This is a genomic window from Streptomyces sp. NPDC049813, from assembly GCF_044465085.1.
Lineage (GTDB): Bacteria > Actinomycetota > Actinomycetes > Streptomycetales > Streptomycetaceae > Streptomyces.
In genome coordinates this window covers 1-113891 of record NZ_JBITLI010000016.1, presented here as the reverse complement: position 1 = coordinate 113891, position 113891 = coordinate 1, and the positions used below count along the sequence as shown (strand labels likewise).

Annotated in this window: 99 protein-coding genes, 1 tRNA gene and 1 pseudogene (1 of these 101 running past the window's edge); 41 read left to right on the top strand and 60 right to left on the bottom strand. The window is 72.4% G+C overall.

The features are described from left to right. The 3 genes from ACIBW6_RS28350 to ACIBW6_RS28340 all read left to right on the top strand — a co-directional run. On the top strand, positions 1–838 hold the 3' portion of the coding sequence (locus ACIBW6_RS28350) for an ABC transporter ATP-binding protein (RefSeq protein WP_399064434.1). It extends 86 nt beyond the left edge of the window; the window shows 838 of its 924 coding nt (coding positions 87–924); its start codon lies beyond the left edge, outside the window; it ends in the stop codon at positions 836–838. Further along, complete coding sequence (locus ACIBW6_RS28345; protein WP_399064432.1) at positions 835–1602, top strand: ABC transporter permease; 768 nt, start codon at positions 835–837, stop codon at positions 1600–1602. Before ACIBW6_RS28350 ends, ACIBW6_RS28345 begins: the two co-directional genes overlap by 4 nt. A 116-nt stretch (positions 1603–1718) precedes the next feature. Next, the gene (locus ACIBW6_RS28340) at positions 1719–2714 is read left to right on the top strand and encodes a heme A synthase (protein WP_399064430.1); all 996 of its coding nucleotides are present in this window, start codon (positions 1719–1721) and stop codon (positions 2712–2714) included. A 27-nt stretch (positions 2715–2741) separates the two neighbouring features. Here the strand turns inward: ACIBW6_RS28340 and ACIBW6_RS28335 are convergent, their stop codons facing one another. From ACIBW6_RS28335 to ACIBW6_RS28325, 3 genes are all read right to left on the bottom strand, one after another. Next, positions 2742–3866 carry an amidohydrolase family protein gene (locus tag ACIBW6_RS28335; RefSeq protein ID WP_399064428.1) on the bottom strand — a complete coding sequence of 375 codons (1125 nt, stop codon included), beginning with the start codon at positions 3864–3866 and terminating at the stop codon, positions 2742–2744. A gap of 113 nt (positions 3867–3979) precedes the next feature. Then, positions 3980–4315, bottom strand: a complete 336-nt coding sequence (locus ACIBW6_RS28330) for a hypothetical protein (protein WP_399064426.1) — start codon at positions 4313–4315, stop codon at positions 3980–3982. 95 nt (positions 4316–4410) lie between these two features. Further along, entirely contained in the window at positions 4411–5268 is an 858-nt protein-coding gene (locus ACIBW6_RS28325; RefSeq protein ID WP_399064424.1) for a heme o synthase, read from the bottom strand. Between the two features lie 453 nt (positions 5269–5721). Here ACIBW6_RS28325 and tkt point away from each other — a divergent pair, with 453 nt between their 5' ends. The 5 genes from tkt to pgl are packed head-to-tail and all read left to right on the top strand — an operon-like array spanning position 5722 to position 12480. Further along, complete coding sequence (gene tkt / locus ACIBW6_RS28320) at positions 5722–7809, top strand: transketolase (protein WP_399064422.1); 2088 nt, start codon at positions 5722–5724, stop codon at positions 7807–7809. A 34-nt stretch (positions 7810–7843) separates the two neighbouring features. Then, positions 7844–8962 carry a transaldolase gene (tal, locus tag ACIBW6_RS28315; RefSeq protein WP_399064420.1) on the top strand — a complete coding sequence of 373 codons (1119 nt, stop codon included), beginning with the start codon at positions 7844–7846 and terminating at the stop codon, positions 8960–8962. 4 nt (positions 8963–8966) lie between these two features. Further along, positions 8967–10496, top strand: coding sequence for a glucose-6-phosphate dehydrogenase (gene zwf / locus ACIBW6_RS28310; RefSeq protein WP_399064418.1), 1530 nt, complete (start codon positions 8967–8969; stop codon positions 10494–10496). Next, positions 10493–11704 (top strand): glucose-6-phosphate dehydrogenase assembly protein OpcA, encoded by a 1212-nt coding sequence (gene opcA, locus ACIBW6_RS28305; RefSeq protein ID WP_399064416.1) that lies wholly within the window; start codon positions 10493–10495, stop codon positions 11702–11704. The genes zwf and opcA overlap by 4 nt, the downstream gene beginning before the upstream one ends. Then, entirely contained in the window at positions 11701–12480 is a 780-nt protein-coding gene (gene pgl, locus ACIBW6_RS28300) for a 6-phosphogluconolactonase (protein WP_399064414.1), read from the top strand. The genes opcA and pgl overlap by 4 nt, the downstream gene beginning before the upstream one ends. Before the next feature lie 45 nt (positions 12481–12525). Here the strand turns inward: pgl and ACIBW6_RS28295 are convergent, their stop codons facing one another. The 4 genes from ACIBW6_RS28295 to ACIBW6_RS28280 all read right to left on the bottom strand — a co-directional run bounded on the left by ACIBW6_RS28295 (position 12526) and on the right by ACIBW6_RS28280 (position 16715). After that, a complete protein-coding gene (locus ACIBW6_RS28295) occupies positions 12526–13032 on the bottom strand; it encodes a DUF2087 domain-containing protein (protein WP_399064412.1) in 507 nt (168 codons plus the stop codon). 58 nt (positions 13033–13090) lie between these two features. After that, positions 13091–14764: a glucose-6-phosphate isomerase gene (gene pgi, locus ACIBW6_RS28290; protein ID WP_399064410.1), complete on the bottom strand. Its 1674-nt coding sequence runs from the start codon at positions 14762–14764 to the stop codon at positions 13091–13093. A gap of 108 nt (positions 14765–14872) precedes the next feature. Next, a complete protein-coding gene (locus ACIBW6_RS28285; RefSeq protein ID WP_399064408.1) occupies positions 14873–15637 on the bottom strand; it encodes a sugar isomerase domain-containing protein in 765 nt (254 codons plus the stop codon). Positions 15638–15713: 76 nt separating this feature from the next. Then, positions 15714–16715 (bottom strand): N-acetylglucosamine kinase, encoded by a 1002-nt coding sequence (locus ACIBW6_RS28280; RefSeq protein WP_399064406.1) that lies wholly within the window; start codon positions 16713–16715, stop codon positions 15714–15716. Between the two features lie 90 nt (positions 16716–16805). Here ACIBW6_RS28280 and ACIBW6_RS28275 point away from each other — a divergent pair, with 90 nt between their 5' ends. After that, the gene (locus ACIBW6_RS28275) at positions 16806–17693 is read left to right on the top strand and encodes a MurR/RpiR family transcriptional regulator (RefSeq protein ID WP_399064404.1); all 888 of its coding nucleotides are present in this window, start codon (positions 16806–16808) and stop codon (positions 17691–17693) included. Between the two features lie 64 nt (positions 17694–17757). Here the strand turns inward: ACIBW6_RS28275 and ACIBW6_RS28270 are convergent, their stop codons facing one another. The 10 genes from ACIBW6_RS28270 to uvrC all read right to left on the bottom strand — a co-directional run bounded on the left by ACIBW6_RS28270 (position 17758) and on the right by uvrC (position 30256). Next, complete coding sequence (locus ACIBW6_RS28270) at positions 17758–18093, bottom strand: RNA polymerase-binding protein RbpA (RefSeq protein WP_003976875.1); 336 nt, start codon at positions 18091–18093, stop codon at positions 17758–17760. A gap of 229 nt (positions 18094–18322) precedes the next feature. After that, positions 18323–18553, bottom strand: coding sequence for a preprotein translocase subunit SecG (secG, locus tag ACIBW6_RS28265; RefSeq protein ID WP_399064403.1), 231 nt, complete (start codon positions 18551–18553; stop codon positions 18323–18325). Positions 18554–18683: 130 nt separating this feature from the next. Beyond that, entirely contained in the window at positions 18684–19460 is a 777-nt protein-coding gene (gene tpiA / locus ACIBW6_RS28260; protein WP_399064401.1) for a triose-phosphate isomerase, read from the bottom strand. 6 nt (positions 19461–19466) lie between these two features. Then, positions 19467–20678, bottom strand: a complete 1212-nt coding sequence (locus ACIBW6_RS28255; protein ID WP_399064399.1) for a phosphoglycerate kinase — start codon at positions 20676–20678, stop codon at positions 19467–19469. A 115-nt stretch (positions 20679–20793) separates the two neighbouring features. Beyond that, positions 20794–21804: a type I glyceraldehyde-3-phosphate dehydrogenase gene (gene gap / locus ACIBW6_RS28250; RefSeq protein ID WP_338695382.1), complete on the bottom strand. Its 1011-nt coding sequence runs from the start codon at positions 21802–21804 to the stop codon at positions 20794–20796. Between the two features lie 189 nt (positions 21805–21993). Then, on the bottom strand, positions 21994–24912 hold the full coding sequence (locus ACIBW6_RS28245) for a M14 family zinc carboxypeptidase (protein ID WP_399064397.1): 2919 nt from the start codon (positions 24910–24912) through the stop codon (positions 21994–21996). A 208-nt stretch (positions 24913–25120) separates the two neighbouring features. Further along, the gene (gene whiA, locus ACIBW6_RS28240; protein WP_399064395.1) at positions 25121–26158 is read right to left on the bottom strand and encodes a DNA-binding protein WhiA; all 1038 of its coding nucleotides are present in this window, start codon (positions 26156–26158) and stop codon (positions 25121–25123) included. Next, a complete protein-coding gene (gene yvcK / locus ACIBW6_RS28235; protein ID WP_399064393.1) occupies positions 26149–27189 on the bottom strand; it encodes a uridine diphosphate-N-acetylglucosamine-binding protein YvcK in 1041 nt (346 codons plus the stop codon). The genes whiA and yvcK overlap by 10 nt, the downstream gene beginning before the upstream one ends. Beyond that, complete coding sequence (gene rapZ / locus ACIBW6_RS28230) at positions 27186–28181, bottom strand: RNase adapter RapZ (RefSeq protein ID WP_399064391.1); 996 nt, start codon at positions 28179–28181, stop codon at positions 27186–27188. Before rapZ ends, yvcK begins: the two co-directional genes overlap by 4 nt. Beyond that, the gene (gene uvrC / locus ACIBW6_RS28225) at positions 28178–30256 is read right to left on the bottom strand and encodes an excinuclease ABC subunit UvrC (protein WP_399064389.1); all 2079 of its coding nucleotides are present in this window, start codon (positions 30254–30256) and stop codon (positions 28178–28180) included. Before uvrC ends, rapZ begins: the two co-directional genes overlap by 4 nt. A 160-nt stretch (positions 30257–30416) precedes the next feature. On the opposite strand from uvrC, the gene ACIBW6_RS28220 reads away from it, so the two are divergent. Further along, the gene (locus ACIBW6_RS28220; RefSeq protein ID WP_399064387.1) at positions 30417–31367 is read left to right on the top strand and encodes a hypothetical protein; all 951 of its coding nucleotides are present in this window, start codon (positions 30417–30419) and stop codon (positions 31365–31367) included. 23 nt (positions 31368–31390) lie between these two features. On the opposite strand, the pseudogene ACIBW6_RS28215 reads toward ACIBW6_RS28220, so the two are convergent. Then, a pseudogene (locus tag ACIBW6_RS28215) lies at positions 31391–31839 on the bottom strand (Rieske 2Fe-2S domain-containing protein). Positions 31840–32450: 611 nt separating this feature from the next. Between ACIBW6_RS28215 and ACIBW6_RS28210 the strand changes: the two are divergent. Continuing rightward, positions 32451–33383 (top strand): carbohydrate kinase, encoded by a 933-nt coding sequence (locus ACIBW6_RS28210; protein ID WP_399064385.1) that lies wholly within the window; start codon positions 32451–32453, stop codon positions 33381–33383. Positions 33384–33464: 81 nt separating this feature from the next. Here ACIBW6_RS28210 and uvrA read toward each other — a convergent pair whose 3' ends face one another. Then, complete coding sequence (gene uvrA, locus ACIBW6_RS28205; RefSeq protein ID WP_399064383.1) at positions 33465–36467, bottom strand: excinuclease ABC subunit UvrA; 3003 nt, start codon at positions 36465–36467, stop codon at positions 33465–33467. A 245-nt stretch (positions 36468–36712) separates the two neighbouring features. Between uvrA and ACIBW6_RS28200 the strand changes: the two genes are divergently transcribed. Beyond that, the gene (locus ACIBW6_RS28200; RefSeq protein ID WP_399064382.1) at positions 36713–37456 is read left to right on the top strand and encodes a maleylpyruvate isomerase family mycothiol-dependent enzyme; all 744 of its coding nucleotides are present in this window, start codon (positions 36713–36715) and stop codon (positions 37454–37456) included. 9 nt (positions 37457–37465) lie between these two features. Further along, the gene (locus tag ACIBW6_RS28195; RefSeq protein WP_399064380.1) at positions 37466–38122 is read left to right on the top strand and encodes an MBL fold metallo-hydrolase; all 657 of its coding nucleotides are present in this window, start codon (positions 37466–37468) and stop codon (positions 38120–38122) included. A gap of 42 nt (positions 38123–38164) precedes the next feature. Here the strand turns inward: ACIBW6_RS28195 and aroQ are convergent, their stop codons facing one another. The 7 genes from aroQ to ACIBW6_RS28160 form a co-directional block, all read right to left on the bottom strand. Continuing rightward, the gene (gene aroQ, locus ACIBW6_RS28190) at positions 38165–38638 is read right to left on the bottom strand and encodes a type II 3-dehydroquinate dehydratase (RefSeq protein ID WP_399064378.1); all 474 of its coding nucleotides are present in this window, start codon (positions 38636–38638) and stop codon (positions 38165–38167) included. An 80-nt stretch (positions 38639–38718) separates the two neighbouring features. After that, on the bottom strand, positions 38719–39819 hold the full coding sequence (locus ACIBW6_RS28185) for a calcium:proton antiporter (protein ID WP_399064376.1): 1101 nt from the start codon (positions 39817–39819) through the stop codon (positions 38719–38721). Between the two features lie 152 nt (positions 39820–39971). Next, complete coding sequence (locus tag ACIBW6_RS28180; protein WP_399064374.1) at positions 39972–40961, bottom strand: TerC family protein; 990 nt, start codon at positions 40959–40961, stop codon at positions 39972–39974. Between the two features lie 231 nt (positions 40962–41192). Then, entirely contained in the window at positions 41193–43091 is a 1899-nt protein-coding gene (locus ACIBW6_RS28175; RefSeq protein ID WP_399064372.1) for a TerD family protein, read from the bottom strand. An 11-nt stretch (positions 43092–43102) separates the two neighbouring features. After that, entirely contained in the window at positions 43103–43669 is a 567-nt protein-coding gene (locus ACIBW6_RS28170) for a TerD family protein (RefSeq protein WP_399064565.1), read from the bottom strand. A 231-nt stretch (positions 43670–43900) separates the two neighbouring features. Next, on the bottom strand, positions 43901–46045 hold the full coding sequence (gene uvrB / locus ACIBW6_RS28165) for an excinuclease ABC subunit UvrB (RefSeq protein ID WP_399064370.1): 2145 nt from the start codon (positions 46043–46045) through the stop codon (positions 43901–43903). Positions 46046–46105: 60 nt separating this feature from the next. Then, complete coding sequence (locus ACIBW6_RS28160; RefSeq protein WP_399064368.1) at positions 46106–46954, bottom strand: MHYT domain-containing protein; 849 nt, start codon at positions 46952–46954, stop codon at positions 46106–46108. A 271-nt stretch (positions 46955–47225) separates the two neighbouring features. Here ACIBW6_RS28160 and ACIBW6_RS28155 point away from each other — a divergent pair, with 271 nt between their 5' ends. The 3 genes from ACIBW6_RS28155 to ACIBW6_RS28145 all read left to right on the top strand — a co-directional run bounded on the left by ACIBW6_RS28155 (position 47226) and on the right by ACIBW6_RS28145 (position 50152). Continuing rightward, on the top strand, positions 47226–48101 hold the full coding sequence (locus ACIBW6_RS28155) for a glycerophosphodiester phosphodiesterase (RefSeq protein ID WP_399064366.1): 876 nt from the start codon (positions 47226–47228) through the stop codon (positions 48099–48101). A 45-nt stretch (positions 48102–48146) separates the two neighbouring features. Beyond that, on the top strand, positions 48147–48740 hold the full coding sequence (locus ACIBW6_RS28150) for a methylated-DNA--[protein]-cysteine S-methyltransferase (RefSeq protein ID WP_399064364.1): 594 nt from the start codon (positions 48147–48149) through the stop codon (positions 48738–48740). 197 nt (positions 48741–48937) lie between these two features. Next, positions 48938–50152: an MFS transporter gene (locus ACIBW6_RS28145; protein ID WP_399064362.1), complete on the top strand. Its 1215-nt coding sequence runs from the start codon at positions 48938–48940 to the stop codon at positions 50150–50152. A gap of 39 nt (positions 50153–50191) precedes the next feature. Here the strand turns inward: ACIBW6_RS28145 and ACIBW6_RS28140 are convergent, their stop codons facing one another. Then, positions 50192–50566 (bottom strand): cupin domain-containing protein, encoded by a 375-nt coding sequence (locus ACIBW6_RS28140; RefSeq protein ID WP_399064360.1) that lies wholly within the window; start codon positions 50564–50566, stop codon positions 50192–50194. Positions 50567–50664: 98 nt separating this feature from the next. Then, complete coding sequence (locus tag ACIBW6_RS28135; protein ID WP_399064359.1) at positions 50665–51465, bottom strand: methyltransferase domain-containing protein; 801 nt, start codon at positions 51463–51465, stop codon at positions 50665–50667. A 216-nt stretch (positions 51466–51681) separates the two neighbouring features. On the opposite strand from ACIBW6_RS28135, the gene ACIBW6_RS28130 reads away from it, so the two are divergent. Next, entirely contained in the window at positions 51682–52809 is a 1128-nt protein-coding gene (locus ACIBW6_RS28130; RefSeq protein WP_399064563.1) for a magnesium and cobalt transport protein CorA, read from the top strand. 21 nt (positions 52810–52830) lie between these two features. On the opposite strand, the gene ACIBW6_RS28125 is transcribed toward ACIBW6_RS28130, so the two are convergent. Continuing rightward, positions 52831–53466, bottom strand: a complete 636-nt coding sequence (locus tag ACIBW6_RS28125) for a uridine kinase (RefSeq protein WP_399064357.1) — start codon at positions 53464–53466, stop codon at positions 52831–52833. Between the two features lie 125 nt (positions 53467–53591). Here ACIBW6_RS28125 and ACIBW6_RS28120 point away from each other — a divergent pair, with 125 nt between their 5' ends. Beyond that, the gene (locus ACIBW6_RS28120; RefSeq protein ID WP_399064355.1) at positions 53592–54077 is read left to right on the top strand and encodes a DUF1772 domain-containing protein; all 486 of its coding nucleotides are present in this window, start codon (positions 53592–53594) and stop codon (positions 54075–54077) included. Positions 54078–54180: 103 nt separating this feature from the next. Further along, a complete protein-coding gene (locus ACIBW6_RS28115; protein WP_399064353.1) occupies positions 54181–55671 on the top strand; it encodes a glutamate synthase subunit beta in 1491 nt (496 codons plus the stop codon). A gap of 45 nt (positions 55672–55716) precedes the next feature. Here ACIBW6_RS28115 and ACIBW6_RS28110 read toward each other — a convergent pair whose 3' ends face one another. Both ACIBW6_RS28110 and ACIBW6_RS28105 read right to left on the bottom strand, forming a co-directional pair. Further along, positions 55717–55989, bottom strand: coding sequence for a DUF397 domain-containing protein (locus ACIBW6_RS28110; RefSeq protein WP_399064352.1), 273 nt, complete (start codon positions 55987–55989; stop codon positions 55717–55719). Further along, positions 55990–56859 (bottom strand): helix-turn-helix domain-containing protein, encoded by an 870-nt coding sequence (locus tag ACIBW6_RS28105; protein WP_399064350.1) that lies wholly within the window; start codon positions 56857–56859, stop codon positions 55990–55992. A gap of 359 nt (positions 56860–57218) precedes the next feature. On the opposite strand from ACIBW6_RS28105, the gene ACIBW6_RS28100 reads away from it, so the two are divergent. Together ACIBW6_RS28100 and ACIBW6_RS28095 are read left to right on the top strand one after the other, a co-directional pair. Further along, complete coding sequence (locus tag ACIBW6_RS28100; RefSeq protein WP_399064348.1) at positions 57219–57620, top strand: ATP-binding protein; 402 nt, start codon at positions 57219–57221, stop codon at positions 57618–57620. A gap of 60 nt (positions 57621–57680) precedes the next feature. After that, positions 57681–58121: a hypothetical protein gene (locus tag ACIBW6_RS28095; protein ID WP_399064346.1), complete on the top strand. Its 441-nt coding sequence runs from the start codon at positions 57681–57683 to the stop codon at positions 58119–58121. A 76-nt stretch (positions 58122–58197) separates the two neighbouring features. On the opposite strand, the gene ACIBW6_RS28090 is transcribed toward ACIBW6_RS28095, so the two are convergent. Continuing rightward, complete coding sequence (locus ACIBW6_RS28090) at positions 58198–58380, bottom strand: hypothetical protein (RefSeq protein ID WP_399064344.1); 183 nt, start codon at positions 58378–58380, stop codon at positions 58198–58200. A gap of 158 nt (positions 58381–58538) precedes the next feature. After that, positions 58539–59228 carry a DUF899 domain-containing protein gene (locus ACIBW6_RS28085; protein ID WP_399064342.1) on the bottom strand — a complete coding sequence of 230 codons (690 nt, stop codon included), beginning with the start codon at positions 59226–59228 and terminating at the stop codon, positions 58539–58541. A 264-nt stretch (positions 59229–59492) separates the two neighbouring features. Here ACIBW6_RS28085 and ACIBW6_RS28080 point away from each other — a divergent pair, with 264 nt between their 5' ends. Next, positions 59493–60338, top strand: a complete 846-nt coding sequence (locus ACIBW6_RS28080; RefSeq protein ID WP_399064340.1) for a trypsin-like serine peptidase — start codon at positions 59493–59495, stop codon at positions 60336–60338. 145 nt (positions 60339–60483) lie between these two features. On the opposite strand, the gene ACIBW6_RS28075 is transcribed toward ACIBW6_RS28080, so the two are convergent. Beyond that, complete coding sequence (locus ACIBW6_RS28075; RefSeq protein ID WP_399064338.1) at positions 60484–62259, bottom strand: FUSC family protein; 1776 nt, start codon at positions 62257–62259, stop codon at positions 60484–60486. Between the two features lie 138 nt (positions 62260–62397). On the opposite strand from ACIBW6_RS28075, the gene ACIBW6_RS28070 reads away from it, so the two are divergent. Continuing rightward, positions 62398–62982: a 2'-5' RNA ligase family protein gene (locus tag ACIBW6_RS28070; RefSeq protein ID WP_399064561.1), complete on the top strand. Its 585-nt coding sequence runs from the start codon at positions 62398–62400 to the stop codon at positions 62980–62982. Here ACIBW6_RS28070 and ACIBW6_RS28065 read toward each other — a convergent pair. From ACIBW6_RS28065 to ACIBW6_RS28055, 3 genes are read right to left on the bottom strand one after another with little or no spacing between them, the layout of a single operon-like run. Then, complete coding sequence (locus ACIBW6_RS28065) at positions 62967–63161, bottom strand: hypothetical protein (RefSeq protein WP_399064336.1); 195 nt, start codon at positions 63159–63161, stop codon at positions 62967–62969. The genes ACIBW6_RS28070 and ACIBW6_RS28065 overlap by 16 nt on opposite strands. A gap of 4 nt (positions 63162–63165) precedes the next feature. Next, positions 63166–63372, bottom strand: coding sequence for a DUF397 domain-containing protein (locus tag ACIBW6_RS28060; RefSeq protein ID WP_399064334.1), 207 nt, complete (start codon positions 63370–63372; stop codon positions 63166–63168). Continuing rightward, positions 63369–64202 carry a helix-turn-helix domain-containing protein gene (locus ACIBW6_RS28055; RefSeq protein WP_399064332.1) on the bottom strand — a complete coding sequence of 278 codons (834 nt, stop codon included), beginning with the start codon at positions 64200–64202 and terminating at the stop codon, positions 63369–63371. The genes ACIBW6_RS28060 and ACIBW6_RS28055 overlap by 4 nt, the downstream gene beginning before the upstream one ends. A 317-nt stretch (positions 64203–64519) precedes the next feature. On the opposite strand from ACIBW6_RS28055, the gene ACIBW6_RS28050 reads away from it, so the two are divergent. From ACIBW6_RS28050 to ACIBW6_RS28040, 3 genes are read left to right on the top strand one after another with little or no spacing between them, the layout of a single operon-like run. Continuing rightward, a complete protein-coding gene (locus ACIBW6_RS28050; protein WP_399064330.1) occupies positions 64520–65002 on the top strand; it encodes an ATP-binding protein in 483 nt (160 codons plus the stop codon). Positions 65003–65006: 4 nt separating this feature from the next. Continuing rightward, entirely contained in the window at positions 65007–65672 is a 666-nt protein-coding gene (locus tag ACIBW6_RS28045) for a GntR family transcriptional regulator (protein ID WP_399064328.1), read from the top strand. A gap of 14 nt (positions 65673–65686) precedes the next feature. Further along, positions 65687–66094, top strand: a complete 408-nt coding sequence (locus tag ACIBW6_RS28040; RefSeq protein ID WP_399064326.1) for a (2Fe-2S) ferredoxin domain-containing protein — start codon at positions 65687–65689, stop codon at positions 66092–66094. On the opposite strand, the gene pip is transcribed toward ACIBW6_RS28040, so the two are convergent. Genes pip through ACIBW6_RS28015 form a run of 5 tightly spaced genes read right to left on the bottom strand, consistent with a single transcriptional unit; the run spans position 66048 to position 72051 of the window. Then, positions 66048–67034 carry a prolyl aminopeptidase gene (pip, locus tag ACIBW6_RS28035; protein WP_399064324.1) on the bottom strand — a complete coding sequence of 329 codons (987 nt, stop codon included), beginning with the start codon at positions 67032–67034 and terminating at the stop codon, positions 66048–66050. The two genes, ACIBW6_RS28040 and pip, sit on opposite strands and share 47 nt — an antisense overlap. 17 nt (positions 67035–67051) lie before the next feature. Continuing rightward, positions 67052–68284: a nitrate/nitrite transporter gene (locus ACIBW6_RS28030; RefSeq protein ID WP_399064322.1), complete on the bottom strand. Its 1233-nt coding sequence runs from the start codon at positions 68282–68284 to the stop codon at positions 67052–67054. A 10-nt stretch (positions 68285–68294) separates the two neighbouring features. Beyond that, positions 68295–69086, bottom strand: coding sequence for a uracil-DNA glycosylase (locus tag ACIBW6_RS28025; RefSeq protein WP_399064321.1), 792 nt, complete (start codon positions 69084–69086; stop codon positions 68295–68297). Between the two features lie 29 nt (positions 69087–69115). Beyond that, positions 69116–70651 carry a YfcC family protein gene (locus ACIBW6_RS28020; protein ID WP_399064319.1) on the bottom strand — a complete coding sequence of 512 codons (1536 nt, stop codon included), beginning with the start codon at positions 70649–70651 and terminating at the stop codon, positions 69116–69118. After that, on the bottom strand, positions 70648–72051 hold the full coding sequence (locus ACIBW6_RS28015) for a M20/M25/M40 family metallo-hydrolase (protein WP_399064317.1): 1404 nt from the start codon (positions 72049–72051) through the stop codon (positions 70648–70650). Before ACIBW6_RS28015 ends, ACIBW6_RS28020 begins: the two co-directional genes overlap by 4 nt. A gap of 571 nt (positions 72052–72622) precedes the next feature. Here ACIBW6_RS28015 and ACIBW6_RS28010 point away from each other — a divergent pair. After that, positions 72623–73072: an RNA-binding S4 domain-containing protein gene (locus tag ACIBW6_RS28010; RefSeq protein WP_399064315.1), complete on the top strand. Its 450-nt coding sequence runs from the start codon at positions 72623–72625 to the stop codon at positions 73070–73072. A 70-nt stretch (positions 73073–73142) separates the two neighbouring features. Here the strand turns inward: ACIBW6_RS28010 and ACIBW6_RS28005 are convergent, their stop codons facing one another. The 3 genes from ACIBW6_RS28005 to ACIBW6_RS27995 all read right to left on the bottom strand — a co-directional run bounded on the left by ACIBW6_RS28005 (position 73143) and on the right by ACIBW6_RS27995 (position 75438). Continuing rightward, entirely contained in the window at positions 73143–73613 is a 471-nt protein-coding gene (locus ACIBW6_RS28005) for a DoxX family protein (RefSeq protein WP_399064313.1), read from the bottom strand. Between the two features lie 104 nt (positions 73614–73717). Next, complete coding sequence (locus ACIBW6_RS28000; protein WP_399064311.1) at positions 73718–74407, bottom strand: class I SAM-dependent methyltransferase; 690 nt, start codon at positions 74405–74407, stop codon at positions 73718–73720. 47 nt (positions 74408–74454) lie between these two features. Continuing rightward, complete coding sequence (locus ACIBW6_RS27995) at positions 74455–75438, bottom strand: acyltransferase domain-containing protein (RefSeq protein WP_399064309.1); 984 nt, start codon at positions 75436–75438, stop codon at positions 74455–74457. Between the two features lie 63 nt (positions 75439–75501). Here ACIBW6_RS27995 and ACIBW6_RS27990 point away from each other — a divergent pair, with 63 nt between their 5' ends. Next, positions 75502–75774, top strand: a complete 273-nt coding sequence (locus ACIBW6_RS27990; protein WP_399064307.1) for a DUF6343 family protein — start codon at positions 75502–75504, stop codon at positions 75772–75774. A gap of 16 nt (positions 75775–75790) precedes the next feature. On the opposite strand, the gene ACIBW6_RS27985 is transcribed toward ACIBW6_RS27990, so the two are convergent. The 4 genes from ACIBW6_RS27985 to rpsA all read right to left on the bottom strand — a co-directional run bounded on the left by ACIBW6_RS27985 (position 75791) and on the right by rpsA (position 79618). Then, the gene (locus tag ACIBW6_RS27985; RefSeq protein ID WP_356493405.1) at positions 75791–76153 is read right to left on the bottom strand and encodes a tetratricopeptide repeat protein; all 363 of its coding nucleotides are present in this window, start codon (positions 76151–76153) and stop codon (positions 75791–75793) included. Positions 76154–76261: 108 nt separating this feature from the next. Next, a complete protein-coding gene (gene coaE, locus ACIBW6_RS27980) occupies positions 76262–76867 on the bottom strand; it encodes a dephospho-CoA kinase (RefSeq protein WP_399064305.1) in 606 nt (201 codons plus the stop codon). Between the two features lie 55 nt (positions 76868–76922). Beyond that, positions 76923–77861: a PAC2 family protein gene (locus tag ACIBW6_RS27975; protein WP_399064303.1), complete on the bottom strand. Its 939-nt coding sequence runs from the start codon at positions 77859–77861 to the stop codon at positions 76923–76925. Between the two features lie 242 nt (positions 77862–78103). Further along, positions 78104–79618 carry a 30S ribosomal protein S1 gene (rpsA, locus tag ACIBW6_RS27970; RefSeq protein WP_399064301.1) on the bottom strand — a complete coding sequence of 505 codons (1515 nt, stop codon included), beginning with the start codon at positions 79616–79618 and terminating at the stop codon, positions 78104–78106. Between the two features lie 399 nt (positions 79619–80017). Between rpsA and ACIBW6_RS27965 the strand changes: the two genes are divergently transcribed. Both ACIBW6_RS27965 and ACIBW6_RS27960 read left to right on the top strand, forming a co-directional pair. After that, complete coding sequence (locus ACIBW6_RS27965) at positions 80018–80884, top strand: class I SAM-dependent methyltransferase (RefSeq protein ID WP_399064299.1); 867 nt, start codon at positions 80018–80020, stop codon at positions 80882–80884. Positions 80885–80888: 4 nt separating this feature from the next. Beyond that, positions 80889–83840: an ATP-dependent helicase C-terminal domain-containing protein gene (locus ACIBW6_RS27960; RefSeq protein WP_399064298.1), complete on the top strand. Its 2952-nt coding sequence runs from the start codon at positions 80889–80891 to the stop codon at positions 83838–83840. Here ACIBW6_RS27960 and ACIBW6_RS27955 read toward each other — a convergent pair. From ACIBW6_RS27955 to polA, 4 genes are all read right to left on the bottom strand, one after another. After that, entirely contained in the window at positions 83830–84858 is a 1029-nt protein-coding gene (locus ACIBW6_RS27955; RefSeq protein WP_399064296.1) for a DUF3068 domain-containing protein, read from the bottom strand. The two genes, ACIBW6_RS27960 and ACIBW6_RS27955, sit on opposite strands and share 11 nt — an antisense overlap. A 29-nt stretch (positions 84859–84887) precedes the next feature. Beyond that, a complete protein-coding gene (locus tag ACIBW6_RS27950; RefSeq protein ID WP_399064294.1) occupies positions 84888–85022 on the bottom strand; it encodes an SPW_0924 family protein in 135 nt (44 codons plus the stop codon). 159 nt (positions 85023–85181) lie between these two features. Beyond that, entirely contained in the window at positions 85182–86972 is a 1791-nt protein-coding gene (locus ACIBW6_RS27945) for a lytic murein transglycosylase (RefSeq protein WP_399064292.1), read from the bottom strand. Between the two features lie 654 nt (positions 86973–87626). Further along, positions 87627–90296 carry a DNA polymerase I gene (polA, locus tag ACIBW6_RS27940; protein ID WP_399064559.1) on the bottom strand — a complete coding sequence of 890 codons (2670 nt, stop codon included), beginning with the start codon at positions 90294–90296 and terminating at the stop codon, positions 87627–87629. Positions 90297–90556: 260 nt separating this feature from the next. On the opposite strand from polA, the gene ACIBW6_RS27935 reads away from it, so the two are divergent. The 7 genes from ACIBW6_RS27935 (at position 90557) to ACIBW6_RS27905 (ending at position 99594) form a co-directional block, all read left to right on the top strand. Beyond that, on the top strand, positions 90557–92836 hold the full coding sequence (locus ACIBW6_RS27935) for an FdhF/YdeP family oxidoreductase (RefSeq protein WP_399064290.1): 2280 nt from the start codon (positions 90557–90559) through the stop codon (positions 92834–92836). Between the two features lie 63 nt (positions 92837–92899). Continuing rightward, complete coding sequence (locus ACIBW6_RS27930) at positions 92900–93361, top strand: PaaI family thioesterase (RefSeq protein WP_399064288.1); 462 nt, start codon at positions 92900–92902, stop codon at positions 93359–93361. Between the two features lie 522 nt (positions 93362–93883). Further along, the gene (locus ACIBW6_RS27925; protein ID WP_399064286.1) at positions 93884–95128 is read left to right on the top strand and encodes a branched-chain amino acid ABC transporter substrate-binding protein; all 1245 of its coding nucleotides are present in this window, start codon (positions 93884–93886) and stop codon (positions 95126–95128) included. A gap of 125 nt (positions 95129–95253) precedes the next feature. Then, entirely contained in the window at positions 95254–96183 is a 930-nt protein-coding gene (locus tag ACIBW6_RS27920) for a branched-chain amino acid ABC transporter permease (protein ID WP_356491241.1), read from the top strand. A gap of 5 nt (positions 96184–96188) precedes the next feature. Beyond that, positions 96189–97979, top strand: coding sequence for a branched-chain amino acid ABC transporter permease (locus tag ACIBW6_RS27915; RefSeq protein WP_399064284.1), 1791 nt, complete (start codon positions 96189–96191; stop codon positions 97977–97979). A 5-nt stretch (positions 97980–97984) separates the two neighbouring features. Beyond that, the gene (locus tag ACIBW6_RS27910; protein ID WP_399064282.1) at positions 97985–98881 is read left to right on the top strand and encodes an ABC transporter ATP-binding protein; all 897 of its coding nucleotides are present in this window, start codon (positions 97985–97987) and stop codon (positions 98879–98881) included. Next, positions 98878–99594 carry an ABC transporter ATP-binding protein gene (locus ACIBW6_RS27905; RefSeq protein ID WP_399064280.1) on the top strand — a complete coding sequence of 239 codons (717 nt, stop codon included), beginning with the start codon at positions 98878–98880 and terminating at the stop codon, positions 99592–99594. The genes ACIBW6_RS27910 and ACIBW6_RS27905 overlap by 4 nt, the downstream gene beginning before the upstream one ends. An 80-nt stretch (positions 99595–99674) precedes the next feature. Here ACIBW6_RS27905 and ACIBW6_RS27900 read toward each other — a convergent pair whose 3' ends face one another. Further along, positions 99675–100331, bottom strand: a complete 657-nt coding sequence (locus ACIBW6_RS27900) for an ANTAR domain-containing response regulator (protein WP_399064278.1) — start codon at positions 100329–100331, stop codon at positions 99675–99677. A 105-nt stretch (positions 100332–100436) separates the two neighbouring features. On the opposite strand from ACIBW6_RS27900, the gene ACIBW6_RS27895 reads away from it, so the two are divergent. Both ACIBW6_RS27895 and ACIBW6_RS27890 read left to right on the top strand, forming a co-directional pair. After that, positions 100437–100511, top strand: a tRNA-Leu gene (locus tag ACIBW6_RS27895). A gap of 104 nt (positions 100512–100615) precedes the next feature. Then, on the top strand, positions 100616–101404 hold the full coding sequence (locus tag ACIBW6_RS27890; protein WP_399064276.1) for a helix-turn-helix domain-containing protein: 789 nt from the start codon (positions 100616–100618) through the stop codon (positions 101402–101404). Positions 101405–101411: 7 nt separating this feature from the next. Here the strand turns inward: ACIBW6_RS27890 and pyk are convergent, their stop codons facing one another. Beyond that, positions 101412–102848, bottom strand: coding sequence for a pyruvate kinase (gene pyk, locus ACIBW6_RS27885; protein ID WP_399064275.1), 1437 nt, complete (start codon positions 102846–102848; stop codon positions 101412–101414). Positions 102849–103129: 281 nt separating this feature from the next. On the opposite strand from pyk, the gene ACIBW6_RS27880 reads away from it, so the two are divergent. Then, positions 103130–104941, top strand: coding sequence for a bifunctional metallophosphatase/5'-nucleotidase (locus ACIBW6_RS27880; protein WP_399064273.1), 1812 nt, complete (start codon positions 103130–103132; stop codon positions 104939–104941). Between the two features lie 12 nt (positions 104942–104953). Here the strand turns inward: ACIBW6_RS27880 and ACIBW6_RS27875 are convergent, their stop codons facing one another. The 5 genes from ACIBW6_RS27875 to ACIBW6_RS27855 all read right to left on the bottom strand — a co-directional run bounded on the left by ACIBW6_RS27875 (position 104954) and on the right by ACIBW6_RS27855 (position 111884). Continuing rightward, complete coding sequence (locus ACIBW6_RS27875; RefSeq protein WP_399064271.1) at positions 104954–106387, bottom strand: lysine N(6)-hydroxylase/L-ornithine N(5)-oxygenase family protein; 1434 nt, start codon at positions 106385–106387, stop codon at positions 104954–104956. Further along, the gene (locus ACIBW6_RS27870; RefSeq protein ID WP_399064269.1) at positions 106384–107781 is read right to left on the bottom strand and encodes a pyridoxal phosphate-dependent decarboxylase family protein; all 1398 of its coding nucleotides are present in this window, start codon (positions 107779–107781) and stop codon (positions 106384–106386) included. The genes ACIBW6_RS27875 and ACIBW6_RS27870 overlap by 4 nt, the downstream gene beginning before the upstream one ends. A gap of 197 nt (positions 107782–107978) precedes the next feature. Next, entirely contained in the window at positions 107979–110507 is a 2529-nt protein-coding gene (pepN, locus tag ACIBW6_RS27865; protein ID WP_399064267.1) for an aminopeptidase N, read from the bottom strand. Between the two features lie 141 nt (positions 110508–110648). Then, the gene (locus tag ACIBW6_RS27860; RefSeq protein ID WP_399064265.1) at positions 110649–110990 is read right to left on the bottom strand and encodes a chorismate mutase; all 342 of its coding nucleotides are present in this window, start codon (positions 110988–110990) and stop codon (positions 110649–110651) included. Positions 110991–110996: 6 nt separating this feature from the next. After that, the gene (locus ACIBW6_RS27855; protein ID WP_399064263.1) at positions 110997–111884 is read right to left on the bottom strand and encodes a helix-turn-helix domain-containing protein; all 888 of its coding nucleotides are present in this window, start codon (positions 111882–111884) and stop codon (positions 110997–110999) included. A gap of 137 nt (positions 111885–112021) precedes the next feature. Here ACIBW6_RS27855 and ACIBW6_RS27850 point away from each other — a divergent pair, with 137 nt between their 5' ends. Continuing rightward, positions 112022–113764 carry a beta-galactosidase family protein gene (locus ACIBW6_RS27850; RefSeq protein WP_399064261.1) on the top strand — a complete coding sequence of 581 codons (1743 nt, stop codon included), beginning with the start codon at positions 112022–112024 and terminating at the stop codon, positions 113762–113764. Positions 113765–113891 lie beyond the last annotated feature (127 nt).

Here is a 113891-nt window from a genome sequence, read left to right as displayed (position 1 = left end):
CGGCCCCGGCATCACGGCCGTCCTCGGCCCGAACGGTGCGGGCAAGACCACCACCGTCGAGACCTGCGAGGGCTTTCGCAGGCCGGACTCGGGCACCGTCCGCGTCCTCGGCCTCGACCCGGTCCGGCAGGCCGCCGAGCTGCGGCCCCGGATCGGCGTGATGCTCCAGTCCGGCGGGGTCTACTCGGGCGCCCGCGCCGACGAGATGCTCCGCCACATCGCGAAGCTGCACGCCCACCCGCTGGACGTGGACGACCTCATCGAGCGCCTCGGGCTCGGCGGCTGCGGGCGGACGGCCTACCGGCGGCTCTCCGGCGGCCAGCAGCAGCGCCTCGCCCTCGCGATGGCCGTCGTCGGCCGGCCCGAGCTGGTCTTCCTCGACGAGCCGACCGCGGGGCTCGACCCGCAGGCCCGCCGCGCCACCTGGGACCTGGTCGGGGAGTTGCGCGCCGACGGCGTCTCGGCCGTGCTGACCACCCACCACATGGACGAGGCCGAGCAGCTCGCCGACGCCGTCGCGATCGTCGACGCCGGCAAGGTCATCGCCCGGGGCACCCCGGAGGAGCTCTGCCGCGGCGGCGCCGAGAACACGCTGCGCTTCACCGGCCGTCCCGGCCTGGACGTGGCCTCGCTCCTCAAGGCCCTGCCCGCCGACTCCGCAGCCGCCGAGCTGACCCCGGGCTCCTACCGCGTGGCGGGCAAGGTCGACCCGCAGCTCCTCGCCACGGTCACCTCCTGGTGCGCCCAGCACGGGGTGATGCCGGACCGGATCTCCGTCGAGCGGCACACCCTCGAAGACGTCTTCCTCGAACTGACCGGCAAGGAGCTGCGCGGATGAGCACCGGCACGTACACCCCGCGCCCCGGCGCGGCACCGCTGGGGCGGATGATCGCCGCGCAGGCCGCGTTCGAGACGAAGATGCTGCTGCGCAACGGCGAGCAGCTGCTGCTCACCGTCGTCATCCCCACGCTGCTGCTGGTCCTGTTCTCCGCGGTCGACATCGTGGACACCGGCTCCGGCAAGGCGGTGGACTTCCTGGCGCCGGGCATCCTCGCCCTCGCCGTGATGTCGACGGCCTTCACGGGCCAGGCCATCGCGACGGGCTTCGAGCGCCGCTACGGCGTCCTCAAGCGGCTCGGTGCCTCCCCGCTGCCCCGCTGGGCCCTGATGACCGCCAAGACCCTCTCGGTCCTGGTCACCGAGGTCCTCCAGGTCGTCCTGCTGACCGTCATCGCCCTGGCTCTCGGCTGGTCCCCGCACGGCAACCCCTTCGCCGTACTGCTCCTGCTGGTCCTCGGCACCGCCGCCTTCTCCGGCCTCGGCCTGCTGATGGCGGGCACGCTCAAGGCGGAGGCCACGCTGGCCGCCGCCAACCTCGTCTTCCTGCTGCTGCTCGTCGGCGGTGGCGTCATCGTGCCGCTGGACAAGTTCCCCGACGCCGCGCAGACGCTGCTGGGCCTGCTGCCCATCTCCGCGCTCTCCGACGGCCTGCGCGACGTCCTCCAGCACGGCGCCTCGATGCCCTGGGGCGACCTGGGCGTCCTCGCCGTCTGGGCGGTCGCGGGCCTCGGCGCGGCGGGCACGTTCTTCCGCTGGGAGTGAGCCCACTTGGAGTGCGCCCGCCGGGAGTGAGCGCCGGAGTCATAACGCGCGTCACAGATGGCCCACTTACGTCCCCCTCGTGAAGGCGTGCACAAGCGGCCCCCTACGATGGGCCCGTGCCAAACGTGACCCGCGCCGACGCCGTCCAGGCGATCCGCAACCCGCTCGCCTTCATCGCCGCGCGCTGGACCCCCACGCCGCGGACGGTCCGGCGGGCGGCGCTCTCCGCCGTCGTCATGACGGTCGTCATCGTCGTGACCGGCGGCGCGGTGCGCCTGACCGGATCGGGCCTCGGCTGCCCGACCTGGCCCAAGTGCACCGACGGCTCGCTGACCACGACGAGCGAGATGGGCTTCCACGGAGCCATCGAGTTCGGCAACCGCATGCTGACGTACGTGCTGTGCGCCGCGGTCGGCTGGGCCATCATCGCCGCCCGCTCGGAGAAGCCGTGGCGGCGCTCGCTGACCCGGCTCGGCTGGGCCCAGTTCTGGATCGTCATGGGCAACGCGGTGCTGGGCGGCATCGTCGTCCTGGTCGGCCTGAACCCCTACACGGTCGCCGCCCACTTCATCCTGACCACGGCCCTGCTGACGGTCGCCGTGGTGATGTGGCAGCGCACCCGGGAAGGGGACGCGGCGGCGCGTCCGCTGGTCGGTGCCGCGATCAAGCAGCTCGTGTGGGTCCTGGTCGTGGCGTCGGCGCTGCTCATCGCCGTCGGCACGGTGGTGACCGGTGCGGGTCCGCACGCCGGTGACTCCAGCGACGTGCACCGGATGCCGCTCGACTGGGAGACGGTCGCCAAGGGCCACGCGGTGCTGGCCTGGATCGTGGTGACGCTGACCTTCGCCCTCTGGTTCGTCCTGAAGGCGGTCGACGCCCCGAAGGGGCCGCTGCACCGCACCCGCGACCTGTTCCTGATCCTGCTCGCGCAGGGCGTCATCGGCTACGTCCAGTACTTCACGGACCTGCCCGAGGTCCTGGTCGGCCTGCACATGCTCGGCTCGGCGCTGGTCTGGATCGGTGTCCTGCGGGTCGCGCTGGCGCTGCGCGAGCGGCCGCGGCCGGCGGCGGAGATCCCGGCGCAGTCGGACCCGGAGCTCTCGGCCGTCTGACGCGCCGACGCCGGGGCGGCACGGCGGTCAGCCGCCCGGTGCCCCGGCGTCCAGCCCGTAGACCCGCTCCGCCGTCCCCGCCGCGATCATCGTCGCCACCCGCTGCGCGTCCCCCAGGCACCAGGCGCCCTCGGCGACCCAGCCGCCGAGCACCCGGGCCAGGGCGTCGCGGAACAGGCGGGCGCCCACCACGTGCAGCTCCGGGATGCCGTGCGCGCCGCTGGAGAAGAGCAGCTTGCCGAACGGGGCGAGTTCGAGGATCTCCGCGAGCACCGCGGCGGCCCGCGCCCCGGTGCGGGCGAGCGCCGGGCCCAGATCGGCGTAGACGTGCGGGAAGATCCCGGCCAGGTGCGCGGCGTGCCGGTGGTAGGGGTAGCCGTGCAGCAGGACGAGGTCGGTGCCCAGGCCCGCGGTGGCACGGGCGAAGCCGGTCAGCAGGACCGGGTCCGTCCGCTCGGCGCGCGGCCCCGGCCCGCCGAGCCCCGCGTGCAGCTGGAGCGGCCGGCCGGTGGCCACCGCGCTCCACAGCAGATGGCGCAGCAGGACCGGGTCCGTCAGGCTGCCGCCCACCATGCGCCCGGCGAGCCAGCGGCCCGCGGCGCCCCGCACCTCGCCCGGGCCCGGCGGCTGCGGCGCGAGGGCCAGTCCGTGGCGGACGCCGGCGACCGAGGTGAAGGCGACCGCGCCCGCGGCGGCGGCGTGCACCGACTCGGCGAGGTTGGCGAGGAAGGACTCGACGGTCCCGGAGGTGTCCGCGACCTGTTCGGCCAGCAGTTCGAGGCGGACGATCTCGTGGGCGTCCGCCGCGGCGGCGCGGGCCAGTTCGTCGGGCCCGGTGAGGTCGCCGGGCAGCCCGGTGTCGACGAGGAACGTGGTGATGCCGCTGCCGCGCAGCAGCCGCCGCCCCGCCTCCATGACGCCGAGTTCGCGGCGCCTGGCCAGGTAGCGGGCGGGCGCGCAGTGCGGCTCCAGGCCGAGCAGGGGCGGGCACCAGCGGCGGACCGCGAAGCCGGTCTGCGTGTCGAAGAAGGTGGTGCCGGAGGCGGGCGGCCCCTCACCCCGGCCCAGGTGGGTCTCGAACGTGCCGAGGCCCAGTTCCGTCCGCAGCACCCCGTGGCAGTACTGATCCACCAGGGACGGCGTTTCGATCATCCGGGGCTCCCGTTGACGGACCGTACTCCTACAGTCCTAACGGGTGACCGGGCGCCGGGTGTCGCTCCGCCGTGCGTCGCACACCTGCGCCCATTCGCCCCGCGTCCCGGGCGTCAGCCGCCGAGCTGGATGCCCGCCATCCGCTTCCACTCGTACGGGCCGGTCTCGACCTTCGCGGCGAACTCGCCGTCGAAGTCCTCGTGGACGGTGATCCCGGCCTGCTCCACGGCCTTCTGGGCGACCTCGTACGTGGTGGCCACCAGGTCGCCCCAGCCGCCGTCCTCGCCGACGAGGACGATGCGGGTGCCGCGTTCCCCGAGGTAGGCCAGCTGGCCCTCGGCGCCGCCGTGGGCCCGGGCGAACGCGCCGATCTGCTTGGCGAGGCCGGCCGCCCGGCGCTCGTCCTTCGCCGCCCGACGGGGCGTCTGAACCGCTTGAGTCTCTGCCATGAGCAGGATGCTACCGACGAGTAGCGAAACAAGCGACGGGTGGGGTGCGTGGCCTGGGCCACGCACCCCACCCGCCACAAGGCGTCCGCTGCGGATCAGCGCAGGAAGGGATCGACCGCCACGGCCACGAAGAGCAGCGACACGTAGGTGATCGACCAGTGGAAGAGGCGCATCTCCTTGAGCTTGCCGCCCGTGACCTCGGCCTTGGCCCGGTTCTGCAGGCCGTGCGCCTCCCACAGCCAGAACCCGCCGGCGACCAGGGCGACCACCGTGTAGAACCAGCCGGTGTAGCCGAGCGGCGTCAGCAGCAGCGACACCAGGACCATCACCCAGCTGTAGAGGACGATCTGCTTCGCCACCACCTTGTTCGAGGCGATGACCGGCAGCATCGGCACGCCCACGCGCGCGTAGTCGTCCTTCACCTTCATGGACAGCGGCCAGTAGTGCGGCGGCGTCCAGAAGAACATGACGAGGAAGAGGACGACCGGCGCCCACGACATCGAGTTCGTCACCGACGACCAGCCGATGAGGACCGGCAGGCAGCCCGCGATGCCGCCCCACACGATGTTCTGCGACGTGCGGCGCTTGAGGATCATCGTGTAGACGACCACGTAGAACAGCAGTGCGCCCAGCGACAGCCAGGCCGACAGCCAGTTGACCGCGAAGCCGAAGAGCAGGGTGGAGACCACCGCGAGGGAGATGCCGAAGACCAGGCACTCGGCCGGGCTCACCATGCCGGTGACCAGCGGCCGCTGCGACGTCCGGTCCATGAGGGCGTCGATGTCGCGGTCGTACCACATGTTCAGCGCGTTGGCGCCGCCCGCCGACAGGTAGCCGCCGAGGCAGGTGATCAGCACCAGCTTCAGATCGGGCACACCCTGTTCGGCGAGGAACATCACCGGCACCGTGGTGATGAGGAGCAGCTCGATGATCCGCGGCTTGGTCAGCGCCACGAACGCCTTGACACGGGCCCCGAACGGCCGCTGACCCCGGCTGCTGCTCGTCCCGAGCGCCCCCGATGGACGGGATTCGACGGCCGTCACGCACACCCCTGACAAAGACTCCAGCGAGCCCCCAAGCAGTCCACTTGGATGTGAAGTCCCGGTAAAGGCTCGCGCGTACCACGCCACTGTAGACGTTGCCTATACCTCGCTCTTCGCGGGGGTGGGGTCGTGTTGGGCGGCTCCTCCAGATGAGCTTTTCCGCGTGCGGATGAGCCCCCGGATGAGCGGCTCCGTATTCAGCTGAGGAAGGGCGTCGACCCTTGTCAGGAGGCGGATCCGACAGAGTCCCGGCAGTCTGGAACGACTCGAAAGAATGCTTGTTCCAGCAAGGGTAGGCTCGACAACGGCCGGTGAGACCGACGTCACCGGTACTAGCCATGTGGAAAGGAGCCCTGACTCAGGGTGAGCACCAAGCCGACCACCACTGACCTCGAGTGGACCGATGTGGACCAGCGTGCCGTCGACACCGCGCGCGTCCTGGCCGCCGACGCCGTACAGAAGGTCGGCAACGGCCATCCCGGTACGGCGATGAGCCTGGCCCCGGCCGCGTACACCCTCTTCCAGAAGGTGATGCGACACGACCCGGCGGACGCCGACTGGGTCGGCCGTGACCGGTTCGTCCTGTCCGCGGGCCACTCGTCCCTGACCCTCTACATCCAGCTCTACCTGGCCGGGTTCGGCCTGGAGCTGGACGACCTGAAGGCGTTCCGGACGTGGGGTTCCAGGACCCCGGGCCACCCGGAGTACGGCCACACCACCGGCGTCGAGACGACCACGGGCCCGCTGGGCCAGGGCGTCGCCAACGCCGTGGGCATGGCGATGGCCGCCCGCTACGAGCGCGGCCTGTTCGACCCGGAGGCCGCCCCGGGCGCCTCCCCGTTCGACCACTTCGTCTACGCCATCGCCGGTGACGGCTGCCTCCAGGAGGGCATCTCCTCGGAGGCGTCCTCGCTCGCGGGCCACCAGAAGCTCGGCAACCTGGTCCTGCTGTGGGACGACAACCACATCTCGATCGAGGGCGACACCGAGACGGCGGTCTCCGAGGACACCTGCAAGCGCTACGAGGCGTACGGCTGGCACGTGCAGCGCGTGGCCGCGAAGCCGGACGGCGACCTGGACCACGAGGCGATCTACAACGCCATCGAGGCGGCCAAGAAGGTGACGGACAAGCCGTCCTTCATCGCGATGCGCTCGATCATCGCCTGGCCCGCCCCGAACGCGCAGAACACCGAGGCCGCGCACGGCTCGGCGCTCGGCGACGACGAGGTGGCCGCCACCAAGCGCGTACTGGGCTTCGACCCGGAGAAGTCCTTCGACGTCTCCGACGAGGTCATCGGCCACACCCGCAAGGCCCTCGACCGCGGCGCCCAGGCCAAGGCCGAGTGGGACAAGTCGTTCCAGGAGTGGCGTACGGCCAACCCGGAGCGCGCCGCCGAGTTCGACCGGATCAACGCGGGCGAGCTGCCCGACGGCTGGGAGGAGAAGCTCCCGGCGTTCGAGACCGGCAAGGCCGTCGCCACCCGCGCCGCCTCCGGCAAGGTCCTCCAGGCGCTCGGCCCGGTCATCCCCGAGCTGTGGGGCGGCTCCGCCGACCTCGCCGGCTCGAACAACACGACGATCGACAAGACGTCGTCCTTCCTGCCCGAGGGCAACACGCTGCCGGAGGCCGACCCGTACGGCCGCACGATCCACTTCGGTATCCGCGAGCACTCCATGGCCGCGGAGATGAACGGCATCGCGCTGCACGGGCACACCCGTATCTACGGCGGCACGTTCCTGACGTTCTCCGACTACATGCGCAACGCCGTGCGGCTGTCGGCCCTGATGCACCTGCCGGTGACGTACGTGTGGACGCACGACTCCATCGGTCTCGGTGAGGACGGCCCGACGCACCAGCCGGTCGAGCACATCGCGTCGCTGCGCGCCATCCCCGGCCTGAACGTGGTCCGTCCCGCCGACGCCAACGAGACCGCCATCGCCTGGCGCGAGGTGCTCAGGCGCGGCAAGAAGGACTACGGCAAGAGCGCTCCGCACGGCCTGGTCCTGACCCGTCAGGGCGTGCCGACGTACGACGCGAACGAGTCCACCGTCAAGGGCGGCTACGTCCTCGTCGAGGCGTCGAAGCAGACGCCGGACCTGATCCTGATCGCCACCGGTTCCGAGGTGCAGCTCGCCGTCGAGGCGCGCGAGACCCTGGAGGCGGAGGGCGTCGCCACGCGTGTCGTGTCGATGCCTTGCGTCGAGTGGTTCGAGGAGCAGGACCAGGGGTACCGGGAGAGCGTCCTGCCGTCCGCGGTCAGGGCCCGTGTCGCCGTCGAGGCCGGGATCGGTCTGACGTGGCACAAGTACGTCGGTGACGCCGGCCGCATCGTCTCGCTGGAGCACTACGGTGCGTCGGCCGACGGCAAGGTGCTCTTCAAGGAGTTCGGATTCACCGCCGAGAACGTGGCGGCCAAGGCACGGGAATCCCTCGCCGCGGCCCAGCGCTGACGCCCGTACACGACACGTAGGAGATGCATTTTCCATGACAGACGCACTCAAGCGCCTCTCCGAGGAGGGCGTCGCGATCTGGCTGGACGACCTGTCGCGCAAGCGGATCACCTCCGGCAACCTCGCCGAGCTGATCGACCAGCAGCACGTCGTGGGCGTCACGACCAATCCGTCGATCTTCCAGAAGGCGATCTCGCAGGGCGACGGTTACGACCAGCAGCTCTCCGACCTCGCGGCCCGCCGGGTCACCGTCGAGGAAGCCATCCGCATGATCACGACGGCGGACGTCCGCGACGCCGCCGACATCCTGCGCCCGGTCTTCGAGTCGACGGGCGGCCAGGACGGCCGGGTCTCGATCGAGGTCGACCCGCGCCTCGCCCACGACACACACGCCACGGTCGCCGAGGCCAAGCAGCTGGCGTGGCTGGTGGACCGGCCGAACGCGCTCATCAAGATCCCCGCCACGGAGGCGGGCATCCCGGCGATCACCGAGGTCATCGGCCTCGGCATCAGCGTCAACGTGACGCTGATCTTCTCGCTGGAGCGCTACCGCAAGGTCATGGACGCCTACCTCGCCGGCCTGGAGAAGGCCAAGGAGCGCGGCCTCGACCTGTCCACGATCTACTCCGTGGCGTCCTTCTTCGTGTCCCGCGTGGACACCGAGATCGACAAGCGCCTGGACGGCATCGGCACGGACGAGGCCAAGGGCCTCAAGGGCAAGGCGGCCCTCGCCAACGCGCGCCTGGCCTACGAGGCGTACGAGGAGGTCTTCTCCTCCGACCGCTGGGCCGCGCTCGACAAGGCGCAGGCCAACAAGCAGCGTCCGCTGTGGGCCTCGACCGGCGTCAAGGACCCGGCCTACAAGGACACCCTGTACGTCGACGAGCTGGTGGCGCCGAACACGGTGAACACCATGCCGGAGGCGACCCTGGAGGCCACCGGGGACCACGGGCAGATCACCGGCAACACCATCAAGGGCACGTACGACCAGGCCCGCTCCGAGATCGCCGCGGTCGAGAAGCTCGGCATCTCGTACGACGAGGTCGTGCAGCTGCTCGAGGACGAGGGCGTCGAGAAGTTCGAGGCGTCCTGGACCGACCTGCTCAAGTCGACCGAGGCCGAGCTCAAGCGCCTCGCCCCCTCGGAGGGCTGACACCTTGACCGCACACGGAGCCAACCCGCTCCGTGACACCGCAGACCGACGGCTCCCGCGCATCGCGGGGCCGTCGGGTCTGGTGATCTTCGGTGTCACGGGCGATTTGTCACGTAAAAAGCTGATGCCCGCCGTGTACGACCTTGCCAACCGGGGTCTGCTTCCCCCGGGCTTCTCACTGATCGGCTTCGCGCGCCGTGACTGGGAGGACGAGGACTTCGCCCAGGTCGTCCACGACGCGGTCAAGCAGCACTCCCGGACGCCCTTCCGCGAGGAGGTCTGGCAGCAGCTCATCCAGGGCATGCGCTTCGTCCAGGGCAACTTCGACGACGACGAGGCCTTCGAGACCCTCAAGGCGACGATCCAGGACCTGGACAAGTCCCAGGGCACGGGCGGGAACTTCGCGTTCTACCTCTCCGTACCCCCCAAGTTCTTCCCGCTGGTCGTGCAGCAGCTCAAGGAGCACGGCCTCGCGGACGCGCCGCAGGGCTCCTGGCGGCGCGCCGTCATCGAGAAGCCCTTCGGCCACGACCTCGCGTCGGCCAAGGAGCTGAACGCGATCGTGCACGAGGTCTTCGACCCGGACCAGGTCTTCCGGATCGACCACTACCTCGGCAAGGAGACGGTCCAGAACATCCTGGCGCTGCGCTTCGCCAACCAGATGTTCGAACCGATCTGGAACCGGTCCTACGTGGACCACGTGCAGATCACCATGGCCGAGGACATCGGCATCGGCGGCCGGGCCGGCTACTACGACGGCATCGGCGCCGCCCGCGACGTCATCCAGAACCACCTGCTCCAGCTGATGGCGCTGACCGCGATGGAGGAGCCCGCGTCCTTCGACGCGGACGCGCTCGTCGCCGAGAAGGCCAAGGTGCTCGGCGCCATCCGGCTGCCGAAGGACCTCGGCAAGGACACGGTGCGCGGCCAGTACGCGGCCGGGTGGCAGGGCGGCGAGAAGGCCGTCGGCTACCTCCAGGAAGAGGGCATCGACCCCAAGTCGAAGACCGACACCTACGCGGCGATCAAGCTGGAGGTGGACAACCGCCGCTGGGCGGGCGTCCCCTTCTACCTGCGCACCGGCAAGCGCCTGGGCCGCCGCGTCACCGAGATCGCGGTCGTCTTCCAGCGCGCCCCGCACTCCCCCTTCGACCACACGGCGACGGAGGAGCTCGGCCAGAACGCGATCGTGATCCGCGTCCAGCCCGACGAGGGCATCACGGTCCGCTTCGGCTCGAAGGTCCCGGGTACCTCGATGGAGATCCGGGACGTGTCGATGGACTTCGCCTACGGCGAGTCCTTCACCGAGTCCAGCCCGGAGGCGTACGAGCGGCTCATCCTGGACGTCCTGCTCGGCGACTCCAACCTCTTCCCGCGCACGGAGGAGGTCGAGCTGTCCTGGAACATCCTCGACCCGATCGAGAAGTACTGGGACAAGCACGGCAAGCCGGCGCAGTACCCGTCCGGCACGTGGGGGCCCGCGGAAGCGGACGAGATGCTCGCACGAGACGGACGGAGCTGGCGGCGGCCATGAAGATCGACCTGACGGACACCACCTCCAGCAAGATCAACAAGGCGCTCGTGAAGGGCCGCCGGGCCATCGGCACCCCCGCCGTCGGCATGGTCCTGACCCTCGTCATCGTCACCGACGAGGAGAACGCCTACGACGCGCTGCGGGCGGCCAACGAGGCGTCGCGCGAGCACCCCTCGCGCACCCTCGTCGTCATCAAGCGCGTCTCCCGCTCCCCGCGCGACCGCACGAAGTCGCGGCTCGACGCGGAGGTGCGGGTCGGCGTCGAGGCCGGTACCGGCGAGACGGTCGTCCTGCGGCTGTACGGCGAGGTCGTCAACCACGCCCAGTCGGTCGTCCTGCCGCTGCTGCTGCCCGACGCCCCGACGGTCGTGTGGTGGCCCGTGGACGCGCCGCTCGACCCCGCCCAGGACCCGCTGGGCGCCCTGGCCCAGCGCCGCGTCACGGACACGTACGCCGCCGAGCAGCCCCTCCACGAGCTGGAGGCGCGCGCGGCGTCCTACGCGCCCGGTGACACGGACCTGTCCTGGACCCGCATCACCCCGTGGCGTTCGATGCTGGCCGCCGCCCTGGACCAGGTGACCTGCGACGTCACCGGCGTGGAGGTCGAGGGCGAGGAGTTCAACCCGAGCTGCGAGCTCCTCGCGATGTGGCTCGCGGACCGGCTCGACGTGCCGGTGCGGCGGCTGCTGTCGCCGGGGCCCGGCCTGACCGGCGTCCGCATGGAGTCCACCTGCGGCCCGATCGTCCTGGACCGGGCCGACGGCATCCTGGCGACGCTCTCCATCGAGGGGCAGCCGGACCGCTCCGTGGCGCTCAAGCGCCGGGAGACGTCCGAGCTGATCGCGGAGGAGCTGCGGCGCCTGGACCCGGACGACACGTACGCGGCGGCGCTGCGCTACGGCGTGGACCGGCTGGGCGAGCCGGTCGAGCAGACCCGGCCGCTGTCCGAGACGGCCACGGAGACGAGCGGGGCGTCCGCCGAGTCGAACGGGACGTCCGCGCGGGCTACGGGCGCCTCCGACACCGCTTCCCCGGAGGCGGAGCCCGCGTCCGCGGCACCGGCCAAGAAGGCGCCCGCCAAGAAGGCGCCCGCCAAAAAGGCAGCCGTCAAGAAGGCACCGGCCAAGACCGCGGCCGCGAAGAAGACGGCGGCGAAGAAGACGGCGCCCGCCAAGAAGGCTCCGGCCAAGAAGGCGGCGGCGAAATGAGCGCGGCACCCCAGCTCGTCGTCCACCGCGACAAGGAGCTGATGGCGCAGGCCGCCGCGGCCCGGCTGATCACCAAGATCGTCGACGCCCAGGCCGCCCGCGGGTACGCCTCCGTCGTCCTGACGGGCGGCCGCAACGGGAACGGCCTGCTGGCCGCGCTCGCGGCGGCACCCGCGCGGGACGCGGTCGACTGGAGCCGCCTCGACCTGTGGTGGGGCGACGAGCGGTTCCTGCCGGACGGCGACCCCGAGCGCAACTACACGCAGGCGCGCGAGGCACTGCTCGACTCGGTGCCGCTCAACCCCGACCGGGTGCACCCCATGCCCGCCTCGGACGGCGCGTACGAGCCGGACGCGGCGGCCGAGGTGTACGCGGCCGAACTCGCCACGGCCGCGGGCCCCGAGGACCACGGTCCCGTGCCGACGTTCGACGTCCTGATGCTCGGCGTCGGCCCGGACACGCACGTGGCCTCGCTCTTCCCCGAGCTGCCCGCGGTCCACGAGACGGAGCGCACGGTGGTGGCGGTGCGGGGCGCCCCCAAGCCCCCGCCCAACCGGATCACCCTCACGCTCCCGGCGATCCGGGCCGCGCGCGAGGTGTGGCTGCTCGCCGCGGGCGAGGACAAGGCGAACGCGGCCGCGATCGCCCTGTCCGGCGCGGGCGAGATCCAGGCCCCCGCGGCGGGCGCCCACGGCCGCTCGCGCACCCTGTGGCTGCTGGACGCGGCGGCGGCCTCGCAGCTCCCGCCGGAGCTGTACCCGCCGGCCGTCCCGTAACCGGCCCGCTGTTCGTGAGGCCCCGCTCCTGCTCGGAGCGGGGCCTCACGCGTGCTGCGGGACCCGGTAGTCCGAGCCGTCCTTCTCCCGTACGAGCAGACCGTCGATGACGCAGTACCGGCGCAGGGCGGCGGTGTCGTCGTGGACGGTGCGCAGCGCCGCGTTGACCTCCCGCTCGCTGTACGTCCGGTCGGTGTCGAAGAGCGTGTCCGTGAGGTGGACGAGCAGTTCGTGGCGGACCGCGGGGCGGACCGGGATCGCGGTGAGCCGGCCGCGGGCGAAGAAGCCGGTGAGGTGGCGCGGGACCCCCGTGCCGGGCTCGGGGGTGCGGGCGCGGCGGAACACCTCGGGCCCGGCGCGCAGCGATCCGTCGTCGAGCCGCTCGACGAGTCCGGCGGCGACCAGCTTGCCCAGGTGCTTGCGGGCGGCCGGGGAGTCGGCCTCCCGCGGTGGCAGCTCGTCGAGGACTATGCGCGCGTACAGCCTGAGTCGTTCGGGGTCGGCGAGGGCCGACATGAGGTGGTCCACAGGGGTGCCTCCCGGCAGGGTCACGAACGGGCAGTCTCGCCCGCCGGGCGGCGTCCCCGCATCCGATTAACCCGAACGGCTGTCAGCTCGAACGGCCGCGCAGCGCCCGGTAGGTGGCGACGAGCGCCTGCGTCGACGCGTCGAGCCCGGGCACGTCCGCGCCCTCGGTCAGCGCGGGTTCGACGCGCTTGGCGAGGACCTTGCCGAGTTCGACGCCCCACTGGTCGAAGGAGTCGATGTTCCAGACCGCGCCCTGGACGAAGACCTTGTGCTCGTAGAGCGCGACCAACTGGCCGAGCACGGACGGCGTCAGGGACCGCGCGAGGATCGTCGTCGTGGGGTGGCCGCCGCGGAACGTCTTGTGCGGGACCAGTTCCTCGGGCACGCCCTCCGCGCGTACCTCGTCCGGCGTCTTGCCGAACGCGAGCGCCTGGGTCTGCGCGAAGAAGTTGGCCATCAGCAGGTCGTGCTGGGCCACGAGCCCCGGCTCCAGGTCGGCGACGGGCTCGGCGAAGCCGATGAAGTCCGCGGGGATCAGCTTCGTGCCCTGGTGGATCAGCTGGTAGTAGGCGTGCTGGCCGTTGGTGCCGGGGGTGCCCCAGACCACCGGGCCCGTCTGCCAGCCGACCTCCGCGCCGTCGCGCTGCACGGACTTGCCGTTCGACTCCATGTCGAGCTGCTGGAGGTAGGCGGTGAACTTCGACAGGTAGTGGCTGTACGGCAGCACGGCGTGCGACTGGGCGTCGTGGAAGTTGCCGTACCAGATGCCCAGCAGGCCCATCAGCAGCGGCGCGTTCAGCTCGGCGGGCGCGGTGCGGAAGTGCTCGTCGACGAGGTGGAAGCCGTCCAGCATCTCGCGGAAGGCGGCTGGCCCGATGGCGATCATCAGCGCGAGGCCGATGGCGGAGTCGTACGAGTAGCGGCCGCCGACCCAGTCCCAGAACTCGAACATGTTGGCCGTGTCGATGCCGAAGTCGGCGACCTTCTCGGCGTTGGTCGACAGGGCCACGAAGTGCTTGGCCACGGCGTCCTGGCCCGCGCCGAGGCCGGCCAGGAGCCAGGTGCGCGCCGAGGTCGCGTTGGTGATCGTCTCGATGGTGGTGAACGTCTTCGAGGCGATGACGAAGAGCGTCTCGGCCGGGTCGAGGTCGCGGACGGCCTCGTGCAGGTCGGCGCCGTCCACGTTCGACACGAAGCGGACCGTGAGGTCGCGGTCGGTGAAGGAGCGCAGTGCGTCGTAGGCCATCGCGGGGCCGAGGTCCGAGCCGCCGATGCCGACGTTGACGATGTTCTTGATGCGCTGGCCGGTGTGGCCGGTCCACTCGCCGGAGCGGACCTTGTCGGCGAAGCCCGCCATCTTGTCGAGCACGGCGTGCACCTGCGGCACGACATTCTCGCCGTCGACCTCGATCACCGCGTCGCGCGGGGCGCGCAGCGCCGTGTGGAGCACGGCGCGGTCCTCGGTCGTGTTGATCTTCTCGCCGCGGAACATGGCGTCCCGCAGCCCGAAGACGTCGGTGGCGGCGGCCAGCTCGCGCAGCAGCCGCAGCGTCTCCTCGGTGACCAGGTGCTTGGAGTAGTCGAGGTGCAGATCGCCGACGGTGAGGACCAGGCGCGTGCCGCGCGCCGGGTCGGCGGCAAACAGCTCACGCAGCTGGACGTCGCCCAGCTGCTCCCGGTGCTCGGCCAGCGCCTGCCACTCGGCCGTCCCGGTGAGCCGCGCGCGGCCCTTCCCGCCTGCTTCGAACGCGTTCATCTCGGACTTCAGCCGCCTCTCGTACGTGCGTACGTGCCGTGCCCCGCTGCTTCGACCAACCTAATCGATCAGCGGCCGGTACGAGCGGTCGGTCCGGCGTGGTGCGGCTCAGTGGCCGCCGCGGTGCAGGCGGCCGGCGTAGTGGTCCTCGAGGCAGCCGTTGCGCTCGAAGCCGCCGGGCAGGTTGGCGGAGACGTAGACGGGCGGCTCGTGGCCCTGGGCGAGCAGCAGCGCCACGGCGTCGGCGACGACCATCTGCACGAGCAGCGCCGAGGTGATCGTGGAAACCCCGCAGAGGCCGCCGCCGTCGGGCAGCGGCAGGATCGCGTCGCCGGTGGGCGCGCAGTTGTCGAGGACGGCGTCGGCGTGGTCGGCGAGCCGGCTGCCGCTGGCGTGCAGGGCCGGGACGGCGCGGGTGTGCTCCAGGGAGGTCAGGGCGACCAGCGGGTGCCCCTTCTCCTTGACCAGCATCGCCATGTCGACGATCGAGTTGTTGACACCGGAGTTCGAGATGATCACGAACAGGTCCTGCGGGCGCGGGGTGCTCAGTTCGTAGAGGCGGGCCGCGAGGCCCGGGCGGCGCTCCAGGAGCGGGTCGTCGAGCACCGAGCGGTCCTCGCCGCCCCGCAGGACGAGGTCGTGCAGGGCGACGCGGGTGGTCGGGATGAGGCCGCCGGCGCGCCCGGAGATCTCCAGGGCCGTCGCCTGGGAGTGGCCGGTGCCGAAGGCGTGGACGACGCCGTCGGCGGCGACGCACTCCGCGACGAGCCGGGCCGCCGCGGCGACGCCGTCCTTGTTCGTGGCGATGGCCCGCTCCACGTGCGCGCGCACCTGGTCCGCCAACACGTCCGCCCCGAGCCGCTGTTCCGTCATGACCCCGCCCGCCTTCGGTTCATTGATTCAGTTCACGTTCTTCCCGGTGGAACAATGAACCGATCGGGGCGTGCCGTCAAGACGTCCCCGGCGGTGCGGCGGCCAGGAGCCGGGCCAGGGCCACCGCGCCGTCGACGCCGTCCGGCACGGCGAAGCAGCGCAGCCCGAGCGGGGCCACGGCCAGGCGCAGCCGCTCCCCCAGCGGGCCGTCCGGCCCCAGCAGCCCTCCGGTGACGACCAGCGACTCCCCCGGGACGGGCCCCAAGGCCCGCACGGTGTCGGCGAGTCGCTCCGCCGCCTCGTCGAGCAGGGACCGCGCCCAGGCGTCCCCCTGCCCCGCGGCCGCCACGACGAGCGGGCTCAACTCGGCCAGCACCACCGGCCGTTGCGCGTACGCCCACTGCGCGATCGCCTGCTTGAGGCGGTGCCGGCCCGCCCAGTCGAGGGCGGGATCGGCGCGCCCCGGCACCACCCGGTCGAGCACCAGCGTCACCAGCGGCCCCCACGGCGCCCGGCCGTCCACCGCTCGCAGCGCGCCGCGCAGCGCCTGCCGCCCGAGCCAGAAGCCGCTGCCGGTGTCCCCGAGCAGCCAGCCGTCCCCGTCCACCACGCGCACCGTGCGCCGCCCGGCCACGCGCGCCGCGACGGCGCCGGTGCCCGCGATGAGCACGAGCCCGTCGGCGGGGGCGCCGGGCGCCGAGGCGCAGGCCACCTCGACGTCGCCGTGGACGCCGAGCGCCGCCCGCCCGAGGCCCAGCCGGGTCAGCGCCTCGGCCAGGCACTCCTCGGCGATGCTGCGCCCGGGCACCGAGCCGGCGCCCTCGCCGGCGCCCGCGAACCCGCCGACGACGGCGGTCACCTCGCAGCGCAGCGCCGCGGGCACGGCCGCTCCGACCGCCTGCGCCAAGTGCCGGACCATGGCGGGGCGTTCGACGCTCAGCGCGTTGCCGGGTCCGCCGTGTCCGGCGCCCACGACCCGGCCGTCGGCGGCGACGCACCGCGCCCGCACCCGGGTGCCTCCGGCGTCGATCCCGACGGTGAGCGGAGCGGCGTACTGGGTGATGGATTCGTTAAGCACACCGCATGATGATTGATAGATTCACCCCCGACAACACCCCGCACAGCACCCCGGCGCCCGCGGACCGGCCGCCCCGACCGAGAGACCCCCATGATCACAGCCCGGATCCGCTCCGAACTGCCCACCCTCAGCGGCTCGTTGCGCAAGGTCGGCGCGTATGTGCTGGCCGATCCCGCCGCGGTCGCCCGGACCTCGGCGGCCGACCTGGGGCGGCGCACCGGCACCTCGCAGGCCACCGTCACCCGGTTCTGCCAGGCCCTCGGTCTGGAGACCTACCAGCGGCTGCTGCTCGAACTCGCCAAGGAGCAGGGCGAGAACGACCACGAGGACGACCCCGGCGGCCCCGACCGCCCGCTGGGCCCCGACATCGGGCCCGACGACGACCTGGAGCGGCTGATCAGCGTCGTCGCGCACGCCGACCTCCAGGCGCTGCGCAGCACCCGCGACCAGCTGGACCGCGGCGCCCTGGAGGCGGCGGCGCAGGCACTCGCCCGGGCCCGCCGCGTCGACGTCTACGGCGTGGGCGGCTCGGGCGTCCTGGCGCGCGAGACGGAGGCCCGCCTGTTCGGCATCGGGATGCCGGCCCGCGGCTGGACGGAGGTGCACGCCGCGGAGACCTCGGCGGCCCTGCTGACCCCGGCGGACACAGCGGTGGCGCTCTCCCATTCGGGGCGCACCCGCGAGGTGCTCGGTCCGCTGCGGCTCGCCGCCGAGCGCGGCGCCACGACCGTCGCGGTCACCGGGGACCCGCGCTCGCCGGTCGCCCAGGCGGCGGCCGTCCATCTGACCTGGACGGCGGCGGAGACCAGCTTCCGGCGCGGCAGTTTCGGCGCCCGGCACTCGGCGCTGCTGATCCTCGACTGCCTCTACGCGCGCGTGGCGCAGCTGACCTACGACCGGGCGACCGCGTCGATCGCGCTCACGGCGCACATCTCCGACGAGCACGCCGCGCGGGCGCGCCGCCGCCCGGCCCCGTGACGCGCGCGGCGGCGGTACGGCACCGGCCGGGCGCCCTCAGGAGGTCCCGGCCGGTCTCGAACGTCTAGATCTCGCCCCGCAGTTTGGCGAGCGCCTCGGCGAGGATCGCCTCCCCGTCCGCGTCGCTGCGCCGCTCCCGCACGTACGCGAGGTGCGTCTTGTACGGTTCCGTGCGCGGCGGGTCCGGCGGGTTGTCCCGGTCCTGTCCGGCGGGGAAGCCGCAGCGCGGACAGTCCCAGGTCTCCGGCACCTGCGCGTCGGAGGCGAAGCTCGGCTGCGTCTCGTGCCCGTTCGAGCACCAGAAGGAGATGCGCAGGCGCGGCGCGGACTCGCCGCGCTCGGCCTCGCCCATCGGCCCCGCCCCGACCCGACTTCCTCGGATCGCGTTGCCACTTGCCACGGTCGTAACTCCCTGCGTGATGGTGCCGCGAAGCGTGTCGGCGTCTCGCTTCGCCGCGGAGCGCCTCAGTCTACGTAAGGCCCAACGCACGTCCAGTGATTGGAGTTACCTGCCCTCCCCTAGACGCAAGCCCCATGATAGGTGGCGCTGTTGGGCGCGTACCGGACATGGGGCTTTACGTGAGCTCTGTGCAGTTGTGACGGGTCGAGCGGGCGGCTCGGCGCGAGGATCAGTTGTTGATCTTCGTCAGGATGCCGAGCACGACGATGCACGCGAACCAGAGCAGACCGAGCACGATCGTGATCCGGTCCAGGTTCCGCTCGGCGACCGACGAGCCGCCGACCGAGGACTGCATGCCGCCTCCGAACATGTCGGAGAGACCGCCGCCCTTTCCCTTGTGCATGAGCACCAGGAGCATCAGCAGCAGGCTGAAGACGATCAGGGCGATCGAGAACCCCATAACCACGGCTGGACCAACTTCCTCGGACTTCTCCGGACGACGGGGCCGAGGCTCACACAGAGAGCTTCGGCCCCGCAAGGGTACGACGTATCGCCGCTAGCGCATACTCACTGGTCGCGCCACTCGCGAATCACTGCTCGTGGAAGCGGACGATCTTGACGAACTCGTCGGCGTCCAGGGAGGCGCCGCCGATCAGGGCGCCGTCGATGTCCGGCTTGCCCATGATCTCCGCGACGTTGCCGGACTTCACCGAACCGCCGTACTGGATGCGGACCTTGTCGGCCACCTCCTGCGTGTACAGCTCGGCGAGCTTGCCGCGGATCGCCGCGCAGACCTCCTGCGCGTCGTCGGCGCCGCACACCTTGCCGGTGCCGATGGCCCAGACCGGCTCGTAGGCGATGACGATCGTCTCGGCCTGCTCGGCGGGCAGGTCCTTGAGGCCGCCCTCGACCTGCGCGAGCGTGTGGGAGACGTGGTCGCCCGCCTCGCGCACGTCCAGCTCCTCGCCGACGCACAGGATCGGGGTCAGGCCGTGCTTGTAGGCGGCCTTCACCTTGGTGTTGACAAGGGCGTCGCTCTCGCCGTGGTACTGCCGCCGCTCGGAGTGGCCGATGGCGACGTACGTGCACTTGAGCTTGGCGAGCATGGCGCCCGAGATCTCACCGGTGTACGCGCCGGAGTCGTGCGCCGAGAGGTCCTGGGCACCGTACTTGATCTTGAGCTTGTCGCCGTCGACCAGCGTCTGGACGGAGCGCAGGTCGGTGAAGGGCGGCAGGACGGCGACCTCGACGGCCTCGTAGTCCTTGTCCGCGAGGGCGAAGGCGAGCTTCTGGACGTGGGCGATGGCCTCCAGGTGGTTGAGGTTCATCTTCCAGTTGCCCGCCATCAGCGGCGTGCGGGTGCTCATTAAGGGTCAGTCCTCCAGTGCGGCGAGACCGGGCAGCGTCTTGCCCTCGAGGTATTCGAGGGAGGCGCCGCCGCCGGTCGAGATGTGGCCGAATGCCTTCTCGTCGAAGCCCAGGGTACGGACGGCCGCGGCGGAGTCGCCGCCGCCCACCACGGTGAAGCCCGGGGAGTCGAGGAGGGCCTGGGCGACCGCCTTGGTGCCCTCGGCGTAGTCGGGGTGCTCGAAGACGCCCATCGGCCCGTTCCAGAAGACCGTCTGCGCGTCGGCGAGCTTCGTGGCGTACAGCTTGCGGGTCTCGGGGCCGATGTCGAGGCCCTCCTGGTCGGCCGGGATGGCGTCCGCGGCGACGGTGGTGGGGTGGGCCGGGGCCTTCGTCTTCAGGTCGGGGAACTCCGTGGAGACCAGGACGTCCACCGGCAGCACGATCTCCACGCCGTTCTTCTCGGCGCGCTCCAGGTACTCGGTGACCGCCGGGAGCTGGTCCTCCTGGAGGAGGGAGATGCCGACCTCGTGGCCCTTGGCCTTGAGGAACGTGTACGCCATGCCGCCGCCGATGAGCAGCCGGTCGGCCTTGCCGAGCAGCTGGTCGATGACGGCCAGCTTGTCGGAGACCTTGGCGCCGCCGAGCGCGACCACGTAGGGGCGCGCGACCTCGTCGGTGAGCTTCTTCAGGACGCCGACCTCGGTGGCGATGAGGTAGCCGGCGTAGTGCGGCAGCTTCTTCGCGAGGTCGTACACCGAGGCGTGCTTGCGGTGCACGGCACCGAAGCCGTCGCCCACGTAGACGTCGGCCAGGGCGGCGAGCCGGTCGGCGAACTCGCCGCGCTCGGTGTCGTCCTTGCTCGTCTCGCCCGCGTTGAACCGCAGGTTCTCGATGACCGCGACCTGGCCCGGCTCCAGGCCGTCCACCGCGTCGTGCGCGGCGGGGCCCACCGTGTCCTGGGCGAAGGCGACCGGCTTGCCCAGCAGTTCGCCGAGCCGCTCGGCGGCGGGCAGCAGCGAGAACTGCGGGTCGGGAGCGCCCTTGGGGCGGCCCAGGTGCGAGGCGACGATCACCTTGGCGCCCGCCGCGGCCAGCGCCTCGACGGTGGGCAGGACGGCGCGGATGCGGCCGTCGTCGCTGATGACGCCGTCGGCCAGCGGCACGTTCAGGTCGGCGCGGACGAACACCCGCTTGCCGTCGACCCCTTCGGCAAGCAGTTCCTCGATGGTCTTCATGGCTGGGCTCCTAGTGAGGCGGTGAGGCTGGCGCGCGAAAGGCCCGGACCGCAGCGCGGCGTCGCGCGGGTCCGGACCTTTCGCTCACATACAGATGCCGTGCTGCTCTGGAACTCTAGAGCTGACCACCGACGAAGACCGTCAGGTCCACGAGGCGGTTGGAGTAGCCCCACTCGTTGTCGTACCAGCCGAGGATCTTCACCGTCTTGCCTTCCTGAACCATCGTCAGGGAGGAGTCGAAGGTGCAGGACGCCGGGTCGCTGACGATGTCGGACGACACGATCGGGTCCTCGGTGTAGAACAGGATGCCCTTGAGGTCGCCGTCGTCGGCGGCCTTCTTGAACGCGGCGTTGACCTCGTCCTTGGTGACCTCGCGGTTCAGCTCCACGACCAGGTCGGTGGCCGAGCCGGTCGGGACCGGGACGCGCATCGCGATGCCGTCGAGCTTGCCCTTGAGCTGCGGCAGGACCAGGGCGGTGGCCTTGGCGGCGCCCGTCGTGGTCGGGATGATGTTCTCGGCGGCGGCGCGGGCGCGGCGCAGGTCCGAGTGCGGGAAGTCCAGGATGCGCTGGTCGTTCGTGTACGCGTGGACCGTCGTCATCAGGCCCTTGACGATGCCGAAGTTCTCGTCGAGGACCTTGGCCATCGGCGCCACACAGTTGGTGGTGCAGGAGGCGTTCGAGATGACGTGGTGGTTGGCCGCGTCGTACTTGTCCTGGTTGACGCCCATCACGATCGTGATGTCCTCGTCCTTGGCCGGAGCCGAGATGAGGACCTTCTTGGCGCCACCGGCGATGTGCTTCTCGGCGTCGGCCTTCTTGGTGAAGATGCCGGTCGACTCGATCACGATGTCGACGCCCAGCTGACCCCACGGGATGTCGGCGGGGTTGCGCTCGGAGAGCACCTTGATGGTGTGGCCGTCGACCGTGATGGTGTCCTCGGTGTGCGACACCTCGGCCTTGAGGCGGCCCAGGATGGTGTCGTACTTCAGAAGATGCGCGGTGGTCGCGGTGTCACCCAGGTCGTTGACAGCCACGATCTCGATGTCCGCACCCTGCTCGAGCAGCGCGCGGAAGTAGTTGCGACCGATGCGGCCAAAGCCGTTGATGCCTACGCGGATCGTCACGAACCGATCTCCTCGTTGGTACGCCGGATTCGACGCCGGCGAGATGTATTGGGATGTCCCCGACCGCCTTCGACCCTACCTCCCATAAGGGCTTGGGGTGACATCGAGCGGCCCTATGCAGGACACAGCGGCCCGTACTCGTCAGTAACGTACGGGCCGCCGCGTATTTCCCGGGTATTTCGAGGCCGATCAGTCGCTAATTGAGCGCAGTGCCTTTCTGATGAGCGCATTTCGATCGGCGGACGCCGTCACGTGTTCCAGGCCGAATCCGAGGAGAACGGTGTCCGGGGTGCTGATCGCCCCGTAGGTGGTGAACAGCTCCGCGGCCGTCGCCCAGTCCCGGTCGGCCGCCGGGCTGCCCGCGGGCGGCCCGGGCACCTGCCAGACGCCCAGGGACGTCTCGAAGCCCTCGCTCTCGGTGACCTGTCCGCGGAGGACGACGGACGCGTTGTCGGCGCGTACGCCCTCGCCGCCGGTGCCGGGGTCGGACACGTAGCTGAGCGACACCTCGACAGCGCGCCCGGCGTAGGCGCTCAGGTCGTAGGTGACCGTCCGCCAGTCGTCGGAGGAGCCCGTGAGGCTGTTCCAGGCGCCGGAGGTGCCGGAGTTCGCGCAGGCCTCGCCACCGGGTGTCAGGTAGCGGGTGAGGGCCGGGTGGTCCGCGAGGAAGAAGCCGGCCTCGCACTCGGTGGGCACCGCGTTCGTCGTCAGGCCGTCCTTGTCCGGCAGGGTCGTCCAGTCCTCGGCCCCGACCGTGTGCGCCTCCAGGATCACGTGGTCGTAGCCCGCCTCGGTGTCCCAGAGCAGCTGCGTGCGCAGGGCCGGCTGGTCGGCCGCGGTGACGCCGGAGAGGTCGATGGTGCGGGTCAGCCGCTTGTAGGCGTCGTCCGTGTGCACGGCGGCCGCCATGCCGGCGCCCTCGTACTGTCCGGCGCCGGCGCTCTCGAACCGCGGCAGGGTGGCGGAGGTGGCCTCGTACAGTCCGGCGCCGTTCAGCGGGTTGCCGGGCGCGTCCCCGAGGGCGGTGGTGGTGCCCGCGAGCGCGCCCGAGCCCTCGAAGCGGGTGGCGACGGGCGCCGCGGTGCGGGAGTAGGCGCCCAGGTAGTACTGGCTGAAGTCGTTCGTCGTGGTGTCGCCGATGGCGACGGAACCGCCCGCCTTCTCGCCCGCCTCGACCAGCTTGCCGCCCTCGTTGAGGTAGTCGCGCAGCGCCAGCTGGGTGGCGAGGCCCGGCCGGTCCGCGCCCGTGTAGTGGACGACGGCCTCGAAGTGGCCGAGGACCCCGAGCGGGTCCGGGACGCCCTGCGTCGCGACGTTCCAGACGGCGGCCCTGCGGCCGTCGGCCTTGAGCGCGGCTATGTAGGCGGCTGTCTGCTGCCCGGTGGCGTCGTTCTCCGCGACGACGAGAGTGTCCGCCTTCGGACGCGCGGCGACGGTGTACGTGAACGGTTCACTGGAAGTGCGCTTTCCGGATTTCGTCCGCCCGGTGAACCACACCTCCACCTTGTCGCCCGCATCGGCGCCCTCGACCTTCGCCCGATAGGCGTCGAAGTGGAGATTGTCCTCGCCTCCGTAGGTCTCACCGCCCTTCCAGGCCCGCAATTTCTCGTCGTGCGGACGGCCGCGATTGATGCGGTAGTTCAACTCCTTGTCGCGTACGGACTTCCGGGCGACGACCGACACTTCCTGGTCGCCTCCGCGCGCGTACGAGACCGGGAAGGCGGCCGGGGTGAAGTCGGGGGCGCTCAGGCCGACCGACGACGACGGCTGGTCCGGGTGGGAGGCGGTCTCGGCGACGGAGAGCGCGAAGGGCACGTTCTTCGCGAACTCGGCCTGGATCAGCTTCTCGTCGTCCGGGAACGTGAAGACCGAGGCGCAGTCCTGGGGCCGCCAGGCGTCGTTCGGATCGACGTTCGACGCGGTCTGGCAGGTGCTCATCTCGGGGGTGAACATCGAGACGCCGTTGACGTTGGCGGCGTGCCCGTCGGCCTCGCCGTTCGTGGTGTACAGCTCCGAGGAGACCTGCGGGTGGTAGCCGGGGATCGCGGAGTCGTCCGGGGTGCCGGCGAGCGCCTTGTAGAGCACGTCGTCCGGTGTCGGCGTGGCGACCTGCCAGCCCACTCCGTAGAGCAGCAGTTGCGCGGCGGAGTGGTAGTTGACGGCGTAGTCGAAGCCGACGCGCTTCTCGAAGGCGTCGACGGCCCTGGTCTCCGGCTCGGAGTTCGGGGCCGCGCCGCGGTAGGTCTCGTTGCTGGGGCGCGGGGACGAACCCTCGTCGTCGTAGCCCCACTTGTAGGCGAAGTTGCGGTTCAGGTCGACGCCGTCGCCCGAGGTGTACGCGCCGTCGCCGTTCACGTCGCGCATGTTCTTGCGCCACTGCCGGTCGCCGTCGGGGTCGAAGGTCCAGTCGTAGCCGTCGGGGTTGGCCGACAGGACGAACCACAGCTCCGTGGAGTCGACGATCTTCCTGACGCGCCGGTTCTTGGCGTAGTTGTCCACGTAGTAGTGCATCAGGCGGCGGGTCATCTCCGGGGTGATCCACTCGCGCGCGTGCTGGTTGGACATGTAGAGGACCGACGGCTTGGCGCCGTCCTTGGCCTTCTTGGCGTCCTTGGTCAGCTTGAGCGCCAGGATGTCCTGCCCCTGGAGGGTCTTGCCGATGGAGACGACCTTGGTCAGGCCGGGGTGCTCCTGGCCGGTGCGGACGATCTCCTCCTGGAGGTTGCCCGCGCCGCTGTAGGGCCTGAAGACGCCGTCTCCCGCCGCCTCCGCACGCGCCTTCGCGGCGGTCGGCACCTTGTGCTCCGCGAGCCGCACGCCCTTGCCGCGCAGGGTCCGGGCCTGCTGGTCGGTGAGGTAGGCCTCGACCTGGGCGGTGCCGCTCGCCGGGACCTGCTCACTGAGTTCGTGGCTGTCCTGGCCGGCCTGGAGGAGCAGCGGCACCTGCTCCTTCGTCACCTCGGCGCGGAACACCTTGACGGCGTTCGCACCCGGGTCCTTGCTCGCCGGCCCTCCGCTCTCCGCCTGGGCGACGGGCGCGAGCGCCGCCCCGCCCACCCCCAGCACCAGTGCTCCGACAGCGAGGATCGATCTCGCTCTTCGTCTCATGAGCCCCCCTTGCGGTTGTCTGCCGCGGTCGTGGCGCGCGGCCACAGAAGCGAACAGCCGCCAGACTCATGACAGTTCATGGTCAAGTCAAGGGGGCATCAGGGTCGTTCAAAAGGGACGGAAAAACCGGTGGCGGCGCCTCCAGGGGCGCCGCCACCGGCTCGTCCGTTCACGGGTCCCGGGACGCGAGGGGGGCCGGCCCGGCGGCTCAGCCCGCCATGTTCTCCGCGAGGCTCTCCGCCATCTCGCCGGCCATCTCCTCCACCATCTCCTCGGCCAGCTCCTCCGTCAGGTTCGACTCCGTGCCCGGGATGCCGAGGTCCTGCGCCCGCTTGTCCGCCATGGCGAGCAGCCGGCGGATGCGGCCCGCGACGGCGTCCTTGGTCAGCGGCGGGTCGGCGAGCGCGCCCAGCTCCTCCAGGGAGGCCTGCTTGTGCTCCATGCGCAGCCGGCCGGCGGCGGCGAGGTGCTCGGGCACGTCGTCGGCGAGGATCTCCAGGGCGCGCTGCACCCGGGCGCCGGCGGCGACGGCCGCACGGGCCGAACGGCGCAGGTTCGCGTCGTCGAAGTTGGCGAGGCGGTTCGCGGTGGCGCGCACCTCGCGGCGCATCCGCCGCTCCTCCCAGGCGAGCACCGACTCGTGGGCACCCATCCGGGTGAGCAGCGCGCCGATCGCGTCGCCGTCCCGGACGACCACCCGGTCCACCCCGCGCACCTCGCGGGCCTTCGCCGCGATGGAGAGCCGGCGGGCGGCGCCGACCAGCGCGAGGGCGGCCTCGGGGCCGGGGCAGGTCACCTCCAGCGAGCTGGAGCGCCCGGGCTCGGTGAGCGAGCCGTGCGCGAGGAACGCGCCGCGCCAGGCCGCCTCCGCGTCGCAGGTGGCCCCCGAGACCACCTGCGGCGGCAGGCCCCTGATGGGGCGGCCGCGGCCGTCCACGAGGCCCGTCTGCCGGGCCAGCTGGTCGCCGCCCGCCACCACGCGCACGACGAAGCGCGAGCCGCGCCGCAGCCCGCCGGGCGCCATCACGATCAGCTCCGAGCTGTGCCCGAAGATCTCGAGGATGTCCCGCTTGAGCCGCCGTGCGGCCATCGCGGTGTCCAGCTCCGCCTCGATCACGATGCGGCCGCTCACCAGGTGAAGGCCGCCCGCGAACCGCAGAATGGCCGAGACCTCGGCCTTTCTGCAGCAGGTCCGGGTGACGGGGAGCCGGGAGATCTCGTCCTTCACCGCTGCCGTCATCGCCATGGGCCGATCCTTCCATGCATCCGAAAAATACGGTCGTACGCGGCGGCCAACAGCTCCGGATCGTGCCTCGGAGTCCCGTCGGGCCTGGCCACCGGCGCCAGCTCGACCGCGGCACCGAAGCGCTCCTTGGCGGCGTCGGTCAAAGACTCGCGGTCGGGCACGGCGGCCTCGTCGGCCAGCACCACGTCCAGGGCGAGTTTAGGGGCGTGTCGTCCCAAAACCTCCAAATGACGCTGCGGTGAGAAGCCTTCGGTTTCTCCGGGTTGCGGAGCGAGGTTGAGCGAGAGGACGCGGCGGGCCTTGGTCTCGACCAGCGCGTCCAGCAGTTCGGGGACGAGCAGGTGCGGGATCACGGACGAGAACCAGGAGCCGGGACCGAGCACCACCCAGTCCGCGTCGAGCACCGCGGCGACCGCCTCGGGCACGGCCGGCGGGTCGTGCGGCACCAGGTGGACCGACTGCACCTCGCCGGGGGTGAGGGCGACGGTGGCCTGGCCGCGGACCGTGTCCACCTCCTCGGGCCGGTCCGGATCATGCCCCTTGACCAGCGCCTGGAGCTCCAGCGGCACCGCGGACATGGGCAGCACGCGGCCGTGCGCGCCCAGCAGCTCGGCGACCAGGTCGAGCGCCTGGACGTGGTCGCCCAGCTGCTCCCACAGGGCGACGATCAGCAGGTTGCCGACCGCGTGGCCGTTCATCTCGCCCGGCGAGTGGAAGCGGTGCTGGATGACGCGGGCCCAGGTCTGGCCCCAGTCGTCGTCGCCGCACAGGGCCGCGAGGGCCTTGCGCAGGTCGCCGGGGGGCAGCACGCCCAGCTCGTCCCGGAGGCGGCCGCTGGAGCCGCCGTCGTCGGCGACCGTGACGACGGCCGTCAGGTCGCCGGTGATGCGGCGCAGCGCGGCCAGGGAGGCCGACAGGCCCATGCCGCCGCCGAGCGCGACGACCTTGGGCGTGGCGCCCCTGCGGCGTGTCGCCGATGGCTGTTTCCTGCGGCCCAGCCTGCTGGTGAGCCGCAGCGTGCGTCCCGTCACTCGCGGCCCATGTCCCGGTGGACGACGACGGTCTCCACGCCCTGGGCGGCGAGCCGGGCCGCGAGCTTCTCGGAGGTGGCGACGGAGCGGTGCTTGCCGCCGGTGCAGCCGACGGCGATGGTCACGTACCGCTTGCCCTCGCGGCGGTAGCCGGCCGCGATCAGCTGGAGCAGCTCGGTGTAGCGGTCGAGGAACTCCTTGGCGCCGGGCTGCGCGAAGACGTAGTTCGACACCTCTTCGTTGAGGCCGGTGAAGGGGCGCAGCTCGGGGACCCAGTGCGGGTTGGGCAGGAAGCGCATGTCGACGACGAGGTCGGCGTCGACGGGCAGCCCGTACTTGAAGCCGAACGACATCACGGTGGCCCGCAGCTCGGGCTCCTCCTCGCCGGCGAACTGGGCGTCCATCTTGGCGCGCAGCTCGTGCACGTTCAGGCTGGAGGTGTCGATGACCAGGTCGGCGTCGCCGCGCAGCTCGCGCAGGAGCTCGCGCTCGGCGGCGATGCCGTCGACGATGCGGCCGTCGCCCTGGAGGGGGTGCGGGCGGCGCACCGACTCGAAGCGGCGCACCAGGGCCTCGTCGGAGGACTCCAGGAAGACGATGCGGCGCGTGACGTGCTTGGCCTCCAGGTCCGCGAGGGATTCGCGGAGGTTGTCGAAGAAGCGCCGTCCGCGGACGTCGACGACGACCGCGATCCGCGCCACGTTGCCCTGGGAGCGGGCGCCGAGCTCCACCATGGTGGGGATCAGGGCGGGCGGCAGGTTGTCGACGACGAACCAGCCGAGGTCCTCCAGGCACTTCGCCGCCGTGGAGCGGCCCGCGCCGGACATCCCGGAGATGATCACCAGCTCGGGGATGACGGGGTCGGGGGCGACGGGCTCGTGGGCGGTCTCCGTGTGCGCGCCTGTGCCGGTACTCACCTGTGCTCCGTGCTCCGGTTCCGCGGGGCCCTCGGCCCGGCCGCTGGTGTCGCTGCTCTTCTCGTGCTCGCTCATGGCTCCTGCCCCCGTCGTTCCTCCGCGGTGCCCGTGCCGACGGGCTCCCCGGCGGAGGGCGCGTCCGTCGCGTCCTCCGGTGTGCTGTCCACTTCGTCTTCCATGATCTCTCCGGTGGCCATGTTCACGGCGGGCGTCGTGGGTGTGGCCCTGGCGAAGGCCGCCACGATCGTCTCGGCCGTCTTGCGGCCTATGCCGGGAACCTCACAGATCTGCTCGATTGTGGCGGACCGGAGCCGCTTCACCGAACCGAAGTGCTTGACGAGCGCCTGTTTGCGCGCGTCGCCGAGGCCCGGCACCTCGTCCAGCGGGCCCGCCCGGAAGCGCTTGGCCCGCTTGCTGCGCTGGTAGGTGATGGCGAAGCGGTGGGCCTCGTCGCGTACGCGCTGGAGCAGGTAGAGCCCTTCGCTGGTGCGGGGCAGGACCACCGGGTCCTCCTCGTCCGGCACCCAGACCTCTTCGAGGCGCTTGGCCAGGCCGCAGACCGCGATGTCGTCGATGCCCAGCTCGTCCAGGGCCCGCTTGGCCGCCGCGACCTGCGGCTGGCCGCCGTCGACGACGACGAGCTGCGGCGGGTAGGCGAACTTCTTCGGGCGGCCGTCCTCCTCGGTGAGGGTGGACTCGCTCGGCCCCTCGTCGTCCGCCAGCTCCGTGTCGGACCACTCCCCCGACTTCTCCTGCACGGCGAGGTAGCGCTTGAAGCGGCGGGTGATCACCTCGTGCATGGAGCGGACGTCGTCCTGCCCCTCGAAGCCCTTGATCTGGAAGCGGCGGTATTCGCTCTTTCGGGCGAGGCCGTCCTCCAGGACGACCATGGAGGCGACGACGTCGTCACCCTGGAGGTGCGAGATGTCGTAGCACTCGATGCGCAGCGGGGCGCTGTCCAGGCCGAGGGCCTCCGCGATCTCCTCCAGGGCGCGCGAGCGCGTCGTGAGGTCGGAGGCGCGCTTGGTCTTGTGCAGGGCGAGCGCGTGCAGCGCGTTCCGGTTGACCGTCTCCATGAGGGCCTTCTTGTCGCCGCGCTGCGGGATGCGCAGGGACACGGCGGAGCCGCGGCGCTCGGTGAGCCAGGCCTGGACGGGCTCCAGGGGGTCGGGCAGCGCCGGGACGAGGACCTCCTTGGGGACGGAGTCGCCTTTCTCCTCCCCGTAGAGCTGCTGGAGCGCGTGTTCGACCAGGTCGCCGCTGGTGACCGCCTCGACCTTGTCGGTGACCCAGCCGCGCTGGCCGCGGACGCGTCCGCCGCGCACGTGGAAGATCTGGACGGCGGCCTCCAGCTCGTCCTCGGCGAGGGCGATCAGGTCGGCGTCGGTGGCGTCGGCGAGGACGACCGCGCTCTTCTCCATGGCCTTGCGCAGCGCCTCGATGTCGTCGCGCAGCCGGGCCGCGCGCTCGTACTCCATGTCCTCGGCCGCCACCGCCATGTCCTTCTCCAGGCGGCGGATGTACGTGCCGGTGCGGCCCGCCATGAAGTCGCTGAACTCCTCGGCCAGCTCGCGGTGTTCCTCCGGGGTGACGCGGCCCACACAGGGGGCCGAGCACTTGCCGATGTACCCGAGGAGGCAGGGCCGGCCGGTCCGCGTCGCGTTCTTGAACACGCCCGCGGAGCAGGTGCGGACCGGGAAGACGCGCAGCAGCAGGTCGACGGTGTCGCGGATCGCCCAGGCGTGCCCGTAGGGCCCGAAGTAGCGCACGCCCTTCTTCTTCTGGCCGCGCATCACCTGGACCCGCGGGAACTGCTCGTTCATCGTCACCGCGAGGTACGGATAGCTCTTGTCGTCGCGGTATTTGACGTTGAACCGCGGGTCGTACTCCTTGATCCAGGAGTACTCCAGCTGCAGCGCCTCGACCTCCGTGGCCACCACCGTCCACTCCACGGAAGCGGCCGTGGTGACCATGGTGCGCGTACGGGGGTGCAAGTTCGCCAGGTCCTGGAAGTAGCTCGCCAGGCGCTGGCGCAGGCTCTTCGCCTTTCCGACGTAGATCACCCGGCGGTGCTCGTCGCGGAACCTGTACACCCCTGGCGAGTCGGGAATCTGTCCCGGCTTGGGGCGGTAGCTGGAGGGGTCGGCCATGTCAGACACCCTACTGGCGGGGTGTGACAGCGCGGGGTCCCCGGCGGCGGCGCCCGGACTGCCGCGGACCCGCGCGAACAGCAAACCTTGTCGAGTGCAAGTCAACACGCTTCAATGCCGGGTGACTTGGGACGGTGCATCGGAGAAGCAGGAGGCCCGGATGCGGCCCGGCGAACCACACATGGAAGCGGCACAGCTCCCCGCTCTGGACGCGGCGCTGCGCACCGGCCCGTTCCACCTCGCCCTGCGGGCCGCCATCGCCGCGCGGCGGCTGCCGCTGCACCGCGTCCAGCACCACCTGTCGCGCCAGGGCATCAAGGTCGGCGTGACCAGTCTGAGCTACTGGCAGCAGGGCGCCCGGCGGCCGCAGCGCGCCGAGTCCATGCGGGCGGTCCGGGCCCTGGAGGAGATCCTCCAGCTCCCCGAGGAGTCCCTGATCCGGCTGCTCGGCCCCCTCGGGAACCCGGTCGCGGCGCGCCGCCCCGCCGCCCGCTCGTACCGCTCGCTGGTCCGGGCGTCGGGGGTGCTCGAACGGCTGCTCGGGGAGCTGGGGTCGCCGCTCGACGGCGGCCTGCACACCGTCGGCCGGCACGAGCGGGTACGGATCGGGGCGCACCGGGAGCTGCTGGGGCGGGACTCCCAGCTCATCGTGCGCGCCGCCCGGGACGGGGTGGACCGGTACGTGGCCGTCCACCACGGCGACCCCGGGTGCGCGCCCGCGGAGGTGGCGGTGCACGCCCTGGAGAACTGCCGCACGGGGCGTGTGCGGTGGGACGGCGGGACGGGCGTCCTGGTGGCGGAGCTGCTCTTCGACACGTGGCTGCGGGCCGGGGAGACCCATCTGTTCCGCTACGGCTTCGAGGACGGCACGGCGGGGCCCTCCACCGAGTACGTGCGCGGCTTCGGCGGCGCGGGCGGGCAGTACGCGCTCCAGGTCCGCTTCGCCGACACCGCGCTGCCCCTGCGCTGTCACCGCTTCGCCCAGCAGTCGACGGCGGCGCCGCGCGCCGGCCGCCAGGAGCTGGCCCTCAGCGGCCACCACCACTCGGTGCACCTGGTGGAGCCGCAGGTGCGGGCGGGGCTGCTGGGGATCGGCTGGGAGTGGGAGTGAGCGCCGCCCCGGCCGGGCCGTGACTACGCCCGCGGGCTCGCGATGAGCTTGCCGCCCTCGACCTTGACGGCGAGCTCCTCCAGCGGGGAGGTGGCGGGGGCGTGCAGCACCTTGCCGGTGGTGGCGTCGAACTTGCTGCCGTGACAGTTGCAGGTCAGCTCCGTGCCCTCCAGCATCCGGATCGGGCAGCCCGCGTGCGTGCAGATGGTGCTGAACGCCTTGTAGGCGCCGTCGCCGCCGTCGCCGCCGTCATCGGTGCGGCTGACGACGACGTGCTGGTCGTTGTAGAGCTTCGCCCCGCCCGCGGGCACGTCGGCGGCCTCGCCCAGCTCGACCGGCGCGGTGGGCGCCGCGTCCGCCCCGCCGCCGACCCCGTCGAACAGGCGGTCAGCCCGAGCCCCGCCGTCCCCGCGACGGCGGCGCCGCGCAGGGCGGTGCGGCGGGAGATGCGGGAGGGGGCCGTGCGCGACATCTGGACTCCACGGGGAGGGGGCAGGGGTGCTGGGGGTGACAAGGGTGGCGGATCAGACGATACCGGCGCGGGTGCGGGGGTCTGCCGCGGGCCTCAGGCCCGCGCGCGGCAGCCCGAGGAGCGGCCCGGGGGTCGGGCGCGGGCCGGACGAGCGCGGCCTGGGAGGCCGCCGTGCGAGGGCCGGGCGAGCGCGGCCTGGGAGGCCGCCGTGCGAGGGCCGGACGAGCGCGGCGTGGGGAGGCCGCCGTGCGAGGGCCGGGCGAGCGCGGCCTGGGGAGGCCGGGCGCGAGCCAGCGTGTGCGGAATGCGGGCCGGCGCGCGCAGACCACCGGCCAGGCGCGGGCCGGCACCGGCCAGGCATGAGCCGGCGCACACGGACCACCGCCGGGCGCGGCCCGGCACGCACGGACCGCGGGCCGGGCGCGGGCCAGTGCGGCGGGTTCGCCGTGCTGTCCGGTTCGCCTCGCGTTCGTGCCCGTACGGGCGGCGGGCGTGCCCGGATCGGGGACGGCTGCTGCCGCCCGGCACGGGACGCTCTAGCCTGCCGTCGTCGGTACTCGTCGTAGGCACCTGTTCGCGTACCCGTTCAGCCCCGTCCGAGAGGAACCACCGTGATCGTCGTCGCCGGAGAGGCCCTGATCGACCTCGTCCCGCTGGGCGCGGGGCCCGGGGACGGCCCGGCCGCCGCCCTGCCCGCTCTCGCGCCCCGGCTCGGCGGCGGCCCGTACAACACTGCGGTGGCGCTCGGCCGGCTCGGCTCCGCCGCGGCGTTCTGCTCGCGGGTGTCCCGGGACGCCTTCGGCGCGGCGCTGCTCGACGGCCTGCGGGCCGCCGGCGTCGACACCGCCCCGGTGCAGCGGGGGGACGAGCCGACGACCCTGGCGGTCGCCTCCGTCGGGGCGGACGGCTCGGCCGGCTACTCGTTCTACGTGGAGGGGACCGCCGACCGGCTCTTCGCCGCGCCGGACGCCCTCCCGGCGGGCACGCGCGCGGTGTCGTTCGGCACGTGCTCGCTGGTCCTGGAGCCGGGCGCGAGCGCCTACGAGGAGCTGATGCGCGCGGCCGCCGCCCAGGGCCTGTGCACCGCGCTCGATCCGAACATCCGGGCGGGCCTGATCCCCGACGCGGACGCCTACCGGGCCCGCTTCGAGAGCTGGTTGCCGTCCACCACGCTCCTCAAGCTCTCCGAGGAGGACGCGCGGTGGCTCGGGGGGACGCCCCGCGAGTGGCTGGCCGGGGGACCCGCGGCCGTGGTGGTCACCCGGGGCGCGGACGGTCTGACCGTCTTCACGCGGGACGGCGGCGAGCTGTCCGTGCCGGGTGAGCGGGTCGACGTCGTGGACACCATCGGCGCCGGGGACACCGTCAACGCAGCGCTGCTGCACGGCCTCGCGCACCTGGACGCCCTCTCCCCCGCGGGGGTCGGCGCCCTGGACGGGGACGGCTGGACCCGCCTGCTGCGGTTCGCGGGGCGCGCGGCGGCGATCACCTGCTCCCGCGCGGGCGCGGAGCCGCCGTACGCGTCCGAGGCCGGGGAGCTGTAGCCACGACGCACCGCCCCGGCGGGGAGAACAGGGGGCGCCCCGCGGAACGTTCCCGCGGGGCGCCCTGCGTCGTACGCGCGCTCAGGCCTTACGGGCCCGGGTCGCCGTCTTCTTGGCGGCGGGCTTGGCAGCCGCCGCCTTGGCCGTGGCCGTCTTCTTGGCCGGGGCCTTCGTCGCGGCCACGGTCTTCTTCGCCGTGCTCTTGCGCTTGCGGGCGGCGGGCGCCGGGGCGTCGCTGACCCGGTCGGCGCCGAGCACGTCCCGCAGGAACTTGCCGGTGTGGCTGGCCGGTTCCGACGCGACCTGCTCGGGGGTGCCCTCGGCGACGACGATGCCGCCCCCGTTGCCCCCTTCGGGGCCCATGTCGATGACCCAGTCCGCGGTCTTGATGACGTCGAGGTTGTGCTCGATGACGATCACCGAGTTCCCCTTGTCGACCAGGCCGGAGAGGACCGTGATGAGCTTGCTGATGTCCTCGAAGTGCAGACCGGTGGTCGGCTCGTCGAGCACGTACACCGTCCGCCCCGTGGAGCGCTTCTGCAGCTCGCTCGCGAGCTTCACGCGCTGGGCCTCACCGCCCGACAGGGTCGGCGCGGACTGGCCGAGGCGCACGTAGCCGAGGCCCACGTCGTTCAGCGTCCTGAGGTGGCGGGCGATGGCCGGGACCGCCTCGAAGAAGGCGAGGCCCTCCTCGATCGGCATGTCCAGGACCTCGGCGATGGACTTGCCCTTGTAGTGGACCTCCAGCGTCTCGCGGTTGTAGCGCGCGCCGTGGCAGACCTCGCACGGGACGTACACGTCCGGCAGGAAGTTCATCTCGATCTTGATGGTGCCGTCGCCCGAGCAGTTCTCGCAGCGTCCGCCCTTGACGTTGAAGGAGAAGCGGCCCGGCAGGTAGCCGCGGACCTTCGCCTCGGTGGTCTCGGCGAAGAGCCTGCGGACGTGGTCGAAGACGCCGGTGTACGTCGCCGGGTTCGACCGGGGGGTGCGGCCGATGGGCGACTGGTCGACGTGCACGACCTTGTCGACCAGGTCGTCGCCCTCCACGCGCGTGTGGCGGCCGGGGACGGAGCGTGCCCCGTTCAGCTCGCGCGCCAGGTGCGTGTACAGGATGTCGTTGACCAGCGTGGACTTCCCGGAGCCGGAGACGCCGGTGACGGCCGTGAGGACACCGAGCGGGAAGGACACGTCGATGTCCCGCAGGTTGTTCTCCTTGGCGCCGTGCACCGTGAGGTGGCGCCCCGGGTCCACCGGGCGCCGGACGTCCGGCACGGGGATGGACTTCTTGCCGGACAGGTACTGGCCCGTCATCGACTCGGCGTTGGCCAGCAGCCCCTTCAAGGGTCCGCTGTGCACGACCTTGCCGCCGTGCTCGCCCGCGCCGGGGCCGATGTCGACGACCCAGTCGGCGACCTTGATGGTGTCCTCGTCGTGCTCGACCACGATCAGCGTGTTGCCCATGTCGCGCAGGCGCACGAGGGTCTCGATCAGCCGGTGGTTGTCGCGCTGGTGGAGGCCGATGGACGGCTCGTCGAGCACGTACAGGACGCCGACGAGGCCGGAGCCGATCTGGGTGGCGAGGCGGATGCGCTGGGCCTCGCCGCCGGAGAGCGTGCCCGCCGCGCGGTTCAGCGAGAGGTAGTCGAGGCCGACGTCGACGAGGAAGCGCAGCCGCTCGTTGACCTCCTTCAGGACGCGCTCGGCGATCTTCTTGTCGCGCGCGTTCAGCCGGAGCTTGCCCAGGAAGTCGGCGCAGTCGCTGATGGACATCGCCGAGACCTCGGCGATGGACTTCTCCATGACCGTGACGGCGAGGACGATCGGCTTGAGGCGGGTGCCCGCGCAGGTGGGGCAGGGCACCTCGCGCATGTAGCCCTCGAAGCGCTCGCGGCTGGAGTCCGACTCGGCCTCGCTGTGGCGGCGCTTGACGAACGGCACGGCGCCTTCGAAGGGCGTCGTGTACCGGCGCTCCCGCCCGTAGCGGTTGCGGTAGCGGACCTCGATCTGCGTCTTGTGGCCGTGCAGCAGCGCCTTCTTGGCGCGCTGCGGCAGCCCGCCGAAGGGGATGTCCGTACGGAAGCCGAGGGCGTCCGCGAGAGCGCCGATGAGCCGGGCGAAGTAGTCCTTGGTGTGCCCGTGCGACCAGGGGTGGATGGCCCCCTCGTCGAGCGACTTGTCGGGGTCGGGCACGATCAGGTCGGGGTCGACCTCCATGCGCGTACCGATGCCCGTGCAGTCGGGGCAGGCGCCGAACGGCGAGTTGAAGGAGAAGGAGCGGGGCTCCAGCTCCTCGAAGGACAGGTCGTCGTGCGGGCAGTACAGGTGCTCCGAGTACATCCGCTCGCGCTCCGGGTCGTCCTCGGGGAGGTCGACGAAGTCGAGCACGACCATGCCGCCGGAGAGGCCGAGCGCGGTCTCCACGGAGTCGGTCAGCCGGCGCTTGGCGGAGTCCTTCACGGTGAGGCGGTCGACGACCACCTCGATGGTGTGCTTCTCCTGCTTCTTCAGGACCGGCGGCTCGGAGAGCTGGATCGTCTCGCCGTCCACCCGCGCGCGGGAGTACCCCTTGGTCTGGAGGTCACCGAAGAGGTCGACGAACTCGCCCTTGCGCTCGCGCACCAGCGGGGAGAGCACCTGGAAGCGGCTGCCCTCGGGCAGCTCCAGGACCTTGTCCACGATGGCCTGCGGCGACTGGCGGGCGATGGGGCGGCCGCACTCGGGGCAGTGCGGCTTGCCGATGCGGGCGAAGAGCAGCCGCAGGTAGTCGTAGACCTCGGTGATGGTGCCGACCGTGGAGCGCGGGTTGCGCGAGGTCGACTTCTGGTCGATGGAGACGGCCGGGGAGAGTCCCTCGATGAAGTCGACGTCCGGCTTGTCCATCTGGCCGAGGAACTGGCGGGCGTACGAGGAGAGCGACTCCACGTAGCGCCGCTGTCCCTCGGCGAAGATCGTGTCGAACGCGAGCGAGGACTTGCCGGAGCCGGACAGACCGGTGAAGACGATGAGGGAGTCGCGCGGGAGGTCGAGCGAGACATTCCGGAGATTGTGCTCGCGCGCGCCACGGACGATGAGACGGTCGGCCACGCCGGTCCGCACCTTTCTTGGAAGAAGTGACAGGGGCAGCGCCCCCGCGGAGCAGCCCTGGGAAGACTGTCGTTTTGAAGACTAGGGGGAGCCACTGACAACGCGGTCGGCTTCCCGTGTTCGGTAACAAACCCGGTCCTTCAAGAATGCCCGAATCCGCCGCCGAGCTTATAGCACGTACATTCGAATCCGGCATGATGTCGGCCACCTTCACCCGATCGTGTGGTCCGGCTACCGTCTGCGCCATGAACCATCACGAGCGCGACCTGGAGTGTGTACGTGCGGCGACCGACCGGCTGCTCGCCGCGGCCGGCGCCCTGGACAACGCCGCTGTGACGAAGCCGTCACGGCTGCCGGGCTGGAGCCGGGGCCACGTCCTCGCCCACCTCGCCCGCAACGCCGACGCGCTGCGCAACGTCCTCGCGGGCCGCCCCATGTACGAGAGCGCCGAGGCGCGCGACGGTGACATCGAGCGCGACGCGCCGCGCGACCTGGCGGCGCAGCTCGCCGACGTCCGCGAGAGCGCGGAGCGCTTCCAGCGGGCCGCGGCCGAGGACGCGGACTGGTCGCGCACCGTCGAGCTGCGCAACGGCGTCAAGGACGTCGCCTCCCGGGTGCCCTTCCGGCGCTGGATCGAGGTCGAGCTGCACCACGTGGACCTCGGCATCGGCTACGAGCTGGAGGACCTGCCCGCGGAGTTCACCCGGCGCGAGACCGAGTTCCTCGCCGACCGGTTCCGCGACCACCCTGGCCTGGCGCCGCTGCTGCTCAAGCAGGACGACGGCCGGACGCTCTCCACGGGCGCGGTGGGGACGCCGTCCGTGGCGGAGATCAAGGACGGCGCGGCCGGCGCGGCCGGCGCGGTCCCGCCGCCCGGGATCGTCGTCCAGGGCGCTCCGGCCGACCTCCTGGGGTGGCTGTCGGGGCGCAGGGACGGCGCGGCCCTCTCGGTGGACCGGGGCTCCCTGCCCGTGCTGCCCCCGCTATAGGCTGGCCGCATGACGTACAGCGGAGCGGTGAAGGTCGGCGGCCCGGCGGACGTGCACGAGCTGCAGGACCTGATGATCTCCAAGGTCGCGGTCGGGCCGATGGACAACAACGCCTATCTGCTGCGGTGCCGCGCGACCGATGAGCAGCTGCTGATCGACGCGGCGGCCGAGGCGCCGACGCTGCTGCGGCTCATCGGCGCCGACGGCATCGGGTCCGTCGTCACCACCCACCGGCACGGGGACCACTGGCAGGCGCTCGCGGAGGTCGTGGCCGCCACCGGGGCGCGCACGTACGCGGGGCGCGACGACGCCGAGGGCATCCCGGTCGAGACGCAGGTCCCGGTCGCGGACGGGGACACCATCGCCTTCGGGCACATCACGCTGACCGCCCGCCACCTGGTCGGCCACACCCCCGGTTCCATCGCCCTGGTCTACGACGACCCGCACGGGCACCCGCACGTCTTCACCGGGGACTGCCTCTTCCCGGGCGGCGTCGGCAACACGCACAAGGACCCCGAGGCGTTCGCGCGGCTCATCGACGACGTCGAGACGAAGATCTTCGGGACGCTCCCGGACGAGACCTGGGTCTACCCGGGGCACGGGAACGACACGTCGCTGGGCGCCGAGCGGCCGCACCTCCAGGAGTGGCGCGCGCGGGGCTGGTGACGCCGCGCCCGCCCCGAGCCGGTGATTTTCCCGGGGCCTGGCCTACGCCGGTACGGCGCCCGGGGCCGCCAGGGTCGCCACCCGCTCCACGCCGAACGCGTAGCCCTGTACGCCGCACCCCGCGATCACGCCGTCGGCGCGCAGGGACACGTAGGAGTGGTGCCGGAACTCCTCGCGCTGGTGGATGTTGGAGATGTGCACCTCCACCACCGGCAGGCCGTCGCAGGTGTTGAGGGCGTCCAGGATCGCGACGGACGTGTGCGAGTAGGCGGCCGGGTTGATCACGATGCCGACGTGGTGCTCGCGTGCCTCGTGGATCCAGTCGACGAGTTCGCCCTCGTGGTTGGAGTGCCGGAAGTCGATTGTGGCGCCGTGTGCCGCCGCCGCCTTCACGCACAGGGCCTCGACGTCGGCCAGGGTGTCGCGGCCGTAGATCTCCGGCTGGCGCTTGCCGAGCAGGTTCAGGTTCGGGCCGTTCAGGACCAGGATCGGCGCGGTGGCGAGGGTGTGCGGCACAAGGACCTCCGTACGACGGGCGGATACTCCTTGAGGGTGTATCACGCGGGCCGCGCGCGGCCCGGACCCGGAGGCCCCGCTCAGGGGGTCACGGCGAGCTCCACGTAGGCGGCGAGGATCACCAGGTGCACGCCGCCCTGGAGAGGTGTGGCCCGGCCGGGGACGACGGTCAGCGTGGTGACCACCATGGTCAGCGCGAGCAGCACCATGTGCGTGGCGCCGAGCCCGAGGACGAGGGGTCCCGACAGCCAGAACGAGGCGATGGCGACGGCCGGCACGGTGAGCCCGATGCTCGCCATCGCGGAGCCGAGCGCGAGGTTGAGGCTGGTCTGCACGCGGTCGCGGCGGGCCGCGCGGAGCGCCGCGATGGTCTCCGGGAGCAGCACGAGCAGCGCGATGATCACGCCGACGACGGCCTGCGGCATGCCCGCCGCGTCCACCCCGTGCTCGATCGTCTTCGACACGCCCTTGGCGAGGCCGACGACGGCGATCAGGGCGAGGGCGAGCAGGCCGAGGCTGATCAGGGCGGTGCGGGTGCTGGGCACGTCGGCGTGGTCGTCGGCGTCGATGACCTCGCCGTGCTTGGTGATCGGCAGGAAGTAGTCGCGGTGGCGCACGGTCTGCGTGGCGACGAAGAGTCCGTACAGGACCAGGGCGGCGACGGCCGAGAAGACCAGCTGGGAGGTGGAGAACTCCGGGCCGAGCTTGCTGGTGGTGAAGGTCGGCAGCACCAGGCAGAGCGTCGCGAGGGTGGCGACCGTGGCGAGCGCCCCGCCGGTGCCCTCCGACTGGAAGATCGCGACGCCGTGCCGCAGCGCGGCCGAGAGCAGGCTGATGCCGACGATGCCGTTGCAGGTGATCATGACGGCGGCGAAGACGGTGTCCCGGGCGAGCGTGGAGCTCTTGGCGCCGCCGTCGGCCATCAGGGTGACGATGAGCGCGACCTCGATGATGGTGACGGCGACGGCGAGCACCAGGGAGCCGAAGGGTTCGCCGACGCGGTGGGCGATGACCTCGGCGTGGTGCACGGCCGCGAGGACGGAGCCCGCGAGGAAGACGGAGACGACGGCGACCAGGACACCCGGCAGGTCGCGCCCCCAGGTGAGGGCGAGCAGGACGACGGCCAGCACCGGGACGAGGACGGTCCACCGCACGGCCTGGGCCCGGAGTCTGGTGATCATGCCTTCGATGGTGCCCGGGGCGGTGTGGGGCCGCGACTCCGGCGGCCGTCGCCCAGGGCGTGCCCCGGGGCGTGACCAGACGCCGGAGGGCGTGTGCGGCACGAGGCCGCGCACGCCCTCCGGCGCTGGACGCTCCCGCGTCCGACGGGTTGTCAGACGTCGATACGGTCCTTGCCGGCCGCCTCGGCCGCGTCCCGCTCGGCCTGCTTCTTGGAGGCGATGAGGCTGGTGATCGTGGTGACGATCAGGACGCCGCAGATCACGGCGAGGGAGACCGGGATGGAGATCTCCGGTACGTGCACCCCGTTCTCGTGCAGCGCGTGCAGGACCAGCTTCACGCCGATGAAGCCGAGGATCACCGACAGGCCGTAGCTGAGGTGGACCAGCTTCTTGAGCAGGCCGCCGATGAGGAAGTACAGCTGGCGCAGGCCCATCAGGGCGAACGCGTTGGCCGTGAAGACGATGTACGGGTCCTGGGTGAGGCCGAAGATCGCGGGGATCGAGTCCATCGCGAAGAGCACGTCGGTCATGCCGATGGCGAGCATGACGACCAGGAGCGGCGTCATGATCTTCTTGCCGTTCTCCCGGATGAACAGCTTCGTGCCGTGGTACCGGTCGGCGACACCGAATTTGTGCTCGATGGACTTCAGGAGGCGGTTCTCCTCGAACTCCTCCTCCTCGTCGTCGGACATCGCCTCCTGGACGAGCTTCCAGGCGGTGTAGATGAGGAAGGCGCCGAAGATGTAGAAGACCCACGAGAAGTTGGCGATGACGGCGGCGCCCGCCGCGATGAAGATCGCCCGCAGCACGAGGGCGATGAGCACGCCGAACAGCAGCACGCGCTGCTGAAGGTGGGTCGGGACCGAGAACTTCGCCATGATCAGGATGAAGACGAAGAGGTTGTCGACGCTGAGCGATTTCTCGGTGATGAAGCCCGCGAAGAACTCGCCGCCCGCCTGGCTGCTGCCCCAGATGGTCACGCCGATCCCGAAGAGCACGGCGAGCGCGATCCAGACGACGGTCCAGACCCCGGCTTCCTTGATGGATACGTCGTGGGGCTTGCGCCCGATGAAGAAGTCGACCGCGATCAGGGCGCACAGACCAAGAATGGTCAGCACCCACAGGGTCATCGATACGTCCACTGCGCCTCCGGCGTCGTACGGCTACTGATCAGCGTCGTCGCTGCCGGAGGTCTCTTCCACCCGGGCGCCTGCGCGCTCCGGGCCGGCGCCCCGGGATCGCCGGCCGTCGGGCCGGTCATCCGTATTGACGGGAACGCCGCGTACGGGAGTACTCCCCTCCGCGTCAAGAAGAGTACTCGAAAGACCCATGAAAGGTAAAGGGTTAGGTAAAGGGATGCTCAAATGGGCAGGTCAGAGCCGCCTTTCCTGGCGGGCTCTGGCCACCTCGTCGAGCACCCGGCGCACCACCTCGCTGCCGGGCGGGACCGTCGGCGGCTCGTACGTCCACGCGTGCCCCACCCAGGGGTCGGCCAGGTGGTCGTCGGGCAGCGGGGTGAGCCGCAGCAGCGCCCGCCACAGGGGGTCGAGCAGCGGCCCGTACTCGGCGGCGTCGGCCCGGTCCGCGACGAGGAGCAGGTGCACGCCGACCCGCGGCCCCTCGTCCGCGAGGTAGCGCAGCCGGGTCAGAGCGCGGTCGTCGAAGCCGTGCGGGAAGTCGTGCACGACCAGCAGCTGCTCGGCCGGGTCCAGGTCGGCGGGCAGGGCGTCGGCCACCCCGGCCCGCACCGCCATCTGCACGAGGTCGACCCGCTCCGTCAGCCGGGTCAGCGTCTCGGCGACGCCGGAGGCCCCCCGCGCCACCGGGCTCGCGAGCACCCCGGCCCCGGCGAGCGGGGCGAAGGCGGCCGCAGCGGTGCCCGCCGGGTCCAGGACGTGCACGCTGAACTCGCCCGCCGGATAGACCGCGAGCAGCCGGGCCGCCAGCTCGGCCGCGGTGTGCGCGGCCCGGGCGCGCACCACATCGGCGTCCGTGAGGGCGTCGGTGGTGCCCGCGTCGATCCACAGGCCCCGCTCCAGCGGCAGCCGCACCAGCATGGGCACGCGCAGGCCGACGCTCTCGCTCTCGGGCAGCCGCAGGTCGCCCAGGCGGACGGCCATGGGGATCTCCATGGGGCTGCGGTAGGCATGCCAGCACGGGTTGTCCCAGTCCGCGTAGGCCGCGGGGAGCGCCGGCTCGACGACTTCGGACTCGGCGACCAGCTGGGCCAGGTCCCGGTCGATGGCCTCCCGCGCCCGGTCGACGAGGGCCGCGTGCCGGGCGGCGGCGGCCTCGCGGGCGGCGTCCGCGGCGCCCCCTAGGCGGCTGCGCGGATCGGCGAGCGCCCGGTCCAGCTCCTGCTCCATGCGGGAGTCCGCGAAGTCGACGGCGCTGCGGTAGGCGGCCGTCGTGCGGGCCAGGTCCTCGAACATGCCCCACACCTGGTTGTAGAGGCGCTCCTCCATGCTCCAGCCGGTCGCGTCGCCCGCGACGGGGACGGCGGGGCGGCCCGGCTCGGCGGCTGCCGCCGCCGGGGCGGCGGGCGGCGCCGCACCGCGGCCCGGGTGCCTGTAGTCGACGGGGCCCGCCGGGCCGCCGCCGCCCGCGGCCGGCGCCGCGGGCGTGGCTCCGGACCGGCCGGCCGCGGTGTGCCCGGCCGGGGCGGCGGCCCGGACCTGGGCCTCGCCGGACGGCCGGGGCGGGGCGGCCACCGTGCGGGTCAGGCCCCGGGCGACGGCGTCGTGGACGGCCCCGGCCAGCTCCCGGGCGTCGGGCAGGCCCTGGTCGGCGAAGAGGGCGGCCAGCCCGTCCGCGTACCCCTGGCCGACGGCGCGCACCTTCCAGGCGTCTCCCCTGCGGTACAGCTCCAGGGCGGTGACCGCCGACTCCGTGTCGAGGTCGGTGATGGTGTAGCTGGCCAGCTCGGTGCCGTCGAGACCGGTGACCGCGACGAAGGGGGCGGCGACCGCGCCGAACCGGGTGGGACCGCCGGTGCCGGCCGGCAGGGCGAGCAGCACGGTGACGCGGTGCACGTCCGCGGGCATCGCGTCCAGGTCGACGGCGAGCCGGTGGTCGGCGGCGGCCTGGCGTGGCACCTCCAGGCCGGGCAGCGCGGGCGCGCCCGGGTGCGCGACGCGTCCGGGGCCGCGCACGGTGCCCCGGTCGTCGGCGAGCGTGGCGCCCGCGACGACCGGGCGGCCCGCCGACACCCGGATCTCCAGGCGGGTCCGGGCCAGCGGGTGGTTCTGGCCCCGCACCAGTTCGGCCGGCATCGCGCGCTCCGCTACAGGCCGGGCAGGATCGCGGGCATCAGGTCCTGGAACGTGCGGCCGTTGGCCGCCGCGCCCAGGGCCGTCATCTTCCAGCCCGCGCCGTCGCGGTGCACCTTGGCCATGATCTGCGCCGTGTACTGGCCGCCGCCGTCGAGCGTGTAACGGGCCAGCTCCTGGCCTGTCGTCTCGTCGACCAGGCGGCAGAACGCGTTCTGCACCTCCTGGAAGGTCTGGCCCGTGAAGGAGTTGACCGTGAAGACGATCTGGTCGATGTGGACCGGGACGCGCGACAGGTCGACGAGGATCGCCTCGTCGTCGCCGCCCTGGCCGGCCCCGCCCACCAGGTTGTCGCCGGTGTGCCGCACCGAGCCGTCGTCGCTGACGAGGTGGCGGAAGAAGACCACGTCCACGGGCTGCTTGTCGGCGAAGAGGACCGCGGACGCGTCGAGGTCGATCTCGCGCGTCCGGGTGCCGAACAGGCCGCGCCGCGGCGCGGCCTGCCAGCCGAGGCCCATGCGGACGGCGGTGAGCGTGCCGCCGCCCCGCTTCTCCAGACTAATGGCCTGACCCTTGGTCAGGCTGATGCCGGGCCCTTTTGACAAACCGGAAGAACCGGCGGAATCGGCCGTCACGTGCTGCCCCTCTCGAGCGTCCCCTGCTGCCGCGCCTCGCGCGCGGTTGGGGCAAACCCTAGGGGGCGGCACCGACAACGCCACCACCGCGGGCGGGTTTTTGTGGCGGTCCTGCGACACTCCGCCCGCTCCGCGGCCCCTCCGCAGTCCCGCCCGGCCCTGACCGGCCGCGACCGGTCAGGCGATACCGGCCTCCCGCATCTGCCGCAGCTCCTTCTTCATCTCGGACACCTCGTCGCGCAGCCGTGCGGCGATCTCGAACTGGAGGTCCGCCGCCGCGGCCCGCATCCGCTCGGTCAGCGCCTCGATCTCCTCGGAGAGCTCGGCGGCGGGACGGTCGGTGACGGCGGTGGCGGTGGGTTCCGCCGCCTTGCCGCGCTTCTTCTTGCCGGTGTCGGCCGTGCCGAGCGCGGGGACGGGGGCCTTGGCACCCTTCCCGTCCTTGCCGCCCTTGCGGTAGCCGGTGCCGAGCAGCTCCTCCGTGTCGACGTCCTCGCGCGCGATGGACGCCACGATGTCGTTGATCTTCTTGCGGAGCGGCTGCGGGTCGATGCCGTTCGCCTTGTTGTACGCGACCTGCTTCTCGCGGCGCCGGTTGGTCTCGTCGATGGCCTTCTCCATCGCCGGGGTGATCTTGTCGGCGTACATGTGGACCTGGCCCGACACGTTACGAGCCGCGCGGCCGATGGTCTGGATCAGCGAGGTGCCGGAGCGCAGGAAGCCCTCCTTGTCGGCGTCGAGGATCGCCACCAGGGAGACCTCGGGCAGGTCGAGTCCCTCGCGCAGGAGGTTGATGCCGACCAGGACGTCGTACTCGCCCGCGCGCAGCTCGCGCAGCAGCTCGACGCGGCGCAGGGTGTCCACGTCGCTGTGGAGGTAGCGCACGTGGATGCCGAGCTCCAGGAAGTAGTCCGTGAGGTCCTCGGCCATCTTCTTGGTGAGCGTGGTGACCAGGACCCGCTCGTCCTTCTCGGTCCGCGTGCGGATCTCGTGCACCAGGTCGTCGATCTGGCCCTCGGTGGGCTTGACCACGACCTCCGGGTCGACGAGGCCGGTGGGGCGGATGATCTGCTCGACGTAGCCGTCGCCGCGCGCCAGCTCGTAGTTGCCGGGCGTCGCCGACAGGTAGACGGTCTGGCCGATGCGCTCCTGGAACTCCTCCCACTTCAGCGGGCGGTTGTCGAGCGCGGACGGCAGCCGGAAACCGTGGTCCACGAGGGTGCGCTTGCGGGAGGCGTCGCCCTCGTACATGGCGCCGATCTGCGGCACGGTGACGTGCGACTCGTCGATGACCAGCAGGAAGTCGTCCGGGAAGTAGTCCAGGAGGGTGTTCGGCGGGGAGCCGGGCTCGCGGCCGTCGAAGTGCATCGAGTAGTTCTCCACGCCGGAGCAGGAGCCGATCTGGCGGAGCATCTCGATGTCGTACGTGGTGCGCATCCGCAGCCGCTGCGCCTCCAGCATCTTGCCCTGCTTCTCCAGGGTGGTGAGCCGCTCGGCCAGCTCCTTCTCGATGTCGTTCACCGCGCGCTCCAGGCGCTCGGGGCCTGCCACGTAGTGCGAGGCGGGGAAGACGTAGAGCGAGTCGTCGTCGCTGATCACCTCGCCGGTGAGCGGGTGCAGCGTGGAGAGCCGCTCGATCTCGTCGCCGAACATCTCGATGCGGACCGCGAGCTCCTCGTAGACCGGGAAGATCTCGATGGTGTCGCCGCGGACCCGGAAGGTGCCGCGCTGGAACGCCAGGTCGTTGCGCGTGTACTGGATGTCGACGAAGCGGCGCAGCAGCTCGTCCCGGTCGAACTCGGCCCCGACCTTCAGGGGGACCATGCGGTCGACGTACTCCTGCGGCGTGCCCAGGCCGTAGATGCACGAGACGGAGGCGACCACCACGACGTCCCGGCGGGTCAGCAGCGAGTTCGTCGCGGAGTGGCGCAGGCGCTCCACCTCCTCGTTGATCGAGGAGTCCTTCTCGATGTAGGTGTCCGACTGCGGGACGTACGCCTCGGGCTGGTAGTAGTCGTAGTACGAGACGAAGTACTCCACCGCGTTGTTCGGCAGCAGTTCCCGGAACTCGTTCGCCAGCTGGGCGGCCAGCGTCTTGTTCGGCGCCATCACCAGGGTGGGGCGCTGGAGCTTCTCGATCATCCACGCCGTGGTGGCGGACTTGCCGGTGCCGGTGGCGCCGAGCAGGACGACGTCCTTCTCGCCTGCGCGCACGCGCTTGTCCAGCTCGGCGATGGCCGCGGGCTGGTCACCGCTGGGCTGGTACGGGCTGACAACCTCGAAGGGTGCCACCGTGCGTTCGATCTTGGATACGGGCCGCATGGATTCCACCGTACGACCCCCCACTGACAACCGGGTCCGATCCGCCTCCGGGCGGCTGCGTCACCAGCCCTGCGGGGTGCGCGGCGCGGACCGGTCGGGGGCGCGGCGGGGCCGTGGGACACCGGCGCGGGAGCGGCCCTCGCGCTCCGCCTCCAGGGCGTCCCGCCAGTCGGGCCGGCCCATGACCATCAGCGGGTCGAACATGACGACCACGCCGGCCAGGAGCAGGAAGCACAGGGGGCCGATCATCATCGGGGCGAGGATGCCGGCGGCCGAGTCGCCTCCGGGGTTGCCGGCGCCGGCGCCGTGCGTGCGGACGCTGACGGCCGCCATGCCCATGTAGTGCATGCCGGAGACGGCCAGGCCCATGATCAGGCTCGCGCCGAGGCTCCACATGATGCCGCGGATCTGCACGGCCGCCCACAGTGCGGCGGTGGCGGCCGCCATGGCGATCACCACGGAGGCGCCCACCAGGAAGGTGTTGTACTCGATCGTCCCGTGCAGCCGCATCCCGGCCATGCCCAGGTAGTGCATCGACGCGACGCCGAGGCCGGTGATGGTGCCGCCGGTGAACAGGGCGGGGCCGGTCGCCCCCTTGTAGCCGACGATGAAGACGCCGATGCCGACCATGACGATGGCGACGCCGAGGCTGGCGAACGTCAGTGCCTTGTCGTAGTGGATCGGCACGCCCTCGACGCTGAAGCCCATCATCGCGATGAAGTGCATCGTCCATATGCCCGAGCCGATCGCCGCGGAGCCGAGCGCCAGCCAGCCGGCCCGCCAGGTGTCGGCCACGAGGAGCGACCTGGTGGTGCACCGCAGACCGAGGGCGCCACCGAGGCAGGCCATGAAGTACGCCACCAATGGCGTAACCAGCCCATAACTGAAGCCGTCGACCGTCCCTCGCATGCGCCGCAGCCCTTCCGCCTGTGTCCTGCCCGAGATGTCTTGCTCGTTCCCGTGCCAACGACCACTGGGGCGGCCGCGGTTGAAGCTGAGATTAAAGCGCACACGAGAACGTCCGACCGATTTTCCGGCAAAGAAAGTCCGGCATCGAAGGCGGGGTCGGCAGCGGACGCCCCACTCCGTTCGACGGATGACCAACCTTCGCCTGTGTTCGGTCGCCCGTTGCCTGTCAGTGTCGTGCCGTCCGTGATCTCACGACGCACGAGGAGCAGACGTGTACGTACGCGCAGCAGCCGCACTCGCCTCGGTGACGGGCTCCGTCGTCATCGGTGTCCTGGTCCTGCCCACCGCCGCCCAGGCCGCCGGCAAGCACGGCGGCCCCGTGGTCATCGCCCATCGCGGCGCCTCCGCCTACGCCCCGGAGAACACCCTGGAGGCCATCGACGAGGCCGACGACCTGGACGCCACCTGGGTCGAGAACGACGTGCAGCGCACGAAGGACGGCGCGCTGGTCATCATCCACGACACGACCCTGAACCGGACCACGAACGTGGAGGAGCTCTACCCCGACCGCGCCCCCTGGAACGTGCGGGACTTCACAGCGCGGGAGATCGCCAAGCTGGACGCCGGCAGCTGGAAGGGCGAGGAGTTCACGGGAGAGCGGGTGCCGACCCTGCACGAGTACCTGCGGCGCGTCGACCACAACCACCAGAAGCTGCTCATGGAGATCAAGTCGCCCGAGCTGTACCCGGGCATTGAGGCGCAGATCCTGCGCCAGCTCCGCAAGGACGGCTGGCTGCGGTACGACCACGTCACGCGGCGGCTGGTCGTGCAGAGCTTCAGCGCGGACAGCATGCGGACCATGCACGAGCTGCGTCCCGACATCAAGACCGGCTTTCTGGGCACCCCCGCCGTCACCGATCTGCCCGAGTACGCGGCTTTCGTCGACCAGATCAACCCCAGCAACACGACGATCTCCGCGGACTACGTGCGCGCGGTCCACGCCGTGCGCGGTGCCCACAAGGAGCCCCTTGAGGTCAACACCTGGACGGTGAACGATGCGGCCACCGCCCAGCGGGTGGCCGCCCTCGGCGTCGACGGGATCATCACCAACGCGCCGGACGTGGTGCGCGAGGCCGTCGAGGACTGACCGCGGGCGGGGGCGTTGTCAGTGCCCCGCTCTACGGTGGTCGCCATGGACGCGAGGGATGCCGTGAGGCAGGACGAGAGCGCGGCCGGGGCCGCCCCGGGCGCGCCGCGGCGGGTCGTGTGGACCGTCGTGGCCTGCGACATCGGGCCGCTGCTGCTCGCCGCGACCGGCGAGGGCCTGGTGACCGTGGCCTTCCACGCCACGGACGCGGTGCGGGCCGAGGTGCTCGGCCGGCTCGGCTCCCGGTTCGGGACCGCACCGGCCGAGGCGCCGCACGACCCCGTGCTCGCGGAGGCGGCCCGCCAGCTCGCGGAGTACTTCGCCGGGCGGCGGCGCGACTTCGCGCTGCCGCTCGACTGGTCGCTGAGCGCCGGGTTCAACCGGGAGGTGCTCCGCGAGCTGGCGACCGGGGTGCCGTACGGGACGGTGGTGGGGTACGGGGAGCTGGCGCGCCGCGTCGGCCTGCCCCGGGCCGCGCAGGCGGTGGGCGCCGCGATGGGGTCCAATCCCCTGCCCGTGGTCGTGGCCTGCCACCGGGTGGTGGAGCGGGACGGGGGGATCGGCGGGTTCGGGGGCGGCCTGGAGACCAAGCGGAAGCTGCTCGCGCTGGAGGGGGTGTTGCCCGAGCCGCTGTTCTGAGAGAGTCCCGGGGACGGGGGCGCTCGGGGAGCGCGGGTTCGAGTCGGGGGGTGCGGGTGCGTCCGTACGGAGGCGTGTTCGGCCGGCTCCGGAGCGCGGGACCGGGTGCGCGGCGGCCTGTCCGGGCCGTGCAGGCCGTGCAGGCCGTGCAGGCCGCGGACGGAGACCGAGCGGCCCGGGACCCTGGGGATCTCGCGGTGCTCCAGCGGCGGACGCAGCGTGTTCTCGTCGCCTCTCAGATCCTCGGTGGGCTCGGGACGGCCACCGGGATCGCGCTGGCCGCCGTGCTCGCCAAGAAGGTCAGCGGGGACGAGGCGCTGTCCGGGCTCGCGTCCACCGCCAGTGTCGCCGGGACCGCGGTCCTCTCGATCCCGCTGGCAGCGTTGATGAACGCGCGCGGGCGGCGGGCCGGGCTCGTCCTCGCCTACCTGATCGGCGCGCTCGGCGCCACCGTGACCGTGCTGGCCGCCGCGGCCGGGAGCTTCCCGCTGCTGCTCGCCGGGCTCGCCGGCTTCGGCGCCGCCTCCTCCGCCAACCTCCAGGCCCGGTACGCCGCCGCCGACCTGGCCGCCCCCGACCGGCGGGCCCGGTCGATCTCCACCGTCGTGTGGGCCACCACCGTCGGCGCGGTACTCGGGCCGAACATCGCCGCGCCCGCGGGCCGCAGCGTCGCCGGCCTCGGGATACCCGAGGAGTCCGGCCCCTTCGTCTGGGCGGCGGGCGTCTTCCTGGTCGCCGCGGCCGTCGTCCACGTGATGCTGCGCCCCGACCCGCTGCTGACCGCGCGGGCACTGGCGCCCGCCGCGGAGCGCACCCGTGCGGCGCGCTCCCTGAAGGCGGGATTCGCCGCCGTGTCCGCGTCGCCGCGGGCCCGGCTCGCGCTGGTGACGGTCGCCGTGTCGCACACCGCGATGGTCTCCGTGATGTCGATGACGCCGGTGGACCTGGAGCACCACGGCGCGGGCATCGAGCTGATCGGGCTCGTCATCAGCGGGCACATCGCCGGGATGTACGCCTTCTCGCCGGTGATGGGGCGGCTCGCGGACCGGTTCGGGCGGCTGACGGTCATCGGCCTCGCGGTGGGGCTGCTCGCCTGCGCGACGCTGCTGGCCGGGACCGCGGGCGGCAGCCACGCGCAGAGCGCCGCGGGCCTGTTCGTGCTGGGGCTCGGCTGGTCGGCGGGGCTCGTCGCGGGCTCCGCGCTGCTGACCGACTCGGTGCCGGGCCCGGCCCGGGCCGCGGCGCAGGGTCTTTCGGATCTGACGACGAGCCTGTCGGCGGGGGTCGGCGGCGCCGCGGCGGGCCTGGTGGTGGCGACCGCGAGCTACGCGTGGCTGAACCTGGTGGCGGCCTGCCTGCTGGTACCGCTCGGCGCCTTCGCCGTGTTCACCCGGCGGACCCGGGCCGCGTAGGAGGAAGGGGCCCCGCGGGCCGGGTCGCGCGCGGGAGTATCAGTCCAGCGTCAGGTGGTAGGCCTTGCGGAGCGTCTCGTGGACCGTCCACGTCGTGCGGTCGCCCGCCCGGAGCACGGCCGCCGTGCCGGGCGCCAGGTGCAGGGTGGGGCCGTCCTCGACCGCCACGGTGGCGCGGCCGCTGACGACCACGAACAGCTCGTCCGCCTCGGTGTCGGTGACGACGCCCGGCGTGATCTGCCAGACGCCGCGCACCTGCTTGCCGTCGGCGGACTCCCACAGCACGGCGCCGGTGACGACCGGGGAGCCCGAGACGATCTGGGCCGGGTCGAGCGGCTCCGGTACCAGCGCGACGTCCGCGACGGGTACGGCGAAGGAGGCGGCCGGGGCGGCGGGCTGTTCGTTCGAGGTCATGGTCGGTGACCCTAGATGACCTGCGCCGTCCGTCTCACTGGACGGCCCGTATCGTGTGCGCGGCCCCGACTGGACGGCTCGTCGAGGAGCGCGCGCCCTCACGGCTTGCGGCCCCACGCCGAGATCAGCGGCGCCGTCGCCAGGTCCATCGACCCCTCCGCGAGGTTGGCCAGGTGCTGGTCGATCTCCGCGTCCGTGGCGAGGCCCGCGGTGACCAGGCCGGCGCGGATCTGTTCCACGGTGGCCCGCTCCAGCGCCGTACAGGCCGGGGAGGTCAGCGGGAAGTAGGCGTCCGCCTCGACCTGGTCGAGCCCCGCCTCGCGCAGCAGGCGCGGGAGCCTGCGGCCGTAGGAGAGGTCGGCGCCGCGCTCCTTGAGCAGGGCGCGGAAGCCGTGGCGCAGCCGGTTGGCCAGCTCCTGCGCGGGGCCGTGCTCGTCGGGGCAGAGCAGCGGCTGCAGGGCCGGGTCGGCGTCCTCGATGAGGAGGTGGCCGCCGGGGCGCAGGGCGCGGACCATGGAGCGCAACGCCCGCTCCCGGTCCGGGACATGGACCAGGACGAGCCGCGCGTGCACCAGGTCGAAGCGCTCGTCCGGCGGTTCGTCGGCGCCGACGTCGTGCCGGCGCACCTCCACCGGGGCCGGGGGCGCGGTGTCCTGCCAGGACGTGTCGATGTCGGTGGCGAGGACCCGGCCGGCCGGGCCGACCGTGCGCGCCAGCCAGGAGACGACGGAGGTGCCACCGGCCCCGACCTCCCAGCAGCGCCATCCGGGACCGGTGCCGAGCCGCTCCAGGTGCCGGAACGTCGGCGGGTCGAAGAGGGTGGCGAAGGCGTCGAACCGCTCCCCCGCCTCGGGCTGTCGGTTGTCGAGGAGGTAGCCGGGCCGGTCGGGTCGGGTCATGGGGCCGATCATCCCAGCCGCCGCCGGTGGGCCGGGAGCGCGCCCCGCCCGCCGTCCGGGCGGCGCCCGCCCGGGTGTCGGCGGCGGCTGGCAGACTGGCGGGTCACGCCGGCCTCGCGGCAGGCCGGCGGCCAGGTGCGAGGCCGTCCACGGACGGCCGGGACCACGAACACGTACGAGCACGACACGCACGAGAACGGGCGCGAGGAGCCGAGCATGTCGATGGCGGGCAACCTGCGGAAGGTCGGCGGCCTGCGCGGGGTGGGCGGGCTGCGGAAGGTCGCGCGGCTGGCGCGGCGGCGGACCCGGGTCGATCTGAGCCACCCCGCGCGCTCCCCGCTGGGGTCGGCGGTGGTGAACTGCGTGACGTACCGCGACGGGGTGCGCGAGCGCGGCGGCCGCGATCTCGTCGAGGCGGTGCGCGCGGTGCGCAAGGCGGACGACGGGTTCGTCTGGCTGGGCCTGCACGAGCCCTCGGAGCTGGAGTTCGCGGACGTCGCGGACCTGTTCGACCTGCATCCGCTGGCGGTGGAGGACGCGGTCCACGCGCATCAGCGGCCCAAGGTCGAGCGGTACGGGCAGACGCTGTTCGCCGTGTTCAAGACGGTCTGTTACGTCGAGCACGCGGAGCTGACCGCGACCAGTGAGATCGTCGACACCGGCGAGATCATGGTCTTCGTCGGCCGGGACTTCGTGATCACGGTGCGGCACGGGCGGCACGGCTCGCTCGGCCCCGTGCGGGAGGGCCTGGAGGCGGCGCCCGAGCAGTTGGCCAAGGGGCCGGCGGCCGTGCTGCACGCGATCGCGGACGGCGTGGTCGACGACTATCTGACGGTGATCGACGAGGTCCAGTCGGACATCGACGAGGTCGAGGCCGACGTGTTCGCGCCGAACGGGGCCCGGACCGACCCGGGCCGCATCTACCAGCTCAAGCGCGAACTGCTGGAGCTGAAGCGGGCGGTGGCCCCGCTGGCCCGGCCCGTGATGGAGCTGGCCGGGCGGCCCTTCCCCGTCGTCCCGCCCGAGATACAGGCGTACTTCCGTGACGTGTCGGACCACCTGCTGCGGGCGGCCGAGCAGATAGCGGCCTTCGACGAACTGCTGAACTCGATCCTCCAGGCCCACCTCGCGCAGGTGACCGTCGCGCAGAACGAGGACATGCGCAAGATCACGGCGTGGGCCGCGATCGTCGCCGTGCCGACGATGGGCTGCGGGGTCTACGGCATGAACTTCGACCACATGCCGGAGCTGCACTGGCGGTTCGGGTATCCGCTGATGGTCGCCGTCATCGCGGTGATCTGTGTCGGCGTCTACCGGGGGTTCAAGCGCAACGGCTGGCTGTGAGCCGGGCGGGCCGCGCCCCGGTCACCGCCGCGACCAGGCGGGGTGGCGCGGATCGTCCGCGCGGACGACGACGTCGGCGTGGGCGGCCGGGCCGGTCTCCCGCTCGTAGCGGGCGAAGACCGGCAGGGTCCAGCGCTCCGCCTCGGGTGTCCGGCGGCGCAGCGCGCCCGGGGTCAGCCCCACGTGGACCGCCAGGTCGAACGGGAACCAGTGGTTGAAGAGGAACGGCCCGTGCAGCAACAGCGCCCCGCCGCGCGGGAGTTCCACGTACGGGCTGCGGGTGGCGCGGTCCGTGGCCGGGTCCCACAGGTCCGGCAGGACGCGGCCGGTGCCGTCCGGTTCGAGGGGTCCGAACACCTCGCGCCAGAGCGCTTTGGTGTCGAACCAGCCGCTGTAGTACGACTCCTCATCCTGGCGCCCGAACTCGTAGCGCAGCGAGGCCGGGCGCAGGAAGCCGTCCGTGCCGACCGTCAGGGAGGGCCGGCCGCGCTCCCGCAGGGCCGCGGCGACGCGGGCGGCCAGCTCGCCGGGGCGGGCGGCCGGGGCGCCGTCGAAGGCGACCCGCGGCCAGGGGCCGCCGTCGGCCGGGGCGAGGTCGAGCAGCCGCTCGGCGAGGGCGTCGCCGAGCCTTTCCCAGGTGATCGCTTGGAGTCGCACCCCTCCATGATGCCGGGCGGCGCGGGCGTCCCCGCTGCACGGGCCGCCCGCGACCGCCCGGGGAAAGCGCTGCCCTTCCGCGCCGTTGTGCGGGATGATCCCCGCATGAGGCCCGGAGGGTGGGAATGATCGAGGGACCCTATTACGTGCTCGTCGTGCTGGGCGCGCTGTGGTGCGGCGTGTCCGCGGGGGTGTTCGTCGCCTTCTCCACGTTCGTGCTGCGCGGGCTTTCCGCGCTCCCCGCCGAGCGGGGCATCGCGGCGATGAACGCGATCAACGTCGCGGCGCTGAACCCGGCGTTCATGGTGGTCTTCCTCGGCGCCGCCCTGCTGTGCGCGGTGATCGCCGTCGTCACGTTCGTCCTGTGGCCCGACGAGGGCACGGCGGAGCTGCTCGTCGGCTGCGCCCTGTACCTCGTGGGCGCGTTCGGGGTGACGGTCCTGGCGAACATCCCGCGCAACGAGGCGCTGGCCCGGCTGGCGGGGGACGAGGCCACCGCGAGCAGCGCCGCATACTGGCGTACGTATCTGCGCACCTGGGGGCGGTGGAACCACCTGCGGGGCGCGGCGGCGCTCGCCGCCTCCGCCTGCTTCGTGCTGGCCCTGACCTAGGGTCTGTCCGCGAGGAGCTGGACGTGCACACGCCGTCCGGCGCGCACCCCGCCGCCCACCGGACGTATCGTGGCAAAAAGGTCCGCGGCGTAGGGAGACGGCCATGGCCGACCCCAAGGGCTTTCTCACCACGCCCCGGCGGGAGGCGCCCCGCCGCCCGGTCGGGGAGCGGGTCGCCGACTGGGACGAGGTGTACGTCCCCGGCGGGCTGCTGCCGATCGTGAGCGCGCAGGCCGACCGGTGCATGGACTGCGGCATTCCGTTCTGCCACGAGGCGTGTCCGCTGGGGAACCTGATCCCCGAGTGGAACGAGCTGGTGACGCGGGACGACTGGCGGGCCGCGAGCGAGCGGCTGCACGCCACGAACAACTTCCCGGAGTTCACCGGCCGGCTCTGCCCGGCCCCGTGCGAGGCGGGCTGCGTCCTCGCGATCAACCAGCCGGCCGTCACCATCAAGAACGTCGAGGTGGCCATCGCCGACCGGGCCTGGCAGGACGGGCTCGTGCCCGCGCGGCCGCCCGACCGGCTGAGCGGGTGGCGGGTCGCCGTCGTCGGTTCGGGGCCCGCGGGGCTCGCGGCGGCGCAGCAGCTGGCCCGGGCCGGGCACACGGTGGCCGTGTACGAGCGCGCGGACCTGCCGGGCGGGCTGCTCCGGTACGGGATCCCGGCGTTCAAGATGGAGAAGCGCCACCTGGAGCGCAGGCTCGGCCAGTTGGAGGACGAGGGCGTGCGGTTCCGTACGTCGGTGGAGGTCGGGCGGGAGCTGCCCGTCGCCGAGCTGCGGGCCCGGTACGACGCCGTGGTGCTGGCCGTCGGGGCGACCGCGTGGCGCGATCTCGACGTGCCGGGCCGCGAGCTGGCCGGGGTCCACCAGGCGATGGAGTACCTGCCGCCGGCCGACCGGGTCTGCGCGGGCGACCTCGACGTCTCCCCGCTGAGCGCGGCGGGCCGGCACGTCGTCATCGTCGGCGGCGGGGACACCGGGGCCGACTGCCTGGGCACGGCGGTCCGCGAGGGGGCGCTGTCCGTGACGCAGCTGGACATCTACGGCAAGCCGGGCGACCTGCGCGACGAGGCGGCCGACCCCTGGCCGACGTACCCCCGGCTCTACCGGCTCTCCGCCGCGCACGAGGAGGCGGCGGCCCTGCGCACGGCGCCCGCCGCCGACGCGGACGCGCGGCTCTTCGCGGCGTCGACGCTGCGGCTGACCGGGGACGCGCACGGGCACGTACGGGAACTGCACCTGGTGGAGGTGGACGCGGCGCGGCGGCCGCGGGCGGGCTCGGAGCGGGTGCTCCGCGCGGATCTGGTGCTGCTCGCGCTCGGTTTCACCGGGCCCGAGCGTCCGGCCGGCGGCCTCGTCGACCAGCTGGGCCTCGACGTCACCGAGCGGGGCGCGCTGGTGCGGGACGCGGAGTTCGGCGCGGGGGTGCCGGGGGTGTTCGTGGCCGGGGACGCGGGGCGGGGGCAGTCGCTCGTGGTGTGGGCGATCGCGGAGGGGCGGGCCGCCGCCGCGGCGGTGGACCGGTGGCTGACCGGGAGCACGCAGTTGCCGGCCCCGATCGGAGCCCACGACCGGCCCCTTGCCCCCTGAGTCCCCGCGGGTGACGGCCGCTCCCCCGTCCGCGGGGGCCGCGGGTCACGACAGCAGGAAGTCCGCGGCCCCCGACTTGGCGCCTTCGATGAACGCGGTGATCTCGCCCGGCGTGTAGATCAGGGCGGGTCCGTCCGGGTCCGAGGACTGGCGGACCGCGACCCGGCCGTCGGCGAGCTTCATGGCTTCGAGGCAGTTGCCCCCGTTGCCGCCGCTCCACGGCTTGTGCCAGCCGTCGGTGCCGAGGTCGCGCGCGGGCATGCCGTTGTAGACCGGCTCCCCGTCGACGCCCCGTATCCGGTCCTTGATCCGGTCCATTCACAGCTCCTTGCGGAGATCGCGGAGGATCTCCTTTGTGCGTTGTGCCGTCGCGGCCTGCGCCGCCATGCGGTCCATGACCTCCAGGTGGGTGGCCACCTCGGGGCGCGCGTCCAGGTAGACGGCGCCGGTCAGGTACTCGCTGTAGACCATGTCCGGCAGTTCTGACATGGCAAACCGGAACAGGACGAAGGGGCCGAACGTGCCCGGGTGCGGGCCCGTGGCGAACTCGGCGACCTGGAGCGTCACGTTCGGCCGCTCCATCACGTCGAGCAGCCGGTCGATCTGGCCGCGCATCACGTCCGCGCCGCCGACGGGACGGCGCAGCGCGGTCTCGTCCATGACCACCCACAGCCGGGGCGCGTCCTCCCGGGTGAGCAGGGCCTGGCGGCGCAGGCGCAGCGCGACGTGCCGCTCGACCAGCTCCGGGTCCTCGGCGAGCGCGCGTCCTATGGCCCCGGAGGCGAGCACGCCGCGCGCGTACTCCTCGGTCTGGAGCAGACCCGGCACGAAGTGCGGCTCGTAGGAGCGGATGAGGGCCGCGGCGCCCTCCAGGCTCACGTACATGGAGAACCAGCCGGGCAGGATGTCGTGGAACCGCTGCCACCAGCCCGGCTTGTTCGCGTCCTCCGCGAGCTGCACGAAGGCGTCGGCCTCGGCCGCGGTGACCCCGTAGGACTTCAGCAGCAGCTGGAGGTAGGGGATCTTGAGGCTCACCTCCGCGGTCTCCATGCGGCGCACGGTCGCGGCGGTCACTCTGAGTACTTTCGCGGCGTCCTCGCGCTTGAGTCCGGCACTCTCGCGCAGGTCCTGGAGGCGCCGGCCGAGCACGACCTGGCCGACCGTCGGCGCGGACCGCGGTTCGCTCACGCCCCTTACCTCCCAGTGGTCGAGTCCCGAAGTGCAGCCGCGGATGGAGGTCCGGAGCAGTCGTCCACCGGCCTGTTCCCCGCGGTTCACCCGCAAGGGGCGCCGCGCGACGTGCTGTTGCGAGCAGTGTGCCATGTCCGCTCCGTACGGCACACTGCACTCTGCACTTTCCAGAGTGGCTCTTGCCAAGTGTTCACGACGGGGAGATAGTGGCAACCGTGACTCCGTCCGCGCCTTTAGGAACAGAAGCCGACGAAGCTACGCTCAGTGACCTTTCGGGTACCCCAGCGGTCTCCGCGGCACGGCGCAGCAGCTTCGAGCTGGCTCCCCACCCGGGCTCCGCCGCACAGGCCCGGCGCATGACACGTGCCCACCTCACCGGCTGGGGGGCGTGCGAGGACACCTGCGACGCGGCGGCACTGGTCGTCTCCGAGCTGGTCACGAACGCGATCGTGCACACCGCCAGCAGACGCATCCACTGCGAGCTGCACGAGCTGTGCGACGACGCCGGGGAGCGCGTGCGGATAGCGGTGCGCGACGAGGGCTGCGTCCCCGGCGACCCGCGGACGGCGGGCCGGATCGCACCCGAGGAGGAGCACGGCAGAGGCCTCCTGCTGGTGGCGGCCGTCTCCACCGCCTGGGGCGCCCAGGAGACCGGCCCCGGACTGCTCGTCTGGGCGGAACTGCCGCGGGACGCGCGGGCGGTGACGGTCCCCGGCCCCGTGCCGGACACCTCCGCCGCGACCGGCTGGACCTGGTGAGCGGCGCCCGCCCCGGCCGGGCGGGCGAGGAACGACGACGATCGTGCTGAGCGGGAACGGATGGGCGTGGTGACGACGCGGACGATGCAGCTGGACTCGCTGGTCGGGCTCGCCCGGCGGCGGCACGCCCCCGGCCCGGCCGCCCCCGTGCGGCTGAGCGTGCCGGACGGCATGACCGCACCGCTGGGCTGCGACGCGGTGGCGGTACCGGAGGCCTTCGCCCGCGCGATGACCCGGCGCCTGCCGCACATGGGATGCGTGTACGCGGACGGGGCGCACTGGTGGTGGCTCGTCCCCTCGGACTCCGACGTCGCGCTGGAGTGGCCCGCCCCCGCGCGCTACACGGCGGGCACCCTGGTGCCGGACGCCGGGCGCGCCCCCGACCTGATCCACTGCCCGGACAGCGCGGTGCCGTACACCCCGCCGATCCCGCTGTACCTCGCGCTCTGCCGGGTGACCGGGACGACCCCGGCCTGGTCCCGGAGGATCGGCGCGTCCTGACCCGGCCGCCGCCCGCCGCCTGACCGGCTTCCCGGCGGGGTGGCCCGGGCGGCGCGGACAGGGGGCCGGTCCGGGGTCACCCGGCGGGCCGGCCGACCGCCTCGCGCACGATCACCAGGAACGCGTCCGTGGCGAGGTCCATGACCACCTCGGCCTGCTGTCCCTCCTCGCGGCGCAGTCGCGCGAACTCCTCGGCGGGCCAGGAGCCGCGGGGACCGCCGGCCGGAAAACGCTGGAGCACCACTCGTCCATTGATCATCTTCTGTCCCTGCCCCCGTCGATCGTGCCGGTCACGGCGCCGCGATCGGCGCTGTAAGAGGGAGAACGCTGACAGGACGGTGAAGGACGCGCGTCGTGACCCGATTGACACACGGTCGGGACAGGCTCGCACCGCGCCGGAGCGCGCGGCGGACGGATTCAGTCGGCGTACTCGTCGTGGTAGCGCAGGCGGGGGCTGCCCGCGGGCGCGCCGAGCGCGGAGGCGCGGCCCGCCGGTTTCTCCCACTCCTCCTGTCGGCCGAGGGCGGTCAGGTCCAGGAGGTTGGTGGTGAACCCGATGTTGTCGAGGCCGCGGTCGAACGTCGAGTAGGTGTGGAAGACGCGCTCCCCCTCCCGCAGGAAGCAGCTGAGGGCGGGGCGCTCCTGCGGGCCCTCGTCGCTGTCGACCGTCGCGCCGAAGTCCTGGTTGAAGTCGCTCAGGTACGAGGAGTACCAGGGCACCGTCCACCCCATCCGGGCCTTGAACGGCAGGATCTTGGTGAAAGGCGCGCGGGAGACCGCCGCGAACGCCGTGCCCCGGGCCCGCAGATGGGCCAGGTGCCCGATCTGGTCGAGGAACGCCGAGCAGCTGCGGCAGCCCGCGTCCCAGTCCGGCGCGAACATGAAGTGGTAGACGACGAGCTGGGCGCGGCCCTCGAACAGGTCGAGCAGCTCGGCCTTGCCGTCGGGGCCCTCGAAGACGTACGCCGTGTCGACCTCGACCATGGGCAGCTCGCGCCGCCTGCTGTTCAGCGCGTCGCGCGCCCGGGTCGCCGCCTTCTCCAGGGCGAGCAGCTCCGCGCGGGCGGCGCGCCACTCCTCGCGCGTGACCGCAGTGGGCAGGCCCATGGTTCCTCCTCGGGTCGGGTCCGTCGCAGGGGTGACCGGGAGCGGCGCCGGAACTCATCGCTCCTCGCGCGGAAAGCCGGAGAAAAATTCTCCGGGTCGCGGACGATCCCCTCCCTGGTGCGGCCCGAACCGGCGTGGCGGGGCGTCCCGTTCGCTGAGGAGGCCCTGTTGTCCGCTGAGCCGTACGCCATCACAATGCTCATGCCAAACATGGCGCATGCCCCACCCGGTGCACCACCCCAGCACGGGAGAGGAACCCCCCACATGAAGAGAACCCTCGTCGGCACGCTTCTCGCCGGCCTGCTCTGCGCGGCGACCGCCGTCCCCGCCACGGCGCTCGGGACCGCGGACGCGCCGTCCGCGGTCAGGGCCACCGCGGCCGTGGACTTCGCCGGCACGGTCTCGCTCAGCAACTGCTCCGGCTCCGTCGTGCGGGTCCCGGGCTCCCAGCCCACCGACCCCGCGCTCGTCCTGTCCAACGGCCACTGCCTGGAGTCCGGTTTCCCCGGCCCCGGCGAGGTCGTCGTCGACCAGCCCTCGTCCCGCACCTTCGGGCTGCTCAACTCGGCGGGCAGCAAGGTCGCGACGCTGCGCGCGAGCAAGGTCGCGTACGGCACGATGACCGACACGGACGTCTCGCTCTACGAACTCACCACCACCTACCAGCGGATCGAGAGCACGTACGGCATCAAGGCCCTGGAGCTCTCGGCGGCCCGCCCGGCGCAGGGCACCGCTATCAGCGTGGTCTCCGGCTACTGGAAGCGGATCTACAACTGCTCGGTCGACGGTTTCGCCTACCGCCTCAAGGAAGGCTCCTGGACCTGGAAGGACTCGGTCCGCTACACCTCCGCCTGCCAGACCATCGGCGGCACCTCCGGCTCCCCGGTGCTCGACCGGACGACGAAGAAGGTCGTCGCGGTCAACAACACCGGTAACGAGGACGGGGGCCGGTGCACGGACAACAACCCGTGCGAGGTGGACCAGAACGGGACCGTGACGGTGCGCCAGGGCATCAACTACGCGCAGCAGACGTACGGGATCGTCCCCTGCATCGGCGTCGGCAACAAACTCGACCTCTACGCCACGGGCTGCGCCCTGCCCAAGCCGTAACCCCGCCCAGCACACCGGGGACCCGCACGCCGGCCCCGTCAGGGGCGCGGGAACTGCGCGACCAGCCACGACGACGCGGCAGTCGGCAGTCACCCGCGCCCCCACGGCGCTGCCCCGCCGGCCCCGCCCCCATACCCCGGCGGTCCTACGCCGCGAGCTCCGCCAGCAACCCCCCGATCCGCTCGGCGTCCCGTACGGGTACCCGTCCCGTGTCATCCACCTCCACCGCACACGCGGTGACCGCGTCCACCAACCGCTCCAGCACCACCGTGACGCCCCGCGCACCGTCGGAGTACCGCGCCAGCACGGGCAGTTCGACCGCGGCCAGCTCCACCGCGGCCCGCGCCTCCGCCAGCGTCCGGTACGCCTCCCGCCGCAGCGCCCACCGCCCGGCCCGGTCCGTGTCCCCGCTCAGCACGTGCCGTACGTACACCTGCGCGGCCTCGCGGGCGAGGGCCAGCCGCACCCGCACCGCGCCGCCCCGGTGCGCCCCCGGCCACGGCAGGTGCCCGGCGACGAGCACGAGGCCGCAGGCGAGCAGCGTCTCGGTGATGCGGCTCCACGCGGCGCCGGGTTCGCCGCCGACGCCCACCAGGCAGAGCACCAGCACGGTGACCACGGCGGTCTGCGCGGCGAAGTGCCGCGTCGCGACGGGGATGAGCGCCCCGCACACCGCCACGAGCGCGACCAGGCCGAACGGCCGGGGCAGGACCGCGGCGAGCCCGGCGAAGAGCAGCGCCCCGGCGACCGTCCCGGCGGCGCGGCACAGCACCCGCGAGGCCAGCGGCCCGAGATCGGGCTTGACGAGGAAGACGGCGGTGGCGGGCAGCCAGTACCAGTGCACGGGCTGGAGGGCCTGCGCGACCGCCGCGCTCGCGCCGAACGAGAGCCCGACCCGCACCCCGTACTCGCGTCCGGCCGGTCCCGTCGTCCTGCGCAGCGCGGCGGCGGGCGAGCGACGCGGCCGGGCCGCGCGCCCGGCGCCGCTCCCCCGGTCGAACACCTCCGCGGCCCGCAACAGCGCCTCGTCCAGCGCCCGCAGCCCCGCGCCGAGCCGGGCCGGCGCGGGCAGCGGCCCGGCCGGGGCCCCGCACCGCACGGCGGCGGCGAGCCTGCGCGGCCCCTCGGCGGCCCGCGCGGGCACCGGCTTCCCCGCCCAGGCCAGCGCGGTGGCGGCCTCGGCGAGCGGCAGCGCGGCGCCGTAGCGGGCCCGCAGCTCCCGGGTCCCCGCCGCGCGGCCGCGCAGGGCGTCCTGCGCCTGGTCGAGGGCGGCGGTGAGGGCGGCGCGGCGCGCCCGCGCGTCCGGCCCGCCCGTGGCGTCCAGCAGCGCGGCGACCGCGTCGTACACGGCGGCGACCGCGGCCCGCTCCCCGTCGTACAGATGGCCGCGCAGCCGTCCGGGCCGCTTCCCGCGGGCCGGCGAGGGCAGCGCGATCCGCAGCACGATCAGCCATGCGGCGCCGCTCGCGAACAGCAGGCCGCGCTGCCAGCCCGCCTCCGGCAGCGGCATCCCGGCGCCGACGGCCACCGTCACGAGCAGCTGGGTCCCGGCCGCGGAGGCGACGGGCCCGACGGCGCTGAGCGCCCCGCCGATCAGCCCGAGCCCGGCGAAGACGGCGACGAGCACGAACCCGCCGCCCGCGAGGGACGTGCCGAGGACCATCCCGAGAGCGCCGGCGAGGGCGGGCCCGCCGAGCCGCGACAGGGCGGCACGCCGGGTGCCCGGCCGGTCGTTGACCCCGGCGAGCATGGCGCCGAGGGCGAGCAGCACCCCGCCGGAGGGCCGTCCGGCCGCCACCGCGAGCAGCAGCAGCGGTCCCGCGGCGAGCGCGCCCCGCACGACGGCGGGCCAGGGGACGGGGGCGCGCTGGGCGCGCAGGGCGTGGCCGAGCCAGGGCGGGAGGCGGTGCGGGCGGATCATGGGGGTGCGCGGGCTCCTGTCGTACGAGGACGCGGTGGCGCCGGACGACATCGGCCAGCTGGTGACTGGTGCGTCCAGCGTACGGGAGGGAGCGGCAGGGGAGGCAACGCGCGTGTTGCCACGATGTGACACTTGACCGTGCCCACGACGCCCACCACACCCGCCCCGCCCGACACCGCTGCCACGTCCGCCGGTTCCGGGGCCGGGGGCTGGCCGGACGCGCCGGGCGACACCGCCCTGACGATCCACGTCCCCGAGGCGGACGCGCTGGTCCGCACCGGTGCGCGGGCCCACGTGACGGTGCTCTACCCCTTCCTGCCGCTGGCGCGCGTCACCGGGCGCACGGCGGCGGACCTGCGGGCGATCATCGCGGCGGTCCCGGCTTTCACCTGCGCCTTCGCCGAACTGCGCCGCTGGCCGGGCGTCCTGTACCTGCACCCGTCGCCCGCGGACCCGTTCCGCATGCTGACGAAGGCGCTGCGTGAGCGCTGGCCGGAGGCGGTCCCCTACCGGGGCGTCTTCGGCGACGAGGCGCTGGACCCCCACCTGACGCTGGCGGCCGGGGCGGGCACGGACGCCCTCCCCTCCACCGCGTTCACGCGGCACCTCCCCTTGCGGGCGGAGATCCGCTCGGTCCGCCTGATCGCCACGGCGGGCCGGGGCGAGGGCTGGCGGGACGTCACGGAGTACCCCTTGCGGGGCGGCGCTCAGGCCGCGCCCTGACCGGCCTCGCGCAGCTCGTGCTCGACGCTGTCGAGGTCGCGGTGGTGCACGTCGACGCGGCGCCCGTCGACGTCCAGCCATCCGCCGCCGTTGAAGACGCCCCCGTGCCGGGGCGCGAAGCCGCCCTCGCTCCCCCGGTAGTACACGGCGGTGTCGTCGTCCTGGCCGATCCGGTCCATGCGCTCAGCCGCGCCCGGCGAAGCCCACGAATGCCGTCCAGGCCGACGGGGTCACGCCCATGACGGCGCGGGCGGGGTCTTTGGTGTCGCGGACGACGATCTTGGCGGATCCGGCGCCGACCTCGACGCACTCGCCCCCTTCACCGCTGCTGTAGCTGCTCTTGAACCACGCAGGCTCAGCCGCGTCCGGCGCCGACTCTTCGACGTTCATGTGTCTCCCAGCAACCGCTCCACGAGGGTCAGCGTCTCACTCGGCGTGAGCGCCTGAGCCCTGAGGATTCCATACTGCTCCTCGAACTCACGGACCGAACTCCGCTCCGTGAAGAGGCGACTCTCCTTGTGCACCTCTACATAAGCGATCCTGCGCGCCTCTCTCGTCTCGATCAAGGTGAACGGCCCGCTCAAGGCGGCGTGTTCCGCACGATCCACCGGCATCACCTGGATCTCGACGTTACGGCGCTGCCCGCACAGAAGCAGTTGTTCCAGCTGGCCCCGCATGACGCGCTCGCCACCGATGGGACGCCGTATCACGGTCTCCTCGATCACAAAGCTGATGGTGGGCATCGGGGTGCGGGCGAAGATCTCCTGCCGCCGCAACCGGGCGGCGACGCGCTGAGCCACCGTGTCCTCGTCCAACAGGGGCCGCCGCATTCGGAAGACCGACTCGGCGTACTCCTCTGTCTGCAACAGCCCGGGGACAGCGGCGGTCGCGAAGACATGCAACTCGACGGCCTTGGCCTCCAGCTGCGCCGCGCTCCGGAAGAACGCCGGATACTGCGCCCGCTCCACCTCCTCCACCCGCTCCCGCAACACCCCGTGCGCCCCGAGCACCTCGTCGGCCCGCGCGATGAACCGGGCCGGGGGGATGCGCCGCCCCTGCTCGAAGGAGGCGATGGTGGCCGCCGAGTACCCGGTCCGCTCGCCGAGTCCGGCGCGGCTCAGCCCCTTCCACTCGCGGAAGCGCTTCAGCTGCCGTCCGAAGGACACCAGCACCCCGCCGGGGTCCTCACCGCCGCTCACCGCGTCGTCGCCCACGTCCACACCGGCCCCCTTCTCACGGTCGCCCTCCCCGGAACAACTCCCCTCCCCCACGGACCCGTCACGCCCCGGACCGCGTACAACACACCGCCCCTCGCGTACAGAACGTGCCCGTCGGCGGCCCCCAACGCTACGCAGCACGCGCCCCGGGCGCCCCACCTGCCACGGAACCGGCCAAGAGAGGCATATGCCGCAACGTCCCACTCCCGCACGGCCGTTCGGGTGTGCGGTCCGACAGCGTGGCGCCCGCCGCGTACAACCCCCGTCCGTCGCCGCGCAGCCCCTGGCCCGGGGCCCGCCGCCCGCACGAGGCTGCTCGCATGCACCAGTTCGCCATGTACTTCACGTCGACCCCGCGCGGCGCCCGCCTCGCCCGCCGTCTCGTCTCCCACCGCCTGAACGCCTGGGGCCACGCGTACACCGACCCGGTGAACGAGACGCTCACCCTGCTCGCGGCCGAGCTGACCGCGAACGCCGTCCGCCACGGCCACCGCGCGGGCAGCGACTTCCACGTCAGCCTGGTGCGGACCGGCGCGGACACGTTCCGCATCGAGGTCTCCGACACCCGGGACGAGCGGCCACCCGGCGGAGCCCGGCCCCCGGCCGGTCCCGACGACGAGTCGGGCCGCGGCCTGCTGCTCGTGGCCGCCCTCGCGGACGCCTGGGGCTGCGCTCCCCGCGCGGACGGCACCGGCAAGACCGTGTGGGCCACCACGGGCGGCCGGCCGGGCAGCGGCGCCACCGCGCGTCAAGGCCTGGTAAAGGCCCCCGGCCCCGTCCGGGACGCCGATCGGCGAAGATAGCCCCATGACAACGGTCGAACCCCTCGGCGCGGTGCGTGAGCGCGTGCTCGCCACGCTGCGGCAGGACATCATCGGCGGCCGCCTGCGCCCGGGCGACCGGCTGGTCGAGCGGGAGCTCGCGGAGCGGTTCGGGGTGTCGCGGGTGCCGGCGCGGGAGGCGATCCGGGCGCTGCTCGCGGAGGGCTTCGTGACGTTCGAGACCCCGCGCCGGGCGGTCGTACGCACCCTCACCCGTACCGACGTCACCGAACTCTACGAACTGCGCGAGGCCTTGGAGGTCTACGCCGCCGGTCTCGCCGCCGAGCGGGCCGAACCGGGTGACCTGGGCGCGCTCGCGGAGCTGCTGGAGGAGGCGGCGCGGGCCACCCGTGCCGGTGACGACGAGACGATCGCCGACATCAACAGCCTCTTCCACGACCGGCTGCTGGCGACGGCGGGCAACGGGCTGCTGATCGGCGTCATGCAGCCCGTCGACGGCCGGCTGCGCTGGCTGACCCGGCGCAACGAGGCGTGGTCCCAACAGCTGGATGAGCACCGGCAGTTGTACGACGCCGTGGCCGCCGGCGATCCGGAGCGGGCCCGGGCGGTGGCGCTCGGGCACGTGCGGACCAACTACCGTTCCACCGTGCGTCACCTCTTCGGCGACGCCGACACCCCGCCCCCGCAGTAGAGCCCAGGAGCACCGTGCCCACCCTGATAGGCGCCGCCCGCACCCGCCCCTGCACCCTCGTCGTGTGCCGGGGCTGCTGCTGCGGTGACGCCCGCAAGTACCCCGGCTACGACCACGCGTGGCAGCTGGAGCGGCTGCGGGCCGCGGCGGCCGCGTCCGGGGGCCGGTTCGCGGTGCGGGTGAGCGACTGTCTCGGGCCGTGCGACCAGGCGAACGTGGTCGTGGTGCAGCCGTCGGGGCCGGGCCGCGCCCGCGGTGGCCGGGCCGCGTGGATCGGCTGGTCCCTGGGGGACGACGCGACCGAGGAGATCCTGGCGTGGGCCGAGGCGGGCGGCCCGGGGGTGGCTCCGGCCCCGACCGCCCTGGAGCTGCAGTTCATCGAGGCGCAGGGCGAGCGGGTCCGGCGTCGCCGGGGGCGCTGAACCGGTCGAGGGCGGCGACCATCTCGTCCACGACGCCCGGCGCGCCCGCGTTGTGCCCCACGTCGTCGACGAGGACGAGTCCGGCCTCCGGCCAGGCCCCGGCGAGGCGCCAGGGGATGCCGAGCAGGTTGCCGAAGTCCAGCGTGCCCTGGACGAGGACGGTGGGAACGCCCCGGAGCAGGTGCAGGTCGCGCAGGACGGTGCCGGGTCCGCCGAGGAAGTGGTCCTGGCTCCAGTAGTGGGTGACGGTGCGGGCGAAGCCGTAGCGGAAGACGGGGTCCTGGTAGCGGGGCACGGAGCGCGGGGGCTGTGAGGCGATCGCGGTCTCCCAGTCGGTCCAGGCGAGGGCCGCCCTGTCGCGCACCGCGGGGTCCGGGGACTCCAGCAGCCTGTTGTAGGCGGCCGTGAGATCGCCGTCCCGCTCCCCCGGCGGCAGCGCGTCGAGGAAGGCGGCGAACGCCTCGGGGAAGATCTTCCCCAGGCCCCGCGTCATCAGGTCGACCTCCGCGCGACTGCCGGTGGCCAGGCCCGTCAGCACCAGTTCGGTGACGCGGTCGCGGTGCGTCTGGGCGTAGCGCAGGCCGAGCACCGAACCGAAGGAGACGCCCCACACCAGCCAGCGGTCGATGCCGAGGTGGGTGCGGAGCCGCTCCAGGTCGGCGATGAGGTGCGGCAGCGTGTTGCCGCTCATGTCGGTGCCGTACGCGGCCGACGACGGCGTGGAGCGGCCCGCGCCGCGCTGGTCGAGCAGGACGATCCGGTAGCGCTCGGGGTCGAAGAGGCGCCGCATGAAGGGCGAGGCGCCGGAGCCGGGCCCGCCGTGCAGGACGACGGCGGGCTTGCCGTCCGGGTTGCCGCAGGTCTCCCAGTGGATGCGGTGGCCGTCGGCGACATCCAGGTGGCCGTGGTCGTACGGTTCGATCTCCGGATACAGGGGCATCCGGCGACCCTACGGGGCTACTCCGCCCGGGCGCTGCGCATCCGTCCGTAGGCGTAGACGCAGCCGGCGAGCGCGAGGTCGGACAGGAGCATGAAGCCGATGGAGTACGAGCCCTTGGCGCTGTAGATCGCGCCCATGACCAGCGGCGGGACGAAGCCGCCGAGGCCGCCCATCGCGCCGACGATGCCGGTCACCGAGCCGACCTGGGGCTGCGGGGTGACCTGGGAGACGAGGGCGAAGACGCTGCCGCTCGCGGTGCCGAGGCCGGCCGCCATCAGCAGGAAGCAGATCGTGCCCATCGGGTTCAGGGTGGGGTCGAAGGCCTGGAGGATGGCGAAGACGGCGACGAGGGCGAGCGCGCACGCGGTGACGGTGGCCGGGTGGACGCGGTCGGAGAGCCAGCCGCCGACGGGCCGGAAGACCACGGTGACGAGCGCGAAGCCGGCCGCCTTGGTGCCCGCGTCGGTGGGGCTCAGCTCGTACCAGGTCTTCAGGTAGGTGGGCAGGTAGACGCCGAAGGCGACGATGCCGCCGAAGCCGATCGCGTAGAGCGCCGACAGCTCCCAGGTGACGCGGAGCTTGCCGGCCGCGCCGAGCCGGGTGCCGAGGGACGTCGTGGGGATCGTGCGGTCCGGGTGGTCGGTGATGAGGACCGCCGCGATCACCGCGTAGACGGCGAGGGCGATGGCGACGACGAGGAACGGCAGGTTCTCGCCGTGCTTGGCCATGCGCGGCGTGAAGTAGCCGGAGAGGGCGACGCCGCCCATGCCCATGCCGAAGATGCCGAGCGCCAGGCCCCGGTGCGCGGGCGGGAACCAGGAGTTCACCAGCGGGATGCCGATGGCGAAGGTGGTGCCGCCGAGGCCGAGCAGGAAGGCGACGGCGATCATCGCGCCGAAGTTGTGCCGGGCCGGAATCACCAGCAGCACCGGGACGATGGTGAGCGCCGAGATCAGCGGGAACAGCAGCCGGGCGCCGTAGCGGTCGGTGAGCGCGCCGACCGGGATGCGGCCGAGCGAGCCGACGAGGACGGGGACCGCGACGAGGAACGACTGGGCGAACGAGCTGAGCTTCAGGTCCGAGCCGAAGACCCCCGCGAGGGGCGCGATCAGGTTCCAGGCCCAGAAGGTCAGCGCGAAGCCGATCGTGGCCACGATGAGGTTGCGGTAGGCCGCCGCCGGGGGGTGGCCGCCCGTCTGCGGGGCCGGGGCCGGTGTGGAGGGCGTCTTCGGCGCAGAAGGTGTCGTCACCCTTTTCAGGCTAGGAAGGCGGAGGGGGTGGTTCCAGATCTGTTGCTCCGAACGGTGACACATCAAGGCCGGCTGCAAGTGCGGCGGTGCGCAGGACGCCGCGGAGCATGGCGGGGGTGAGGCGGCCGGTGAAGGTGTTGCGCTGGCTGACGTGGTAGCAGCCGAAGAGCGCGAGGCCGCCGAGGTCGACGCGGGCGCCGTGCGCGAAGGCGGGCCGCGGGCGCGGTACGGTCCAGCCGGCCGCGGTGAACGCGGGCAGCGCGGCCTGCCAGCCGAACCCGCCGAGCACGATGACGGCGCGCAGGGTGGGGCGCAGCAGTTCCAGTTCCCGTACCAGCCAGGGGCGGCAGGTGTCGCGCTCGGTCGTCGTCGGCTTGTTCTCGGGCGGCGCGCAGTGCACCGGCGAGGTGATGCGCACCCCGTGCAGGGTGAGGCCGTCGTCGAGGGAGACCGCGTCGGGACGGGACGCGAGCCCGACGTCGTACATCGCCCGGTACAGCACCTCGCCGGAGCGGTCGCCCGTGAACATCCGGCCGGTGCGGTTGCCGCCGTGCGCGGCGGGCGCGAGGCCCACGACGAGCAGGGACGCGTCGTGCGGGCCGAAGCCGGGCACGGGCCTGCCCCAGTAGGGCTCGTCGGCGAAGGCCGCCCGCTTGGTGCGCGCGACCTCCTCGCGCCAGGCGACGAGGCGCGGGCAGGCCCGGCAGTGCGTGACCCGCTCGTCGAGCGCGCCGAGCGCGTCCGGTGCGTGGAGGGGGCCGGGTCGGCCGGGTCCGTCGGGTCGCTCGGGTCCTTCGTGCATCCTCCCGACCCTACGGCTCCGGCCGCGGCTCACGTGAACGCGGCGCCCAGCGCGACGAACCCGCAGATGAGGAGGAACAGCAGGGCGAGCAGCGGCCACACGAACCGCAGGTACCGGTCGTAGCCGACCTTGGCGAGGGCGACGCCGCCGATGGTGACGGCGGTCGTCGGCACCCACAGGTTCATCCAGCCGCTGGCCGCCTGCCACGCGGTGACGACGACGGCGCGCGAGACGCCCGCGAAGTCGGCGAGCGGCGCGAGGATCGGCATGGCGAGGGTGGCGTGCCCGGAGGTGGACGGGATGAGGAAGGCCAGCGGCAGGTTCACGGCGAAGACGATGATGGCGAAGATGCCGGACGAGGTGCCTTTGACGACGCCTTCGATGGCGTGCAGCACCGTGTCGGTGATCTTCGAGTTGTTCATGATCACGGTGACGCCGCGGGCCAGCAGGATGACGAGCGCCGGGGAGACGAAGTCGGCGGCGCCCTGGATGATCGTCGCGCTGAGCTTCTGCTCCCCCATCCGCGCGACGAGGCCGACGAGCACCGCCGCGCACAGGAAGAGCGCCGCCAGCTGCGGGAAGGACCACCCGAGCTCGAAGCCGTAGGGAGTCGCGTCGGCCTTGCCGGTCAGCGCGCTCGCCCACGGCACCACCGAGAAGATCATGAAGGCGAAGACGAGTGCGGTGACGACGAGGACGGCCTTGTGCAGCCCGGTCAGCTCGGGGACCTCGGCCGCGTCCGCCGACGCCTTGTCCTGGTCCCTGTCGCCCGGCAGGAACCCGGAGAGCGAGCGGTCGGGGTTCTTCTGGACGCGCTTGGCGTAGCGGATGACATAGCCGACCGTGACCGCGGTCAGCACGATCCACATCACGAACCGCAGGGCGATGCCGTCGCCGAGGGAGATGTCCGCGGCGGACGAGGCGACGCCGGTGGCGAACGGGTTGACCGTCGAGCAGAGCACGCCGACCCCCGCGCCCAGGATGATCGCGCCGACGGCCGTCATCCGGTCGTAGCCGAGCGCGAGCATCAGCGGCACGATCAGGCCGTAGAACCCGAGGGTCTCCTCCGCGAACCCCTCGACGGTGCCGAGGACGGAGAAGACCACCATGACCCCGGCGATGAGCAGGGCGCCGCGCTCGCGCAGCCGGTGGGCGAGGCGGCCGATGCCGCGGTCCAGGGCGCCGGTGGCGAAGACGACGGTGATGAAGGCGCCGATGGCGAGCACGAAGAGGAAGACGCCCGCGCTGCCGTACAGGTCACCGGAGTTGTCCGGGGCGACCAGGGAGGTCTTGGGGTCCTGGATGCCGTAGAGGCCGTTGACCGGGGAGAGGAACAGGTCGTCGAGGTGGTCCACGAAGGACTGGCCCGAGCCGACGCGGTGGTACGTGCCCTCGACCGGGGCCCCGTCCTCGCCCCGGTCGTACTGGCCCGAGGGGATGAGGAAGGCGAGCAGCCAGACCGCGACGGTGACGACGGCGAGGACGGTCAGGGCGCTGGGGAAGACGAACTTCTTCTTCCGCGGCGGCTCGTGCTGCCGCTCCGGGGCGTCCGTCGCCGTGCTCATGACGCCTGCCCGGCGCCGGAGCCGGCCGCGTACGCGCGGACGAACGCGCACATCGCGACGACGGTGGCGCGCAGTTCGGAGAGGAGGACGCGTTCGTTCGGGGCGTGCAGGTTGCACATGCTGTCCTGCGCGCCGAAGAGGAGGACCTCGGCGTCGGGCGCGGCCTGGGCGAGACCGTTGACCAGCGGGATGGAGCCGCCGGTCGCGACGTACGAGGCCTCGGTGCCCCAGGCCTCGCGGAGCGCGGCGCGGGCGGCGCGGTAGGCGGGGCCGCCGGTCGCCGCCTCGTAGCCGGGTCCCGTGTCGCCGGGCGTCACCGTGAGCGGGACGCCGAACGGGCGGAGCGACGCGAGGTGGCCGACGAGTGCGGCCTGCGCCTCGTGCGGGTCCTGGCGGGGGTGGAAGCGCAGGTTCAGTTTGGCGCGGGCGTAGGGGACGACGGCCGACGCGGCGTGCTCGACGGTGGGTGCGTCGAGGCCGATGACGGTGATCGCGGGGCCGCTCCACAGCCGTTCGCCGAGGGTGCCGCTGCCGAGGAGCGGGAGGCCCTCCCCGACGCCGGCGAGGTCGCGGAACTCGTCCTCGGTGAAGCTCGTGCCGGTCCACTCCTCGCGGCGCAGCCCCGCCACGGCGACGTCGCCGTGCACGTCGTGCAGGGTGGACAGCGCCTTGACCAGGACGAGCAGCGCGTCGGGGGCGGCGCCGCCGAACTCGCCGCTGTGGCGGGGCTCGTGCAGCGTGCGGACCTCGACGACGACCTCGGCGGCGCCGCGCAGCCCGGTGGTGAGCGTCGGGGTGCCGGGGCGCAGGTTGCCCAGGTCGGCGATGACCATGGCGTCGCAGGCGAACCGCTCGGGGTCGGTCGGCGGATACGTGTCGAAGGCGCTGCCGTACTCCTCCTGACCCTCGAAGACGATCTTCACGCCGACGGGCGGGCGTCCCTGGAAGGCGCGGAGCATGCCCAGGTGCGCGATGACGTTCGCCTTGTCGTCGGCGATGCCGCGGGCGCGCAGCCCGCTCTCCCCGCCCTCCGTGACCGGCGTCGGCTCGAACGGCGGCGAGCGCCACAGGCTCTCGTCGCCGGCGGGCTGCACGTCGTAGTGGGAGTAGAGCAGCACGGTCGGGGCGTCCGGGGTCGGCGGCGGGATCTCACCGAAGATCACCGGCGCCGTGTCGGGCAGGTCGATGCGCTCCACGTGCTCCACGCCCGCGTCGTGGAGCAGCTCGACGAGCAGGTCGTGGGCGCGGAGCACCGGCTCGGCCGGGAAGCCCGGGAAGGCGACCGAGGGGATGGCGGCGAGCCGCTCCAGGTCGGCGCGGAGGCCGGGCATGAGGCGGTCGGCCTCGGTGTGCGGGTCGCCTCCGGCGGGGGGCTCGTTCCGGTCTCTGTCCGGCTCCATCGCGGCCATGGCGGGGCGTCCCTCGCTGTCGGGTACGGGTGGTTCGACCGGATTATCCGTGTTGCGGGTGAGCGATGGGGTGGGGCTCGCCGGGGGCGGGTGGTGCCGTGCCCCTGGATGTGGCATCCCGGCTGCCGCCCGGTGGGGGCTGGTCGCGCAGTTCCCCGCGCCCCTCACGGGCCGCTGCCCGGCTGTCGTCCGGTGGGGGCTGAGCGCGCAGTTCCCCGCGCCCCTGAAGGCGTGCGGCTTCGCCGCCGCCTCCAGAAGCCCGATGAGATGGCGCACGCAGTGCGCATCTCAGGGGCGCGGGGAACGGCGCGACCAGCCCCCACCGGATGTGCAGACAAACAGGAGCGCACGCAGTGCGCCTTTAAGGGGCGCGGGGAACGGCGCGACCAGCCCCCACCGGGCCCGCGGTCGAAAACGGGCGCGCACGCAGTGCGCCTTTTCGGGGGCGCGGGGAACTGCGCGACCAGCCCCCACGGCGGGACAGCCGAACCGCACCCCGCACCGCACCCCGCGCAGCGATACGCCCTGGCCCGCGTTCGACCCCACGCTCTAAGGTCGACACATGGCAGCGGAGACATCAGGCGCACCGAGCACCCCGCCGGGCGGCGAAAGCGTACGGGTGGACAGCTGGATCTGGGCGGTACGCCTGGTCAAGACCCGCTCGGCGGGCGCGGCGGCCTGCAAGGGCGGCCATGTGAAGGTCAACGGGGCCGGCGTGAAACCGGCGTACGCGCTGCGCGTCGGGGACGAGGTGCAGCTGCGTCAGCCCGGCGGGCGCGAGCGGCTCGTCGTGGTCAAGCGGCTGATCCGCAAGCGGGTCGGACCCCCCGTCGCGGCCGAGACGTACGTGGACAACTCACCGCCGCCCCCGCCGCGCGCCGCGATCGCCCCGGCCGGGGTCCGCGACCGCGGCACCGGCCGCCCGACGAAACGGGACCGGCGCGAACTGGAACGCCTGCGGGGCGTCTTCGGGCAGGGCCCGGGGCAGGAACAGGAGCCGGGCCGGCACTGACAGGACACCGCTGAGCCGAGGCTCACCCCGGGTGAGCCTCAGCCGGGCGGAGGCGGGGGGCGGGGCACCGTCAGGCGGCGGGCCGCCTGCGCAGCAGGGAGACCAGGTCCCGGTTGCGGTTCCGGTGGGCCCGGGCCAGGACGGCGAGCGGGACCAGCAGAATCAACGGCGTCGCCGCGTTCTCCCCGTCGAAGACGACGATCTGCATGGCGCACGCGCCGACCATGAGCGCGCCGAGCCCGATGGGTGCCAGGCCGGCGAGGAGAGGCACCACCAGGCCGACGGCGCCCGCGACTTCGAGCGCCCCGATCGCGTACATGCCCGGCGCACCCCACCCGATGGAGTCGAACGCCTCCACCGCGGCCGGAGCGGCGAAGAGCTTGGGCAGCCCGCTCGCGAGCCCGAAGAACGCGGCGAGCAGGATCGCGGTCGTGCGCAGCGCGATCCGGGCGCGCCGGGAACGGGCGGGGACGGCAGCGGCGGTGCCGGTGGTGGCGGCGGTGGTGGCGGCGGTGCCGGTGGTGGCGGCGAGGTGCGTCATGGCGGTCTCCTGAGCGGTGGGAGCGAGCGGTCGGTCACTGTCACCGGATAAGACCGCCCCCACCGCCGGAACTCATCGCGCTTCCGGGTCCGCCCTCCCACCGCTCAGGCGGGGACCGCCCGCACCCAGCTGCTGTCCTCCGTCAGGTACCGGTCGACCTTCAACCCGGCCGCCGCGAGGCCCTGTTCGAACACCTCCACCGTCATCGGGCGGACCGTGTACGTCTGGGTCCACACGGCGTCCGGAAAGTCGTACTCGACCTTCACCGAGCGCACCCCGTCCCCGACCGGCTCCGAGGAGAGCTTGCGGATGACGGCTCCGTCCGGCAGGACGTGCTCGCGCGGCAGGCCGGTGTGGACGCCGTCCCGCTCCCGCTCGATCAACACGCAGCCGTCGTCGGCGACATGGCGCCGGCACGTGTCGAGCAGGGCGCGCCCCAGCCCCGCCTCCCCGGCGTTGACCAGGATCGACCCGAGCGTCACCACGTCGAACTTCTCACCGAGGTCGAGCCCCTCGATGGTGCTCGCCACGGTGCGCGCGCCCCGCACCCGCTCCAGCATCTCCACGGACTCGTCCACCGCCGTGACGCGAAAGCCGCGCTCCACCAGAGCATGTGTCACCCGGCCCACCCCGCAGCCGAGTTCGAGCACGGAGGCACCGGCGGGCACGGCGCCCGCGATGATCTCCGGCTCGCGCTCGACGGGCAGTCTCGAGTACAGCTCCACGGCACAGCCGTCAGGCGTGATCGCCCCGGGCCCGGTCCCCTCGTGTCCCGTACGCATCTCAAGGCTCATGCCCAGGGAACGTGCGGCCCCACCGTTCCGTTCCCCGGGGCCCGGCCTCACATCCGGAACCAGCCGTCCCGCACGTACCAGTGCCCGCCCGCGTCCAAGTGGTCCAGGACGGCGCGCTGCACGCCCGTCCGGCGCGGCAGCTGCTCGCGGGGCGTCTCGGTGCCGCCGAAGACGAACACGAGCGGCATGTCGTCCTGCGGCCCCTCGTCCGCGTCCGCGAGGACGAAGCGGTCCTGGAAGCGGACGATGTTGGAGCCGGCCGGCAGGTACTGCTTCAACTGCGGGTCGAGCAGCCAGGACTGGCACACCGCGACCCCGGCCGCCTCCGCCGGGAAGTGCCGCGCGAAGAACGTCCGCGCCCGCGCGAGCGAGTCGTCGCACGCCTCTGCCGACAGGGGGCCGTGGAAGTCGGGGATGTGCACGCCGAGCACCGCCTCGCCGGGGGCGGTCGCGGCGCCCGCCGCCGCCAGCCGCCGCGCGGTCCCCCGCCCGAGCCGGTACCGCTCGAACTGCAGCCGGCCCAGCTGGAACAGCTCGCCGCGGAAGTGCCGGGTCGGCCACCACGGCACGAGCAGCCCGGTCGTGCCGAAGCGCCTGCGGTGCACGGCGAGGTTGCGGCCGAGGTCGGCGAGGGTGCGCCGCGCGACGTCGTCGGGGATGCCGTGGGCGCGGTGGTGGGCCCGGGTGTGCGGCAGCGCGGCGACGAACACGAACACGGCGAAGCAGCGGCCCAGCGCCCCGGTCGCCGCCGGGAACTCGGGCAGGCCGGTGCCGTGCCCGGGCTCCCCCAGACGCCACAGCAGGCCGCTGACCGCCCGCTCCAGCAGCGCCGGCAGCCCGGGCGCGGCCAGCAGCTCGTCGCGCAGCCGCACCAGCGCGTTGACGTCCTCGTGCGGCACGGCGAGGTCGAGCAGGACGTCGGGCAGGTCGACCGCGTCGGGCAGCTCCACGGAGAGCCGGGGTATCGCCGGGTTCTCCAGCGCCGCCAGCCAGTCGGCGCACGCCGCGTCGGCCCTCAGTACGTCCAGCACTCCCGCTCCTTCGCTCGTGGCACCCTGGAGGGGGAGCCTCTTCGTCCTGAGGGGATGGTGACCATGCATCTGGCGCATCCGGTACGGACCGGTGACGAGCCGGTCACCGCACGCAGTCCCCTGCGGTTGCGGCTGGGCCTGGCCCTGTTCGGCCTCGTCTGGGCGGTCTTCGGGACCGTCGCCTTCCTGCTGGCGCACCGCCCGTGGTGGGCGCTGGCCTGTGGGGTGCTGTGGCTGGTCACGACGGTCGACGTCGCCGTGATCGCGCGCCACCTCCGTCAGGGGCCGCACTACCAGCCCGGCCGCGACGTCCCACCGTACCGAAGGGTGCCCTGACCGTCGCGGGGCAGGGTCAGTCGTCGAAGCGCGCCGCCGCCAGGTACTCCGGCTGCGGGTCGAGCGCCGCGGCGAGCCGGAAGTGGCGGCGGGCCTGCTGCGGGCGCGACCACCGCTCGTAGGTCCGCGCGAGGGCGAAGTGCGCGAACGCGTTGTCCGGCTCGCGCTCCAGGACGATGGAGAACTCCAGCTCCGCCGCGCGCAGTTGGGCCGCGGCGAAGAAGGCGCGGGCCCTGAGCAGCCGCGCCGCCGTGTTCTCGGGGTGGGCCGCGATGACGTCGTCCAGCAGCTTCACCGCGCCGCGCGGGTCCCGCGCCGCGAGCAGCTGCTCGGCCGCGCGGTAGTCGATGACGTGCGTCTCCGGGGTGGCGTCGGGCACGGTGAACTCCCTTCGGGTGCCGGCCGGTCGCTCAGGTCAACGCCGGGGACCGGGAGGGCTATTCCTGCCCGCGGCCCGCGCGCGGAACACCCGCGCCGCCGACGCGGATCAGGCCGGGGCGCCCGCCCGGCGGACCAGGTCGGCCCAGAGCGCGTCGACCTGTTCCGTGAGCCGCTCCAGCGGCACGTCGTTGTCGATCACGACGTCGGCGATCGCGCGGCGCTCGTCCCGGGTGGCCTGGGCGGCCATCCGGGCCCGCGCGTCCTCCTCGCTCATGCCGCGCGTGCGGATCAGCCGGTCGAGCTGGGTGCCGGGACTGGTGTCGACGACGACCACCAGGTCGTACAGGGGAGCGAGCCCGTTCTCGGTGAGCAGCGGTACGTCGTGGACGACGACGGAGCCGGGCCCCGCGGTGGCCTCCAGCTCGGCGGAGCGGGCCCCGACCAGGGGGTGCACGATGGCGTTCAGCCGGGCCAGTTCGTCGGCGTCGGAGAAGACGATCGAGCCGAGCCGCGGCCGGTCGAGCGTGCCCTGCGGGGTGAGGACGGAGCGGCCGAACGCGTCGACGACGGCGGCCAGCCCCGGCGTGCCGGGTTCGACCACCTCGCGCGCGATCCGGTCGGCGTCGATCAGGACCGCCCCGCGCTCCACGAGCAGCCGGGACACCTCGCTCTTTCCGGCGCCGATTCCGCCGGTCAACCCCACCTTCAGCATGAGCGAAAGCTTAGGGCCTGCCCGGCGGGAGCGGTGCGGCCCGGCGCCGGGCCGGTCAGAGGTCGCCTTCGCGCTCGGCCAGGAACTTCTCGAACTCCAGGCCGATCTCGTCGGCGGAGGGAATCTCCACCGGTTCGGCCAGCATGTTCCCCCGGGACTCGGCGCCCGCGGCCGCGTCGTACTGGTGCTCAAGACCCTGTACGAGCGCGACCAGCTCCTCGTCGCCCTCCTGGATCTGCCGGTCGATCTCCGTCTGGGTCCGGTGCGCCTCGGTCCGCAGTCCGTGGGCGATGCCGGGCAGGACGAGCCCGGTCGCTGCGGTGATCGCCTCCAGGACGGTGAGCGCGGCGTCGGGGTAGGCGGAGCGCGCGATGTAGTGCGGGACGTGCGCGGCGACACCGAGGACGTCGAACCCGGCCTCCATCAGCCGGTACTCCACCAGCGCCTCGGCGCTGCCGGGCACCTGCGCCTCGTCGAACGGGCTGCGGTGGCCGGGGACCAGCTCGGTGCGGTTGCCGTGCGGGGTCAGGCCGACGGGGCGGGTGTGCGGGACGCCCATCGGGATGCCGTGGAAGTTCACCGCGAGGCGCACGCCGAGCCGCTCCACGATCTGCTGCACGGCGGCCGCGAACCGCTCCCACTCGACGTCCGGCTCGGGCCCCGCGAGGAGCAGGAAGGGGGCGCCGGTGGCGTCCTGGACGAGCCGCACCTCCAGCGAGGGCACTTCGTAGGCGCTCCAGCGGTCACCCTTGAAGGTGAGCAGCGGACGCCGGGCCCGGTAGTCGACCAGGCGGTCGTGGTCGAAGCGGGCCACGACCTGGTGGGGCAGCGAGTCGAGCAGCCGGTCGACGATCTGGTCGCCGGTCTCACCCGCGTCGATGTACCCGTCGAAGTGGTAGAGCATGACAAGGCCGGCGGACTCCTGGGCGAGCGCCATGTCCACTACGGCGAGGCCCTTCGGCTCCCATGTGTACAGATCCTGCGCATCAAGCACTGTGACCGCTCCTCCTCGTGTTCATCGGAAGAACGCCGAAGAGGGCCCCCACATTCCCGCCACCCGTGGAGAGGGGCATGCGAAGGGCCCCGCCAGGGGCGCGGGGAACGGCGCGAGCAACCACGCACCACGCGCACCCGCGACCGACGAAGAACCCCCACGGCGCGAGAGCGCAAAAAAACAGTGGGCCCGCACCAAAAGGTGCGGACCCACTGCTCAACTACCTGCTAGCGCAGAGCGATTCAGCTCTGGCCGCCCGCAAGCTTCTCGCGAAGCGCGGCGAGCGCCTCGTCCGAGGCGAGCGCGCCGGAGTTGTCGTCCGACTCCGAGGAGTACGAACCGCCACCGCCGCCGCTGCCACCGGCGGCGACCGGAGCCGCACCCGTGGTGGAAGCGCCCTCGGCCTCGGCCTGGGCGTCCGCCTCGCGGCTCTTGATGACCTGGGCCTGGTGCTGCTCGAAGCGCTGCTGCGCCTCGGCGTACTGGCCCTCCCAAGCCTCGCGCTGGGTCTCGAAGCCCTCGAGCCAGTCGTTCGTCTCGGGGTCGAAGCCCTCGGGGTAGATGTAGTTGCCCTGGTCGTCGTAGGACGCGGCCATGCCGTACAGGGTCGGGTCGAACTCGACGGCCGACGGGTCGGCGCCGAAGGCCTCGTTGGCCTGCTTCAGCGAGAGGCTGATGCGACGACGCTCGAGGTCGATGTCGATGACCTTGACGAAGATCTCGTCGTTGACCTGGACGACCTGCTCCGGGATCTCCACGTGGCGCTCGGCCAGCTCGGAGATGTGCACCAGACCCTCGATGCCCTCGTCCACGCGGACGAACGCACCGAACGGAACCAGCTTCGTGACCTTGCCGGGCACGACCTGGCCGATCTGGTGGGTGCGGGCGAACTGCTGCCACGGGTCTTCCTGCGTCGCCTTCAGCGACAGGGAGACACGCTCGCGGTCCATGTCCACGTCGAGGACCTCGACGGTGACTTCCTGGCCGACCTCGACAACCTCGGACGGGTGGTCGATGTGCTTCCAGGACAGCTCGGAGACGTGCACCAGACCGTCGACGCCACCCAGGTCCACGAAGGCACCGAAGTTGACGATGGAGGACACGACGCCGGAGCGGACCTGACCCTTCTGGAGGGTCGTGAGGAACGTCTGGCGGACCTCGGACTGGGTCTGCTCGAGCCAGGCACGGCGGGACAGGACCACGTTGTTGCGGTTCTTGTCCAGCTCGATGATCTTCGCCTCGAGCTCCTTGCCCACGTAGGGCTGGAGGTCGCGGACGCGGCGCATCTCGACGAGGGAGGCCGGCAGGAAGCCACGGAGGCCGATGTCGAGGATGAGACCACCCTTGACGACCTCGATGACGGTACCGGTGACGATGCCGTCCTCTTCCTTGATCTTCTCGATGGTGCCCCACGCACGCTCGTACTGCGCGCGCTTCTTCGAGAGGATCAGGCGGCCTTCCTTGTCCTCCTTCTGGAGAACCAGGGCCTCGATCTCGTCGCCGACCGCGACGACCTCGTTCGGGTCGACGTCGTGCTTGATCGAGAGCTCGCGGCTCGGGATGACACCTTCGGTCTTGTAACCGATGTCGAGGAGGACCTCGTCCCGGTCAACCTTGACGATGACGCCGTCGACGATGTCGCCATCGTTGAAGTACTTGATCGTCTCGTCGATGGCGGCGAGGAAAGCTTCCTCGTTACCGATGTCGTTGACCGCAACCTGCGGGGTGGTGGCGGTGGTCTCGGTGCTGCTCGTCATGTGGGAAAGGGCTCCGGCGGACATTGAAGTCGTAGGTACTGCTACGCCGGGAGCCTGTTTCGCACCGAAGAAGCCGGACAGCCTTGGAAGCGCCGAATCCCTGGTCGTGATCTCCACAACCGTGGTGGCGCCTCGACAACCGAGGGGACATGCAACAGATGCGAGCACAGCCTGCTATGTCTGAGGTGCGCAGGCCCGCAGCGCAACTTGTAGCATACGGGGGCTGCCGGGCAGGGTCAATGTCGCGAAGGCGCACACCCGGGGCGAACGCCGCATACCCGGCACAAAACCTGTCGCACGAGGCTACGAGGGGCGCAGCGCCCGCCGTGGACGCCCTCCTGTCGCGGCGTTGGACGGAAGAGTACGACGAGGGAGCCCATCATCCAAGAGCCCGGACCAATGGAAGCGCGCGCGCAGGCGCACCCGTCGGCGTCGTCGGTGGACGACGAGTCGACGGCCACCCGGCGCGACGCGGGGACCACGGAGAGTTCGCGGGCCAACCGCGGCTGGTGGGACCGGAACGCGGACGACTACCAGGTCGAGCACGGCACGTTCCTCGGGGACGACCGGTTCGTCTGGGGCCCCGAGGGCCTGGACGAGGTGGAGGCCGAACTCCTCGGCCCGGCCGAGGAGCTGGCCGGCAAGGACGTCCTGGAGATCGGCGCGGGCGCGGCCCAGTGCTCGCGCTGGCTCGCCGCCCAGGACGCGCGGCCCGTCGCCCTCGACCTCTCGCACCGCCAGCTCCAGCACGCGATGCGCATCGGCGGCGGCAAGGTGCCGCTGGTCGAGGCGGACGCCGGGGCGCTGCCCTTCCTGGACGCCTCCTTCGACCTGGCGTGCTCCGCCTACGGGGCGCTCCCCTTCGTCGCCGATCCCGTACGGGTACTGCGCGAGGTGCGCCGGGTGCTGCGGCCCGGCGGCCGGTTCGTCTTCTCGGTGACGCACCCGATCCGCTGGGCCTTCCCCGACGAGCCCGGCCCGGAGGGGCTGACCGTCTCCGCCTCCTACTTCGACCGCACCCCTTATGTGGAGCAGGACGAGGAAGGGCGCGCCGTCTACGTGGAGCACCACCGCACGGTCGGGGACTGGGTCCGGGCGGTCGTGGCGGGCGGCTTCCGGCTGCGGGACGTCGTGGAGCCGGAGTGGCCGGCCTGGAACACCCAGGAGTGGGGCGGCTGGTCCCCGCTGCGCGGGAACCTGATCCCCGGTTCGACGATCTTCGTCTGCGAGCGGGACACCGCGCCCGCCGGAGGTGCTGGAGACTGAGCGGATGATCCGCGCCGACCTCCTCGACCAGCTGCCCGTACGGACCGCCCTGCCCGCGCTGCGCGACGCGCTCGACGGGGGCGGGGCGGCCGTGCTCGTCGCGCCGCCGGGCACCGGCAAGACGACACTCGTCCCGCTGGTGCTCGCCGGGCTCCTGGAGGACGGCGCTCCCGCGCGCCGGGTCGTCGTCGCCGAGCCGCGCCGGATCGCCGCGCGGGCCGCGGCCCGGCGGATGGCGTGGCTCCTGGGCGAGCGGGCCGGGGAGCGCGTCGGCTACACGGTGCGCGGCGAGCGGGTCGTCGGGCCCCGCACCCGCGTGGAGGTCGTCACCACCGGCGTGCTGCTGCAACGCCTCCAGCGGGACCAGGAGCTGCCCGGCATCGACGCCGTCATGCTCGACGAGGTGCACGAGCGGCACCTGGACGCGGACACCGTCGCGGCGTTCCTGTGCGACGTACGAGAGGCGCTGCGGCCGGAGCTGCGGCTGGTCGCGGCGTCGGCGACGACGGACGCCGCGGGGTGGGCGGCGCTGCTCGGGGGCGTCCCGGTCGTCGAGGCCGCCGGCGTCTCCCATCCCGTCGACGTCGTCTGGGCGCCGCCCGCGCGTCCGGTGCGGCCGCCGCACGGGACGCGCGTGGACCCGGCGCTGCTGACGCACGTGGCGGCGACCGTGCGGCGGGCGCTCGCGGAGCGGGCCGGGGACGTGCTGTGCTTCCTGCCGGGCGTCGGCGAGATCGCGCGGGTGGCGGGGCAGTTGGGCGGACTCGGCGACGTGGACGTGCTCCAGGTGCACGGGCGGGCGCCCGCCGCGGTGCAGGACGCGGTGCTCACGGCCGGGGCGCGGCGGCGGGTGGTGCTCGCGACGGCGGTCGCGGAGTCGTCCCTGACGGTGCCCGGGGTGCGGGTCGTGGTGGACGCGGGTCTCGCCCGCGAGCCGCGGGTGGACCACGCGCGCGGGCTCAGCGCGCTGACGACGGTACGGGCCTCGCGCGCGACCGGGGCGCAGCGCGCGGGCCGGGCCGGACGGCAGGCCCCCGGGGCGGTGTACCGGTGCTGGGACGAGGCGGAGGACGGGCGCCTTCCGCGGTTCCCCGCGCCGGAGATCAAGGTGGCCGACCTGACGGCGTTCGCGCTCCAGGCGGCCTGCTGGGGTGATCCGGGGGCCGCGGGCCTGGCCCTGCTCGACGCGCCGCCCGGCGGCGCGATGGCGGCCGCGCGCGAGGTCCTCGTCGCGGTCGGCGCGGTGGAGCCGGACACCGGGCGGGCCACGGAGCGCGGCACCCGGCTGGCCCGGCTCGGCCTGCATCCCCGGCTGGGCCGGGCCCTGCTCGACGCGGCGCCCGTGGTGGGCGCCCGGCGCGCGGCGGAGGCGGTCGCCCTGCTCAGCGAGGAGCCGCCGCGGGAGTACGGCGACGACCTCGCGGGCGCGCTGCGGGCGGCCCGGCGCGGGGGCGACGCCTACGGCGCCCGGTGGCGCCAGGAGACGCGGCGCCTGACGGGCCTGGTGGAGAGCGCCGGACCGGCGGGACGCCGTACGGAGGGCGAGCACGAGGGGGCGGCCGCAACCGCGGGACGCCGTACGCAGACCGGGCACGAGGGGGCCGCGCCCGCGGGACGACGTACCGAGGCTGGGCACGGCGGGGGCGCGCCCGCGGGACGCCCCACGGAGACTGGGGGCGACGGGGCCGCGCCCGCGGGACGACGTACCGGAGCTGGGCACGACGAGGGCGCACCCGCGGGAAGACGTACCGGAGCTGGGCACGACGAGGGCGCACCCGCAGGACGCCCCACGGAGACTGGGGGCGACGGGGCCGCGCCCGCGGGACGACGTACCGGAGCTGGGCACGACGGGGACGCACCCGCGGGACGGCGTACCGGGGCTGGGCACGACGAGGGCGCGCCCGCGGGACGCTCCACGGAGACTGGGGGCGACGGGGGCACACCCGCGGGACGCCCCACGGAGCAGAGCCGCGACGGGGCCGGCGAGGACCGTGTCGCCGGGATCGTCGCCGCGCTCGCCTTTCCCGAGCGTCTCGCCCGCAGGTCCGGCGGGTCGTATCTGATGGTGTCCGGGACGCGGGCCGACCTCGGGGACGGCTCCGCGCTGCGGCACGCCGAGTGGGTCGCCGTGGCCGTCGCGGACCGGCCGGTGGGGGCCGGGCACGCGCGCGTGCGGCTCGCCGCGGCCGTCGACGAGGACGTCGCGCGCCGGGCGGCCGCGCCGCTGTACGCCGAGGGCGACGAAGTGGCGTGGGCCGACGGGGAGTTGGTGGCCAGGAACGTGACCCGGCTCGGCGCCGTCGAACTGGCGGTGCGCCCGCTGAGGAAGGCTGCGCCCGCCCTCGTACGCGGCGCCCTGCTGGAGGGGTTGCGGCGCGAGGGGCTGGGGCTGCTGCGGTGGGACCGGGAGGCCCAGGCGCTGCGGCAGCGGCTGGCCTTCGTGCACCGGCACGCCGGAGAGCCGTGGCCCGACGTGAGCGACGCGGGGCTGCACGCGCGCGTGGACGACTGGCTGGAGCCGGAGCTGAGCCGGGCCCGGCGCCGGGCGGACCTGGCGCGGATCGACGCGGGGCAGGCGCTGCGGCGGCTGCTGCCGTGGGCGGGCGGGGTCGCGGCGCGCCTCGACGAACTGGCGCCGGAGCGCATCGAGGTGCCCAGCGGTTCGCGGATCCGCGTCGACTACGCCGATCCCGGGCAGCCGGTGCTGGCGGTGAAGCTCCAGGAGATGTTCGGGCTCGACGCGACGCCGCGGGTGGCCGGGGTGCCGGTCCTGGTGCATCTGCTCTCCCCCGCCGGGCGGCCCGCCGCGGTCACCGCCGACCTCGCCTCCTTCTGGCGGCAGGGGTATCCGGCGGTGCGGGCCGAGCTGCGCGGGCGCTATCCGAAGCATCCGTGGCCGCAGGACCCGGCCGCGGCGGAGCCGACGCGGTTCACGAACGCGCGGCTCAGGCGGTGACCGGCCGCGGTCCGGGCGTGCCCCTCTCTCCCGGCTCCCCAGGCTCCCCCGGCTCCCCGGGCTTTTCCGGGTCCGCGGGCCGCCGGCTCCGGGCCTCCAGCCACAGGGCGAGGGCCAGCAGCAGCACCCCGAGGGCGAGCAGCCCCCAGGGCAGGTACGAGGTGAGCAGCAGCACGAGGGTGCGCTGCGAGGTGACCAGGTCGACGGTGGACTCGATGTAGTCCTCGCGCATCTTGACGTCCCCGGCGAACGCGGTGACCTTGTCCTTGCCGCCGAGCAGCGTGCCGCCGCGCATCTCCTCCTTGTGCTTCTCCTCGCCGTAGACGGGGGCGCCGGTCGTCGGGTCGACCAGGAACGTGCGGTCGGTCGTGTACCACATCTGCGTGCCGGTCGCGGCGATGGACCGCGCGGTGATGCCCGCGACGGGAAGCTTCTTGGGGAAGGGGACCTTCGTCCACGGCACGGTCTGCTCGAAGCGGTAGACCCGCACCCCGCGGAAGGTCTCGGTGCCCTTGTAGTGGATGGGGCGGGTGGTGCGGGCGCGCGCGTCGAAGTACTGGTAGTCCCGCTTCTCCGTCAGGAAGGGCCACTTGAACTCGATGCCCTCGCGCGTGACCCGGTCGCCGTCGACGGACTCCCCGGTGGCGTGCACCGGCTCCTGGCTGTGGGCGTCGAAGATGTAGCGCTCGGGGATCTGGGAGACGAACTTCCCGTCGGGGCCCACGATGTAGCTGAGCCCGTCCCAGACGACGACGTCGCGCCCGGCGCTCTTCTCGATCTTCTCCGACTCCTCGACGTTGCCCTTCAGGGTCTGCACGACGGTGAGCCGGGGGACCTTCTCGGCCCGCATGGTGCCGTAGTCGATGAGGGTGGCGTCCTTCGCCTCCAGGGCCATCGTCTGGTACTGGCCGGCCGGGACCTTCGCGAGACGCGGGAAGGCGTACCAGCGCAGCAGCGGGGACAGCGCCGTGCAGAACACGGCGAGGGCGAGCAGGATCAGGCTGGCCTTGCGGCGCATCTCGGCGGCCCTCCTCGGCGGCGGTCGCGCTACGGGTGGGCGGGGACGGTGGTCAGCAGCGGTTTCGGGGACGTCTCGCCCGGCGGGGAACCGATCGCCGTCACGGCGAGGACGAGGGCGAAGGCGCTGGCGAGTCCGATCGCCGCGGCGACGAAGGCACGCATGTCCGACCTCCCGGCATTGCGACGGCACACGGAATCTGATGAGGCGTCAGGCCTCGGGGTCGGTGCACCGTAGCAATGCCGGGCGCAGATGAGAACAGGTCGCACGCACGACGGAGCCCTCCGGCCCCTGGGGGCGGGAGGGCTCCGTCGTTGCGCGGGTCAGGCGGAGGGGCTCGCGGAGGCCGAGGGGGCGTCGGAGGCGCCGCCGGACGGGGCCGCCGTCACCTTCAGTTCGACGGTGAGCGTCGCGCCGCCCGTCGTCTGTACGCGCAGCAGGAACGTGCCGGCCGTGCCGGCCGCGTACAGCTTCGGCAGCTTCAGCAGGCCGTCCGCGCCGGTCTTGAGCCCGGTGAGGGTACGGACCTGCTTGCCGGCCGCGTCCTTGAAGTAGGGGCCCTTGTCCGCCTCGGCCGGGTCGTCGGCCGCCTTGACGAGGGTCGCGGTCGCGGCGACACCGTCGGCGACGGCTCCCTTGTACGTCGCCTTCACCTCGACGGCGTCGGCGAACTCCTGGCCGGCGACGCAGCTCAGTTCCTTCGTGCTGGTGCGGGCCAGCGCGTCGGCGGCCCGCGCGGTGACGGTCGCCGTGTGGTCGAGCGCGGGCAGGGAACGGCCGACGACGGTGGCGCGGACGGTGAAGTCGCCGGTCTTCTCGCCCGCGGTGAGCACCGGAGCGGTGGCCACGCCCGCGCTGTTCGTGGTGACGACCGCGGCCGCGGCGCCGCCGGTGAACCGGGCGTCCGTCCCGCCCTCGACGGTGAACCGCACCTTGACCTTGGCCACGCCCTTGCCCTTGGCGTTCTGCGGGCGCACCGTGACGCGCTCGCCGAAGGCGTCGCCCGCCATGGCGGACAGCTTCCCGGTGCCCGCGTCCGCGAGCTTGGTGACGGTCTCGGCGGGGGCCGGCGCGGGCGGGTCGGACGGGTCCGACGGGTCCGACGGGTCCGACGGGTCAGCCGGGTCAGACGGGTCGGTGCCGCCGGAGCCCGGCGTCCCGGTGCCACCGGGGGGCGGAGTCGGGCCGGGCGTGCCGGGCGGCGTCGTGCCCGGGGCGGGGCTGGGGCTCGTGCTCGGGGTCGTGCTGGGGCTCGTGCTCGGGTTCGGGCTCGCGGGAGCGCTCGTGCCGTTGCCGCCGCTCGGGCCGGCCGGCAGGACACCGGTGCCGTTCGGGACCTCGTGCACGCCCTTGCGGTAGTACTCCAGCCACCTCAGGACGAGGGCGACGTACTCCGAGGAGTTGTTGTAGCTGAGGATCGCCGTGGTCAGGTCGTCCGCGTTCGACAGGTCCCAGTCGAACCGGCACAGGTAGTGGCCGGCGGCGAGGGCCGCGTCGTAGACGTTGTTCGGGTCCTTCTTGCCGTCCCCGTTGCCGTCCCGGCCCGCCCACTCCCACGTGGAGGGGATGAACTGCATCGGGCCGACCGCGCGGTCGTGCTCGGTGTCGCCGTCGTACGTGCCGCCGTCGGTGTCCTTGATCATGGCGAAGCCCTGGCCGTTGAGGGCCGGGCCGAGGATCGGCTTGATCGTCGTACCGTTCGCGTCCACGTTCCCGCCGCGGGCCTGGCCGGACTCGACCTTGCCGATCGCGGCGAGCAGCTGCCACGGCAGGTTGCAGCCGGGCTTGCTGACCGCCAGCTCGGCCTCGGCCTTCTTGTACGCGTCCAGGACGGTGGCCGGGATGCCCGACTCGGAGTCCCCGCCGCCGCCCGGTCCGGGCGAGACGGTGGGCCCCGCGGTGGGGCTGTCGAGCGGCGGCAGGTCCGTGTAGTAGTCGGGGCCGGTCGCCGCGTCGGGCGTCGGGTCCTGGGCGTGGTCCGCTCTGGACTGGCCGTCCGGCAGCGGGGCGGTCACGCCCGGGGCCTGTGACGCGGACAGCGCCGCCACCGCCGCGGCGGCCACCGCTGCGGTCATCGCGCTCCTGCGCAGCCTCCTGCCGAATACCGCCGCCATACTGCGAACCCCTCCCGTAACCCGTCCGACCGGTCTGCCCGGTCCGTCCCCGCTCGGCGGGACGTCCGGGGTCCCGCGCTCCCCAGCGCATGGACCCCGCCGACACTACGACAACTTCTGCCGCCCAGACACCTGTTCGCGCCCGCTATTCACCGATTGCTCATGTACGCGGTGGGGCTGGCGCGCAGTTCCCCGCGCCCCTGAAAACACGGCCCGTCCGGGGCCGCCAGGTCCCGATCCCGCGCGCGGGCCCGGTGGGGGCTGAGCGCGCAGTTCCCCGCGCCCCTATAAACACGGCCCGTCCGGAGCCGCCAGGTCCCGATCCCGCGCGCGGGCCCGGTGGGGGCTGAGCGCGCAGTTCCCCGCGCCCCTGGAGATGCGCACTTCGTGCGCGACCTCCAGCGCCCACGAGAACCCGGGCCCGGGCACACCCCGCCAGGGGCGCGGGGAACTGCGCGACCAGCCCCCACCGGGCCCGCACCACACAAACAACCGCACCCCGCCAGGGGCGCGGGGAACTGCGCGACCAGCCCCCACCGGCCGGCACCGCACAGAACAACCGCAGCCAGCCCCCGCCGGGCGGGACCGGGCGGGACCGGGCGGAGCCAGGCGGCTCGGGACTCGGGCCCGCCTGGTTCCCGCGCCCGCCGGAGGCTAGTGCGCGGCGGACTCCCAGTCCCGCCCCACCCCCACGGACACATCCAGCGGCGCCCGGAGGGCCACCGCTCCGGACATCTCGCGCCGCACCAGCTCCTCCACCGCCGGGGCCTCCCCAGGAGCGATCTCCAGGACGATCTCGTCGTGGACCTGGAGCAGCATCCGGGACTTCAGCCCCGCCTCGGTGAGCGCCCGGTCGACGTTGAGCATCGCGATCTTCACGATGTCCGCCGCCGTGCCCTGGATCGGCGCGTTCAGCGCCATCCGCTCGGCCATCTCCCGGCGCTGCCGGTTGTCCGAGTTCAGGTCGGGCAGGTACCGGCGGCGGCCCAGCATGGTCTCCGTGTACCCGGTGGCCCGCGCCTCGTCGACCGCCCGGCGCAGATAGTCCCGCACGCCGCCGAACCGCTCGAAGTACGTGTCCATCAGGACCCGCGCCTCCGCCGGCTCGATGTTCAGCTGGCCGGAGAGGCCGAAGGCGGACAGCCCGTAGGCGAGCCCGTACGACATCGCCTTGATCTTGCGGCGCATCTCCGCGTCGACCGCGTCCCCGGGGACGCCGAACACCTGGGAGGCGACCGTGGTGTGCAGGTCCTCGCCGGAGTTGAACGCCTCCAGGAGGCCCGCGTCCTCCGACAGGTGGGCCATCACGCGCAGTTCGATCTGGCTGTAGTCCGCCGTCATGAGGGACTCGAAGCCCTCGCCGACGACGAAGCCGCGCCGGATCGCCCGGCCCTCGTCGGTGCGGACCGGGATGTTCTGCAGGTTCGGGTCGGTGGAGGAGAGCCGGCCGGTCGCGGCGACCGTCTGGTTGAACGTGGTGTGGATGCGGCCGTCCGCCGCGATCGTCTTGATCAGGCCCTCGACGGTGACCCGCAGCTTGGCCTGCTCGCGGTGGCGCAGCATGATCGCGGGCAGTTCGTGGTCGGTCTGCGCGGCGAGCCAGGCGAGCGCGTCGGCGTCCGTCGTGTACCCGGTCTTGGTCTTCTTCGTCTTCGGCAGGTCCAGCTCGCCGAAGAAGACTTCCTGGAGCTGCTTGGGCGAGCCGAGGTTGAACTCGTGGCCGACGGAGGCGTGCGCCTCTTGCACCGCCTGCTGCACGGCGCCCGCGAACATCTGCTCCATCTCCTGCAGGTGCGGGCGGTCGGCGGCGATGCCGAACCGCTCCAGGCGGGCCAGGAGCGCGGAGGTGGGCAGCTCGATGTCGGTGAGCAGCCCGGCCGCGCCGACCTCCTTCAGGCGCTCGCCGAACGCCTCGCCCAGGTCGAGGATGGCCCGGGCCTGCACCATGAGCGCGTCGGCCTCGGCCTGGTCGTCCTCCTCGCTGCCGAAGGCGAGCTGCCCCTCGGCGGCGGCGGCCGGGGCCAGCTCGCGACCCAGGTACTCAAGGGAGAGCGCGTCCAGCGCGAAGGAGCGGCGGCCGGGCTTGACCAGGTAGGCGGCGAGCGCCGTGTCCATGGTGATGCCGTCCACGCTCCAGCCGTGCTCGGCGAGGACCCGCATGGCGCCCTTGGCGTTGTGCAGCACCTTCGGCCGGGCCGGGTCGGCGAGCCAGGCCGCGAAGGCCTTCTCGTCGGCCTCGTCGAGCTGGGCGGGGTCGAACCAGGCGGCCTTGCCGCCCGCGGCGGCGAGCGCCACCTCGGTGACCGAGCCGGTCCCCAGCGCCCACGTGTCGACGGAGGCCAGGCCCAGGACGGCCGTGCCGTGCTCGGCCAGCCACGGCGCGAGCTCCCCGGTGGCCAGGACCGTCCCGTCGACGTCCACGCCCGGCTCGGCCGGCGCCTCCTGGGCCTCCGCGGCGCCCGGGTCCACGGCGAACAGCCGCTCGCGCAGCGACGGGTTACGGATCTCCAGGGTGTCCAGGATCATCGCGATCGCCGTCCGGTCGTACGCCGTGCGCTCCAGGTCGCCGACGCCCTTGGGCAGCTCGACGTCGCGGACCATCTCGGTGAGCCGGCGGTTGAGCTTGACGGCCTCCAGGTGCTCCCGCAGGTTCGCCCCCGCCTTGCCCTTGACCTCCTCGGCGCGCTCGACCAGGTCGGCGAAGGAACCGAACTGGTTGATCCACTTCGCCGCGGTCTTCTCGCCGACCCCGGGGATGCCCGGCAGGTTGTCCGACGGGTCGCCGCGCAGCGCCGCGAAGTCCGGGTACTGGGCCGGCGTGAGCCCGTACTTCTCGAAGACCTTCTCCGGGGTGAAGCGGGTCAGCTCGGAGACGCCCTTGGTCGGGTACAGCACCGTCACGTGGTCCGAGACGAGCTGGAAGGAGTCGCGGTCGCCGGTGACGATGAGGACGTCGAAGCCCTCCGCCTCGGCCTGGGTGGCGAGCGTGGCGATCACGTCGTCGGCCTCGAAGCCGTCGACGGCGAAGCGCGGGGTGTGCATCGCGTCGAGCAGCTCGCCGATCAGCTCGACCTGCCCCTTGAACTCGTCCGGGGTCTTCGACCGGTTCGCCTTGTACTCGGTGAACTCCGCGGAGCGCCACGTCTTGCGGGAGACGTCGAACGCCACCGCGAAGTGCGTGGGCGCCTCGTCGCGCAGCGTGTTCGCCAGCATCGAGGCGAACCCGTAGATCGCGTTCGTCGGCTGGCCCGTCGCCGTCGTGAAGTTCTCCGCGGGCAGCGCGAAGAACGCCCGGTACGCCAGCGAGTGCCCGTCCATGAGCATCAGCCGGGGGCGCCCGCCCGCACCACTGCCCGTCGCCTTCGTCGCGGTTGTCTTCGCCGTCTTTGCTGCTTTCTCTGCCACGTCCCCGATCCTGCCACGCCCCACTGACAGCCCGGTCCATCCCGGACCGGGCGGGGGCCCTGTCAGTCGTACGTGCGAGGATCGGAGACGTACCTCACACAGCGGTGCGGCGGCGTCCGACCCCCGCGCCGCGGCACCGCACAGCACGCCCGCAGGACCAGCTCGAAGGGGAGCCAGCCATGGCCAGCAAGCCACCCGCGTCCGATCCGGTTCAGGACGCACCGCAGGTCCTCGCGCCGCAGCACCACGCGGCGGGCCTGCCGGCCGTCCGGCACTCCCTGAAGATCGCCCGCGAGCAGATGGGCGTGAAGCGCACTGCCCTGACCCTGTTGCGCGTCAATCAGAAAGAGGGCTTCGACTGCCCCGGCTGCGCCTGGCCCGAGCCGGAGCACCGGCACGCGGCGGAGTTCTGCGAGAACGGCGCGAAGGCGGTCTCCGAGGAGGCCACCCTGCGCCGGGTCACCCCCGAGTTCTTCGCCGCGCACCCGGTCGCGGACCTGGCGACGCGCTCCGGGTACTGGCTGGGCCAGCAGGGCCGCCTCACCCACCCCGTGTATCTGGCCGAGGGCGCGGACCGCTACGAGCCGGTGACGTGGGAGCGGGCCTTCGACATCGTCGGCGAGGAGCTGGCCGCGCTCGCCTCCCCGGACGAGGCGGTCTTCTACACCTCGGGCCGCACCAGTAACGAGGCGGCGTTCCTCTACCAACTGTTCGCCCGCGAGTTCGGCACGAACAACCTCCCCGACTGCTCGAACATGTGCCACGAGTCGTCCGGGTCCGCGCTGACGGAGACCATCGGCATCGGCAAGGGCAGCGTCCTCCTGGAGGACCTCTACAAGGCCGACCTGATCATCGTCGCCGGGCAGAACCCGGGCACGAACCACCCGCGCATGCTCTCCGCCCTGGAGAAGGCGAAGGCGGGCGGCGCGCGGATCATCTCCGTGAACCCGCTGCCCGAGGCGGGCCTGGAGAAGTTCAAGAACCCGCAGACGCCCAAGGGCCTCACCAAGGGCGCCTCCCTCACCGATCTGTTCCTGCAGATCCGGCTCGGCGGTGACCAGGCCCTCTTCCGCCTCCTGAACAAGCTGGTCCTCGACACCCCGGGCGCCACCGACGACGCCTTCATCGCCGAACACACGCACGGCTACGAGGAGTTCGCCGCGGCCGCCCGCGCCGCCGACTGGGACGAGACCCTCACGGCGACCGGCCTGTCCCGCGCGGACATCGAGCGCACCCTGGAGCTGGTCCTCGCCTCCAAGCGCACCGTCGTCTGCTGGGCGATGGGCCTGACCCAGCACAAGCACTCCGTGCCCACCATCCGCGAAGTGGTCAACTTCCTGCTGCTGCGCGGCAACATCGGCCGCCCCGGCGCGGGCGTCTGCCCGGTGCGCGGCCACAGCAACGTGCAGGGCGACCGCACCATGGGCATCTTCGAGCGCCCCGCGCCCGCCTTCCTGGACGCCCTGGAGAAGGAGTTCGGCTTCGCGCCGCCGCGCGAGCACGGCTTCGACGTCGTCCGCGCCATCCGCGCCCTGCGCGACGGCGAGGCCAAGGTCTTCTTCGCCATGGGCGGCAACTTCGTCTCCGCCTCGCCCGACACCGACGTCACCGAGGCGGCGATGCGCCGCGCCGCCCTCACCGTCCACGTCTCCACGAAGCTGAACCGCTCGCACGCCGTCACCGGTGCCCGCGCCCTGATCCTGCCCACGCTCGGGCGCACCGAGCGCGACCTCCAGGACAGTGGCGAGCAGTTCGTCACCGTGGAGGACTCCATGGGCATGGTGCACGCCTCCCGCGGCCGCCTGGAGCCCGCGAGCCGGCACCTGCTGTCCGAGCCCGCCATCGTCGCCCGCCTCGCCCGCCGCGTGCTCGGCGCCGGATCGGCCACGCCCTGGGAGGAGTTCGAGAAGGACTACGCGACGATCCGCGACCGCATCGCCCGCGTCGTCCCCGGCTTCGACGACTTCAACGCGCGCGTGGCCCGTCCGGACGGCTTCGCGCTGCCGCACGCCCCGCGCGACGAGCGCCGTTTCCCCACCGCCACCGGCAAGGCCAACTTCACGGCCGCGCCCGTCGAGTACCCGCGCCTGCCCGCGGGGCGGCTGCTGCTCCAGACCCTGCGCTCGCACGACCAGTACAACACCACGATCTACGGCCTCGACGACCGCTACCGCGGTATCAGGAACGGCCGCCGGGTGGTCCTGGTCAACGCCGAGGACGCCAAGGACCTCGACCTCGCCGACGGCTCCTACGTCGACCTGGTCAGTGAGTGGCGTGACGGTGTCGAGCGGCGCGCCCCCGGCTTCCGCGTCGTGCACTACCCCACGGCGCGCGGCTGCGCGGCCGCGTACTACCCGGAGACGAACGTGCTGGTGCCGCTGGACGCCACCGCGGACACCAGCAACACCCCCGCGAGCAAGTCCGTCGTCGTCCGCCTGGAACAATCGGCCACCGACTGAGCGTTCGCTCAGTCGTCGAGCAAGTACGCGTGTCAGCAGGTACGACGGACGGAGCCGAGCCCCATGGGCGAGCAGAACCACGTGAAGTTCCCGCAAGAGGTCATCGACGAGTACGCGACGCTCGGCGTCGACCTGCCCGCCCTCTTCTCGGCCGGGCACCTCGGCACCCGGATGGGCGTCGAGATCAAGGAAGCCGCCGCGGACCGCGTCGTCGGCACGATGCCGGTCGAAGGCAACACACAGCCGTACGGCCTGCTGCACGGCGGCGCCTCCGCGGTCCTCGCCGAGACCCTCGGCTCCGTCGGCTCGATGCTGCACGGCGGCCCCGGCAAGATCGCCGTCGGCGTCGACCTGAACTGCACGCACCACCGCGGCGCCCGCTCCGGCCTCGTCACCGGCGTGGCCACCCCCGTGCACCGGGGGCGCTCCACGGCGACGTACGAGATCGTCATCACCGACGAGCAGGACAAGCGGGTCTGCACGGCCCGCCTGACCTGCCTCCTCAAAGACGCGCCCACCGCCTGACGCCGCCTCACCTCCGGCCCCGCACCTCCCCCTCGGGGGTGCGGGGCCGTTGTGCTGCCGGGCCGGAACCCGCCCCCGTGACGGTGCGCTGCACCCAGCCGACCGAACTTACGCGTTCGTAACACACAGTTACCGTGATCGTCACGCGGCCCCACCCCCACACACCGACCCGCACTACACCCCCGCCACCCCCAGCACAACCCCTCGTACGGCCCGATCTCACCCCGGAACCGCAATCAAGATCATCTCAAGTCCCTTAGCGGAACAGGGCGTTCTCACATTGCGAACACGCGAGTGCGGTATGCATACGCCCCAATCGCCCCCACTGCACCCACCCGATGACGACCCGGCATAACAAGAGCGTCACATCCTCTCCCGCACCACTCCCTCCTCTGCGACCTGCGCTTATAGTCACGGCCAGTCACCGCGCCGCCGGGCGCGTCCATTGCACGGCCCCTGTACCACCAGTACGGCCCGGCGAGACACACGATCCCCGCCCCGGGGATCGCGCCAGGGAGAGGAATGATCGTGCGACACCGTTCTCTGCTCATACTCACCACCGTGCTCACCACCGGAGCACTCACGCTCACCGCCTGCGGATCGCGCGACGACGACGACAAAGGGTCGAGCAGCGACAAGAAAACCACCGTCGTCATCGGCGTCGACGCCCCGCTGACCGGCGCCAACTCCGCGACCGGCCTCGGCATCCAGTACGGCGTGCAGATCGCCGTCGACGACGCCAACAAGAACAACACCGTCCCCGGCGTCACCTTCCAGGTCAAGGCGCTGGACGACAAGGCCGTCCCCGCCACCGGCCAGCAGAACGCCACGGGACTCGTCGCCAACAAGGACGTCCTCGGAGTCGTCGGCCCCCTCAACTCCGGTGTGGCCACCTCCATGCAGCAGGTCTTCGCGACGGCGAACCTGGTCCAGATCTCCCCCTCGAACACGGCGCCCGAGCTCACCCAGGGCAAGAACTGGCAGACCTCCAAGAAGCGCGCGTACAAGACGTACTTCCGCACCGCCACCACCGACGCCCTCCAGGGCGGCTTCGCGGCCGACTACGCGTACAACACGCTCAAGAAGAAGAAGGTCTACGTCGTCGACGACAAGCAGACCTACGGCGCCGGCCTCGCCAAGCTCTTCACCGCCGGCTTCAAGAAGGCGGGCGGCAAGGTCGTCGGCACCGACCACGTCACCACCATCTCCAGCGGCGGCAGCAGCGACTTCGGCACCCTCGTCACCAAGATCAAGAACAGTGGCGCCGACCTCCTCTACTACGGCGGCCAGTACGACGAGTCACAGGTCCTCACCAAGCAGCTCAAGGACGCCGGCGCCAAGATCCCGCTCTTCGGCGGCGACGGCATGTTCACCCCGACCTACATCAAGACCGCCGGCAAGACCTCCGAGGGCGACCTCGCCACCTCCGTCGGCGTCCCCGTCACCACCCTGCCCGCCGCCAAGGACTTCGTCGCCACCTACAAGGCCAAGAAGTACCCCGGCGACTACGGCACCTACGGCGGCTACTCCTACGACGCCGCCAGCGCCATCATCAAGGCCGTCGGCAAGGTCGTGAAGGACGGCGACGTCCCCTCCGACGCCCGCGCCAAGATCGTCGACGAGGTCCAGAAGAGCAAGTTCGACGGCATCGCCGGACCCGTCGCCTTCGACCAGTACGGCGACACCACCAACAAGCAGCTGACCGTCTACCAGGTCAGCAACGGCGAGTGGAAGGCCGTCAAGAGCGGCACCTACGACGCCGGCTGACCCACCCCCGCACCGCACGCACCACCCACCACGCACCACCTGGGGCCGCGCGGCCACGACGACCCGTCACCGCGCGGCCCCACCCATCTCCCTGCCCCAGACTTCCCACCCATGGAGGCCACGCGGTGAACACGCTGCCGCAGCAGCTGGCCAACGGGCTGTTCCTCGGCTCGATGTACGGGCTGATCGCCATCGGTTACACGATGGTGTACGGCATCGTCCAGCTCATCAACTTCGCCCACGGCGAGATCTTCATGACCGGCGGCTTCGGCGCCCTCACGGTCTACCTCGCACTCCCCGACGGCATATCCATGTGGATAGCCCTCCCCGCCATGCTCATCGGCGGCGCCCTCGTCGCCACCCTCATCGCCGTCGGCGCCGAACGCTTCGCCTACCGGCCCCTACGCGGCGCCCCACGCCTGGCGCCACTGATCACCGCGATCGGCCTCTCCCTCGCCATCCAGCAACTCGTCTTCAACCTCTACCCCGACGCCAAGAGCGCCCGCGTCTTCCCCCAACTCCCCTTCGGCCCCTACCACCTGGGCTCCATCCGCATCCAGAGCGGCGACATCTTCCTCATCATCGCCGCCCCCCTGTGCATGGCCCTCCTCGCCTTCTTCGTCCGCCTCTCCCGCACCGGCCGCGCCATGCAGGCCACCGCCCAGGACCCGGACACCGCCCAGCTCATGGGCATCGACACCAACCGCATCATCGTCATCGCCTTCGCCATCGGCGGCGTCTTCGCGGCCGTCGCCGGCGTCGCCTACGGCGTCAAGTACGGCTCCGTCCAGTACGACATGGGCTTCGCCGCGGGACTCAAGGCCTTCACCGCCGCCGTCCTCGGCGGCATCGGCAACATCTACGGCGCCATGCTGGGCGGCGTCGTCCTCGGCCTCGCCGAAGCCATGGCCACCGCCTACATCGCCGACGTCCCCGGCATGGAACAGTTCGGCGGCCAGGGCTGGGCCTCCGTCTGGGCCTTCGTCCTGCTCATCCTCGTCCTGCTGCTACGACCACAAGGCCTGCTCGGCGAACGCGTCGCGGACAGGGCGTGACCACCATGACCACACACACCGCACCCCGGACGACCGACACCCCCGGCGGCCTCGTCCCCCTGCCCTTCGGCGCCGCCCGCCTCCTCATCGCCGCCGGCGCCCTCGCCACCATCGCCAGCACCTTCATGTCCTGGACCTGGACCGACGAGTTCCCCGGCGACCTCACCGTCTACGGCTACCCCGCCGGACTCCAGATCGTCGCCCTCGTCGCAGGACTCCTCACGCTCCTGTTCGCCCTGCGGCTGTGGGACGTACGAGGAGTGCGCTGGCTCAACCCGGCGGGCGCCGCATCCCCCCTCCTGCTCGCCGCCCTCGCCGCCTTCACCGTCTGCTGGTTCGCGGCCATCGCCATCACCGTCGACCTCGGCGGCCTCGCCAACCTCGACCCCGGCGCCTACGTCGCCGCCGTCGGCTCCGCACTCCCCGTCCTCGGCGCCCTCGCCCTGCCCCACCCCGGCCACGGCATCAAGGACCACCTCCGCAAACCCGACCAGCCCGCCGCCACCCGCGAACTCGCCCCCTGGCTCCAGCGCCTGGTCATCACCGCCGGCATCGCCCTCGCCCTGATCGCCTTCACCTACGGCATCGGCATCGACGACGACGACAGCGAGACCTTCGTCGGCTTCGCCCTCCTCGTCCTCTTCGCCACCTGGGCCCTCCTCCACGCCGGCCTCCTCGACCGGTTCACCACCCTCTCCACCCGCCACAAGGGCTTCGCCGCCGGCATCGCCTTCCTCGCCGCGGCGATCTTCCCCTTCACCCAGAGCGACGACCACAACGCCAACCTCGGCGTCAACATCCTCATCTTCGCCACCGTCGCCCTCGGCCTCAACATCGTCGTCGGCCTCACCGGCCTCCTCGACCTCGGATACGTCGCCTTCCTCGGCGTCGGCGCCTACGCCGCCGCCCTCGTCTCCGGCTCCGAGTTCTCCCGCTTCTCCGGCGTCCAGTTCCCCTTCTGGGCCGCCGCGCTGACCGGCATGGCCGCCTCCCTCGTCTTCGGCGTCCTCATCGGCGCCCCCACCCTGCGGCTGCGCGGCGACTACCTCGCCATCGTCACCCTCGGCTTCGGCGAGATCTTCCGCATCGCGGTCAACAACATGGACGGCTCCTCAGGACCCGACATCACCAACGGCCCCGACGGCATCCCCTCCATCCCCGACCTGGAGATCTTCGGGTTCAACCTCGGCGCCAGCCACGACGTCGCCGGCTTCACCCTCGGCCGCTTCGCCAACTACTTCTTCCTGATGCTCCTCATCACCGCGCTGGTCGTCCTCGTCTTCACCCGCGCCGCCGACTCCCGCATCGGCCGCTCCTGGATCGCCATCCGCGAGGACGAGACCGCCGCCACCGCCATGGGCATCAACGGCTTCCGCGTCAAACTCATCGCCTTCGCCCTCGGCGCCACCCTCGCCGGGCTCGCCGGCACCGTCAGCGCCCACGTCACCTACAGCGTCGTCCCGAGCCCCTACCAGTTCGCCGGCGCCGCACCCCCCAACTCCGCCTTCCTGCTCGCCGCCGTCGTCCTCGGCGGCATGGGCACCGTCAGCGGCCCGCTCCTCGGCGCGTCCTTCCTCTACCTCATCCCCGAGAAGCTCACCTTCCTCAAGGAGTACGAGCTCCTCGCCTTCGGCATCGCCCTCGTGCTCCTCATGCGCTTCCGCCCCGAAGGCATCATCGCCAACCGGCGCCGGCAGCTCGAGTTCCACGAGACCGGCCAACTCGACATCCCCGAACAACAGAGCCTGCCCGACAGCACCACCGGCGCCGCCAAGGCGACCAAGGCAGGAGCGTGAGACCCATGACGACACCCACCACACCCACGACGCCCGCGACCACCCGCGCCGTGCTCGAAGCCAGCAACGTCACCATGCGCTTCGGCGGACTCACCGCCGTCCGCTCCGTCGACCTCACCGTCAACCAAGGCGAGATCGTCGGCCTCATCGGCCCCAACGGCGCCGGGAAGACCACCTTCTTCAACTGCCTCACCGGGCTCTACGTCCCCACCGAAGGCAAGGTCACCTACAAGGGCACCGTCCTGCCGCCCAAACCCCACCTCGTCACCAAAGCGGGCATGGCCCGCACCTTCCAGAACATCCGGCTCTTCGCCAACATGACGGTCCTGGAGAACGTCCTCGTCGGCCGCCACACCCGCACCAAAGAGGGCCTCTGGTCCGCGCTCCTGCGCGGCCCCGGCTTCAAGAAGGCCGAAGCCGCCTCCGAAGAACGCGCCATGGAACTCCTCGAGTTCATCGGCCTCGCCCACAAGCGCGACCACCTCGCCCGCAGCCTCCCCTACGGAGAACAGCGCAAGCTGGAGATCGCCCGCGCCATGGCCAGCGAACCCGGACTCCTCCTCCTCGACGAGCCCACCGCCGGCATGAACCCCCAGGAGACCCGCGCCACCGAGGAACTCGTCTTCGCCATCCGCGACAAGGGCATCGCCGTCCTCGTCATCGAGCACGACATGCGGTTCATCTTCAACCTCTGCGACCGCGTCGCCGTCCTCGTCCAGGGCGAGAAACTCGTCGAAGGCACCAGCGACGTCGTCCAGGGCGACGAACGCGTCATCGCCGCCTACCTCGGCACCCCCTTCGAGGGCGCCCCCGAGGACACCGCCCTCCAGGACGTCCAAGCCGCCGAGGCCCACGCCGCCGAAGGCACGACAGAAGGCCCTTCGGAAGGAACGAACCAGTGACCGCCCTGCTGGAAGTCGAAGACCTCAAGGTCGCCTACGGCAAGATCGAAGCCGTCAAAGGCATCTCCTTCACCGTCGAAGAAGGCCAGGTCGTCACCCTCATCGGCACCAACGGCGCCGGCAAGACGACGACCCTGCGCACCCTGTCGGGCCTCCTGAAGCCCCTCAGCGGAAAGATCTCCTTCAACGGGCAGCCCCTCAACGGCATCCCGGCCCACAAGATCGTCGCGATGGGCCTGGCCCACTCCCCCGAAGGGCGACGCATCTTCCCCCGCCTGTCCATCCTGGAGAACCTCCAGCTCGGAGCCTTCCTCCGCAAGGACACAGCCGGAATCGAGAAGGACCTCCAGCGCGCCTACGACCTCTTCCCCATCCTGGGCGAACGTCGCAAACAAGCCGCGGGAACCCTCTCCGGCGGCGAACAGCAGATGCTCGCCATGGGCCGCGCCCTCATGTCCCAGCCCAGACTCCTCATGCTGGACGAGCCCTCCATGGGCCTCTCCCCCATCATGATGCAGAAGATCATGTCCACCATCGTCGAACTCAAGTCCCAGGGCACGACGATCCTGCTCGTCGAACAGAACGCCCAGGCGGCGCTCTCCCTCGCCGACCAGGGCCACGTCATGGAGGTCGGCTCCATCGCCCTCTCCGGCACCGGACAGGACCTCCTCCACGACGAATCGGTCCGCAAGGCGTATCTGGGCGAGGACTGACCCGGCCCCTGTACGTGCCTGAGGCCCGCCTCCCGAATCCGTACCGGGGAGCGGGCCTCAGCCACGAGGTGTCCGGGCGGTCAGCCCTTCGACGCCTTCTTCTCCTCGGCGTCCTCGATGACCGCCTCAGCGACCTGCTGCATGGAGAGCCGGCGGTCCATCGACGTCTTCTGGATCCACCGGAACGCCGCCGGCTCCGTCAGCCCGTACACCGTCTGGAGCACCGACTTCGCCCGGTCCACCAGCTTGCGCGTCTCCAGTCGCTGCGTGAGGTCCGCGACCTCCCGCTCCAGCGTCTTCAGCTCCGTGAACCGCGACACCGCCATCTCGATCGCCGGCACCACGTCACTCTTGCTGAACGGCTTCACCAGGTACGCCATCGCACCCGCGTCCCGCGCCCGCTCCACCAGGTCGCGCTGCGAGAACGCGGTCAGCATCAGCACCGGGGCGATCGACTCCCCGGCGATCTTCTCCGCCGCGCTGATGCCGTCCATCTTCGGCATCTTCACGTCGAGGATCACCAGGTCGGGCTTGTGCTCGCGGGCCAGCTCGACGGCCTGCTCCCCGTCGCCGGCCTCGCCCACGACGGAGTAGCCCTCCTCCTCCAGCATCTCTTTGAGATCGAGGCGGATCAGGGCCTCGTCCTCGGCGATGACGACGCGGGTCGTCAGCGGCGGGACGTGCGACTTGTCGTCGTCGACGGCGGCTACGGGCTCGGGCGACTCGGGGGCGGTCACGGGGCGCTCCTTGGTTATGCAGGGCGGGGGTACTGCTCCCAAGAGCCTACCTAGCTGCGGTAAGGTAGTGCGCCGTGGGGGTGCTCACCACCCTTTCTTTCTAAGGCCCCAGTACTCCAACCGGTTAGAGAGGCCGCTCTCAAACAGCGGACAGTGTGGGTTCGAATCCCACCTGGGGCACTTATCCTTGGATTCCAAGGGAGCCTCTCGAAGCGGATGCTCACGTTCGCGTGATCTTCCGCCTTTCTCATGCCGCACGCCGTATAGCTATGCAGAGTGATTGCATGAACTTTCACGGCGTGGAAATACGGCAACGGGCGCTCACCCTGCTGCGAGGGGGCGCCAAGAACGCGGACGTGGCCCGGGCGCTCAACATCCCGCTCGGCACGATCAGCTATTGGAAGCACATGGACCGCGCCAAGCGTGGGGAGTGTCCCCGACGCCGTGATCCAAAGTGCCCGCGCTGCGATGGACGCGCCCTGGACCCGGCCTCGTACTCCTACCTGCTCGGCCAATACCTCGGCGACGGTCACATCAGCCACTACTCACAGCACCGCGTGCCAAGCCTCGTGATCGCCGCCGCCGACGCGTGGCCGGAGGTCGCCAACGAGACCGAGGCAGCCATGCGCGCCGTATTCCCCGCCAACGGCGTACACCGCCTCCAGCGCACCGGGTGCCAGAACATCAAGCTCTACTCAAAGCACCTGCCCTGCCTCTTCCCCCAGCACGGCCCCGGCAAGAAGCACGACCGCAAGATCGCCCTCGCCCCCTGGCAGCAAGAGATCGTGGACGCCCGCCCGTGGGAGTTCATCCGCGGGCTCATCCACTCCGACGGGTGCCGGATCACGAACTGGACGACCCAGCTCGTCGGCGGCGAGCGCAAGCGCTACGAGTATCCGCGGTACTTCTTCACCAACAAGTCGGACTGCATCCGGCAGCTCTACACCGGCACCCTCGACAGGCTGGGCGTCAGCTGGACCCACTGCACCCGGCACGGGAACCCGTACAACATCTCCGTGGCCCGCAAGGCGGACGTCGCCCTGCTGGATCTGTACGTAGGCCCGAAATACTGACCCCGCGCTACTTGGGGCTGTCGTCCTCGCCGATGTGGTGGATGCGGACCAGGTTCGTGGAGCCGGCGACCCCGGGCGGGGAGCCCGCCGTGATGACGACGACGTCGCCCTTCTTGCAGCGGCCGATCTTGAGCAGCTCCTCGTCGACCTGGGCGACCATCGCGTCCGTGGAGTCGACGTGCGGGCCGAGGAAGGTCTCGACGCCCCACGTGAGGTTGAGCTGGGCACGGGTGGCGGTGTCGGGGGTGAAGGCGAGGAGCGGGATCGGGGAGCGGTAGCGGGAGAGGCGCTTGACGGTGTCGCCGGACTGGGTGAAGGCGACGAGGAACTTGGCGCCGAGGAAGTCGCCCATCTCGGCGGCGGCGCGGGCGACGGCGCCGCCCTGGGTGCGGGGCTTGTTGCGTTCGGTGAGGGGCGGGAGGCCCTTGGCGAGGATGTCCTCCTCGGCCGCTTCAACGATGCGGCCCATGGTCTTGACGGTCTCGATGGGGTATTTGCCGACGCTGGTCTCGCCGGAGAGCATGACGGCGTCGGTGCCGTCGATGATGGCGTTGGCGACGTCGCTGGCCTCGGCGCGGGTGGGGCGCGAGTTGTCGATCATCGAGTCGAGCATCTGGGTGGCGACGATGACGGGCTTGGCGTTGCGCTTGGCGAGCTTGATGGCGCGCTTCTGCACGATGGGGACCTGTTCGAGGGGCATCTCGACGCCGAGGTCGCCGCGGGCGACCATGATGCCGTCGAAGGCGGCGACGATGTCGTCGATCGCGTCGACGGCCTGCGGCTTCTCGACCTTGGCGATGACCGGGAGGCGGCGGCCTTCCTCGGTCATGATGCGGTGGACGTCCTCGATGTCGCGTCCGCTGCGCACGAAGGAGAGCGCGATGACGTCGGCTCCGGTGCGCAGGGCCCAGCGGAGGTCCGCTTCGTCCTTGTCGCTGAGGGCGGGGACGGAGACGGCGACGCCGGGGAGGTTGAGGCCCTTGTGGTCGGAGACCATGCCGCCCTCGACGACGCGGGTGCACACGCGGGGCCCGTCGACCCCGGTGACTTCGAGGCTGACCTTGCCGTCGTCGACGAGGATGCGTTCGCCGGGGGTGACGTCGGCGGCGAGGCCGTCGTAGGTGGTGCCGCAGCTCTGGCGGTCGCCTTCGACGCCGGGCTCGACGGTGATGGTGAACTCGTCGCCCCGTTCAAGTAGTACGGGGCCTTCGCTGAAGCGGCCGAGGCGGATCTTCGGGCCTTGAAGGTCGGCGAGGATGCCGACGCTGCGGCCGGTCTCGTCGGCGGCCTTGCGCACGCGGTGGTAGCGCTCCTCGTGCTCGGCGTAGGTGCCGTGGCTGAGGTTGAAGCGGGCTACGTCCATTCCGGCTTCGACGAGTGCCTTGATCTGCTCGTACGAGTCGGTGGCGGGGCCCAGGGTACAGACGATCTTTGCTCGGCGCATGGTCCGAGCCTAGGCCTTACCGGCGGGTAGAGAATTGGCCGGGGGTGACTACTCAACAACCTTTGTATGAAGGGCTATTGACAAAGGGCACTGGCTTTTGAATTTGCGCGCGTGGGCGCTCTGATGAGCGGAGATATGCCGTGGCGCGTCGACGTCCGGTCATCGGATCGCAACCTGCGGGGGGTGTTGCGGCGGGTGGGTCCTGCGCCAGAATCTACGCGCGTTACAGGTGTGTTGTCCGTATCGCTCGCAGCCAGTGGTGCCCCCCGAGGAGTACAGAGATGCCGTTGAACCGCAGAAGGTTTCTGGGACAGTCCGCCGCGACGGGGGCGGGGGTGGCGCTGACGGGTGCCGCGGTCGCGCCGTCCGCCGGGGCCGCGCAGCGGGGTCACGGCCACGGGCACGACCGGCGCAAGCGGTACTCCTTCACCGTGATGGGCACGACCGATCTGCACGGTCATGTCTTCAACTGGGACTACTACAAGGACGCCGCGTACACGGACGCGGCGGGCAACGCGCAGGGCCTGTCGCGGATCTCGACGCTGGTGAAGCAGGTGCGCGAGGAGAAGGGGCGGGGCAACACGCTGCTCATCGACGCGGGTGACACGATCCAGGGCACCCCGCTGACGTACTACTTCGCGCGGGTGGAGCCGATCACCGCCGAGGGCGGCCCGGTGCATCCGATGGCGCAGGCGATGAACGCGATCGGGTACGACGCGGCGGCGCTCGGCAACCACGAGTTCAACTACGGCATCGACACGCTGCGCAAGTTCGAGTCGCAGCTGCGTTTCCCGCTGCTCGGCGCCAACGCGGTGGACGCGAGGACGGAGAAGCCGGCGTTCCGCCCGTACGTGATCAAGAAGTTGCGGACGCCGCACGGCCGGGACGTGAAGGTGGCGATCCTGGGGCTGACGAACCCGGGGATCGCGATCTGGGACAAGGCGTACGTGCAGGGCAAGCTGAAGTTCCCGGGGATCGAGGAGCAGGCCGCGCTGTGGGTGCCGAAGCTGCGGTCGATGGGTGCGGACGTGGTGATCGTGTCGGCGCACACGGGTGCGTCGGGCACGTCGTCGTGGGGCGATCAGCTGCCGTACGTGGAGAACGCGGCGGCGAACGTGGCGGCGAAGGTGCCGGGGATCGACGCGATCCTGGTCGGGCACGCGCATGTGGAGATCGAGCAGCAGGTGGTGACGAACGAGCGGACGGGGAAGCCGGTCGTGCTGGCGGAGCCGTTGTGTTTCGCGGAGCGGCTGGCGCTGTTCGACTTCGATCTGGTGTGGGAGAAGGGCCGTTGGTCGGTGGCCTCGGTGCGGTCGAAGCTGCTGGACTCGGCGTCGGTGGCGGACGATCCGAAGATCACGAAGCTGCTGGCGGACGAGCACGCGCTGGTCGTGAAGTACGTGAACCAGGTGGTGGGGCGGGCGACCACGACGCTGACCACGGTGGACGCGCGGTACAAGGACGCGCCGATCATCGATCTGATCAACAAGGTGCAGACGGATGTGGTGGCGGAGGCGTTGAAGTCGACGCAGTACGCGTCGCTGCCGGTGCTGTCGCAGGCGTCGCCGTTCTCGCGGACGTCGGAGATTCCGGCGGGTGAGGTCACGATCCGTGATCTGTCGGGTCTGTACGTGTACGACAACACGCTGGTGGCGAAGGTGCTGACGGGTGCGCAGGTGCGGGCGTACCTGGAGTTCTCGGCGCAGTACTTCGTGCGGACGGCGGCGGGTGCGCCGGTGGACGTGGAGAAGCTGACGAACGCGGAGAACCGGCCGGACTACAACTACGACTACGTGTCGGGGCTGACGTACGACATCGACATCGCGCAGCCTGCGGGGTCGCGGATCAAGAACCTGAAGTTCGGTGGTGCGGAGCTGGACGACGCGGCGCAGTTCGTGTTCGCGGTGAACAACTACCGGGCCAATGGCGGGGGTGCGTTCCCGCATGTGGCGTCGGCGCCGGAGGTGTGGTCGGAGTCGACGGAGATCCGGACGCGGATCGCGGAGTGGGTGACGGCGAAGGGCGTGCTGGATCCGGCTGACTTCGCGTCGGTGGACTGGCGGCTGACGCGGGAGGGGACGCCGGTCTTCTAGGTCCTGGCGGCGTCAGCCCTGGAGTTCGACGAGTGGGCCGCGCCTTTCTGCCTGGTGTCCGGGGCGGGGGGCGCGGTGGTCGTGGGGGGTGAGGCCGAAGGTGGTGAAGGCGGTGCGGCGGGGCTGGGGGTAGGGCTCCTTGCCGGTGAGGGTGTTGAGGATGGTGGCGCTGCGCCAGGCGGCGAGGCCGAGGTCGGGGGCGCCGACGCCGTGGGTGTGGCGTTCGGCGTTCTGGACGTAGACGGAGCCCTGGACGGTCTTGTCGAGGACGAGGCGGAACTGTTCGTCGATGCGGGGGCGTTCGGCGTTGTCGCGGCGGAGGTAGGGGTCGAGGCCGCTGAGGAGCTGGTCGAGGGGGCGTTCCTGGTAGCCGGTGGCGAGGACGACGGCGTCGGTGGTGAGGCGGGAGCGGGTGCCCTGGCGGCGGTGTTCGAGGTGGAGTTCGACCTTGGTCGTGGCGACGCGGCCGGCGGTGCGGACGCTGACGCCGGGGGTGAGGGTGGCGTCGGGCCAGCCGCCGTGCAGGGTGCGGCGGTAGAGCTCCTCGTGGATGGCGGCGATGGTGTCGGCGTCGATGCCCTTGTGGAGCTGCCACTGGGCGGGGACGAGCCGGTCGCGCTCGGTCTCGGGGAGGTGGTGGAAGTAGTGGGTGTAGTCGGGGGTGAAGTGTTCGAGGCCGAGTTTGCTGTACTCCATGGGGGCGAAGGCCTCGGTGCGGGCGAGCCAGTGGATCTTCTCGTGGCCCGCGGGGCGGGCGCGGAGCAGGTCGAGGAAGATCTCGGCGCCTGACTGGCCGGAGCCGATGACGGTGATGTGGTCGGCGGTGAGCAGGTCGGCGCGGTGGGTGAGGTAGTCGGCGGAGTGGATGACGGGGACGGCGGGGGCGGCGACGAGGGGCCGCAGGGGTTCGGGGACGTAGGGCTCGGTGCCGACGCCGAGGGCGATGTGCCGGGTGTAGGTGCGGCCGAGGGCTTCGGCCTGGCCGTCGGCGTCGAGGCGGGTGTGGTCGACTTCGAACAGGGCGCGTTCGTGGTTCCAGCGGATGGTGTCGGCCTGGTGGGAGAAGTGCAGGCCGGGGAGGTTCTCGCTGACCCAGCGGCAGTAGGCGTCGTACTCGCTGCGCTGGATGTGGAAGTGCTCGGCGAAGTAGAAGGGGAAGAGGCGGCCGCGGGCCTTGAGGTAGTTGAGGAAGGACCAGTGGCTGGTGGGGTCGGCGAGGGTGACGAGGTCGGCGAGGAAGGGGACCTGGAGGGTGGCGCCGTCGATGAGGAGGCCGGGGTGCCAGTGGAAGGCGGGGCGCTGGTCGTAGAAGGCGGTGTCGAGTTCGGTGAGGGGGTGGGCGAGGGCGGCGAGGGAGAGGTTGAAGGGGCCGATGCCGATGCCGACGAGGTCGCGGGGTGCTTCGGGGGGCCGGGTGGGGCGCGGGGCGGTGGGCACGGCGGTCATCGGGGGGTGTGTCCTTCCACCAGTTTCAGCAGGGCGGCGAGGTCGCCGGGGTCGGTGTGCGGGTTGAGCAGGGTGGCTTTGAGCCAGAGCTCGTTGTCGTCGGTGCGGGCGCGGCCGAGGACGGCGCGGCCTTCGGTGAGCAGGGTGCGGCGGATGGCGGCGAGGGTCGTCGCGTCGGCGCCGCGGGGCCGGAAGAGGACGGTGGAGAGGGTGGGGGTGTCGTAGAGCTCGAAGGCGGGGTGCTCGTCGACGAGCCGGGCGAGGTGGTGGGCGAGGGCGACGACCTGGTCGGTGAGGGCGCCGAGTCCGGTGCGGCCGAGGGCTTTGAGGGTGACGGCGATCTTGAGGATGTCGGGGCGGCGGGTGGTGCGCAGGGAGCGGCCGAGGAGGTCGGGGAGGCCGGCTTCGGTGTCGTCGTCGGCGTTGAGGTAGTCGGCCTGGTAGGTGAGGGCGGTGACGTCGGGGGCGCTGCGGACGGCGAGGAGTCCGGCGGCGACGGGCTGCCAGCCGAGTTTGTGCAGGTCGAGGGTGACGGTGTGGGCACGGTCGAGGCCGTCGAGGAGGGGGCGGTGGCGGGCGCTGAAGAGGAGGCCCGCGCCGTAGGCGGCGTCGATGTGCAGGCGCGCGCCGTGGCGTTCGCAGACGTCGGCGATCTCGGGGAGCGGGTCGATGAGGCCGGCGTCGGTGGTGCCGGCGGTGGCGGCGACGAGTTTGGCGCCGGGCAGGTCGCTGAGGGCGTCGTCGAGGGCGGCGGGGTCGAGGGTGCCGGTGGGGGCGGGCACGGTGACGGGGTCGGGCAGGCCGTAGAGCCAGGTGGCGCGGGCGAGGCTGTGGTGGGCGTTGGTGCCGACGAGGAGGTGGAGGGGGCCGGGTCCCGGGGTGGTCTCGCGGGCGAGGAGGACGGCGAGCTGGTTGGCTTCGGTGCCGCCGGTGGTGACGAGGGCGTCGGCCGGGTGCGGGGGGTGGGGGTCGGCGTAGACCTCGTGGGCGAGGGCGGTGGTGACGAGGGTTTCGAGGGCGGAGGCGGCGGGGGCCTGGTCCCAGGAGTCCATGGAGGGGTTGAGGGCGCTCGCGGCGAGGTCGGCGGCGGTGGCGACGGCGAGCGGGGGGCAGTGCAGGTGGGCGGCGCAGAGGGGGTCGGCGGGGTCGGCGGCGCCTTCGGTGAGGGCGGTGACGAGGGTGCGCAGGGCGTCGTCGGCGCCGGTGCCGTGGTCGGGCAGGAGGGTGCCGGCGCGGTCGCGGAGGCGGGCGGCGACGGTGTCGGGGCCGCCGGCGGGGAGGGGCCCCGCGCGGCGGGTGGCGCCGTCGTGGAGTGCGTCGAGGACGGTGGCGAGCAGGGGCCGCAGGGCGTCGGGGCCGCGGGTGCCTCCGGCGAGGGGCGGGGGGCTGCTCATGGGCGTCCTTCGGGTCTGGGGACGGGCGCGGGCCGGGGGGCCGTTGTGTGACCAGTCTTGGACGCCGGGAGGGGGTGTCCTGGGCGAATGCGGCAGGACGACCCGAAAGTGGTATTCCAGTGCGGGGTTGGGTGGTTGGTGGTGTATAACGCGGCCCGTGCCCCCGGTGGCGGGGGCACGGGCCGGTCGGGGCGGGGTCAGTGGTGCGGGGTGGTGCGGACCTTCAGGGCGCGGGCGAGGTCGTCGAGTTCGTCGGCGAGTCTGCGGCGCAGGGCGGGGGTGGGGGCGCCTTCGGTGAGGCACTTCTCGCCGAGGCGCAGGGTGTCGTCGTCGACGGCGTGGGCGGGGAAGGCGTGACGGCCGGCGGCCGCGGCGATGGCGGGGCCGCGGCGGTCGGCGAGGGCGGGGGCGTCGGTGAAGTAGCGGGGGACGTAGCGGCGCAGCAGGTCGCTCTGTTCGGGCTGCCAGAAGCCCTGGGCGGTGGCGGTGAAGAGGTAGTTGGAGAGTTCGCGGTCGGGGTCGGTGGTGAACAGGGCGTCCCATGCGGCTTGTTTGGCCTGGGGGTCGGGGAGGGCGGCGCGGCAGCGGGCGGCGCCTTCCTGGCCGGTGGCGCTGGGGTCGTGGGCGAGTTCGGCGTCGATGACGGCGTCGTCGATGGCGCCGAGGACGCTCAGGCGGCCGAGGATGCGCCAGCGCAGTTCGGGGTCGAGGTCGGGGCCGTCGGGGACGGCGCCGGAGTCGAGCCAGCCGCGGACGGGGTCGGGGTGCTGGGCGGTGTCGATGAGGTGGCGTACGGCGGTGAGGCGCAGGCCGGGGGCGGTGCCGTCGGCGGTGCGGTGCAGCAGGTCGGTGCAGAGGGCGGTGAGGAGGGTGAGGGCGGCGGGGCGGTCCTCGGGGGTGCTGTAGCGGTCGGCGATCTGGGTGTGGGCGAAGGTGAGGACGCCCTGGACGAGGGCGAGGTCGCGCTCCTCGGGGAGGTGGGCGGCGGCGGTCTCCAGGTAGGCGGCGGGTTCCAGGTCGCCGTCGCGGACCATGTCGCGCAGGGCGTTCCACAGGACGGTGCGGGTGAGGGCGTCGGGGATGCCGGAGATGCCGCGCAGGGCGGCTTCTTCGGTGGCGGGGTCGAGGCGGAGCTTGGCGTAGGTGAGGTCCTGGTCGTTGGGGACGACGAGGGCGGGGCGGGGGCCGGCGAAGGTGCGGGGTCCGCTCTGGGGCACGTCGAGGTCGACGCGGTCGCGCAGGACGAAGGTGTGGGCGGCGGCGGGGTCGCGGTCGTAGAGGCCGACGGCGATGCGGTGGGGGCGGCTGCCCCGGTGGGCGACGGTGAGGTTCCACGAGCCCGGGGCGTCCGGGGTCTCCGGGGTGTCGGTCACGGTCGTGGTGAGGGTGTCGACGCCGGTGGTGCGCAGCCAGGCGTCGGCCCAGGCGTGGACGTCGCGGCCGGTGCCGGCGGCTCCCGCGGCCAGGGAGTCGAGGAAGTCGGCGAGGGTGGCGTTGGCGAACTTGTGGCGCTGGAAGTGGGTGTTGATGCCGGCCAGGAAGTGTTCCTCGCCGAGCCAGGTGACGAGCTGGCGCAGGGCGGAGGCGCCCTTGGCGTAGGAGATGCCGTCGAAGTTGAGGAGGGCGGAGGCGGTGTCGGGGACGGCTTCGGGGGCGACGGGGTGGGTGGAGGGGCGCTGGTCGGCGTCGTAGCCCCAGGATTTGCGGGCGATGCCGAAGTCGACCCAGGTGTCGGTGTGGCGGGTGGCCTCGGTGAGGGTCTGGTAGCCCATGTACTCGGCGAACGACTCGTTGAGCCAGATGTCGTCCCACCATTGCAGGGTGACGAGGTCGCCGAACCACATGTGGGCCATCTCGTGGGAGATGACCATGGCGCGGGTCTGGCGCTCGGTGTCGGTGACGGCGGAGCGGTAGACGAACTCGTCGCGGAAGGTGACGAGCCCGGGGTTCTCCATGGCGCCGGCGTTGAACTCGGGGACGAACGCCTGGTCGTAGGAGTCGAAGGGGTAGGGCTCGGTGAACTTCTCGTGGTAGCGGTCGAAGCAGGCGCGGGTGATGTCGAGGAGTTCGCCGGCGTCGGCGTCGAGGTGGGGTGCGAGGGAGCGGCGGCAGTGCAGGCCGAAGGGCAGGCCGCGGTGTTCGGTGCGGACGGAGTGCCAGGGGCCCGCGGCGACGGCGATCAGGTAGGTGGAGAGCAGCGGGGTGGTGGCGGCCTGCCAGCGGCCTTCTCCGAGGTGTTCGGTGACGCTGTTGGCGAGGACGCTCCAGCCGTCGGGGGCGGTGACGGTGAGGTCGAAGCGGGCCTTGAGGTCGGGCTGGTCGAAGGCGGCGAAGACGCGCTGGACGTCCTCCATGAACAGCTGGGTGTAGACGTAGGTCTCGCCGTCGGTGGGGTCGGTGAAGCGGTGCATGCCCTCGCCGGTGTGCGAGTAGCGCATGCGTGCGTCGACGCGGAGTTCGTGGGGGCCCGCGGTGAGGCCGGTGAGCGGCAGCCGGTTGCCGGTGAGGGCGGCGGGGTCGAGGGGCCGGCCGTCGAGGGTGGCGGAGCGCAGCTCGGCGGGTTTGAGCTCGACGAAGGTGTCGCCCGGGGTGTGGGCGGTGAACCGGATCTCGGCGCGGGAGTCGAAGGTGTCGGCGCCGCGGGTGAGGTCGAGGTCGACGGTGTAGTGCTCGACGTCGATGAGCCTGGCTCGGGTCTGCGCTTCGTCGCGTGTCAGTACGGGCATGGGCCCTATGGTGCCGGATGCCGTGCGCCCCGCCAGGGGCGCGGGGAACCGCGCGACCGGCCACGACGGAGCGTCAGTGGGCGACGAGAGCGATCGGCATGCGGCGCGCGGGTCACGGGGCTCTGCCCCGGACCCCGCTCCTCAATCGCCGGAGGGGCTTGAATTGGCCGCGATCTGCTCGTGGTGGCGGATGACCTCGCTGATGATGAAGTTGAGGAACTTCTCGGCGAACGCCGGGTCGAGCTTGGCGTTCTCGGCGAGCTGGCGCAGGCGTTCGATCTGGCGGGCCTCGCGGGCCGGGTCGGCCGGGGGCAGGGCGTGCTGGGCCTTGAGGTGGCCGACCTGCTGGGTGCATTTGAAGCGCTCGGCGAGCATGTGGACGACGGCGGCGTCGATGTTGTCGATGCTGTCGCGGAGGCGGCCGAGTTCGGCGCGGATCGCCGGGTCGACTTCCGGCTGCGGGGCGGACGTGCTGGTGGTCATGGAGAGTCAGCCTACGTGGAGCATGGGCGGGTCGTCGGGGTCGGGGATGCGGTCGGACCAGCCGCCGGGGACGGCGCGGCCCTGTTGCTCGCGGAAGCGGACGGGGGCGGTGCCGACGCGGCGGGTGAAGAGGCGGGAGAAGTAGGCGGGGTCGTCGTAGCCGACGCGGCGGGCGACGGCGGCGACGGGCAGTTCGGTGGCGGCGAGGAGTTCCTTGGCGCGGCCGAGGCGGATGCCGAGGAGGTAGTCCTTGGGGCTGCACCCGGCGCCGCGGCGGACGGCGGTGCGCAGTTCGGCGGGGGTCATGCCGTGCCGGGCGGCGTGTTCGGCGACGGACAGCGGCTGGAAGGCGTCGCGGGCCAGGGCGTGCAGGACGGGGTCGCCGTCGGGGGCCATGTCGGCGCGGGCGCGGCGCAGGGCGACGAGGAGTTCGTGGACGGCGGCGCCGGTCTCGACGTCGAGGAGGGGATTGCCGCGGCGGGCCGCGCGGGCGATGCGGCCGACGGCGGCGCGGGCGGGGGCGGCGTCGGAGAGCGGCACGAGGGGGCGGTCGGGCTCGATGTAGCCGAGTTCGGTGTAGGTGGTGGTGGCGGGGCCGGTGAAGTCGACGAAGCACTCGTCCCAGCCGGTGGCGGGGTCGGCGCCGTAGTGGTGGGGGCGGTTCGGGGTGAGCCAGAGCAGGGCGGGGGCGGTGACGGGGGCGCGGCGGCCGTCGGCGTGCTCGAACCAGCCGCTGCCCGCGGTGACGACGACGGCGACGTGGTGGTCGAGGGTGCGGGGGCCGACGGGGGGCAGCAGCCCGTGCTGGAGGCCGACGCCGAGGCAGACCAGGCCGAGGCGGTGGTGGACGGGGCTGGGTGTGAAGTACCGCATCCAGGTGTGGTACGTGGACATGTGTCCCCTCCCGTGGTGTTTCGTGGGGGTGTCCCCGTCCAACACCAGCCGATCTTTGTCCATGGACCCCGTCGCCCGCCAGAGGTGACAGTGGCGGCCGGTGGGTGAGGCGCGCATCAGGCACGGAGGAGCACGTGATGGCCGAGTTCAGGGTGGGCGAGCACGATTTCGAGGTGGACGGCCGGCCGGTGCGACTGCTGTCGGGGGCGCTGCACTACTTCCGGGTGCACGAGGGGCAGTGGGCGCACCGGTTGCGGATGCTGCGGGCGATGGGCCTGAACTGCGTGGAGACGTACGTGCCGTGGAACCTGCACGAGCCGCGGCCCGGTGCGGTGCGGGACGTGGCGGCGGTGGGCCGGTTCCTGGACGCGGCACGGGAGGCGGGGCTGTGGGTGATCGTCCGGCCCGGGCCCTACATGTGCGCCGAGTGGGAGAACGGGGGGCTGCCGCACTGGGTGACGGGACCGTTGGGGGCGCGGATCCGGACCCGGGACGCGGAGTACCTGGGATGGGTGCGGCGCTGGTTCGAGGTGCTGCTGCCGCAGGTGGTGGAGCGGCAGATCGACCGGGGCGGGCCGGTGGTCATGGTGCAGGTGGAGAACGAGTACGGCAGTTACGGCTCGGACGGCCGCTACTTGCGGGCCGTCGCCGACCTCCTGGTCGAACTCGGGGTGAGCGTGCCGCTGTTCACGTCGGACGGGCCCGAGGACCACATGCTGACGGGCGGCAGCGTGCCCGGTGTCCTCGCCACGGCCAACTTCGGCTCGCACGCGCGCGAGGCCTTCGCGACGCTGCGCGCGCACCGGCCGTCGGGGCCGCTGATGTGCATGGAATTCTGGTGCGGCTGGTTCGACCACTGGGGTGCCGAGCACGTCGTACGGGATCCGGCGGACGCGGCGCGGGCGCTGCGGGAGATCCTGGAGTGCGGGGCGTCGGTCAACCTGTACATGGCGCACGGCGGGACGAGTTTCGGGGGCTGGGCGGGGGCGAACCGGGGCGGGCCGCTGCACGACGGGCCGCTGGAGCCGGACGTCACGTCGTACGACTATGACGCGCCGGTCGACGAGTTCGGCCGGCCGACGGAGAAGTTCTGGCTGTTCCGTGAGGTCCTCGCGGCGTACGCGGACGGTCCGCTGCCGCCGGTGCCGGAGCCGCCCGCGGTGCTCGCGGCGCCGGTCACGGCGGCGCTGACGTCGTGCACCGCGCTGGAGGACGTGCTGGCGGCGCTCGGTGGCCCGGAGTCGGTGCACGCGGTGCCGCCGACGTTCGAGGAGCTGGACGTGGACCGGGGTCTTGTGCGGTACGCCGTGACGGTGCCCGGGCCGCGGCAGCCGTATCCGTTGCGGGCGAGCGGGCTGCGGGACATCGCGGTCGTGTACGTCGACGGGGAGCGGGCCGGGGTCCTCACGGAGGAGGAGCCGGTGCTGCCCGAGCCGGTCGCGGGGCACGCGCGCGTGGAGCTGTGGGTGGAGTCGCTGGGGCGGGTCAACTACGGGCCGCGCACGGGCGAGCCGAAGGGGATCACGGGCGGGCTGCTGCACGAGCGGCAGTATCTGCACGGGGTGCGGGCGCGGGGGTTGCGGCTGGACGCGGTGACGCCTTCGGCGGTGGCGGGGCTGGGGTCGCAGGCCGCTGCCCCGGGTGGGCGGGGGTTGTACCGGGGGTGCTTCGAGGTGTCCGGGGCGGGGGACGCTTCGCTGGAGCCGGCCGGGTGGGGGCGGGGGTTCGTGTGGGTGAACGGGTTCTGCCTGGGGCGGTACTGGGGTGCTGGGCCGCAGGGGGCGCTGTATGTGCCGGGGCCCGTGCTGCGGGAGGGTATGAACGAGGTCTGGGTGCTGGAGCTCGACCGGGCCGGGGGGCTTGAGGTGCGGCTGTCTTGAACGGGTGCCCCCCCCGGTCAACCCGTCTTCGTCTGCGGGCCGGTGGGGCTTCTCGCGCAGTTCCCCGCGCCCCTGAGGTGCGCACTGCGTGCGCTACCTCATCGCGCCCCTGGGGCTGCGGCGAAGC

Bases quoted from the DNA above. Each gene is read 5' to 3' on its own strand.
- ACIBW6_RS28090 (WP_399064344.1), bottom strand. From the start codon at position 58,380: ATGATCAATGGACGAGTGGTGCTCCAGCGTTTTCCGGCCGGCGGTCCC.
- ACIBW6_RS27925 (WP_399064286.1), top strand. From the start codon at position 93,884: ATGATCGTGCGACACCGTTCTCTGCTCATACTCACCACCGTGCTCACC.
- ACIBW6_RS28345 (WP_399064432.1), top strand. From the start codon at position 835: ATGAGCACCGGCACGTACACCCCGCGCCCCGGCGCGGCACCGCTGGGG.
- ACIBW6_RS27950 (WP_399064294.1), bottom strand. From the start codon at position 85,022: ATGCGTGCCTTCGTCGCCGCGGCGATCGGACTCGCCAGCGCCTTCGCC.
- pgi (WP_399064410.1), bottom strand. From the start codon at position 14,764: ATGAACGCGTTCGAAGCAGGCGGGAAGGGCCGCGCGCGGCTCACCGGG.
- coaE (WP_399064305.1), bottom strand. From the start codon at position 76,867: ATGCTGAAGGTGGGGTTGACCGGCGGAATCGGCGCCGGAAAGAGCGAG.
- pip (WP_399064324.1), bottom strand. From the start codon at position 67,034: ATGCCCCTGTATCCGGAGATCGAACCGTACGACCACGGCCACCTGGAT.
- rapZ (WP_399064391.1), bottom strand. From the start codon at position 28,181: ATGAGCGAGCACGAGAAGAGCAGCGACACCAGCGGCCGGGCCGAGGGC.
- ACIBW6_RS28065 (WP_399064336.1), bottom strand. From the start codon at position 63,161: ATGGACCGGATCGGCCAGGACGACGACACCGCCGTGTACTACCGGGGG.
- ACIBW6_RS28220 (WP_399064387.1), top strand. From the start codon at position 30,417: ATGCGGCCCGGCGAACCACACATGGAAGCGGCACAGCTCCCCGCTCTG.
- ACIBW6_RS28075 (WP_399064338.1), bottom strand. From the start codon at position 62,259: ATGATCCGCCCGCACCGCCTCCCGCCCTGGCTCGGCCACGCCCTGCGC.
- secG (WP_399064403.1), bottom strand. From the start codon at position 18,553: ATGGGGTTCTCGATCGCCCTGATCGTCTTCAGCCTGCTGCTGATGCTC.
- ACIBW6_RS28185 (WP_399064376.1), bottom strand. From the start codon at position 39,819: ATGATCACCAGACTCCGGGCCCAGGCCGTGCGGTGGACCGTCCTCGTC.
- ACIBW6_RS27930 (WP_399064288.1), top strand. From the start codon at position 92,900: ATGGGCGAGCAGAACCACGTGAAGTTCCCGCAAGAGGTCATCGACGAG.
- pyk (WP_399064275.1), bottom strand. From the start codon at position 102,848: ATGCGCCGAGCAAAGATCGTCTGTACCCTGGGCCCCGCCACCGACTCG.
- ACIBW6_RS28010 (WP_399064315.1), top strand. From the start codon at position 72,623: ATGGCAGCGGAGACATCAGGCGCACCGAGCACCCCGCCGGGCGGCGAA.
- ACIBW6_RS28025 (WP_399064321.1), bottom strand. From the start codon at position 69,086: ATGCACGAAGGACCCGAGCGACCCGACGGACCCGGCCGACCCGGCCCC.
- ACIBW6_RS27965 (WP_399064299.1), top strand. From the start codon at position 80,018: ATGGAAGCGCGCGCGCAGGCGCACCCGTCGGCGTCGTCGGTGGACGAC.
- ACIBW6_RS28175 (WP_399064372.1), bottom strand. From the start codon at position 43,091: ATGCCGGCCGAACTGGTGCGGGGCCAGAACCACCCGCTGGCCCGGACC.
- uvrB (WP_399064370.1), bottom strand. From the start codon at position 46,045: ATGCGGCCCGTATCCAAGATCGAACGCACGGTGGCACCCTTCGAGGTT.
- ACIBW6_RS28020 (WP_399064319.1), bottom strand. From the start codon at position 70,651: ATGAGCACGGCGACGGACGCCCCGGAGCGGCAGCACGAGCCGCCGCGG.
- tal (WP_399064420.1), top strand. From the start codon at position 7,844: ATGACAGACGCACTCAAGCGCCTCTCCGAGGAGGGCGTCGCGATCTGG.
- ACIBW6_RS28285 (WP_399064408.1), bottom strand. From the start codon at position 15,637: ATGACGGAACAGCGGCTCGGGGCGGACGTGTTGGCGGACCAGGTGCGC.
- ACIBW6_RS27890 (WP_399064276.1), top strand. From the start codon at position 100,616: ATGAACTTTCACGGCGTGGAAATACGGCAACGGGCGCTCACCCTGCTG.
- ACIBW6_RS27910 (WP_399064282.1), top strand. From the start codon at position 97,985: ATGACGACACCCACCACACCCACGACGCCCGCGACCACCCGCGCCGTG.
- ACIBW6_RS28085 (WP_399064342.1), bottom strand. From the start codon at position 59,228: ATGGGCCTGCCCACTGCGGTCACGCGCGAGGAGTGGCGCGCCGCCCGC.
- ACIBW6_RS28050 (WP_399064330.1), top strand. From the start codon at position 64,520: ATGCACCAGTTCGCCATGTACTTCACGTCGACCCCGCGCGGCGCCCGC.
- ACIBW6_RS28045 (WP_399064328.1), top strand. From the start codon at position 65,007: ATGACAACGGTCGAACCCCTCGGCGCGGTGCGTGAGCGCGTGCTCGCC.
- ACIBW6_RS27955 (WP_399064296.1), bottom strand. From the start codon at position 84,858: ATGCGCCGCAAGGCCAGCCTGATCCTGCTCGCCCTCGCCGTGTTCTGC.
- ACIBW6_RS28160 (WP_399064368.1), bottom strand. From the start codon at position 46,954: ATGCGAGGGACGGTCGACGGCTTCAGTTATGGGCTGGTTACGCCATTG.
- ACIBW6_RS27870 (WP_399064269.1), bottom strand. From the start codon at position 107,781: ATGAGCAGCCCCCCGCCCCTCGCCGGAGGCACCCGCGGCCCCGACGCC.
- ACIBW6_RS27915 (WP_399064284.1), top strand. From the start codon at position 96,189: ATGACCACACACACCGCACCCCGGACGACCGACACCCCCGGCGGCCTC.
- ACIBW6_RS28095 (WP_399064346.1), top strand. From the start codon at position 57,681: ATGGGCGTGGTGACGACGCGGACGATGCAGCTGGACTCGCTGGTCGGG.
- ACIBW6_RS27960 (WP_399064298.1), top strand. From the start codon at position 80,889: ATGATCCGCGCCGACCTCCTCGACCAGCTGCCCGTACGGACCGCCCTG.
- ACIBW6_RS27880 (WP_399064273.1), top strand. From the start codon at position 103,130: ATGCCGTTGAACCGCAGAAGGTTTCTGGGACAGTCCGCCGCGACGGGG.
- ACIBW6_RS28100 (WP_399064348.1), top strand. From the start codon at position 57,219: ATGACACGTGCCCACCTCACCGGCTGGGGGGCGTGCGAGGACACCTGC.
- ACIBW6_RS28060 (WP_399064334.1), bottom strand. From the start codon at position 63,372: ATGAACGTCGAAGAGTCGGCGCCGGACGCGGCTGAGCCTGCGTGGTTC.
- ACIBW6_RS28115 (WP_399064353.1), top strand. From the start codon at position 54,181: ATGGCCGACCCCAAGGGCTTTCTCACCACGCCCCGGCGGGAGGCGCCC.
- pgl (WP_399064414.1), top strand. From the start codon at position 11,701: ATGAGCGCGGCACCCCAGCTCGTCGTCCACCGCGACAAGGAGCTGATG.
- ACIBW6_RS28000 (WP_399064311.1), bottom strand. From the start codon at position 74,407: ATGAGCCTTGAGATGCGTACGGGACACGAGGGGACCGGGCCCGGGGCG.
- whiA (WP_399064395.1), bottom strand. From the start codon at position 26,158: ATGGCGATGACGGCAGCGGTGAAGGACGAGATCTCCCGGCTCCCCGTC.
- ACIBW6_RS28140 (WP_399064360.1), bottom strand. From the start codon at position 50,566: ATGACCTCGAACGAACAGCCCGCCGCCCCGGCCGCCTCCTTCGCCGTA.
- ACIBW6_RS28255 (WP_399064399.1), bottom strand. From the start codon at position 20,678: ATGAAGACCATCGAGGAACTGCTTGCCGAAGGGGTCGACGGCAAGCGG.
- ACIBW6_RS28120 (WP_399064355.1), top strand. From the start codon at position 53,592: ATGATCGAGGGACCCTATTACGTGCTCGTCGTGCTGGGCGCGCTGTGG.
- ACIBW6_RS27990 (WP_399064307.1), top strand. From the start codon at position 75,502: ATGCATCTGGCGCATCCGGTACGGACCGGTGACGAGCCGGTCACCGCA.
- polA (WP_399064559.1), bottom strand. From the start codon at position 90,296: ATGCTCATGGACGGGCACTCGCTGGCGTACCGGGCGTTCTTCGCGCTG.
- ACIBW6_RS27860 (WP_399064265.1), bottom strand. From the start codon at position 110,990: ATGACCACCAGCACGTCCGCCCCGCAGCCGGAAGTCGACCCGGCGATC.
- rpsA (WP_399064301.1), bottom strand. From the start codon at position 79,618: ATGACGAGCAGCACCGAGACCACCGCCACCACCCCGCAGGTTGCGGTC.
- ACIBW6_RS28330 (WP_399064426.1), bottom strand. From the start codon at position 4,315: ATGGCAGAGACTCAAGCGGTTCAGACGCCCCGTCGGGCGGCGAAGGAC.
- ACIBW6_RS28335 (WP_399064428.1), bottom strand. From the start codon at position 3,866: ATGATCGAAACGCCGTCCCTGGTGGATCAGTACTGCCACGGGGTGCTG.
- ACIBW6_RS27850 (WP_399064261.1), top strand. From the start codon at position 112,022: ATGGCCGAGTTCAGGGTGGGCGAGCACGATTTCGAGGTGGACGGCCGG.
- tpiA (WP_399064401.1), bottom strand. From the start codon at position 19,460: ATGAGCACCCGCACGCCGCTGATGGCGGGCAACTGGAAGATGAACCTC.
- ACIBW6_RS28130 (WP_399064563.1), top strand. From the start codon at position 51,682: ATGTCGATGGCGGGCAACCTGCGGAAGGTCGGCGGCCTGCGCGGGGTG.
- ACIBW6_RS28135 (WP_399064359.1), bottom strand. From the start codon at position 51,465: ATGACCCGACCCGACCGGCCCGGCTACCTCCTCGACAACCGACAGCCC.
- ACIBW6_RS28245 (WP_399064397.1), bottom strand. From the start codon at position 24,912: ATGAGACGAAGAGCGAGATCGATCCTCGCTGTCGGAGCACTGGTGCTG.
- ACIBW6_RS28110 (WP_399064352.1), bottom strand. From the start codon at position 55,989: ATGGACCGGATCAAGGACCGGATACGGGGCGTCGACGGGGAGCCGGTC.
- ACIBW6_RS27935 (WP_399064290.1), top strand. From the start codon at position 90,557: ATGGCCAGCAAGCCACCCGCGTCCGATCCGGTTCAGGACGCACCGCAG.
- opcA (WP_399064416.1), top strand. From the start codon at position 10,493: ATGAAGATCGACCTGACGGACACCACCTCCAGCAAGATCAACAAGGCG.
- ACIBW6_RS27875 (WP_399064271.1), bottom strand. From the start codon at position 106,387: ATGACCGCCGTGCCCACCGCCCCGCGCCCCACCCGGCCCCCCGAAGCA.
- ACIBW6_RS28015 (WP_399064317.1), bottom strand. From the start codon at position 72,051: ATGGAGCCGGACAGAGACCGGAACGAGCCCCCCGCCGGAGGCGACCCG.
- ACIBW6_RS27855 (WP_399064263.1), bottom strand. From the start codon at position 111,884: ATGTCCACGTACCACACCTGGATGCGGTACTTCACACCCAGCCCCGTC.
- ACIBW6_RS27945 (WP_399064292.1), bottom strand. From the start codon at position 86,972: ATGGCGGCGGTATTCGGCAGGAGGCTGCGCAGGAGCGCGATGACCGCA.
- ACIBW6_RS28275 (WP_399064404.1), top strand. From the start codon at position 16,806: ATGATCACAGCCCGGATCCGCTCCGAACTGCCCACCCTCAGCGGCTCG.
- pepN (WP_399064267.1), bottom strand. From the start codon at position 110,507: ATGCCCGTACTGACACGCGACGAAGCGCAGACCCGAGCCAGGCTCATC.
- ACIBW6_RS28150 (WP_399064364.1), top strand. From the start codon at position 48,147: ATGGACGCGAGGGATGCCGTGAGGCAGGACGAGAGCGCGGCCGGGGCC.
- ACIBW6_RS28005 (WP_399064313.1), bottom strand. From the start codon at position 73,613: ATGACGCACCTCGCCGCCACCACCGGCACCGCCGCCACCACCGCCGCC.
- ACIBW6_RS28200 (WP_399064382.1), top strand. From the start codon at position 36,713: ATGAACCATCACGAGCGCGACCTGGAGTGTGTACGTGCGGCGACCGAC.
- uvrC (WP_399064389.1), bottom strand. From the start codon at position 30,256: ATGGCCGACCCCTCCAGCTACCGCCCCAAGCCGGGACAGATTCCCGAC.
- ACIBW6_RS28195 (WP_399064380.1), top strand. From the start codon at position 37,466: ATGACGTACAGCGGAGCGGTGAAGGTCGGCGGCCCGGCGGACGTGCAC.
- ACIBW6_RS28080 (WP_399064340.1), top strand. From the start codon at position 59,493: ATGAAGAGAACCCTCGTCGGCACGCTTCTCGCCGGCCTGCTCTGCGCG.